Origin of the sequence: Pseudomonas fluorescens, assembly GCF_902497875.1 — a bacterium.
Taxonomy (GTDB): domain Bacteria; phylum Pseudomonadota; class Gammaproteobacteria; order Pseudomonadales; family Pseudomonadaceae; genus Aquipseudomonas; species Aquipseudomonas fluorescens_BR.
In genome coordinates, this window is sequence record NZ_CABVHY010000020.1 from 1 (window position 1) to 112422 (window position 112422).

Here is a 112422-nt window from a genome sequence, read left to right on the forward strand (position 1 = left end):
AAAAGATCGCAGCCTGCGGCAGCTCCTACAGGGCTTGTGTACGCAGAAGGTCTCGCTACTTTCTAAACCCTCGAAGCAAACACCGCCTGATGCTGACGGCACTGTTCGGCGCTGAGCATGAACACGCCATGGCCGCCGTGTTCGAAGTCGAGCCAGGCGAAGTCCACTTCCGGGTACAGCGCTTCGACGTGCACCTGGCTGTTGCCGACTTCGACGATCAGCAAACCTTTTTCGGTCAGGTGATCCGCCGCTTCGCTGAGCATGCGTCGCACCAGGTTCAAGCCGTCCTCACCGCAGGCCAGACCCAACTCGGGCTCATGCTGATACTCGTCCGGCATGTCGGCGAAATCTTCGGCATCGACGTACGGCGGATTGGAAACGATCAGGTCGAAACGCTGGCCCGGCAGACCATCGAAACCATCCCCCTGAACCGTATAGACCCGCTCGTCGACACCGTGACGTTCAATGTTCTGATTGGCGACTTCCAGCGCTTCGAACGACAGATCGGCCAGTACCACTTCGGCGTTCTGGAACTCATAAGCGCAGGCGATACCAATGCAGCCCGAACCGGTGCACAGGTCAAGAATGCGTGCCGGCTCGGCGTCCAACCAGGGCGCAAATCGTTTTTCGATCAGCTCGCCAATCGGTGAGCGCGGGATCAGCACTCGTTCGTCAACGATGAACGACATACCGCAGAACCACGCCTCACCCAACAAGTAAGCCGTAGGGATCCGCTCTTCGATACGACGCGTGATCAGGCGTTGCAGATTGACCAACTCGTCCTCTTCCAGGCGGCAGTCCAGATAACTGTCGGCAATTTCCCAAGGCAGGTGCAACGCGCCGAGCACCAATTGACGGGCTTCGTCCCAGGCATTGTCAGTCCCATGGCCGAAAAACAGATCCTCCCCATGAAAACGGCTGACGGCCCAACGGATGTGGTCGCGCAAGGTGCGCAGGCGGGAAGTGATCACGGGACAAACTCCTGAAAAAACGACTGACGATTCTAACAGCCAAAACGCCCCCCGACGACGCATGAAAAACACCAACTCACTGTAGGAACTATCCATTTTTCAAGCTTTTACTTGAACAGAACCACCCTCTTGACAAGGCTGTAGGCCAGCAACCACACAGCCTACGTTGGTAGCGATTCACAGAAGCGCTCAGCCAGAGGACAATGTCGCAAAAGCCCTACCCAAAGGAGCCCCAGAATGTCCGTTCCAAAGACGATGTTTCAACTCACCGGCCGTGGTTATGCACCGGCCAGTTTGAGCCATGCCAGCCTGGTCATCATTGATGCCCAGAAAGAGTATCTCAGTGGCCCATTGGCCCTGACCGGCATGGATGCTGCCGTCGAAAACATCAAGCAACTGGTCGCCGCGGCCCGCGCTGCCGGCCGGCCGATTGTGCATGTGCATCACCTCGGCACCGTGGGTGGAATGTTCGACCCGCAAGGCGCACGCGGTGAGTTCATCCCGGGCCTCGAGCCACAAGGTGACGAGACCATCGTCGGCAAGCTGCTGCCCAGTGCCTTCCATGGCACGGAGTTGGAAAAACGTCTGCAGGACCTCGGCTCGCTGGACTTGATCGTCTGCGGTTTCATGAGTCACTCCAGTGTCAGCACCACGGTACGCGCAGCCAAGAACCTGGGTTTTCGTTGCACCCTGGTGGAAGATGCGTGCGCGACCCGCGACCTGCCGTACAAAGGCGGTATCCTGAGCGCGGAACATGTGCAGCAAACCGAAATGGCGATCATGGCGGACAACTTCGCCACCCTCGCGATGACCAAAGACCTGATCTGACCGCCCCTCGATGAGCGGACCAACGCGCCGCTCATCTGCAAAGACCTCTCATTCTCTACAATTGTCTTAGCCTCAGGAACAACCCGGTCATCTCCCGGTCGAAGGGCCGATACCCATTGAGGAAGGTCGGAATGAAGATATCCGATGGTTTTGACGCTCGCCGCTTGCGCCCCAAGGGTCCGAGCAACTGGCGTTATCGCCTGGGCGCAGCCTTTTCGGCAGTACTGGCGACGTTTGGCGTGTTATTGGCAATGGCTGGTGCCGCCAGCCTGCTGGGTCGCCCGCCCGCGCTCGGCGAACTGAATGCCAGCCCGGCCGGTTCGGCGGTGATTCTGGTGATCGGCCTGTTGCTGCTGTACGTCGGTGTCTGGTTCTGGCGTCGCTGCCGTCGTCGTCGGCGCCTGTCCCATGGGCTGAACATTGCGCCGCACCTGATGAAAAAAAATGACTGAGTGTGGGCAGTAGCGTTTTGTAATGCCCGATCTGTCTCGACTTGGGTAAACTAGCCGCCCTTCGCGGAGGCTGACATGCAAGACGACGATTTTTCCCTGTTCAAAAGCGAGATCCGCGGCGTCAAGCCGATCAAACATGATCGCGCCGAGACGGGTAAACCCAGAGCCGACCGCGCGCAGATCGCTAAATTGCGCCAGGCGGCGACCGTGCGCACCGATGCGACCACTGTTGACGGCCTGTCGGATCAATTTGTCATCGATGTAGGTCCGGAAGACGAGTTGCTGTGGGCTCGTGACGGCGTTCAGGAAAGCCAGATGCGCAAGCTGAAGGTTGGCCAGATTCCTTTTGAAGGCAGCCTCGACCTGCACGGCATGAACGTGGAAAAAGCCCGCGAAACCCTCTGGGCGTTCCTCGCTGAAGCGACCAAATTCGAAATCCGCTGCGTGCGCGTCACCCATGGCAAGGCCGTGCGGCTGGACGGCAAGCGGCCAATGATCAAGAGCCACGTCAACACCTGGCTGCGCCAGCACCCACAGGTACTCGGCTTCACCTCGTGCCAGGCTAAACATGGCGGTGCCGGTGCGGTGTACGTGATGCTCAAACGCACCATGATGGAAGGTCGTGACGAGTAAAGCCGACTCACCCGACTTGCAGCGCCAAGTCCGTCTCCGTACCCTTGCCCTTTGCGTAAAATCCCACGGGTAGTGGTACAAAAAATCGGTACGGGCTTGCGACCTTCATTGGATGAATTTTTGGGGTGGTTGTATGGATATTGAAAAGCTCAAGCTATTGCTCAAACCTTGGCTCGCACCAGACACTTGGCATACAGGCCATCCAGTGGATGACCAGCGCTTTCACCGCGCCCTGAAATCAGCATTCGATGAATTGGGCGTACACATCAGCTCGGAAGATTTTCGACAAGCCATTGTGCTGGGCCTTAACGAGTATCGCTCGGGCGACGCAACGTCATTCGAAAGTGACGTCGAAGAGTTCGCGCAACGTGCCGAAGACATTGCCAGTTATCTGCTAGAACTGAAGCCAAGCTGATGAAAAATATTTACCTCCTGATCGAACATGGCCAGGACCAGGGCGAAGTTTACGTACTGGGCTGGTTTGACAATGAGAAGACCGCAAAAGAGATGGCTGAGGAAAAAGAGTGGGAGGCATACCGCGCAGTGCTAAAAAGCCCCCACCCATGGTCGAATCACCCACCACTTTCACCGGACCAGACAGAATATCGACGCTTCTGGGTTAAAGAGATTTCAAAGATCGAGCGTGCTCCTGCCACTCGATCCTTCGCCGTTCACTGATATAGGCAACTACCGGAAAGCTTACTCAGGGACAAGCCAGCGTCTGGCCAGCAACGCACGCTCATAGCCGATCCGCTGCCAGCGCTCAGCCGGCAGCGCCCTCCTACGGCGCGCTTTCAAGGCTGGCCGCCCAGAAGCGAAAAAATGTTTACTCCCAAGAAAAAATCTATAAACTTCGCGCCCAACACGCCGGTATAGCTCAGTTGGTAGAGCAACTGACTTGTAATCAGTAGGTCCCGGGTTCGACTCCTGGTGCCGGCACCATATAAACCAAAGGCTTGCAGCGATGCAGGCCTTTGTTTTTTCCGTGGCACTATAAATAGACGTAGATTGTTTTGTGCAACCCGTCTTATCCACAGGGCGGGGACCGTGCCACTTACCCGAAAGCCACCTCCCCGGCGTCCTGCCGACCGAACACATGTCCACGACTCCCGGCATCAAGATTCCGAAGGGCCCAGTGCTCGCCCCGGTATTCCTGCACGATCCGCAACAGCGACTCAGCTTCAATGCGCAGACGCTCCACCTCATATGCTTAGAGGACCAACTCTTGCCGCGAACTCTGGAGGCTGTTTGTCCAAGCCCACCCGACGGTCCCCCTGGCTGTGTTCAACAACAAAAACCAAAGAGCCCCGCACGATAGCGAGGCTCTGAAGATGATGCGGTGCTCTATGAAGCAGTGTTGGCTGCGCGATCTCGTCACAAGGCGGCTCAAGCAGCGAATATAAAAAGAACCTGGGCTCCTAGCACGGCTGCTGGGCGACACCTGCACTCAGGTCGCAACCCCCTAACGACTGGAGCGATCGCAGAGGGCAGCCCAAGCTCTAGAATGAAGAACTCTACTCAAAGAATAGTCGGTATTTGGCGTACAACTGGAAGGACAGCACCCGAACACTTACCCCGGGTAGTCGCTACTTGTTGGCTCTACCGCACCACCGACTTATCAGCGTCCAGGCATCCCCGAAGGCCACCCTGGCTTATGGTCAGTAACAAATCGCAGGCATAAAAAACCACACATAAAATATGGTTGCATGTACCACTAGATACACATGGAACTCGGTAAAGCCATCCAATTGAGCGAGCTTTCACAACTACTTGGGCTCAGGTCAATCAGAGCAAAAAAAAAAGCCCAACACAGGGTCGGGCCATCTGCGGTTTCTGAAACCAGCTCCCAAACGAGAGGGAATGGAGAGCTGATCAGAAACAGCAGAACCATAATGCCAAAGTGCCATCATCTACGCAACAGGAAGGTGACATTGGGCACGTTCACATCTCCCACCGTATCGCCCACCACTGAGAACCACCTTCTTAAAAACTGTCTAAAAGGCCACTTCCTGAGGTATCTTGCGCGCCTAATAGTCAAGCAGGGACCCGTTGTGAGAGTAAAACGTACGCTGGAAACCGATCGGTTTGAAGCCCAAAGCGATCCAGGAAAAATCTACACAATCATCGAAGAAACACAGCAGACCGGGCGCATCTCAAAAGGCATAACAGAGTGGGAAGATGGAGAAAAATCCTATCGCATCATGGATAACGGCTATGCCAATAGACTTAGCGAGACGACATTCCATAACTCCCGGACAGGCGAAACCTTAACTCGCACTTTGCGCGACTGAATCAAACCCTGGACGTGAAACCCTGAACTTGCAGGGTGCGCAGTCACAGGAAGTACGTGTCGCCTACGTGTGCAGGATCGTGACCGACGACAAGATCGAGGAACGAGAGGCTCGGCGAGTCATGCTGAGCAGGAGGGCACTGCACGCCTTGGATGAGGCCGAGGCGATCGCCACACTGCGCGCCTCGCAAAGCCGAAGACTGTACCGTCAGTCGGCCTACGTCTTCGCGCCGACCAAGAATTTCGAGTACATCCTGCAGGCCTGCGTTACCGATAAACACGTCCAGGCAGCACTGAGCGAATTGAAGGTCCGTGCCCGGCGGCCATACACCTGTCGGCACACCTACGCTACTATGTGCCTAATGGCAGGCATGAACCCTGGTTTCATTGCGAACCAGCTCAGCCATAGTGTCCAAATGCTATTGTCGACCTACACCCGATGGATCAATTCCAGCGAAGACTGGATCGAACTCGGGAAGCTCGAACAAAGCCTGAATGGTACAAAATTGGTACAGGCAGAAACCGTACCCCTCTAGAACCCATACGGAATAACGCTCTGTGACATTGGAACAGAATTACACCGCGATTCTCGGCCAGCTCGGCGAGGACATCTCCCGCGAAGGCCTGCTCGACACGCCAAAACGTGCCGCCAAAGCCATGCAGTACCTTTGCCGCGGTTATGACCAAACGCTCGAAGAAGTCACCAACGGTGCCTTGTTCAGCTCCGATAACAGCGAAATGGTGCTGGTCAAGGACATCGAGCTCTACTCGTTGTGTGAACATCACCTGCTGCCGTTCATCGGCAAGGCGCATGTCGCCTATATCCCTAACGGCAAGGTACTGGGCCTGTCGAAAGTCGCGCGGATCGTCGATATGTACGCCCGCCGCCTGCAGATCCAGGAAAACCTCAGCCGGCAGATCGCCGAGGCAGTCCAGGAAGTGACCGGCGCCCTGGGCGTTGCGGTGGTGATCGAAGCCAAACACATGTGCATGATGATGCGTGGTGTGGAGAAACAGAATTCGTCGATGATCACTTCGGTGATGCTTGGTGAGTTCCGCGAAAACGCGGCGACCCGCAGCGAGTTTCTCAGCCTGATCAAGTAACACCGTACCGAAGAAAACCGGCGTTTATCGCCGGTTTTTTTTCGTCCGGGAAAAATCAGGTAAGCTGCGCGCCCCTCTTCACCCTTCATGAGGCTTACACCGTGTTCGTCAAAGCGCTTCGAGTCGGCCTGGGCCAACTCATCATTTTCATCGACTTCATCACCCGCCCGCGCAAGCAGCAGCGCCCGGTCGCCGCTCAGACTCAGGTCGAACAGGCTGCCAAGGGCCTGACCCTCTATCAATTCCACGCCTGCCCGTTCTGCGTGAAAACCCGCCGCACCCTGCGCCGCTTGAATGTGCCAGTGGCCCTGCGCGATGCGAAAAACAACGAGCAGGATCGTCAGACCCTGCTGGAGCAAGGCGGCAAGATCAAAGTGCCGTGCCTGCGCATCGAAGAGAACGGCCAGACCACCTGGATGTATGAGTCCAAGGTGATCATTGAGTATCTGGATAAGCGGTTTGCCGCGGCCTGATAGGGTTGTGTTGTTCTTACAGGCCTGCTCGCGATAGGGCCAGCCACAGACAACAGAGATCTCAGACAAACATAAACCGGCCCATTGGCCGGTTTATTTGTTTTCAAGCCACCTTGGCAGCCTGCGCCTGCCGCACCACGCCAGGAATCCGCCCGTCCGTCCCCTATATATCCTTCCTTTCATCATTTTCGCACACAAAATCAAAAACATTATTTGCTTTTTTTGTATACAAAAGCATAATTCGTTTCGTGCGAGTTCCTGACCTTACGGTCAACAAAAGCCCGCAAGCCTTACATGCCTCAAAGAGCCGCTGCCACCCTCATGGGTCCGGTTCTGGAAAAAACAATAAAACTCTTGAGGAGTACTCGCTGTGGAAAGCCGCAAATCCGAAGCCCCTACGCTGGATCTCTCGCCGCCGTTGAACAACGGCTGGCTCGAACGCCTCTTCAAACTCAGTTTGCATGGCACCACGGTGAAGACCGAGCTGATTGCCGGTCTGACAACCTTCATTACCATGGCCTACATCATTTTCGTCAACCCGAACATCATGGCGGACGCCGGGATCGACCATGGCGCCGCCTTTGTCGCGACCTGTATCGCCGCGGCGCTCGGCTGCCTGCTGATGGGTCTGTACGCCAACTGGCCAGTCGGCCTGGCACCCGGCATGGGCTTGAACGCGTTCTTCACCTACACCGTAGTCGGCACCATGGGCTACAACTGGGAAACCGCCCTTGGTGCGGTGTTCATTTCCGGTGTGCTGTTCATGTTCCTGACTTTTTCACGGATTCGCGAGTGGCTGCTCAACAGCATTCCGGTGAGTTTGCGTTACGCCATGGGCGCGGGGGTCGGGTTGTTCCTCGGACTCATCGGCCTGAAAACCGCCGGGATCGTCGTCGACAGCCCGGCCACCCTGATCAAGCTCGGCTCCCTGCGCGAGCCTGGCCCGCTGCTCGCGGCCGTCTGCTTCCTGATGATTGCCGTGCTCAGCTATCACCGGGTGTTCGGTGCGATCCTGATCAGCATCATCGCCGTGACGTTGGCAGGCTGGGGTTTGGGTCTGGTGCACTACAACGGCCTTATGTCGGCACCACCAAGCCTGGCGCCGACCTGGATGACCATGGACGTCGCTGGCGTGTTCAACGTGAGCATGATCAGCGTGGTGCTGGCGTTTCTCTTTGTACACATGTTCGACACCGCCGGCACCCTGATGGGCGTCGCGCAACGGGCCGGTCTGGTAAACGCTGACGGCAAGATCGAAAACCTGTCCCGCGCACTGAAGGCCGACAGCGCTTCCAGCGTGTTCGGCGCCGTGGTCGGTGTCCCGCCGGTCACCAGCTACGTAGAAAGTGCGGCCGGTGTCGCCGCCGGTGGCCGAACCGGTCTGACGGCGGTAACTGTCGGCGTGCTGTTCATTGCCGCGATGTTTTTCGCGCCACTGGCGGGCATGATTCCCGCTTATGCAACGGCCGGCGCGCTGATCTATGTCGCGATGCTGATGATGGGCGGCATGAAGCACATTGAATGGGATGACGCCACTGACAGCATTCCGGCAATTGTGACCGCGATCATGATGCCGCTGACCTTCTCGGTCGCCGACGGGATCGCGCTGGGCTTTATCACCTACGTGGCACTGAAGGCCGGCACCGGCAAGCACAAGGAAATTTCCATCAGCCTGTGGGTGCTGTGCGCGATCTTTATCGCCAAGTTCGTTTTCTTGTAAGCGACACCGCTTCACCCAGCCTCACCCCGTCGGGTGGGGCTTTTGCACACATGGAGGAAAGAGATGAATCTAGAAACCTGGCTGCTGTTCAGCGGCGCGGCGCTGGTAGTGATCCTGATCCCGGGGCCACTGTCGTTGCTTATGATCAGCAACAGTCTGAATTACGGTTTGCGCCGTTCGTACCCGGCGTTTCTTGGCGGGGTGTTTGCCTCAATCTGCCTGCTCAGTGCTTCGGCGCTGGGGCTAGGTGCTTTGCTGCTGGCATCGGAACAGCTGTTCAGCGCCCTGAAAATCGTCGGTGCGCTGTACCTGTTCTACCTCGCCTGGCAGAGCTGGCTGCAATCGCGGCAACCGGCTCACACCACCGAAGTTCCGCAGGCTGCAGCGGTGCCGCGCTTTCGGGCACTGTTCGGGCGCGCCTTTGTGCTGGGTGCGAGCAACCCGAAGGACATTCTGTTTTTTGCGGCGTTTCTGCCGCAGTTTCTCAGCGCCGGGCAGCCGTTCTTGCCACAGCTGCTGATCATGATCGCCACCTGGACCGTGCTTGATCTGCTCTGCAAGCTGAGCTACGGCCTCGGCGCCCATGGTGCTGCGCAATACCTACGCAGCGGCAAGGGCCAGAGCTGGTTCAACCGGATCAGTGCCGGGTTGTTCAGTGGGGCGGGGGCGGCTTCTCTGCTGAGCCGCTGAAGTAAAGCAAGATCAAAAGATCGCAGCCTGCGGCAGCTCCTACAAGAGGTTGCGTACACCCGATCAATAGTGGGTGTGTGCGATCGGCGTAGGAGCTGACGCAGGCTGCGATCTTTTGATCTTTTCCACAGACGAAAAAAAGCCCGCAGTGTGAGCGGGCGAAAGACCAAAGAAGCTGTTGCGCAGATTCGTGGGAGAGTCCTAGCTTCCTCTGTAGGTCGAATAGCTGTAAGGCGAAATCAGCAGCGGCACGTGGTAGTGATCCTGCTCGGCCGAGATACCGAAGCGCAGCACCACCACATCAAGAAAGGCCGGCTCCGGCAGCTGTACGCCACGGGCGCGGTAGTAATCGCCGGCATTGAACTGCAGTTGATAGACCCCGGAACGGTAGTCGTCACCCTGCAGCAGCGGCGCATCGCAGCGGCCATCGCTGTTGGTCAGCGCGCTGGCGACCAGTTCCAGCTGTGTGCCCTCAACCCGGTACAACTCAACCTTGATCGAGCTGCCAGGGCAACCGTGTGCGGCATCCAAAACGTGTGTAGTCAAACGTCCCATTGATTCTGCGCGCCTGCCTGCGATCAAGCAGCCAGGCCTCGCGCCTCCCGGAGTCAGTTAAAAAGGAGACCGCACCGATTCGGAGCACGAAAAGGTCCGGCGAGCGACTAATTAAGACACTTTTCAAAAAAATTGTACACAATAAAAATCACATTTTTTCCTTCCGCCTTGCCGCCGCCAGATTGTCAGTGAATTTGCAGCCACGCCTTGATAACAGCCAGCCTTCTATCAATTCGCTGACCAATCAGGCAGGTTTCTTGCAATACCGGGTCAAGATGACAATTTGTGAAAATTGCGAAAATTCAGGCTTACAAAGTGATGATAAAGTTGTATACAATCAATCCATCGTTGTGACGCAAGCCTGTATCACCCTCTTCAGGCCATCACACACTCCTTGTCATGAACAAGACACCACGAACAAGAAGGAAGACTGCAGTGAGCGCTGACTACCCACGCGACCTGATCGGTTACGGCAGTAACCCTCCTCACCCACACTGGCCGGGCAATGCCCGCATCGCCCTGTCCTTCGTGCTCAATTACGAAGAAGGCGGCGAGCGCAACATTCTGCACGGCGACAAAGAGTCGGAAGCCTTCCTCTCGGAAATGGTCTCGGCGCAGCCGCTGCAGGGCGAACGCAACATGAGCATGGAATCGCTGTATGAGTATGGCAGCCGTGCCGGCGTGTGGCGGGTCCTCAAGCTGTTCAAGGAATTCGACATTCCGCTGACCATCTTCGCCGTGGCCATGGCCGCCCAGCGCCATCCGGACGTGATCCGCGCCATGGTCGAGGCCGGTCACGAGATCTGCAGCCACGGCTACCGCTGGATCGACTACCAATACATGGACGAGGCCGAGGAACGCGAGCACATGCTCGAAGCGATCCGCATCCTCACCGAAATCAGCGGCGAACGCCCGCTGGGCTGGTACACCGGTCGTACCGGGCCGAACACCCGGCGGCTGGTGATGGAGGAAGGTGGTTTCCTCTATGACTGCGACACCTATGACGACGACCTGCCCTACTGGGAACCGAACAACCCGACCGGCAAGCCGCACCTGGTGATTCCCTACACCCTGGACACCAACGACATGCGCTTCACCCAGGTCCAGGGTTTCAACACCGGTGACGATTTCTTCCAGTACCTCAAAGACGCGTTCGACGTGCTCTATGCCGAAGGTGCCGAAGCGCCAAAGATGCTTTCCATCGGCCTGCACTGCCGGTTGATCGGCCGTCCGGCGCGTCTGGGCGCCCTGAAACGCTTTATCGAATACGCTAAAAGCCACGAACAGGTCTGGTTCAGCCGTCGGGTCGACATCGCCCGCCACTGGCAGGAAAACCACCCGTACCAAGGGGCTGCGAAATGAGCCACTTCCAAACCTTGAAGCCATCGACCCTGAGCCGCGACGCCTTCGTCGAGGCCTTCGCCGATATCTACGAACATTCGCCATGGGTGGCCGAAAAGGCCTACGACCTGGGCCAGGACGCGTCGATCGACCAGATCGAAACCCTGCACCAGCGCATGAGCGACATCCTGCTCCGCGCCGATCACGCCAGCCAGCTGGCACTGATCAACGCTCACCCGGACCTGGCAGGCAAAGCTGCCGTCCAGGGCCAGCTTACCGCAGCCAGCACTCAAGAACAGTCTGGCGCGGGTATTCACCAATGCACGGCCGAAGAGTTTCAGCGCTTCACCGAGCTGAACGAGGCTTACAAAGCCAAGTTCGCGTTTCCCTTCATCATGGCGGTAAAAGGCAGCGACCGGCATCAGATCCTCGCAGCGTTCGAAACGCGCATCCACAACTCGGCAGACGCCGAATTCAAGTGCGCGCTGGCGCAGATTAATAAAATCGCGTTGTTCCGATTACTGACCCTATAGCGACCAGGCTCCGCGAAACCTCAAGAACGCTGAGGTTTACCCGGGCCTTGCAAGCATCCCAAGCCACTTTATTAAAGGCAGACAAGAAGAATGAAAGCTTACGCCGTACCTTTCGAGAAGTTCGTCAACCTGGCCGATGCCCGTCTGGGCACCAAGATCATTTCGGTGACCGATGACTGGTTCGCCGACGCCAATCGGCTGTTCCAGCCGACTCCGGCAGTGTGGAAGGAGGGCGTTTTCGATGACAACGGCAAGTGGATGGACGGCTGGGAGTCGCGCCGCAAGCGCTTCGAAGGTTACGACAGCGCGGTAATCCGCCTGGGCGTGCCGGGCTCGATCAAAGGCGTGGACATCGACACTTCATTCTTCACCGGCAACTTCCCGCCGTCTGCCTCGCTGGAAGCCTGCTTCCTGGCCTCGGGCGAGCCGGACGAAAACACCCAGTGGACTGAAGTGCTCTCGGCGGTCGAGCTGCAAGGCAACAGCCACCACTTCCACGAAATCAATAACGATCAGGCCTTCAGCCACCTGCGCTTCAACATCTACCCGGATGGCGGCGTGGCGCGTCTGCGCGTGTATGGCATTCCGTTCCGCGACTGGTCGGCGGTCGGCGACAACGAACAGGTGGATCTGGCAGCCGCGCTGAATGGCGGTCGCGCCCTGGCCTGCTCCGACGAACACTTCGGGCGCATGAGCAACATCCTCAACCCGGGCCGCGGCATCAACATGGGCGATGGCTGGGAAACTGCCCGTCGTCGTACACCTGGCAATGACTGGGTGATCGTTGCCCTGGGCCACCCGGGCGTGATCGAGAAAGTCATCGTCGACACCCTGCACTTCAAGGGCAACTACCCGGACACTTGCTCGATCCAGGGCGCGTTCGTCAAGGGCGGTACCGACAGCCAGATCGAAACCCAATCGCTGTTCTGGCGCGAATTGCTGCCGGCACAGAAGCTGGAAATGCACGCCGAACATAGCTTTGCCGAGCAGATCAAGGCGTTGGGCCCGATCACCCACATTCGTCTGAACGTATTCCCGGATGGTGGTGTGAGTCGCCTGCGGGTGTTGGGTAAGGTCGCTAAATAAGCGGTGAGGCCAATCGCGAGCAGGCTCGCTCCCACATTGGATTGTGGTGTACACAAAACCTGTGGGAGCGAGCCTGCTCGTGATGCGATAGAACTGACGACAACGAATTCGAGATAAGAAGACCAGCATGCGCACATTGACGATTGAACCGCTGAGCAAAGAAGCCTTCGCCCCTTTCGGTGACGTGATCGAAACCGATGGCAGCGATCACTTCATGATCAACAATGGTTCGACCATGCGCTTCCACAAACTGGCCACGGTGGAAACCGCCACGCCAGAGGACAACGCGATCATCAGCATTTTCCGCGCCGACGCGCAGGACATGCCACTGACCGTAAGCATGCTGGAGCGCCATCCGCTGGGCAGCCAGGCGTTCATACCGCTGCTCGGCAACCCCTTTCTGATCGTGGTCGCGCCACTTGGCGATGTACCTGTATCAGGTTTGGTCCGCGCCTTCGTCACCAACGGCAGGCAGGGCATTAATTACCATCGCGGCGTCTGGCATCACCCGGTGCTGACGATCGAAAAGCGGGATGACTTCCTGGTGGTTGATCGCAGTGGCACAGGCAATAACTGCGATGAGCATTTTTTCAAAGAGGATGAGCGGTTGATCCTTGCCCCCCACCAATAAGAGAAGGTCTGATCACTCGACTACAGAGTGACAGGCGAGAGGTAAAGACTGTGGAAGCACATCTGTTGGAATGGCTGAACCTGAGCATCCGCTGGGTTCATATGATCACTGGCGTCGCCTGGATCGGCGCTTCGTTCTACTTTGTCTGGCTGGAAAACAACCTCAACCGGGTGAACCCGAAAGACGGTCTGGCCGGCGACTTGTGGGCGATCCACGGTGGCGGTATCTACCACCTGGAAAAATACAAACTGGCCCCACCGACCATGCCGGACAACCTGCACTGGTTCAAATGGGAAGCCTACTTCACCTGGATGTCAGGCATCGCGCTGATGTGTGTGGTGTTCTACGCCAACCCGACGCTGTACCTGCTGGCCCCCGGAAGTAGCCTGAGCGGACCTGAAGGCGTGGCCCTGGGCATCGCTTCGTTATTCGCTGGCTGGTTCATCTACTCCTTCCTGTGTGACTCGGCCCTGGGCAAACGCCCTGCCCTGCTCGGCCTGATCCTGTTCGTGCTGATCATCGGCGCAGCCTATGGCTTCAGCAAAGTGTTCAGCGGTCGCGGTGCGTACCTGCACGTTGGCGCCATCATTGGCACCATCATGGTCGGTAACGTGTTCCGCATCATCATGCCGGCACAGCGCGCGCTGGTAGCGGCCATCGCCGAAAACCGCACGCCCGATCCGGCGCTGCCGGCCAAAGGTCTGTTGCGTTCACGGCACAACAACTACTTCACCTTGCCGGTGCTGTTCATCATGATCAGCAACCACTTCCCGAGCACCTACGGCAGCCAGTACAACTGGCTGATCCTGGCCGGGATCGCGGTATTGGCGGTGTTGGTGCGGCACTACTTCAACACCCGTCACAACAGCCATCAGTTCGCCTGGACCTTGCCGGTAGCGGCACTGGGCATGATCTGCCTGGCCTACGTGACCGGGCCGGCGCAGATGTCCAGCGCTCCTGAAGTAGCCAAGGCAGCGGCGAAGATCGAGTACCAGCCGATTCCGGCAACCGCGATCAGCGGGGCCAAGCCTGAAGCGGCTCCAGCGGCAGAACCTGCTGCTGCGCCAGCGCAAGCCGCTGCCGCCAAACCAGCCGGCCCGGACTTCGACAAGGTTCACAGCGTGATTCAGGAGCGCTGCGCAGTGTGCCACTCGGCCAAACCCACCAGCCCGCTGTTCAGCACGGCGCCGGGTGGCGTGATGTTCGATACCCCGCAACAGATCCAGCAACAGGCCGCGCGGATTCAAGCCCAGGCCGTCGCCACGCAGATCATGCCTCTGGGCAACATCACCCAGATGACCCAGCAGGAACGCGACCTGATCGGCGCCTGGATTGTTCAGGGAGCGCCGACTAACTAAGCAATATTGAAGCCCCTGCGGCTAGGGGGCTTCTGTGGCGAGGGGGCTTGCCCCCGTTGGGTCGCGCAGCGGCCCCAAAACCTGCAACCGCGTTACATCAGACAGATCGCGTTTGCTGGATTTGCGACTGCTGCGCAGTCGAACGGGGGCAAGCCCCCTCACCACAGAAAGCCCGCTCGCCTCAGCTTTGGTGCCTGGCCTGACAGATTCAAAAAAGCTGTTCACAAGCGCACAGCTGTTAAACCACAAGAATAAAAAGATCCGAGGTGTTGCATGTCCGAGCTATCCGCAGCGCGCATCCCCGACGCACCCGCCATTCAACGCTTGCCCCTCTTGCAACTGATCCTGGTCGGTCTGCAACACGTTCTGCTGATGTACGGCGGCGCCATCGCGGTGCCGCTGATCATCGGCCAGGCCGCGGGCCTGAGTCGTGAAGAAATTGCCTTTCTGATCAACGCCGACCTGCTGGTGGCCGGGATCGCCACCGTGGTGCAATCGCTGGGCATCGGTCCCATGGGCATTCGCATGCCGGTGATGATGGGCGCCAGTTTCGCCGCAGTCGGCAGCATGGTGGCCATGGCCGGCATGCCGGGCATCGGTATGCCCGGGATCTTCGGCGCGACCATCGCCGCCGGCTTTTTCGGGATGATCATCGCGCCATTCATGTCCCGGGTGGTGCGCTTCTTCCCGCCCCTGGTGACCGGCACTGTGATCACTTCGATCGGCTTGTCGCTGTTTCCCGTCGCAGTGAACTGGGCCGGCGGTGGCAATAGCGCCGCAGAGTTCGGCTCACCGATCTACCTGGCCATTGCCGCACTGGTACTGGCGACCATCCTGCTGGTTCATCGCTTCATGCGCGGTTTCTGGGTGAACATCTCGGTGCTGATCGGCATGGCCCTGGGCTACATCCTCTGCGGCCTCATTGGCATGGTCGACCTCAGCGGCATGGCGCAGGCGCCCTGGTTGCAGATCGTCACGCCGCTGCACTTCGGCATGCCGCAGTTCCACCTCGCACCGATTCTGTCGATGTGCCTGGTGGTGGTGATCATCTTCGTCGAGTCCACCGGGATGTTCCTGGCCCTGGGCAAGATCACCGGCCAGGAAGTCAGCCCGCGGATGTTGCGGCGCGGCTTGCTGTGCGACGCCGGCGCCTCGTTTTTTGCCGGGTTCTTCAACACCTTCACCCACTCCTCCTTTGCCCAGAACATTGGCCTGGTGCAGATGACCGGCGTGCGCTGCCGCTCGGTGACCATAGTCGCCGGCGGCTTGCTGATCGTGCTCAGCCTGCTGCCCAAAGCGGCCTTTCTGGTGGCCTCGATTCCCTCGGCAGTGCTCGGCGGTGCGGCGATTGCGATGTTTGGCATGGTCGCCGCCACCGGGATCAAGATTCTCCAGGAAGCCGACATCGCCGACCGTCGTAACCAGTTGCTGGTGGCGGTGAGCATCGGCATGGGCCTGATTCCGGTGGTTCGTCCGGAGTTCTTTGCCCACCTGCCACTGTGGATGAGTCCGATTACCCACAGCGGTATCGCCATGGCGACTCTCAGTGCCCTCTCGCTGAACCTGTTGTTCAACATCCTCGGAGGTGCCGAGCGGGCCGCCGACACTCTGCGACCCGCTCACCCGCACTGATCGACAGCGGGCGGCATTGGCCGCCCGCTTCCAACTGCCACCACACGCATGACAGGCAGACCCGGCTGCAAGCCCGGTCGCAGTCAGCGGCTGCCTGCGCCTCAACAATAAAAATAATCAGGGAGCTACACGATGAAATGCACCTACTCAAGTTTGTTCTTGAGCAGCGGGTTGCTGGCGGCCACTCAAGTCATGGCCGGCGACTTGCTGCTCTGGCAGACCAACAGCCTGAGCTATCTGTATGGCAAGAATTTCAAGATCAATCCGTCGATCCAGCAGACAGTGACCTTTGAGCACGCCGACCGATGGAAGTACGGCGACACCTTCCTGTTCATCGATAAGATTTTCTACAACGGTGACGAAGACCGCATCAAAGGCCCGCATGCCTTTTACGGCGAGTTCAGCCCGCGCTTCTCGTTCGGCAAGATCCTCGAGCGGAAAATCGCTTACGGCCCGATCAAGGACGTGCTGTTGGCGATGACCTATGAATACGGCGAAGGTGACAGCGAGGCCTACCTGATCGGCCCCGGTTTCGACCTCGCGGTGCCTGGCTTCAACTACTTCAACCTGAATTTCTACCGCCGTCAGACCGAAGGCCCGCGCCCCGGCGACGGCGTCTGGCAAATCACCCCGTCGTGGTCCTACAGCATTCCCCTCGGCCGCTCGAACCTGCTGATCGACGGCTATCTGGACTGGGTGGTGGACAACGACCAGAACTCGCGCGGCAACTACCACGCCAACCTGCACATCAACCCACAGATCAAATATGACTTGGGCAAAGCCCTGAACTGGCGCGAGAAGCAGGTCTACGTGGGCGCCGAATACAGCTACTGGAAGAACAAATACGGGATCCAGAGCAACTCGAACCTGGACACCCGTCAGAACACCGCCAGCCTGCTGCTCAAGGTGCATTTCTAAATGGCCCGCAAAGCTCCCTCAATGCTGCTGCAAGCGCTCTGTTACGGGGCACTTGAGCCCTGTCGCGGGAGCCAGTATTCTCCGCGGCCGCCCGAATCTGATCTAAAAAAAACTCCAGAATTAAAACCTGACCAGAAAGCCAACTTATCCCGGCACTGGTTAGGCCTCAGGGATCCCCGATCAACTCTCAATCGACTGCTTAGAGGCAGCCGAATGGGAGTTTTTTTGCTTTTTTTTGCCTTGGTCAAGCGCTTGCCAACAGCAAAAAAAATGACCGACCGGATGATTTTTACAGCAACGAAAAAAGGCGCCACACCAGAGCGCCGGTTCTAAAAAAACGTGGAACAACCTACTTTGGGAGCAACCGAATGAAACGTACGTGCACCAGCCTGATGCTTGCCGGATCCTTGTTGGCGGGGGGCCAGGCCATGGCCGGCGATCTGCTGTTCTGGCAGACCAATAGCCTGACCTACCTGTATGGCCAGAACTTCGAAGTCAATCCAGAGATTCAACAGACCGTGACCTTCGAACATGCCGATGCCTGGAAATACGGCGATAACTTCATGTTCATCGACAAGATTTTCTACAACGGCAAGAAGGACAGTTTCGCCGGCCCGAACACCTATTACGGCGAGCTGCAGCCACGCCTGTCATTCGGCAAAATCTTCGACCAGAAACTCGAGTTCGGCCCGATCAAGGACGTGCTGCTGGCCATGACTTACGAGTTCGGCGAAGGCGACACCGAGTCCTACCTGATCGGCCCGGGCTTCGACCTGGCAATCCCCGGTTTCGACTACTTCCAGTTGAACTTCTATAACCGCCACACCGAAGGTTCGCGCGCTGGCGACAACGTCTGGCAGATCACGCCGGCCTGGGCCTACACCATCCCTGTCGGCAAATCGGACATCCTCATCGATGGTTTCATCGACTGGGTGGTCGACAACGACCAGAACGATAAAGGCACCTACCACGCCAACCTGCACATCAACCCGCAGATCAAGTATGACCTGGGTAAAGCGTTCAACGTGGGTGAGAAGCAACTGTATGTCGGTATCGAATACGACTATTGGAAGAACAAGTACGGGATCAAGGATAGCCAGTTCTTCGACACCGATCAGAACACCGCCAGCTTGTTGGTGAAGTTGCATTTCTGATCAAACTTTTGCATCGTCTGTCAGAGCCTCATCGCGCCGCAGATCTCAAGACAAAGCAGTAAACACCGGCAACCCCAAAAACCGGCACAACTCTTCGCGCTTGGCCAAGGCATCGCTGCGGCCAAGCTCGATCAGTTCACTGCAATACCCCGATTCGAACAGCAAATAACTGAGGACGCCTGCGCCGCTGGTTTTGGTTGCGCCTGGACCGCGCAGGAACAGGCGCAAGGCGGCTGGTAGTTCATGGCGATGGCGCGCGGCGATTTCGTCGATTGGCTGGCTCGGGGCAATCACCAACACCTCCACCGGCGCTACGCCGAGACTGCGGATCGGGGTACCCACCGGCAGCAGATGGCTGAACTGATTCAGACGCTGCAACAACTCGATATCACTCTCCAGGCTGTCAATGAAGGTGCTGTTGAGCATGTGTCCGCCAATCTGCGCCAACGTTGGTTGTTGCCCCGTATAAGCACGCTGCAAGGGATTCTGCGGGTCGACCCCGCGCGGGTTGCCGCTGACCCCGACCACCAGCACCCGGCTCGCCCCCAGGTGCAGCGCCGGGCTGATGGGTGCCGACTGGCGCACTGCGCCGTCACCGAAATATTCCTGACCGAGTTTGACCGGAGCGAACAACAACGGGATGGCCGAACTGGCCAGCAAGTGTTCGACCGTCAGTTGAGTCGGCACGCCAATGCGCCGATGACGCAACCAGGCATCGATGGTGCCGCTGCTCTGATAGAAGGTCACTGCCTGGCCGGATTCATAGCCGAATGCCGTGACCGCCACCGCCTGCAATTGCTTTTGTCGGATGGCTTCTTCGATCCCGGACAAATGCAGCTGGTTGTTCAACAAACGCCGTAACGGCGAACTGTTGATCAGCGCTACTGGCACTGCAGCACCCAGCCCCAGCAGGCTGTGCCCGACAAACCGGGTGGCCTGGCCGATCACGCCTGGCCAATCGCTGCGCATCACCTGATGGCTGCGAAAATCCTGCCAGAACGTCGTCAACCGCTCGATTGCACCGCCGAAGTCCATTGCCCCGCTAGCCAGGCTGACCGCGTTGATCGCTCCGGCGGACGTGCCGACGATCACCGGAAACGGGTTCGGTGCCCCCGTCGGCAGCAACTCGGCAATCGCCGCCAACACCCCGACCTGATACGCCGCCCGAGCCCCGCCGCCGGAAAGAATCAAGCCTGTGACCGGTTCAGCTGGGCTCATCGCAACACTCCATGGCGCTTGGGGGCAATCAATCTGACGCTGCAGCGTCAGCCACGCGTCTCATACAACTTCGGCTCACCCGGCGGCCGGGTCTTGAAACGCCGGTGGGCCCAAAGATACTGCTCCGGACATTCGCGCAGCGTCGCTTCGACCCATTGATTGATCCGCAGGCAATCGGCTTCTTCGCTTTCCCCCGGGAACTGCGTCATGGGCGGGTGGATAACCAGGCGGTAGCCGCTGCCATCGGCCAGGCGTCGCTGGGTAAAGGGCACCACCAGGGCTTTACCCAATCGCGCGAATTTGCTGGTGGCGGTGACTGTCGCCGCCGGGATGCCGAACAAAGGCACGAACAGACTCTGCTTGCGGCCGTAGTCCTGGTCCGGCGCATACCAGATCGCCCGGCCGGCACGCAGCAGCTTGAGCATGCCACGCACGTCTTCGCGCTCTATGGCCAGGGACTCGGGGTTATGTCGCTCGCGGCCACGGCGCTGGATAAAGTCAAACAGCGGGTTCTTGTGCTCGCGGTACATGCCGTCGATGGTGTGCTGCTGACCGAGCAACGCCGCGCCGATTTCCAGGGTGGTGAAATGCACGGCCATCAGGATCACGCCCTTGCCCTCGCGCTGGGCCTGGGTCAGGTGCTCCAGCCCTTCGATGTGGGCCAGACGCGCCAGACGCGCCTTGGACCACCACCAACTCATGGCCATTTCGAAAAAGGCAATCCCGGTGGAGGCGAAGTTGTCCTTGAGCAGCCGTTTGCGCTCGGCAGCGGATTTTTCCGGGAAACACAGCTCCAGGTTGCGCCTGGCGATGCGCCGTCGGTCGCCGGCCGCGCGATACATCAGGGCGCCCAGTGCGCGGCCGATTTTCAGCAGCAGCGGATACGGTAACTGAACGATCAGCCATAGCAGGCCGAGGCCAAACCACAGCGGCCAGAAACGCGGATGTAAAAATGCAGCTCTAAAACGCGGGCGATCCATTACAGATTCCGGACAGACAACAAGGCCGCGCATTCTACATCGGTTCGACTCGGGTTGCGGCTCGCGGGCGTTCTCGTTATAAGTCTCGGCACTTTTAGTGACAAGCCGTTTAATGACGACCATGAGCCGAACCGAACCGCTAGACCAAGATCCTGTGTTCCAGTTGAAGGGCAGCATGCTCGCCATTACGGTGCTGGAACTGGCTCGCAACGACCTCGAAAGTCTCGACCGCCAGCTGGCCGCCAAGGTCGCCCAGGCGCCGAACTTCTTCAGCAACGCCCCGCTGGTGCTGGCCCTGGACAAACTTCCAGCCACCGAAGGCGCCGTCGACCTGCCCGCGCTGATGCGCATCTGTCGCCAGCATGGCCTGCGCACCCTGGCCATTCGCGCCAGCCGCATCGAAGACATTGCCGCTGCCATCGCCGTCGACCTCCCTGTGTTGCCGCCCTCCGGTGCGCGGGAGCGGCCGCTCGATTACGAAGGTGTCGCTACGAAAAAACCGGAAAAACCGCCGGAACCGACTATTAAACCAACAAAAATCATCACTTCGCCGGTGCGCGGCGGGCAACAGATCTATGCTCAGGGTGGCGATCTGGTTGTGGTGTCTTCGGTCAGCCCCGGCGCGGAACTTCTCGCCGATGGCAACATCCATGTATACGGTGCCATGCGCGGTCGTGCCCTGGCTGGCGTCAAGGGCGACATCCGGGCCAGAATTTTTTGTCAGCAGTTGAGTGCTGAACTGGTGTCGATTGCCGGCCAATACAAGGTTTCCGAAGACTTGCGCCGCGATCCACTGTGGGGATCGGGAGTTCAGGTCAGCCTGTCGGGCGATGTGTTGAACATCACTCGTCTTTAACGGATACTGCCGCATTTTCCAAGCATCTCTAAAACCTAGCGAAAATGGCTCAAACGAAGTAGGAAATCGCTGAAAAAGCAGGTTTTACCCAAGGTAAATCCGCTTCGAAGCGAATTTCAGCCAAGGCTGTTCGACCGCAGTGGTTTTCAAGAGATGTTTTTCAGGGGCTAAAAGTCCTTTTTCCTTAGGGGTGAAACACCTTGGCCAAGATTCTAGTGGTTACATCCGGCAAGGGTGGTGTGGGTAAGACCACCACCAGCGCCGCTATCGGTACAGGCCTCGCACTGCGCGGCCACAAAACGGTCATCGTCGACTTCGACGTCGGTTTGCGTAACCTCGACCTGATCATGGGCTGCGAACGCCGTGTGGTGTACGACTTCGTCAACGTGGTCAACGGCGAAGCGAACCTGCAGCAAGCCCTGATCAAAGACAAGCGCCTGGAAAACCTCTATGTGCTGGCCGCCAGTCAGACCCGCGATAAAGACGCGCTGACCCTGGAAGGCGTGGAAAAGGTGCTGATGGAGCTCAAGGATACCTTCGAATTCGTGGTCTGCGACTCCCCGGCGGGCATCGAGAAAGGCGCCCACCTGGCCATGTACTTTGCAGACGAAGCAATTATTGTGACCAACCCGGAAGTGTCCTCGGTACGTGACTCCGACCGCATGCTGGGCCTGCTGGCCAGCAAATCGCGTCGTGCTGAAAAAGGCGAAGAGCCGATCAAGGAACACTTGCTGCTCACCCGCTACAACCCGGAGCGGGTGACCAAGGGCGAAATGCTCGGCGTTGAAGACGTCAAAGATATTCTCGCGGTGGCCCTGCTGGGCGTCATCCCGGAATCCCAAGCGGTACTCAAGGCTTCGAACCAGGGCGTGCCTGTGATCCTCGACGACCAAAGCGACGCCGGCCAGGCGTACAGCGATGCTGTCGACCGTCTGTTGGGCAAAACCGTGGAGCATCGTTTCCTCGATGCACAGAAGAAAGGATTCTTCGAGCGCCTGTTTGGAGGCAAATAAACAATGAACATTTTTGACTTCTTTCGTGCCACTAAAAAGGTAAATACCGCGTCGGTCGCGAAAGAGCGTCTACAGATCATCGTGGCGCACGAACGCGGCCAACGCACCACCCCGGACTACCTGCCGGCCTTGCAAAAGGAACTGGTCGAGGTGATCCGCAAGTACGTCAATATCGGGTCCGATGACGTACATGTCGCACTGGAAAACCAGGGCAGCTGCTCGATTCTGGAACTCAATATCACCCTGCCTGATCGCTGATCGATCCGGCTGGAGCCACGGCGGCTCGGGCCCTTCCGCCTCTGTAGGAGCTGCCGTAGGCTGCGATCTTTTGATCTTCTGCTTGAGACTCAAGTGGAATCGAGAAAAAGATCGCAGCCTGCGGCAGCTCCTACGGGGAGCAGGGGTGTCCGAGCCGCCGTTGGCGTTTGTTACGAGGCTGTTTTAATGCCGCTGTCGAATATCCGCATCATCCATCAGGACGCCGCCGTTCTGGTGGTGGACAAGCCGACCCTGTTGCTTTCCGTGCCCGGTCGGGCCGAAGACAACAAGGACTGCCTGATCACCCGTCTGCAAGAAAATGGCTACCCTGAGGCGCGAATCGTCCATCGCCTGGACTGGGAAACCTCCGGCATCATCCTGCTGGCCCGTGATCCCGACACTCACCGTGAACTGTCGCGGCAGTTTCACGACCGCGAGACCGAAAAGGCCTACACCGCCCTCTGCTGGGGCCAACCGGAACTGGACAGCGGCAGTATCGACTTGCCGCTGCGCTACGACCCACCGACCAAACCGCGGCATGTGGTGGACCATGAGTTCGGCAAAAACGCCCTGACCTTCTGGCGAGTGCTGGAGCGCTGTGGCGACTGGTGCCGGGTTGAGCTGACACCGATCACCGGCCGTTCGCACCAGTTGCGCGTGCACATGCTCTCTATCGGCCACCCGCTGCTGGGTGACGGACTGTATGCCCATCCGCAGGCCCTGGCGGCCTGGCCACGGTTGTGTCTGCACGCGAGCATGCTCAGCTTCACTCACCCACAAACCGGTGAGCGCTTGCGCTTCGAGTGCCCGGCACCGTTCTAAGCCAATGTCGATGTCCCCCTGTAGGAGCTGCCGCAGGCTGCGATCTTTTTCTCGACTTCACTTGAGTCTCAAGCAGAAGATCAAAAGATCGCAGCCTTCGGCAGCTCCTACGAAGAGCCGTCCGGCACCCAACCTGCGACCAATACGGTAAACTCCCGCCATTGCTGTCTGGAGTTACTTATGCGCGAAGAGTTGAACCAAGGCCTGATCGACTTCCTCAAGGCCTCCCCTACCCCGTTTCATGCCACCGCCAGTCTGGTCCAGCGTCTGGAAGCGGCGGGTTATCAGCGCCTGGATGAGCGCGAACCCTGGTCCACCGAGGCTAACGGTCGCTACTACGTTACCCGCAACGACTCCTCCATCGTCGCCATCAAGCTCGGCCGCCACTCACCGCTGCACAGCGGTATCCGCCTGGTCGGCGCGCACACCGACAGTCCGTGCCTGCGGGTCAAGCCACAGCCCGAACTGCAACGCCAGGGTTTCTGGCAACTGGGCGTCGAAGTCTATGGCGGCGCCTTGCTTGCTCCCTGGTTTGACCGCGATCTGTCGCTGGCCGGGCGTGTGACCTTCCGCCGCGACGGCAAGGTCGAAAGCCAGTTGGTCGACTTCAAGCTGCCGATCGCGACCATTCCAAACCTGGCCATTCACCTCAATCGCGACGCGAACCTAGGCTGGCCAATCAACGCGCAAACCGAATTGCCGCCGATCCTCGCGCAGTTTGCCGGTGATGAGCGGGTGGACTTTCGCGCCGTATTGACCGACCAGCTTACTCGGGAACATGGCCTGAATGCCGACGTGGTGCTCGATTACGAGCTGAGCTTCTACGACACCCAAAGCGCGGCGATCATTGGCCTGCATGGCGATTTCATCGCCGGCGCACGGCTGGACAATCTGCTGTCCTGCTATGCAGGGTTGCAAGCCTTGCTCAACACCGAGACCGACGAAACCTGCGTGCTGGTCTGCAACGACCACGAAGAAGTCGGTTCCAGCTCCGCCTGCGGCGCCGATGGCCCGATGCTCGAACAAACCCTGCGCCGCCTGCTGCCAGAAGGTGACGAGTTCGTTCGGACCATTCAGAAATCACTGCTGGTCTCGGCCGACAACGCCCACGGCGTCCACCCCAATTACGCCGACAAACACGACGCCAACCACGGCCCGAAACTCAATGCCGGCCCGGTGATCAAGGTCAACAGTAACCAGCGCTACGCCACCAACAGCGAAACCGCCGGGTTCTTCCGCCATCTGTGCATGGCTGAAGAAGTGCCGGTGCAAAGCTTCGTGGTGCGCAGCGACATGGGCTGTGGTTCGACCATCGGCCCGATCACCGCCAGCCACCTCGGCGTGCGCACCGTGGACATCGGCTTGCCAACCTTCGCCATGCACTCGATCCGGGAGCTGTGCGGCAGCCATGACCTCGCGCATCTGGTGAAAGTGCTCAGCGCGTTCTACGCCAGTCGCGATTTGCCATAACCATCAAAACCCTTCGCGGGCAACCCTCTCCCATATTGCTGTACCCCTGTGGGAGCGGGCTTGCCCGCGACGACGGCCTGACTGGCAACGCGCTGCTTCACTTCTGATACACCTCAACCCCAATCGCGAAAAAGCAACCTAGACTCCTATCCATCTCTTTGGACAAGGTAGTCACCATGATTTCGATGTCTGCGTTCAACTCCATGCTCATTCCGATCCTGGCAGGCATGATCCTGTTGGCCATCGGGTACAACTTTCGCGATAAAAACCTCGGTATCTTCAGCATGTGGATCGGCATGCTGTTGATCCTCGCCACCGTGGTTTACAAAATCCTCGCCAAACTCGCCGAATAAATGCGTTCGCTGCGCTCGCATTGGTTTTAGCCGCCTCGTACACTCGGTCGATCCGTAAATCTTGAGGTTGACCGCCTAGTGTTCGCTCGTCTTATCGCCCTGCCCACATGCCTCTTGATCTGCCTGTTGATGCTGCTCCCCATGCCGGCGGCCCAGGCTGTCGGCCTGCCGGGCCTGCTCGGCGGCTCGGCGAAAACCCAACCGCAGGCCGAGGAGCCTCTGGGGCAATCGCTGGACGAAGTGATCAAGTCGCTGGAAAACGATCAGCAGCGGGCAAAACTACTGGCCGACCTGAAAAAGCTCCGCGACGCCACCAAGAAAGCCCAGCCAACCGCCGAACAAGGCGTACTCGGCTTGATCGGCGGCACCCTGGCCAGTCTCGAGAAACGGTTCTCCGGCATCGACAGTCCTCTCACCCAATGGTCGCAAGAGTTCGATCTGGCCGGGGAAGAGCTGATGGCGCTGATGTTGCCGGCCAGCGAATGGCTGCCGATCATTTTTGCTTTCGCCCTGGTTCTGATGCTTTGGAGCCTGCTGGCCGCGGCGCTGATCTGGCTCAGCCATCGGGTACGGACGCGTTTTGGTCTCCCCGAAGAACTACCGCAGCACCCCAAGGCCTGGGACATATTGCGTTTTGCCTTGCGCAAGCTCGGCCCATGGCTGATCGCGCTGGTGATTACCGTCTACATGAGCTACTCGCTGCCCTCGTCCCTGGGTAAAGACCTGGCGATGGTCTTGGCCTACGCGCTGGTGGTCGGCACCTGTTTCTCGGCGGTCTGTGTGGTAGCGTTTTCCGTACTCGACGGCCCGCACCGTCATCGCGCCTTGTACATCCTGCGGCATCAGGCCTTCCGCCCGCTGTGGCTGATCGGCAGCTTCGCTGCCTTCGGAGAGGCCTTGAGCGACCCGCGCCTGGTGACCAGCCTCGGTACACATCTGGCGCACACTGCCGCGACCACCGCCAATGTGCTGGCAGCGCTGTCCACCGGGATGTTCATCCTGCGCTTCCGGCGGCCGATCGCGCACCTGATCCGCAACCAGCCATTGTCACGGCGCCTGACCCGTCGCGCCCTGAGCGACACCATCGACATTCTCGGTACCTTCTGGTATCTGCCGGCGCTGGTGTTGGTGGCGATCTCGCTGTTTGCCACGTTCGTCTCGGCCGGCGATACCAGCACCGCATTGCGCCAGGCGCTGATCTGCACCGTGTTGCTGGTGTTGTGCATGGTGATCAACGGGCTGGTGCGCCGCCACGCACTCAAACCCCAGCGCGGGCTCAAACGCCACGCCCTGTATTCGGAGCGCCTGAAAAGCTTTTTCTATACCCTCGCGCACCTGCTGGTGTGGCTGGTGTTTATTGAACTCGGGCTGCGCGTCTGGGGCATGTCGCTGATCCGCTTTGCCGAAGGCGATGGCCACGAAATCAGCGTCAAACTGTTCAGCCTCGTCGGCACGCTGATCTTCGCCTGGCTGATCTGGATCCTCAGCGACACTGCCGTGCATCACGCCCTGACCCGCTCGCGCAAAGGCCTGGCCAATGCCCGCGCGCAAACCATGATGCCGCTGATCCGCAACGTGCTGTTCGTGGCGATTTTCATCATTGCGCTAATCGTCGCCCTGGCAAACATGGGCATGAACGTCACGCCACTGCTGGCCGGTGCCGGGGTAATCGGCCTGGCCATCGGCTTCGGTGCCCAGTCGCTGGTCGCCGACCTGATCACCGGACTGTTCATCATCATCGAAGACTCACTGGCCATCGACGACTACGTGGACGTCGGCGGGCACCTCGGCACCGTCGAAGGCCTGACCATCCGCACCGTGCGCCTGCGGGACATCGACGGAATCGTGCACACGATTCCCTTCAGCGAAATCAAAAGCATCAAGAACTACTCGCGGGAATTCGGCTACGCGATCTTCCGGGTAGCGGTCCCGTACAACATGGAAATTGATGACGCGATCAAACTGATTCGCGAGGTTGGGCAGAAAATGCGCACCGATCCGCTGCAGCGCCGTGATATCTGGTCGCCGCTGGAGATTCAGGGGGTGGAAAGTTTCGAGTCCGGCAGCGCGATTCTGCGTGCCAGGTTCAAGACTGCGCCGATCAAGCAATGGGAAGTTTCCCGGGCGTTCAACTTGTCGCTCAAGCGGCATCTGGATGAAGCAGGGCTGGATCTGGCGATGCCGCGGATGAGTGTGCAAGTGGTGACGGCAGGGGGTGGGACGCAGAAGGAATAGCACGATCGGGCGACAGCCTGGTCACAGGCACTGAAGCCTAAAAACAATAATCATGGAGAATCCCGATGCAGCTGACCCGCATTGCACAGACCTGCTTGATCACCCTGTTCGGCGCGCTGGCCGGTAACGTCAGCGCCGATACCCTGGAAACCGCCCGCACTCACATCGCCGAACAGGCCGAGGTCCTCAAACCCGAACTGCTGGAAACCCGCCGCGATATCCACGCCCATCCAGAACTGGGCAACACCGAAAAACGCACCTCGGAACTGGTAGCCAAACAGCTGCGAGCCATGGGCCTGGAGGTCAAGACCGGTGTCGCCCGCACCGGCGTGGTCGCGGTGCTCAAAGGCGCCCTGCCCGGCCCGACCGTGGCATTGCGCGCCGACATGGATGCGCTGCCGGTCAAGGAAGTCTCGGACCTGCCCTTCGCCTCGAAAGCCAAGGGCACCTACCTGGACAAAGAAGTCGACGTGATGCACGCCTGCGGCCACGATGCTCACACGGCGATCCTGCTCAGCGCGGCGAAAATTCTCACCGGCATGCGCGATAAATTGCCCGGCACCGTGGTGTTCTATTTCCAACCGGCAGAAGAAGGTCCAAGCGACTTCATCCCCGACGGTAAAAACACCTGGGGGGCGAAAATGATGATCCAGGAAGGCGTGATGAAATCACCGAAACCGGACGCAGTGTTCGGCCTGCACGTCTGGGCGGGCATCCCCGCCGGCCAGATCGCCTACCGCCCCGGCCCGACCCTGGCCAGCTCCGACGACCTGCGCATCAAAATCCTCGGCAAACAAACCCACGCGGGTCGGCCCTGGGACGGCATCGACCCGATCACCGTCGGCGCGCAAACCATTGTCGGCCTGCAAACCGTGGTCAGTCGCCGTACCGACATCTCGTCCTATCCGTCGGTGGTCAGCATCGGCACCATCAACGGCGGCACCCGCTACAACATCATCCCCGAGTCCCTGGACATGAGCGGCACCATCCGCTCCTACGACTACGGCATCCGCCAGAAACTGCATACCGACGTGCGCCAGACCGTGGAGAAAATCGCCGAAAGCGGCGGCGCGAAAGCCGAAGTGACGATCATCGAAAAATACGACCCGACCATCAACAACCCAGCGCTGACAGAAAAGATGCTACCGACATTGCGCTGGGCGACGAAGGATGACGTGGTGCAGGGACCGTTGGTGGGCGGGGCTGAGGACTTTTCGTTCTATGCGAAGGAAGCACCGGGGCTGTTCGTCTTCCTAGGCGTGACCCCAAGGGATCAGGACATGAGCAAGGCTGCGCCGAATCATAACCCTGGTTTCTTCGTCGACGAGTCCGCGCTGGTGGTCGGTGTACGAACCCTCGCATCGCTGGCCACCGATTACCTCTACAGCAGCGCCAAACCTTAAACCAAACCTTCTGGTGGCGAGGGAGCGTGGCCCTCGCTGCTACAGGACATCCACCCCGACATGAATCGCATCATGCCGCCAAAACTCCAGATCACAATCGATCAGCCTCCCATGCTGATCATAATTGACCCGAGCAATCCGCAGCCCCGGGCTGCCGACGGAAACCTTCAACGCCGCCGCCGCTTCCACCTGCAACGCCGTCGGGACGATTTCAAAACGTACCCGCCCGTAATGCAGGTCGTAATGCCGCGCATAGAGCTCAGTGATCGACTGGTTCATATCAAACTCGAGAATCTGCGGAAAGTACTGCGGATTGAGGTAGTGCTCGACATACAGCACCAGCCGCTCATCAATACGTCGCGCACGGCAGATCTGAATCACGCTGGATAATGCCGGTAACTGCAACCAGGCACAGACCGCCGCCGACGCCGGCTGCAAGCGCGCCGAAATCACTTCGGTGGACGGCACCCGGCCCTGGGCACTGACCATTGCGTGGAAGTGACTGCGCTGCATCAGGTTGTAGGCCAGCCGTGGTGGCGAGACAAACCAGCCGCGGCGTTCTTCACGATAAATCTGCCCTTGCGCTTCCAGCTGCAACAACGCCTCACGCACGGTGATGCGCGTCGTTCCGAACAACTCACTGAGCTTGCGTTCAGCCGGCAGTTTGCCACCGGGCGGTATCAGACCGTGTTCGATCTGTTCCAGTAAAACCTGCCCAATGGTTGTCACCGCTTTGGTTGCCTCGTCACGCATCAACGTTACCTATCTGGACTAGACCAGCACTGTTTCGGGGCAGAACCGCGCTGCAAATCGGCTCTTTCAACTCTGTGCAGCCTAGGCAATGCATGTGACTGCTGGATGACATAGCCGCCCAACGGTTGATCCAGACACCTGCAATTTAATAGCCAAGTCCTTTCATATCAGCCTTTTAGTCATGGTCTACGCTTATCTCGCAGTGGCCGTACAAGAGCTCGATAGGTACTGACTGGCAGGACAGCGACATCAAAATGTCATCCAGCCCGCCTAAATTGGCTCAGGTATTGCTGACCTAGACCAACCACCTCCAAGACTGTAGCTAAAACGCAGCGTTGAAAACGCCCAAAGGAGCTTCGGATGAAACAGCTTTTCCTGGCATCACTGTTAGGCTCGACCATTGCCATGTGCACCGCAGCCATGGCAGCTGATACCGATTTAAAAACCCTTGAGGCCGCTGCGAGAGCGGAGGGTGCGGTCAATAGCGTCGGCATGCCCGATGACTGGGCCAACTGGAGAGGCACTTGGGAAGATCTGGCGAAGATCTATGGCCTCAAGCACATCGACACCGACATGAGCTCGGCCCAGGAAATCGCCAAGTTCGCCGCGGAAAAAGACAATGCCAGCGCTGATATCGGCGATGTCGGTGCAGCGTTCGGTCCCATCTCGGTCAAACAGGGCGTGGTCCAACCCTACAAGCCAAGCACTTGGGATCAGGTCCCGGATTGGGCGAAAGACAAGGACGGTAACTGGGCCCTGGCCTACACCGGCACCATTGCGTTCATCATCAACAAAAAACTACTGCACGGCTCCGAAGCCCCGACCCGCTGGGCAGACCTGGAGAAAGGCAAATACAAGGTTTCCATTGGTGACGTGAGCACCGCCGCCCAAGCTGCCAACGGCGTGCTGGCAGCGGCCATCTCCAAGGGAGGTGATGAAAAGAATATTCAACCAGCCCTGTTGATGTTCGCCGAGATCGCCAAGCAAGGCCGTCTGTCCCTGGCCAACCCGACCATTGCCACCATGGAAAAGGGCGAAGTCGAAGTCGGTGTGGTCTGGGACTTCAACGGTCTGAGCTACCGCAACAAGATGGTTAATCCAGACGATTACATCGTGCTGATCCCGTCTGACGGCTCGGTGATTTCCGGTTACACCACCATCATCAACAAATACGCGAAACACCCGAATGCCGCCAAACTGGCTCGCGAGTACATCTTCAGCGATGCTGGCCAGACCAATCTGGCACGCGGCAATGCCCGGCCGATCCGTGCCGAACACCTGAAGCTGCCAGCTGACGTACAGGCGCAACTGCTGCCGAACGAGCAGTACAAAAAGGTCACGCCAATCAAGGACGCCGATGCCTGGGAAAAGACCTCCAAAGGCCTTCCTCAGAAGTGGCAGGAAGAAGTCATTATCAATATGCAGTAATGCTGCATCCGTAGGAGCTGCCGCAGGCTGCGATCTTTTGATCTTTCCCCGGGCTCACTTGAGTCCCAAGTCAAAGATCAAAAAAAATCAAAAGATCGCAGGCTTCGCCAGCTCCTACACCGACCGAGTACACAGGCAATACCTTGCTGAACGCCAATCCTGTAGGAGCTGCCGATAGGCTGCGATCTTTTTCTCAGGCTCACTTGAGTCTCAGGTCAAAGATCAAAAGATCAAAAGATCAAAAGATCGCAGCCTTCGGCAGCTCCTACGACGCGGAGTCCTCGTCTCTATGAAACACAACGTCATCCTTGTGGTGCTCGATGGTCTGAATTACGAGGTCGCCCGGCATGCCATGGGCCACCTGCAGGCCTACGCTGGCGCAGGTCGCGCGGCGCTCTACAAAATCGAGTGCGAGCTGCCGGCATTGTCCCGACCGCTTTACGAATGCATTTTGACTGGCGTTTCGCCGATCGACAGCGGCATCGTCCATAACAATGTTTCGCGCCTGTCCAACCAGCGCAGCGTGTTTCATTACGCCACCGATGCCGGACTCAGCACCGCTGCCGCGGCGTATCACTGGGTCAGCGAGTTGTATAACCGTTCGCCCTTCAACACGGCACGCGATCGCCATACCATCGCTGCGGATCTGCCGATCCAGCACGGACATTTCTATTGGAGCGATCACTACCCGGATTCACATCTGTTCGCCGATGCGGAGCACCTGCGGCTGCGGCACTTGCCGAATTTTCTTTTAGTCCACCCCATGAACATTGACGACGCCGGGCACAAGCACGGCCTCGATACCCCGCAATACCGCAACAGCGCACGCTCGGCCGACATCATCCTCGCCGACTACCTGCAAGGCTGGCTCGACGCTGGTTATCAGGTCCTGGTGACCGCTGACCACGGTATGAACAACGACCGCTCGCACAACGGCCTGCTCGCCGAAGAACGTGAAGTCCCTTTGTTTGTCCTCGGCGATGCCTTCAGCCTCAATCGCCACGCCGCGCCAAAACAGACCGAACTCTGCGGGACTATCTGCGAGTTACTGGGCGTCGCCCACGACAAATCCGTCTGCCGGGAGCTGCTGAAGTGAATTCGATCACTCGCGGCAAATGGCTGGCGGTGCTGTGCCTGGTGCCCTTTGCGCTGTTCTTTTTCGTGTTCCAGATCGCCCCGCTGGGCTGGGTGATGATCCACAGCGTGCAATCGGAAGAGTTCGGCTGGGGCCTGGCCAACTTCAGCAAGATTTTCAACTCGAAGTTCTATCTGCAGGCAATTCAATACAGCCTGGAGATCAGTTTCTGGTCCAGCATCTTCGGCATCATTATTGCTGTGCTCGGCAGCTACTCGCTGCGCCGGGTCGACTCGCGCCTGCGCAACTTCGTCAACGCCTTCGCTAATATGACCAGCAACTTTTCCGGCGTCCCCCTGGCCTTTGCCTTCATCATCCTGCTGGGCTTCAACGGCACCTTCACCATCATGCTCAAGCAGGCCGGAATCATTCAGGATTTCAACCTTTACTCCAAGACCGGGCTGATCATTCTCTACACCTATTTCCAGATCCCGCTGGGGGTGCTGCTGCTCTACCCGGCCTTCGACGCCCTGCGCGAAGACTGGCGTGAATCCGCCGCCCTGCTGGGGGCCAATGGCTGGCAGTACTGGCGGCACATCGGGCTGCCGGTGCTGACCCCGGCGCTGCTCGGGACCTTCGTGATTCTGCTGGCCAATGCCCTGGGCGCCTACGCCACGGTGTATGCGCTGACTACCGGCAATTTCAACGTGCTGACGATCCGGATCGCAGCAATGGTCTCCGGCGACATCTCCCTGGACCCTAATATGGCCAGTGCCCTGGCCGTGGTGCTGGTGGCGCTGATGACCCTGGTCACCATCGTGCATCAGTTGCTGCTGAAGAGGAGCTACCATGTCTCGCGCTGAAATCGACCCGTCTGTCCTCTATCACCGGATAGTGGCGTACCTGCTGTTTGCCATTCTCTTGCTGCCGCTGGCCGGAACGTTGATCTACTCGATTTCCAGCAGTTGGTCGGCGACCATTCTGCCCAGCGGCTTTACCCTCAAATGGTATATCCAGCTGTGGAGCGACCCGCGTTTTCTCGGGGCCTTCGGTCAGTCGTTGCTGGTCTGTGTCGGTGCGCTGGTGTTGTCGGTGGTGCTGATTCTGCCACTGCTGTTCGTGGTGCATTACCACTTCCCCCGGCTCGACGCGCTGATGAACATCCTGATCCTGTTGCCCTTCGCGGTACCGCCGGTGGTGTCTTCGGTGGGGCTGTTGCAGCTCTATGGTTCCGGGCCGTTCGCGATGGTCGGTACGCCGTGGATTCTGGTCGGTTGCTATTTCACCGTGGCACTGCCGTTCATGTACCGGGCAATCACCAACAACCTGCAGGCGATCAACCTGCGCGACCTGATGGACGCCGCCCAACTGCTCGGCGCCAGCACCTGGCAGGCGGCGTTCCTGGTGGTGCTGCCAAACCTGCGCAAGGGTCTGATGGTGGCGTTGCTGCTGTCCTTCTCGTTCCTCTTCGGTGAGTTTGTGTTCGCCAACATTCTGGTCGGCACCCGTTACGAAACCCTGCAGGTCTACCTGAACAATATGCGCAACAGCAGCGGTCACTTCACCAGTGCGGTGGTGATCTCCTACTTCTTCTTTGTGCTGGTGCTGACCTGGGTTGCCAATATCTTGAACAAGGACAAAAGCCAATGAGCTTCGTCAGCGTCCAACACCTGCAGAAAAATTACTCGGGTACCACGGTATTCAGCGACATCAACTGCGAAATCCATAAAGGTGAGTTCGTCACCCTGCTCGGCCCGTCCGGCTGCGGCAAGTCCACGCTGCTGCGCTGCATCGCCGGGCTGACCGCGGTGGACGGCGGCGAGATCCTCCTCGATGGCCACGATCTGGTTCCGCTGAGCCCGCAAAAACGCGGGATCGGCATGGTGTTCCAGAGTTATGCGCTGTTCCCCAACATGACCGTGGAGCAGAACGTCGCGTTTGGCCTGCGCATGCAAAAGGTCAAGGCCGATGACAGTCGCAAACGTGTGCTGGAGGTGCTGCAGCTGGTGGAGTTGACCGACTTTGCCGCGCGTTATCCGCATCAGCTGTCCGGTGGCCAAAGCCAGCGGGTGGCCCTGGCCCGCTCGCTCGTGACCCGGCCACGCCTGCTGCTGCTGGATGAGCCTTTGTCGGCGCTGGATGCGCGGATTCGCAAACACCTGCGCGAACAGATTCGGCAGATCCAGCGCGAACTGGGCTTGACCACCATCTTCGTCACCCACGATCAGGAAGAAGCCCTGACCATGTCTGACCGGATCTTCCTGATGAACCAGGGCAAGATCGTCCAGAGCGGTGACGCTGAAACCCTCTACACCGCGCCAGTAGACGTGTTCGCCGCGGGTTTTATCGGCAACTACAACCTGCTCGATGCCGACAGCGCCAGCAAACTGCTGCAACGGCCGATCACCGGGCGCATCGCCATTCGTCCGGAAGCCATTGAACTGAGCCTGAACGGTGAGCTCGATGCGCAGGTCCGCAGCCACAGCCTGCTGGGCAACGTGATTCGTTACCGCATCGAAGCGCGCGGCGTGGAACTGGTGGTCGATGTGCTGAACCGCTCAGCGGCGGATATGCATGCCGACGGTCAACGGCTGGCACTTTCCATCGATCCGACGGCCCTGTGTGAGGTAGCCTGATGCTTTTGATGCGCCTGATTATTTTGAAGAGAGAGTTGCACTGATGGCATTGGCAATTTTTGATCTGGATGAAACCCTGATCCATGGCGACTGCGCCACCTTGTGGAGCGAACAGATGGGCCGCCTCGGCTGGGTCGACGGCGAGTCCTTCATGCGGCGCAACAACGAGCTGATGGACGCCTACAGCCATGGCAAGCTGAACATGGAAGACTACATGGCCTTCAGCCTGGAACCGATAGCGGGGCGCACGCCGGAAGAGCTTGAGCACCTGGTGGCACCTTGGGTCGAGGACGTGATCGAGCCGATCATCTTCAGCGACGCCTGCAAAGCCATCGCCGCACACCGCAAGGCCGGCGACCGGATCCTGGTGATCTCGGCCTCGGGCACGCATCTGGTCAAACCCATCGCGGACCGCCTGGGCATCGACGAGATTCTGGCGATCGAGCTGGAAGTCACCCACGGCGTCTACAGCGGCAATACCCTTGGTACCCTGACCTATCGCGAAGGCAAGATCACCCGTCTGCTGGAGTGGCTGGATACCGAAGAGGAAAACCTCGAAGGCGCGAGTTTCTACTCGGACTCACGCAATGACTTGCCATTGCTGCTGAAAGTCGACTTCCCCCATGTGGTCAACCCGGATCCGGTGCTACTTGAACACGCCGAGAAAGCCGGGTGGCCGATACATTTGTGGAAATAGTCAAACCGCTAAAGATCGCATCCTTCGGCAGTTCCTACAGGCTACCCCCATTATTGCGGGTGTACCCTGACCTTGTAGGAGCTGCCGTAGGCTGCGATCTTTTCGAGGCTGACTCAATGCCTGCTTCTTACACAATACTCTCGTCAATCACCAACACCAGTTTGCCCGACACCTTGTTGGTCGCAAGCTCGGCAAACGCTTCGTCAGCCTCTTTGATCGGGAAGGTCCTGGCCAGTTGCGGGCTCAGGCGCCCTTCGGCAAACAGCGGCCAGACGTGCTGACTCAGGTCGCGGAACAGGTCGGCCTTGAATTGCTCATCCCGGCTGCGCAGGGTCGAACCCAGCAGTTGCACCCGCTTGGCCAGCACCTGAGCGAGGTCCACCTGCGCCTGGCGACCGCCCATCAGACCGATCAACACCCAGCGACCATCGCGCGCCAATAGCTTCAGGTTCAACTCGGCATAATTGGCCCCCACCGGATCGAGGATGACGTCGAACGGGCCTAGCTCATTCAAACTTTCCAGACCATCGGTACGGACCACGCCGCCCTGGGCGCCCAACGCCTCACAGTACGCCAGCCGATCCGCCGAGCCGACACTCACCCAGCATGGGTTGCCAAACGCCTTGCACAACTGAATAGCCGCCGAGCCGACACCGCTGGCGCCCGCGTGCAACAGCACTTTCTCACCGGGCTTGAGCGCCGCCAGCTGGAACAGGTTCAACCACGCGGTGCTGTAGACCTCGGGCAACGCCGCCGCTTCGGCCAGCGACAAACCCTCAGGCACCGGCAACACATGACGACCATCGACCACCACCTCTTCGGCCATGCCCCCGCCGGCGAGCAACGCGCAGACGCGATCACCCACTTGCCAGGACGACCCAGGCCCGACTTCGCTGATCACCCCGGAACATTCCAGCCCCAATGCCTGGCTGGCACCCGGTGGCGCGGGATAGAGCCCTGCTCGCTGTAACAGATCGGCGCGGTTCAAGCCCGCTGCCGCCACTCGAATGCGAACTTGCCCTACATCGCATGTAGGACTCGGTTCTTCAACCCATACCGCTTGACCTTCCACGCCTTGCAATGCTTTCACAGTGCCTCCATAGTGAGTCTGAACTGAGCCCGTTGCTGTAGCGTCGGGTTTTTTGCATTATGCGACCGGCCCCAATGGAACCGGCGACTTCAAAGACGGCCTAATATGCGTTATCAATTGCCCCCGCGTCGAATCAGCATGAAGCATTTGTTCCCCAGCACCGCCCTCGCTCTTTTCATTGGCCTCGGTCTATTACCGTTGTCGACCAATACGCTCGCAGCCAATAGCTGGGACAAGCTTCAGCCCGATCGTGACGAGGTGATTGCCAGCCTTAACGTCGTCGAGTTGCTCAAGCGCCACCATTACAGCAAGCCGCCTCTTGATGACGCGCGCTCGATGATTATCTATGACAGCTACCTGAAGCTGCTGGATCCGTCGCGCAGCTACTTTCTCGCCAGCGATATTGCAGAATTCGACAAATGGAAAAGCCAATTTGACGATCTCCTCAAAAGCGGCGACCTGAATCCCGGCTTCACCATCTACAAACGTTATCTGGACCGCGTCAAAGCGCGTCTTGACTTCGCCCTGGCTGAGCTGAACAAAGGCGTCGACAAACTCGACTTCACCGTCAAGGAGAACTTGCTGATCGATCGCAAGGATGCTCCATGGCTCAAGACCACCGCAGAACTGGACGACCTGTGGCGCAAACGCGTCAAGGACGAAGTACTGCGCATGAAGATTTCCGGCAAAGAGCCCAAGGCTATTCAAGAGCTGCTGACCAAGCGCTACAAGAATCAGCTGGCGCGCCTCGACCAGACCCGTGCCGAAGATATTTTCCAGGCTTACATCAACACCTTCGCCATGTCCTACGACCCGCACACCAACTATCTGTCACCCGATAACGCGGAGAACTTTGACATCAACATGAGCCTGTCGCTGGAAGGCATCGGCGCCGTGTTGCAAAGCGACAATGATCAGGTAAAAGTCGTGCGTCTGGTGCCGGCAGGTCCGGCGGACAAGACCAAACAGGTTGCACCGGCGGACAAGATCATCGGTGTCGCCCAGGGCGACAAGGAAATGGTCGATGTGGTCGGCTGGCGTCTGGACGAAGTGGTCAAACTGATCCGCGGACCAAAAGGTTCGGTGGTGCGTCTGGAAGTGATCCCGGCCAGCAATGCGCCGAATGACCAGACCAGCAAGGTCGTCGCCATCACTCGCGAAGCGGTGAAACTGGAAGAGCAGGCGGCGAAAAAGTCGGTGCTCAAGCTGAAACAGGACGGCAAGGACTACAAGCTCGGAATTATTGAAATTCCGGCCTTCTACCTTGACTTCAAAGCCTTCCGCGCCGGTGATCCGGATTACAAGAGCACCACCCGCGATGTGAAGAAGCTGCTGACCGAACTGCAAAAAGACAAAGTCGACGGCGTGGTCATCGACCTGCGCAACAACGGCGGCGGCTCTCTGCAGGAGGCCACCGAGCTGACCAGTCTGTTCATCGATAAAGGTCCGACCGTGCTGGTGCGTAATGCCGATGGCCGGGTCGATGTGCTGGAAGACGAAAACCCGGGTGCCTTCTATAAAGGTCCGATGGCCTTGCTGGTCAACCGCCTGTCGGCTTCGGCTTCGGAAATTTTTGCCGGCGCCATGCAGGACTACCACCGAGCGTTGATCGTCGGTGGCCAGACCTTCGGCAAAGGCACCGTGCAGACTATCCAGCCGCTGAATCACGGCGAGCTGAAACTGACGTTGGCCAAGTTCTACCGGGTTTCCGGGCAGAGCACCCAGCATCAGGGCGTACTGCCGGATATCGATTACCCATCGATCATCGACACCAAGGAAATCGGCGAGAGCGCCCTGCCCGAGGCCATGCCGTGGGACACCATCCGTCCTGCGATCAAGCCGGCTCTGGATCCGTTCAAACCGTACCTGTCGCAACTGCAATCCGAGCATGACGTACGCACGGCCAAAGACGCGGAGTTCGTGTTTATCCGCGACAAACTGGCCCTGGCCCAGAAGCTGATGACCGAAAAAACCGTCAGCCTCAACGAAGTCGAACGTCGGGCGCAGCACACCGATATCGAAGCCAAGCAGCTGGTGATGGAAAACATCCGCCGCAAGGCCAAAGGCGAGGAGCCGCTCAAAGAGCTGAAGAAAGAAGACGAAGACGCGATCGCGGCCGAGCCGGACAAGACCAAGCCGGAAGACGATGCCTACCTCAGCGAAACCGGGCGGATCCTGCTCGATTACCTGAAGCTCAACACCGCGGTAGCCAAGCACTGACGATAATGGCGGTTTAATATTAACGCTCCCCGGAGCGTCATCAAATAGTCATCATTCTGTCGTGAAATACAGGACTGGCAGACGCTGCTGATAAGTAGCGCGCTCCCAGTCCTTTTTTATCGACCGAGAATGCCATGACCACCACCGAACAGCTGAGTGCCTTGAGTTCAATCCTGGCTCAACGCGCGTTACACAGCCTGTTCCAGCCCATCATTTCACTCTCCCAAAGACGTATCCTCGGCTACGAAGCGCTCACTCGCGGGCCGTCCAACAGCCCATTGCACTCCCCCATTCCGCTGTTCGCCGTGGCCCGTCAGGCCGGCCGCCTCAGCGAGCTGGAAATGGCCTGCCGTCACAGCGCCTGCCAACGGTTCAACCAACAAAAACTGCCGGGCAAGTTGTTCCTCAACGTCTCCCCGGAATCCCTGCTCGAAGCGGCTCATCAGCCAGGCCGCACCCTGCAATTGCTGCAGAACTTCGGCATCGAGCCAAGCCAGGTGGTGATCGAACTCACCGAACAGACCCCTACCGACGACTTTCAACTGCTGCAAACTGCGCTGCATCATTACCGGGCCATGGGCTTTTCGATTGCCCTCGACGATCTCGGTGCCGGCTATTCCAGTTTGCGGCTGTGGTCAGAACTGCGCCCGGACTACGTAAAGATCGACCGGCACTTCATCGACGGCATCCACCAGGATGCCCTCAAGCGCGAGTTCGTCGGCTCGATCCTGCAAATCGCCAGAGCCTCGCGGGCACAGGTGATCGCCGAAGGCATCGAGCTGCCCGAGGAACTCGCGGTACTGACCGAAATGGGTGTCGACCTGGTCCAGGGTTACCGGCTTTGCCGCCCACAAGAACAGCCACCGCGCGACGCCCGGGACTTGATGCCCAAACACGACAGCAGCGCGGTATCGCTGAACGAGGACGGCAGCGACCTCAGTGCCCTGCTCAACGAACAACCGGCCGTGACCCGTGATACACCGACCGCGACCGTCCTCGAGGCGTTCCGGCGCCAGGCCAACCTTAACTCGCTGGCGGTGCTGGATGATCAGGGCCAGCCCTGCGGCATCGTCCACCGCCATTCGCTGTCAGACGTGCTGCTCAAGCCTTTCGCCACCGACCTGTACGCCCGCAAGCCCATCAGCCGCCTGATGAACGATGACTTCCTTGCGGTAGAGATCAGCCAGTCCCTGCAGCAGGTCAGCCGCCTGATCACCAGCCGCGCGCGGCAACGGATCGAAGAAGATTTCATCATCACCCTCAACGGTGGCTATTTGGGGCTGGGGCGAGTGATCGACGTGCTGAAGCTGATCACCGAGCTGAAGATCCAGCAAGCCCGCTACGCCAACCCCCTGACCCTGTTGCCGGGTAACGTGCCGATCCAGCAGTGCCTGACGCGACTGCTGCAACAGGCTCGCGAATCGGTGATTTGTTATGTCGACATCGACAGCTTCAAGCCCTTCAACGATATCTACGGCTACGGCCGTGGCGACGAAGTGCTGCTGTGTCTGGCACAGTGCCTGAATGATCGGGTCGACCCGAGCCGCGACTTCGTCGGGCATATCGGCGGCGATGATTTTCTGCTGGTGCTCGGGCCTGAAGACTGGCGCAAGCGATTGAACCAGCTACTGGATGACTTCCACAGCCAGTGCCGACGCTTCTATCGCAGCGAGCATCTGGAAGCCGGTTGCTTTATCGCCCCCAACCGCCAAGGCATTCGCCAGGAATTTGCGCTGCTGTCGCTGTCCATCGGCGTTGTGCATTTATATCCACAGGCCTGTGGACAACTCGACTCCAGCCAACTGGCGGAGCTGGCCTCGCAGGCCAAGCACCACGCCAAGAATGTGCCGGGATACAGCATTCATGTGATCGACAGTCGGGAGCATGGGTTGCCGGTGGCGTCTCTATTGTAGGAGCAGCCGGGCTGCTCCTACAGTTTCTCGGAACCACCGCTCGATTCCAGCTGCTGAAGCTTGATCTCGGCCAGCGGATGCCCGGCCTTCGCCGCGATCGTCCACCAACGAGCCGCCTCAGCCGCGTCAGGCGCCTTGCTCGGCGTTCCGGCGAGGCTGATTACGCCTACCTGATAGGCCGCCTTACCGTCCCCTGCCAGCGCCGCCAGGCGCAACAAGCGCACGCCTTCCTCGCGAGCGCCCAGGCCTTGGCCGCGGAACGTCAGGATATGCCCGTAGAAACTTTGCGCACCCACATCCCCGAGGTTCGCCATGCGCGAAAACTGACCTTCGAGCCATTGCCAGCCACGGGGCTGACGCACGAACCACGACCAGTGAAACAGCCTGCGCGCCAGCCAATAACTGGCTCGTGCTCTCAGTCGCCAGAGCATTCAGGCCTCCGCCGATTCGGGATATTCGTATTCGAATACCCGCACCACCTCGGACGCATGCCAGGAAGCGGCTGCAACGCCATCGGAAGGTCCGGAGAAACGCCCAAGACGCTCGACGCACTCGAAGAACCCGGTGCGCGGTAAACGGCTCGCGCCCTGACTGATCACCAGTGAACTGCGCAACGGCTGCTCAGCTCGGGCATCCAGCGCCGCCAGGTGCTCCAGGGCGGCAGTCAGGGTTTGCATGGCCGGGCTCGGTAGCTGTAAACGCTCAAGCAAAGCCCGGTAAGTCAATAAATGGCGTTGGCGACGGGCTTGATCGAGCTCACTCAGCAACCCGTCCCAGTGTTGTCGACTGATGCGTACGCTCACGACTCGTCCCTCCAACCCGGTACCGTCAACTCCCAGGCCAGGCTACGGCGTATCGCAGCGTCGGGTTGACGCTCACCGCTTTCGATCAAGGCCAGATAAGACGGACTGATTCCTACAGTACGGGCCAGCGCCTCGATGGCGATGCCCTTCCCTTCGCGCAAACTGCGTAATTGATCCAGACCAGGAAGAATCTGATCGGCTGCCGGCGCCTGACGAACTGTTGCTTCTCGCGGCGCTTGCCCGGTGACGCCTGCAGCCTTCAATAGAGCCTGATACTGAGCCCATGGCAGAACCGCATATTCGGGCTCGCCATCGCGTGCAATTATCTGAATATCCATTACTACCCCGTAGGACAACAACACTTAGCGAGTCGGCACTTTTCCTTAGGAGTGTAATCCTAACAGCCGGCAAGGTCGCGAGGGGGTATGAATATAGGGATGAGCCTGAATCGAATCAGGTTTTTTTCGGTCCTTGCAGCTGAAGTTGCTGCGGTGTGTCCGGTAATCGCTCGACCACCGCCAGCTTTTCCGGCACCTGCCGTACACGCCAGGCACGGAAAGCATTGAGTTCGTCATCCAGGACTTTCATCAGCCAGGCCAGCACGGCGATATCATCGAGCATGCCGAACATCGGTAAGAAATCCGGAATGGCGTCCAGCGGGCTGAGGAAATACATCAGACCCGCGACGACTGACAGCAGCGCCTTCGGGCTGATGGCCCGGTACTCGCCACGCCAATAGGCCAGACACAATGCCTGTAACAATCGCAGGTCATCTTTGAGTTTGCCCAGGCGGTTGCCTTGACTGGCGCCTTTGCTTGCCACCGCAAAGAGCAGGGTCGGCAAACGCCCTCGACTGAGCAGTCTTCCCGCCAAGGGCAGGAAACGTGCGAAATTCCAGGGTGTTTTCATCATCCCTCCCACTGAAATGTTATCCACACAAATTGTGGATAACCTTGTGAACAGAGCCGCTTTTAACGCCTGAAAGCCCCGATCCATAAGGGCTGAACTCAGATCGGGCGTTTTTTACTCACATAAAAAAACCCATTATTTCATTGACTTGGCGGTGCGACTGCGACTAGCACCGGCTATCTCAATGATATGACTGTTTGCGCAGGCCTGGGTTCGCTTTCTTTGCCCGGCTTCAATCATCAGATGCAACAACGCCCCGAATAGACGGGGCGTTGTTGTCGATCAGACGCGGATTACTTGGTTTCGTCTTCTTTGATTGCGTCTTGTTTTGCCGGATCCTTGATGGCCAGCAGTTCCAGGTCGAATACCAGCACCGAGTTGGCCGGGATTGCCGGGCTTGGGCTTTGCGCGCCGTAGGCCAGTTCGCTAGGAATGTACAGCTTGTAGGTCTCGCCAACGTGCATCAGTTGCAGGCCTTCGACCCAACCCGGGATCACACCGCTGACTGGCAAGTCGATCGGGCTGCCGCGTTCCACAGAACTGTCGAAAACAGTGCCATTGGTCAGCTTGCCGGTGTAGTGAACAGTCACTACGTCAGTCGGCTTCGGCTGAGCGCCATCGGCCTTCTTGACCACTTCGAATTGCAGGCCGGAAGCCGTGGTAGTGACACCGGCTTTCTTGGCGTTATCTTCGAGGAATTTCTTGCCGGCGGCCGCCGACTCTTCACTCATCTTGGCCATACGCTCTTCAGCACGCTTCTGCAGTGCAGCGAAGGCTTCGACCAGCTCGTCATCTTTGAGCTTCTGTTCTTTCTTGCCGACGGCATCTTCGATGCCCTGGGCTACCGCTTTGGAATCGAGATCATCCATGCCTTCCTGAGCAAGACTTTTGCCCATGTTCAGGCCGATGCCATAGGAAGCTTTTTGCGCCGGGGTTTTCAGCTCTACGCTGGTCTGCGAATCACAACCCGCTAGTACCAGGCCAACCAGGGCCACCGCCGCCGCCAACCGATGCTGTTTCATGCTATTTCCTTGTTCATGCGCCTAAAGGGCAATCGAGTGTAAAGTCGCGAGCTTATCAGGCGGCCACGACCAATGGCTACCGGCATGTGAGCCGGAAATTTCCGATAAGTTCACGTGTTTAAACGCATTTTGCCACATTCGCCAACTTTGACTGTCGGCCCGAACTCACAGCCGGACAGGCCGTTTCTCACCACATCTGGCGTAATGGCATTACGCCGCACTCCCCGAGCCAAGGCATAAGGGGCTATAAACCTGCAAGGATGTTCATCTTGCGCCTCATTTCCCGCGTGCTATTGCTGATCCTTGCCCTGCTCTGCCTCGGCCTGGCCATCGTGCTCCTGGCAGTAAAGAAGAGTTTCTGGATATTACCTGTACCGCCTGCCACATCGGCGAGCTGCGTTTTAATGGCCAGGCGGTGCGCATCGACGGAGGCTCGGCCCAGCATGTTCTGCCCTCCAGCGTGCCAACGCTGCGCGGTGGAAGTTTTGGCCCCAGGCCCTGGTGGCCAGCCTTGCCGCGACCTATTACAACCCATGGAAATTCAAGCGGTCAGCAATTACCGGCATGCCCGCAACACCGAGCAGTAAGCCAGAATCGAAATACGCGCCCCAAGCATTGCAGCGACCTCGTTCCCCTGAACACGGGGAACGAGGTCACCTGTCAAGGTACCGCTGCCGTTGTCACTTTAACGGTCGGAATGGACGCAACCGGATCAATCATCGTGTCATGCCCCCCCAACTTGCGGATCTGTCTGAGCTGTTGAATCCTGCTCAGGTTTTCCGTGGCTATGGCGTAATGGCCAGGCGATTGCTCGATCGCGCTGCGAAAGAACTGCTCGGCCACATCCAGTTTGCCCTCCAACAGGCATACGTAACCGACATCATTGCTGGCTTCGGCACGTTTCTCGATCTGCTCGAAGGCAGAGACGGCCTCCTCATACCGTTCCATGCGGGCCAGCAATAACCCATAGTTGCGCCAGAGTGGCTTGTAGGAGGCGTCGTAGTCCATGCCTCGCTGATACATGCGTTCGGCTTCAGGCCACTTTCCGGCCATGTAATAGGAATATCCCAGGCTGTTCTGCACCAGCGCGGAACGCGGCTCGATCAGCATGGCCAACTTATAATAGCTCTCGGCCTGCGAGAAGTCGTCGCGCAGATCCGCGAGCACCCCCAGCCCGTTGTAGACTTTTAGGGGCGAATGGCTGTCCACCTTGAGCCCGGCGACGCCCTGTGGAGTGTCGCCCTTGCCATTGCCGAGGCGTTTCTGGTCCACAGCGACCGCCTTGAGCAACAATTCCTGCGCACCCTCGTGATTGCGCCGGGCCAGGTTCAGCAAGCCCATCTCGGTCAAGGCTTCAATGTTGTTCGGTTCACTCGTCAGCACATCAGCGAAGGCCATCTCGGCAAGCTGGGTATTGCCCCTTTCGCGGTGGATGCGGCCCACCCAGACCAACGCTGAATAACGCTTGGGGTCCAGCTCAATGGCCCGCAGATACTGGAACAGGGCCTGATCCAGACTGCCTGCCTGGTAAGACATCGCGGCCATTTGCATGGCCTGATCGGAAGAAGTGGTCTGTTTTTGCACCTGATAGAGTACCGAATTGTCACCGGTGTAGATTGAGCGGCTCCCACTCGCCTGCTCCGGCCCCATGGTCTGACATCCTGTGAGCACGGCCATCATGGCCAACACTAAACTGTTCCTGTTCATGTCATAGCTTCCCGAAGACTTTAAACACCCCAATGACTGCAGGACCGATGGCGACCAGGAAGAAGCTCGGCCACAGGCAGAAGATTAGTGGGAATACCAGCTTGGTGCCGATTTTCGCCGCCTTTTCTTCTGCCAGCTGCGTACGCCGGTCGCGAAACTCTTCAGCGTAGATACGCAGCGTGGCGCCGACGCTGGTGCCGAAGCGAATACTCTGTGCCAGCAAGCTGACCAACCCGCGAATTTCCTCAAGGCCAGTGCGCTCGGCCAGGTGTTTGAGCGCTTCGGTACTGGGAATGCCTGCGCGAACTTCCGAATTGACCAGGGCCAACTCCAGAGCCAACTCGGGTTGGCTGACTGCCATCTCCTCGGCCACCCGCTCGATGGCCTGAGGCAAGGCCAGGCCCGATTCGACGCAGACCACCATCAGGTCCAGGGCATCCGGGAAGGCCACGAGCAGCCGGGTCATCCGCGCCTGCTTGCGCTTGTCGACATAAATGGCCGGCACCAGCCAACCCACAGCGAGTGCCGCAGCCGCCAAGCCGATACCCAGGTACAGAGACAACTCAGGGATAAGCGGCAACACCAGTAGCGTCAGGCCCAGCAGTATCAACGGTGACAGCAAGCGCACCGCCCAGTACATCTGCACCGCCGCGGGCGAGCGATACCCCGCATGCGTCAGCAGCGTTCGGACGGCCGAGGCCTGCCCCTGCTCACCGGAGGTAAAGCGTTGGCCTACCTGCTCCAGCATCAATTGCAGGTTACTGGGCATCCCCTGCCCGGGGTTCTGCGTGCCATGACCGCGTTTGATCAGCGCCAGACGGCGCTGCACCGGATCTTGTAACCCCAGCACCAGCAATGCCAGGGTAACCACAGCGAGCACCGCGCTAAGACCGATGGCGCCCACGAACAACAGGCGCGCCAAGTCTTCGTTGCCCACCGCACGATTGAGCAGACTCAGTAAATAGTCCATGACCCATACCCCCCTCTACGACTGCCGGCGTTCAAACCTGAATCCGGATGATTTTACGTATCCAGAAAATCCCGATCAGCATCGCAACAAAAGCCCCCATGACCAGCTTCTGACCCAAGGGCTCCTTGATGAGCAAGGGCAGATAGGTCGGACTCGAGACGACAATCGCCGCCGCCAATACAAAGGGCACGGACACCAGTACCCAGCCCGACATGCGTCCCTCGGCCGAGAGGGTCTTGACCTTGCGCTGAAAGCGGAAACGTCCACGAATCAGACTGCTCAGACGCTCCAGCACCTCGGTCAGGTTGCCACCGCTCTCGCGGTGGATCAGCACCGAGGTCACCAGCATCATCACGGTCATGCTCGGCATGCGTTCCAGCAGGCCGAGCATGGCCCGGCGCACATCATTGCCATAGTTAATATCCGCGAAGGTCAGGCCGAACTCCTCAGCCACCGGCCCCTGATGCTCCTCGGCCACCAGTTGCAGGGTTTCGTTGAACGGGTGCCCGGCCCGCAAGGCCCGGCACATCGCATCCAGGGCATCCGGCAGCCCCTCCTCGAACTTGGCGAAGCGCTTGCCGCGGTCGCGAGATATCTTCAGCACTGGCAGCCAGAACACTACCAGTGCCACCGGAACTGCGGCCCACCAGAGTTGCGTGAGTATCCACAGCACCACGCCTGCCGCCACCGCCAGGCTCAGCCCGAGCATAAGCACCCGATAGGCGCGGTAGTCATGCCCGGCTTGCTCGATCATCTGCGCCAGCGCCTCCATGGCCGGTAGCTGTTCCAGGCGGGCCTCCAGCGGTGACAGCCGGCGCAGGTATTTCTGCCGCAGCACCGTCTGCATGTTCGGTAGATTGCTGGCCCGCTCCAGCACCAGCAGGCGGCTGCGAATACGCTTGCGTACCTTGCCTGCCTCGCCGAACACCGGCACTACCAGCCCCTGACTGAGGAGGAAGATGGCGGTGAACACCATGCCGAGGAACGCCAGGATCAGTTCACTGGGGATCTGACTCATGACTGCGCCTCCATCCATTCCGGCCGGAACAAATTGAGCGGCAGTTCGATTCCGCGCTTGTTCAGAACATCGCGGAAGGCCGGCACCATACCGGTGGGACGGAACTCGCCCAGTACTTCACCCTTCTCACCCATGCCGCGGCGGACGAACGTGAAGATCTCGGTCATGGTGATGATTTCACCCTCCATACCATTGATCTCCTGCACACTGGTCAGCCGTCGCGTGCCATCCTCCTGACGTTCCAGCTGGATCACCACCCCGATGGCCGAAGCGATCTGCTGGCGCAGGGCCTTGATCGGAAAGGTCGCCCCGGTCATCGACACCATGTTCTCGATTCGCCCCAGCGCATCGCGCGCGGTATTGGCGTGGATAGTGGTCAACGAACCGTCGTGGCCAGTGTTCATCGCCGTCAGCATATCCAGGGCCTCGGCGCCGCGCACTTCACCGATCACGATGCGGTCCGGGCGCATCCGCAGGCTATTGCGCACCAGTTCGCGCTGGCTCACCTCGCCCCGGCCTTCGATGTTCGCCGGACGGGTTTCCAGGCGCACCACATGGGGTTGCTGCAGCTGCAATTCGGCCGAGTCTTCGATGGTGACGATCCGCTCGTTATGCGGGATAAAACTGGACAGCACATTGAGCATGGTGGTCTTGCCGCTGCCGGTACCGCCGGAGATCAGCACGTTCAGCCGCCCGCGGACGATCGCCTTGAGCACCAGGGCGATGGCCGGTGTCAGCGAGCCCATTTGCACCAGGCTATCGGTGTTGAGCAAATCCACCGCGAAGCGGCGGATCGACATGCTCGGCCCGTCGATGGCCAGGGGCGGGATGATGGCATTGACCCGCGAACCGTCCTTCAGCCGCGCGTCCACCAGCGGCGAGGATTCATCGATGCGTCGCCCCAGGCTGGAAACGATACGATCAATAATGTTCAGCAAATGCTGATCGTCACGAAAACGCACATCGGTTCTCTGCAGCTTGCCGAACCGCTCGACGTACACCGAGGCAAACCCGTTGACCAGAATGTCCGACACACTGTGGTCGGCCAGCAGCGGCTCCAGTGGCCCGAGGCCGAGCACTTCATCGGTGATCTGCTTGATGATCAGCTGGCGGCTGGTGGCACTCACCGGCGCCGAATGCTCGTCCAGCAAGCGCAGGCTGAGCTCACGGATCTGCCGCCCCGCCTCGGCCGGTTCCAGGGAATCGAGCAGCGACAGGTCCATGACCTTGAGCAGTTGCTGATAGATCTTCTCCCGCCACTCGATCTCCATCGGGTTGAGCCTGGTTCGGGTCTCGTAGACCAGGTCCGGCACGCTGGCTTCCCAGGCCATGGGGGCGTTGGCGCTGTCCTCGCCGTTGATCTGTGCTTGCTCCTGGTCTGCCGGAATATTCTTGCCGGACTGTTGACGCAGGCGATTGCGGAATTCGCTGAGCATGGCTTACCCCCCGAAGAGGCGGCTAAAGGTACGTTTCAGCAAACCCTGCTCGCTGGCCTCGATCCCGATCAGATCCTGACTCAGCTCGCGCAGGGCGAAGGTGACAGCGGCACGCGGCGCATGGAGCCCCAGTGGTACGCCGGTGTTCTGGCTTTCACTGACCACCGCATAGTCATTGGGTAGCTTTTGCAGATCCGTGCAGCGCAGTGCCTCGGCAATATCCTTGAGGCTGACCGGCGAGGCCTTGTTGTAACGGTTGACCACCACCTGCAGGCGATTACCCTGTAGCCCCAGGTCGTCACGCAGGATGCGCGTCAGACGGGTGCCGTCCTTCAAATGGCTGAGACTCTGCTGCACCACGATGTAGACCCGGTCGGCCTGCTCCAGGGTGACACCCGTGAGATGGTCGATCTGCCGCGGCAAATCCACCACCACCCAGTCATAGGTGCTGCGTGCCAGGCGCAACAGGGTTTCCAACTGTTCCAGGCGCACATCCTGTGCCAGGAACAACTCTGCCGCACGCCCACCGAGCACATGCAGGGTCGGACTGAAATGGCTGCAAAAGCCGCACAAGGCGACGCTGTCCAACTCCTCGGCCTGGCGCAGAACCTCCACATGGCAGTGCGCGGGCAGCACATCCAGGCAGTGGGCCACGCTGCCGAACTGCAGGTCCAGATCCAGCAACAGGGTTCTGCCGCCACGGACACTGAGCTGATGGGCCAGATTACAGGCGAGCATGGTGGCGCCCGAGCCACCCTTGGCGTTCATCACCGCAATCAGCTTGCCACCCGTCACCTGCCCCGCCTGAGCCTCCATCAGGATCCGGCCGAGTGCCATCTGCAGTTCCTCTGCCGCCACCGGCTCGGGCAGAAAATCCCGGGCTCCCGCCTGCATGGCCAGGCGCATGCCCTTGCGCTCATCCAGGGGGCCACACACCAGCAGGGGTGGGCGCTCCTGCGCCGGATGCTGCAACAACGCCGCCAGCTCTTCGCGCCACAAGTGGCTGACGCGCAGCAACAGCAAGTCAGGCATCTTTTCCAGCCCATACAATGGATCGGTATGGCCGTTGCTCACCAGGCGTGTGCTCACCTGCAAGTTTGGCAGGCCCTGACTCAATGCTTTCAGATGGTTCAAGGCCTCGGCATCGCGACTGCTGATCAACAGGTTCAAGCCCTGCTTATGGGTTGAGGCGACAATGGGTGCTTCTCTGGTGCTCAACATGGCGTAATCTCCGGTACTACTCCCGCTTCGGCGTGACGGCCGAGGCTTTCGCGGGGCAAGGTCGAACTGAACGCCGGCAGGGTGAACACCCCACCGAACCCCGGGATAAGCAGATTGAAATTGAAGTTGGCCACACTCAACCGGACATAACGGACGGCGCGAAACCCATTAGCCCCAACGGGATCATTAGGGCTGGCCACCACCGCACCGTTCTCGTCCAGATAAATCAGGCTCAAATCGGCCGTTTTCAGGTTATTGATCAGGCTGCTCGCACCACTTTCATCGGCTGCATTAAAGATTGCCCGCTGCAAAATGCGCGGTTCGCTGATGTCACACACCGCCGCGAGGCGAGCGCCACGGCGCACGGTTTCATTCAGTGCATTGACGGTGAAATACAGCCGACCCATTTCCAGCACACCGAACAGCAGAACGAAAAACAGCAGGCCGACGATGGCGAACTCCACCACATACACCCCACGCATACGCTTGATGTTCATCACAAGGCCCTCATCACGACTGTCGAGGTCAAGTCGATGCCGAGCGGCACGCTATTGCCATAGAACCCAGGTAACACGCTGCCAATCACCGGCCGGAAGGTGTAAGTGATGCTCACCTGTACATGGCCGGTACCGGTTATATCCGTGACCGAGACATCGCCGGTGGTCAACCCCGGTACCACTGACGAGGCACCGCTGACGGTGGCAGGCGTGCCATAGACGGCCAGGTTCCTGGTCCGGGATTGCAGATCGGAGCTCAGCTCGACCTTGCCAAGGGTAGCGTTCCATGCCTCGCCGGCGACGAAACGTCCGGCATCACGGCAGGCCTGCGTCAGGCTGTTGTACTGGAACAGCAGCCGGCCAAACTCGCCGAGCGCGAACAGCAGCAACAGCAACAGCGGCAGAGCAATGGCCAACTCCACCATCGCCAGGCCACGTTGGGTCTGCGGCGGCTTGAATCCACGACGTACCATGTGACCTCCTATGAGTCGGTGCTCGGTGTCCGGTTGTTATCGATGTAGGTTTTGTACAGCTGAATAATCTGCGGGCCTGTGTCATTCACAGGATTGGGGCCGGGCACGTTGTCGCCCTCGCACTCTTTGACGAACTGGCCGTAGATCTCCGACGCACCGCCCTTTTGAGTCATCGGCTGCAGCACGAAGAAGCAGCCGAAGCCGAGCACCGGTATCGAGGACGTCCCGCCGTCCGTGCCACTGCACTTACCGACCACGATCTTCAGCATGCGCCGTTCGAACGCACCATTGGCCTGGCAGCCGCTGCCGCCGGCGACACAGGCGGCAGAAGCCTGCACCCAGTCGTTGTAATCGAACAAGGCGCTGCTGGAGGTGGAGAGGTTGCCGTTCGTGGAGGTGACCGGCTGATTCTGATATTCGATCCGATTATTTTTGAATTCAAGCGGCTTCGGGTTGGAAGTGATCACCAGGTCCGGCGGATAGTCCGCGGCTTTGAGGTTGCCTGAATATTCGCCGAAGCGCGTATTCAGGCCCTGAACGGAAGGCCCCACGGTATTGCCCGGCTTGGTCTGGACAGTCGAGCCGATGTTGTTGCACTGATGGATCCCGCCAGCCAGCCCTTCTTTGACATCTTTGCCACCGGAACCAAAATCGAGCAGTTGGAAATTGCCAGGGCCAATCGAGTCATTATTTTTTGCCGCGGTTTTCAACAATTCCGGATCCCCGAAGTGATAACCCCAGATATTCCCGGTGCTCGGGCTGTACTGAGCGGGGTCGCCGCAGACCATCAGCGGTGCGACATCACAAGGGCTGGTTGGGCTGGGGCCGGCGGTGGCAATGGCTGCCACGGCTTTGGCCGGGGAGTCACCATTACCTACTGCTTGCAAAATCCCCCAGAAAAAACCGAACAGGGGATAGTTCGACACCGATACTCGTACATAACTCGCATCCGCCGGCCCCGGGAAGGAGAACGGCCCATAGACGCTGTTGGCCAGTTCCACCGTAGCGAAACCGGCGAGATTGTTGCCGATTGCGCTAGCCAGTTCTTTATTGCCTGTAGCGCTGGCGTTACGCATCAGGGTATCCCTCGCCGCATCCCGTGCCAGGCTGCCCGCGCCCGCCGCGCCGGACACCTTGCTCAGCGTTTTGGCGCCACTCAGGGCCGCCGCATCCACCGCATTTTGCAGACGGGTCTTGTTCACCAGCATATGGCTGCCGTCCAGCGCCAATGCCCCCATCAGTAAAATAGCCGCCAAGGCAATCACGACCAGCACTATCACCGCACCCCGCTGACGTTTCGGCAACGCGGTGAACGGCCGTTGGATACGGGGTTTCATCATCAAGCCCTCATTATTTACCGAAATTGATCTGAATCGGCTGGGCGACCTGGGCCGCATTACCGGTCTTGCCGTGGTAGCCGTCCATCACCTTCTCGCTCAAGAAGCCGTCGCTGCCAGTGAGCGACACTTGCGTACCCGGGTTGGCCGCCCGCTCCTTGTCGGCGATTTGCTGATAGTGGGTCTGGTAGACGCTGTAACCCAGCGGGCCGACCCGTCCTTCGTCATAAGTCATGCAGCCGGACAGCGGGGCTAGCAGCAGGCAAAGGGGTAATAGAGTTTTCATGGTCGTTGTCTCCGCTTAGTTGAGGTCATGGCCAAAACTGCCTTCGCTAACCCCGAGGCTGACGGGGACCCGACGACCTGGCTCACTGCCCTTGGTTTTGCCGAGCAGATAGAAGTCCAGATCGCTCGGTTCGACGAATTTCTCGGTGGGCAGGCGCACGTTACGGGCGTCCACCGGTTTGGCCAGGTGAGGCGTCACCAGGATCACCAGTTCGGTTTCACCATTGATGAACTGCTGGCTGCGGAACAGATTCCCCAGCACCGGGATATCACCCAGGCCCGGGAAACGGCTGACGAAATCACGGGTGTTTTCACTGATCAAACCAGCGATGGCAATAGTCTGGCCATTGCCCAGTTCAACAGTGGACTGGGCGCTACGCTTGGTCAGCGAGGGAATGACCTGGGTGACCCCATTTCCCAGAACGCTGTTCAGGCCGGTATCCAGCACCAGCGAGTTGACATTCGAGAGCTCACTCACCGAGACATTCAGGTTAAGGTTGATGCGCCCGGAATCGAGCACCACCGGCAGGAACTTCACCCCGACCCCGAACTCCTTGTACTCGATGGTGATGCCGTCATCCTCGGTAATCGGCACCGGGAACTCACCACCGGAAATGAATTCTGCCTGCTGCCCGCTAAGGGTGGTCAGGGTCGGCTCCGCCAACACCTTGGCCGAGCCATTATCCTTGGACGCCTCCAGCACCACGTTGAAGAGGAAGTCACTTGAAAGAAACTGGGCGAAGATGCCCTTGCCACCGCCGACCAGCGAGCCGGGTGGCAGAACCACGCCACCACCGGGGCTCAGGCCCAAGCCCTGGCCACCGTTGAAACCGCCGCCGGACCAGGGCGAGCCGAACCCCAGGGCGTTAAAGCGCACATCGAGAGTCTTGACCAGGCTGCGCTGCATCTCGGCCACCTTGACCTCCAGCATCACTTGCTGGCTGCCACCGATGCTCAGCAGGTTGATCACATCCAGCGTCTGGGTCGGCGCCGCCACCGCTGCCGCCCCTTCGCCTTGCACCACGCTCGAGGTTTGTGCGGTATAGGTCTTGGCCAGCTTTACCGCACTGTCCATGGCCGCTGCGCTGGAGACCTGGCCCCGCAGCACCAGAGCACCCTGGGCGCTGAACACCTCGATGTTCTCGTTGGGCAGCAATTGATGCAGCCGGCTCTTGAGGCCATCGATGTCATGCACCACTTCAAGATCCAGGGTCTCAATCAGACGGTTGCTACTATCCCACAGCAGCACATTGGTGCTGCCCAGAGAACGACCGAGCAGGTAGAGCTGAGTTGGGCTGGAGATAAGGATGTCGGCGATTTCCGGGTTGCCGACCGAGACTTTCTTCACCGGTGAGCGCGTACTGATCACCCGCGACTTATAGATCGGCACCTGGACGTTGCTGGCATTCGTCCCAGGCATGGACCTCACATCCGAAAACCGCTCGGCTGCCTGCGCCGCGGCCAGCAACAACAACGATGCGCCCAACGTGTACAGCGCGTATGCCCCAAGCCTCTGGAAGATAGCCATGTCGTACTCCTTTGATTGTTATGTCGCTTGCCTGCTAATCGTCTGTAGGGAGTTATTCGCCCGTCAGTACGATGCATCGTCCTGCCCCCAAACTCTGCGAAGCCCCGCAAGGCCGCGCGCAGCGCAATGCCGAAATTGCGCCGGATAACTTAAAACCGGGTGTTCACCACATCGATCTTGGTGCCGCGAATCAGGGTGACGCTGCTGTTGCCACCGCTACGACGTACCACCGGTTTGGCAACAGGTGGCGCAGCCTTGGCCAAAGCAACCGGCGCAACCGCCGCAACCGGCTCGGCGATCAGCGGTTTTTTCTGGTTATCCAGCGGATTTCGCAGGGCCAGTTGCAACTTCCCATCGGTCATTGCCTTGACCAGGGTTTCCGCCTGTTTCGGACTCATCTCCAGGGTCACCGCGCGCACAACCACTGGCTGGGTCTTGTCAGTGCTGGCAGTCTGGTCCACCGCCAGTACCCGCAAATCCTCGAGAATGGTTTTGGCCTCGGCATTACTGTTGTTGCCATTCGCCTGTTTGGTGGCCAGCACGTCGACCCGATTACCCGGTAACAGGAACCCCCCCACGCCGACCACATCGTCGACTCGCACCGATATGGCACGTTTGTTAGGCTCGATCAGCGAGGCCAGGGTGCTGCCACCGAGGTGCTCGGCCAGGCGCGCGCCGCGCAGGATGTCGCCCTGTAGCATGGAGAACGTGGCGATCTTGCCCACCACTTTATCGGTGGCATCGAAGGCATCCTCCGGCACCGTGCCCTTGGGCATGCGTACCAGCATGACTTGCTGGGCCTCGACCATCTGCCCGAAAGAAATCTCCACCGTGGCCACCACCACGTTCTGCAGGTTGTCCTCGGGGCTGGCATTGAGCCGTGCGCTCAACCAGTTGTTGGCCATGAATGCGGCGCCCAGGCCCAGGATCAGGGACAGGGCAATCAGGGTGAGCGTACGAGAACTCATGTCTGTATCTCCTTATCCAAGAAAGTCGAGCTGGACGAAGTAGTTGTGCCAGGCCCATTCCAGTTCCTGCGGCGACAGCGGCCCGGAGCCGCCCAGGTAACGCTGACGGTCGAGCGCCATGCTCAAGAGGTCGCGGGGATGGCAAGGAACCAGGGGCATGCTTTCTGGTTCGTACAACTCCTGCAGCACATGACGCAGCAGCAGCGGGTCATAGGGGATGCCCAGCCGCTCGCTTTCCTGGCGCCAGATGCGTTCGTATTCGTCGGGTTTGAGGTAGCCGAATTGCAGCTTGTAGCCAATTCGCCGCAGGAACGCTTCATCGGCCAGCTCCAACGGGTTGAGGTTGGTGGAGAACACCAGGATCAGGTCGAACGGCAGCTCGCAGTGCCGCCCACCGCCGAGGTTGAGGAAGTCGCGCTTCTCCTCCATCGGCACGATCCAGCGATTCAACAGCTCGGCCGGGGCCATGCGCTGACGGCCCAGATCGTCGATGATGAACAGGCCATTACTGGCCTTGAGTTGCAAGGGGGCCTGATACTGGCGGGTAGATGGGTCGTAACGAACGTCAAGCTGCTCCATGCTCAATTCACCGCCAGTGATGATGATCGGACGTCGGCAGCAGAGCAGTCGACGATCGATCCCTTCATTGAGCAGCAAACTATTGAGTTGTTCGTCAGCCTCCAGACGCTGGTGTATCTGGGGATCGAAGATCTCGATCACCGCGTCGTTGATCGCGATGGCATAGGGCACCCAGATCGCTTCGGCAAACAGCCGGATCAAGCGGCTGCTGATATAGGTCTTGCCGGTACCCGCCGGCCCGTAAATCATCACCGCGCGCCCGGAATTCATGGCCACGCCCAGTTGGTCGAGCATGTTTTCGGCGAGTACCACCGAGTCAAAGGCATCCTGCATATCACGCGCGTTGATGCGGCCATGGTGAATGGTTTGCGCCCTGAGCAGGGAGCGGTAGGCGCTCACCGGGAAGGGGGCTGCGCCGATATAGCCACTGCGCGACAGGGCATCCCGGGCGGCGCTGCGGCCGCGCTCCGTCAAGCCGTAGCGTAGCGTCTGGCCACCGACCTGGCCGAGAACCTCGACCCGGCCGTCCCTGCGCAGGAACGTCAGAACCTCTTCCAGTACCGCACCGGTCAGCGCCAGGCGCTCCACCAGTCGCGGCATATCCAGCACGCCAGCGTCGTGCAGATGCTTGCAGACCAGATCGCCGAGAAAATTGTCCGCCAGGCCGGTCTCAAGAACAGTGCGCGGCTGCGGAGCGAGTTGCTGCACCGCTTCCCGCTCGCTGGGGTAACCGTTGCTGTCGCTGAAGGCGTACATAATATTCTCCCGAACTACTGGTTGAAGGGCAGCCAGAAGACGCTGGTCAAAGTGCCGAGCAGGATCGCGACCGAATAGGGGAAAGGCTTGCCTGCCACTTCATCCTCCAGGGGCGCCAAATAGGCCCTTGCTCTCAACATCAGCCAGTAACGCCCTACCGTCCGTCGTATCTGGCCACGCACCAGCACAATCAAGAACCCGCACAGACCACCGGCCATCAGGCTGTAAAGCGCAGCCCAGAGTGCATCCTGCGGAGTGAGAAAAGCGCCGACCATGGCCATCAGCTTGACATCCCCGGCGGCCATCCCTCCCACGGCGTACATTGGCAGGAACAGACCGAAACCGATCAGCATCCCAAGCGTGCCATTGCCCAATCCGCTAAGGCCGGCTGCCTGCACCTGGCTGGTCAGCCCCAGCGCCAGCCCGAGCAGGACCATCAGGTTCGGGATACGGTGGCGGCGAAGATCGCTCGCCACCGCATAACCCAGCAGCCCTAGCAGCAAAACGGTGGTAAACATCTGCTCTAAGGACATCGCTGCTACCCCCCAGTGGAATGATCTAGCAAGCGGCGCCCGCAGCTGCTCCGACACCCACCGCTTTGTGCAAGCACTCGATTTTGGAATTAACGTTTGTTCCTAGTGTTACGAATGCGGCCACCGCAGCCACCGTAATCAACCCACCTGCCACCGCATACTCCACAATGGTCAGGCCATCTTCGTCTTTAACGAACTTCAGCATTGAAGTCTTGATCGATTGGATATTCATGTTGTCCGCCTCACTCGGTTTTTATAGTTGGTAGTGCAGTGGTGGCGCAGATCGTTCACCACCGCATACCTAGCAGCCCTAATAACAAAACAGTGGCGCTGTCTATTCCGTGAGCATCGCTGCATTCCTTATGAAACCTGCTAGCAAGCGGTGCCCTTAGCTGCTCCGACACCGACCGCTTTGTGCATGCACTCGATTTTGGAATTAACGTTTGTTCCTAATGTTATGAATGCAGCCACCGCAGCTACAGTAATTAACCCACCCGCCACCGCATACTCCACAATGGTCAGACCATCTTCGTCTTTGATGAACTTCAGCACCGAAGTCTTGATCGATTGGATATTCATGTTGTCCACCTCACTTGAGTGTTGTTCTTCAAGGGCGGCGCTGAATGCACTGCCTGGTTCAAACCTTAGTCAGGGGGCAACGGTAGGGTTAGGAGGTTTTTGCTTATCGCTAGGACTTTTTTGCTGTCATTGCCAGCACAACAAAAAACACTTAGGGCACCGCCTGAGTAACGGCAAGCGTAATCAAGGGAATAACTTACGAATGATTCTGCAACTGATTCGCAAGCGACGAGCGGTCGATCCGAGGCAGATCGAAAATAACTGTAAAGCCCCCGTAACATTGGCGCTCAACGATGCATAGAACCAAACAAACTAAAAAAATATTTTTATATATGAATTTGATCATTCAGATGATGGCAAAGTGACAATACTGGAAAACGAAGTAGAAAAAAAAATGAGGCACGGAACTCGAGGTATGAAAATGATGTCTGCCTCAGCCAGAAAACCATTTCTTTTATGGCTCGATCTCACTCGTGATCAATCGACCGAAGAACTGATCGCGCAATTTCGCTCAACCTGCGATTGCCGGCTGACCAAAGAATCCGCTTTGCTCAAGCAGGATTATGGCCAACAACAACCGGACATGATCTGCATACATTTTGATCGTCCCGACATGCAGGGCCTCAGTCTGTTGCTGGAGATCAAACGCACCCTGCCCTCGGTGCCTATCGCCATGTTCACCGTACAGCACTCCGAAGAGCTCGCCGTGTGGGCCATGCGTTCTCGTGTGTGGGAGTACATGGTGCTGCCCCTTTCAGGCACCGAGAAGAGCCGCTTTCTGCATGCCCTGGAGCAGCTCTGCGAGCTGCGCCGCAACTCTGGTTTCCACCCCAGGAAGCCGCACATCGAACACGGCCCTTCCCTGCCGGAGAGTATTCGGCTGACCGCGGAACACCAGAAGCACCAGGCACTCAATAAGGTGCTGCTGTACATCGACCAACATTTTCAGGAGAGCATCGACCAGAAGGAACTGGCGAAGCGCTGCGGCATGACAACATTCCGTTTCAGTCGCCTGTTCAAGGAAGTGAATGGTCTTGGGTATATGGACTACATCCTGAGCAAACGCATGGACTACGCCAGGGAGCTGCTCGACAACAGCCAGATGCCCATCACCAGCATCGGCTATGAGGTCGGTTTCAAGGACCCTTCCTACTTCGCCCGGGCCTTCAAGCAATTCGCCGGTTGCACGCCCAGCGAATACCGCCAGACGCGCCGTTGCGGGGCGTCTGTAACAGCAAAAGAAACCGTATTTGATGTGATACCGCCAGCGGTAATCGACAGCCTGCAACATTGCCTCGAAGCCTGACGCGCCGATCTGGAAACCTCAGGATGATCCTCGGACAAGAAGCCAAATTCCAGACAGCAAAAAGCCCGCACAAGGCGGGCTTTCTGTGGTGACCTGGCGTTCAGCGTTCCAGGTTACCGAATATGGCGCAGCGGACGGGACTCGAACCCGCGACCCCCGGCGTGACAGGCCGGTATTCTAACCGACTGAACTACCGCTGCGCGTAACACTTGAAGCGAATGGTGGGTGATGACGGGATCGAACCGCCGACCCTCTGCTTGTAAGGCAGATGCTCTCCCAGCTGAGCTAATCACCCTTCACTTTCGGTGTAGGCGCATTCTCTCACAAAAATTCATAACGTGCTGATTTAAATAAAAAAATATTCAAATCAGTTAGAACCTTGCAAAATCCGGACAGCAAAAAGCCCGCACTAGGCGGGCTTTCTGTGGTGACCTGGCGTTCAGCGTTCCAGGTTACCGAATATGGCGCAGCGGACGGGACTCGAACCCGCGACCCCCGGCGTGACAGGCCGGTATTCTAACCGACTGAACTACCGCTGCGCGTAACACTTGAAGCGAATGGTGGGTGATGACGGGATCGAACCGCCGACCCTCTGCTTGTAAGGCAGATGCTCTCCCAGCTGAGCTAATCACCCTTCACTCTCGGTGTGGCGCGCATTCTACGGAGCGCCCCGTACTCTGGCAAGCACTTTTTAAAATAATTTTTTCATGCCTTCCAAAGGCTTAGCTAAGGGTTGGCCTATTACGCTTCGAAGAGAATAATGCCCTCCTTTTGCATATAAGGAGAGATTCACCCCATGTGGTTCAAAAACCTGCTTATCTATCGCCTGACCCAAGATCTGCCTTTTGATGCTGAGGCGCTGGAAACTGCACTGGCCACCAAACAGGCGCGTCCATGTGCAAGCCAGGAGTTGACCACCTACGGTTTCGTCGCGCCGTTCGGCAAAGGCGAAGATGCGCCTCTGGTGCACGTCAGCCAGGATTTCCTGCTGATCGCCGCGCGCAAGGAAGAACGTATTCTGCCGGGCAGCGTCGTGCGTGATGCCCTGAAGGAAAAGGTCGAAGAGATCGAAGCCGAGCAAATGCGCAAGGTCTACAAGAAGGAGCGCGATCAGCTCAAGGATGAAATCATCCAGGCCTTCCTGCCCCGTGCCTTTATTCGTCGTTCGGCCACATTTGCTGCCATCGCGCCGAAACAGGGGCTGATCCTGGTCAACTCGGCCAGCCCAAAACGCGCCGAAGACCTGCTGTCGACCCTGCGTGAAGTGATTGGCTCGCTGCCGGTACGTCCGCTGACCGTGAAAATGGCACCGACCGCGACCATGACCGACTGGGTAAAAACCCAAAAGGCTGCCGACGGGTTTTTCGTCCTCGACGAATGCGAGCTGCGCGATACCCACGAAGACGGCGGCATCGTCCGTTGCAAGCGTCAGGACCTGACCAGCGACGAAATCCAGCTGCACCTGAGCACCGGCAAAGTGGTGACCCAGCTATCCCTGGCCTGGCAGGACAAACTGTCTTTCGTGCTCGACGACAAGATGGTGGTCAAACGCCTGAAGTTCGAAGACCTGCTGCAGGATCAGGCGGAACAGGACGGCGGCGACGATGCCCTCGGCCAGCAGGACGCCAGCTTCACCCTGATGATGCTGACCTTCGGCGAATTCCTCCCGATGCTGGTCGAAGCATTGGGCGGCGAAGAGACTCCGCAGGGGATCTGAATGCACTAATGTGCGTTCGTCGAATCGGCGGCGCCTATTGGCCCTGGGTGTGGTCGCGCACTTCGTGACCATACCGGGGGTGGCCTGGTTGCTCTGCCAGAGCGAAAAGCAGGACCGCGAACTGAGCGCTCGGCAAGCGGCAGACTGATCCGTAAAACTTGATCCCCAGGTTAATATTGGGCACTATCTTGCCCATCGCGAGGACGACCTCGCGGCTCAATCGAGTCATAAATCTGGGGACGACCCCGTCATTCGATGGAGGTCTTCCATGTCCTGGATCATTCTGTTTTTTGCCGGCCTGTTCGAAGTTGGCTGGGCCGTCGGCCTGAAATACACCGACGGGTTCAGCCGCCCTGTGCCCACTGCCCTGACCGTTGGCGCCATGGTGATCAGCCTTGGCTTGCTCGGCCTGGCCATGAAAGAGCTACCGCTGGGCACCGCTTATGCGATCTGGACCGGGGTCGGTGCGGTCGGCACGGTGATCGCCGGGATCATTCTGTTTGGTGAGTCGATGGCGCTGTTTCGGCTGGCCAGCGTGGCGTTGATCATTGCCGGGTTGGTTGGGCTCAAGGTTAGCGCTTAGGCCACTACCGCTATCGCGAGCACGCTCGCTCCCACATTGGATTGATCGTGTGCCTACTATTTGTGGCTCAACATAAATCTAATATGGGAGCGAGCTTGCTCCGGGCGGCGATCCGACGATGAGGCCCGCACAAGCACCGACTATCTAACTGCCCCCCGCAACTCCCCAACCAAAGCCTGCAACTTCGCAGGCTCCGCCACCTCGGTCGCCACCGCTGGCCCCGCCACCAGGGTTACTCGCGACCACAGCCGACGGAACAGCCCCTTGCCCGGATCGCGACTGAAGAAACTCCCCCACAGCCCCTGCAAGGCCAATGGAATCACCGGCACCGGTGTTTCTTCGAGAATCCGCGTCAACCCACCCTTGAACTCATTGAGCTCGCCATCGGCAGTCAACTTGCCTTCCGGAAAAATGCACACCAGTTCGCCGTCCTTCAGGTACTGGGCGATCCGCTTGAAGGCGCTTTCGTATATCTGGATATCCTCCTGGCGCCCGGCAATCGGGATAGTCCCGGCGGTGCGAAAGATGAAGTTCAGCACCGGCAGGTTGTAGATTTTGTAATACATCACAAAGCGAATCGGCCGACGTACCGCGCCGCCAATCAGCAAGGCGTCGACAAACGACACATGGTTGCACACCAGCAGCGCCGCGCCTTCGTCAGGGATCAGATCCAGGTTGCGATGCTCGACGCGGTACATGGAGTGGCTGAGCAGCCAGATCATGAAGCGCATGCTGAACTCGGGAACGATTTTGAAGATGTAGGCGTTCACCGCGATGTTCATCAGCGACACCGCGAGGAACAACTGCGGGATCGACAGCTCGGCCAGACTCAACAAAACAATCGAGACAATCGCCGAGATCACCATGAACAAGGCATTGAGGATGTTGTTTGCGGCGATGACCCGCGCCCGCTCATTTTCCGCGGTGCGCGACTGAATCAGCGCGTACAGCGGCACGATATAGAAACCACCGAAAATCCCCAGGCCCAGGATATCGATCAACACCCACCAGGCCGGGCCCGTGCTAAGCACCGCAATCCAGTCGTTGGCCTGGACGTTCTGTACGATACCGCCGGAGTGCCACCACAGCAGCAGGCCAAACACCGTCAGGCCGAACGAGCCGAACGGGACCAGGCCAATCTCCACTTTGCGCCCGGAGAGTTTTTCGCACAGCATCGAGCCGGTCGCGATGCCCACCGAGAACACCGTAAGAATCAGCGTCACCACGGTTTCATCGCCATACAGCCATTCTTTGGCGTAGGCCGGAATCTGCGTCAGATAAATCGCCCCGACAAACCAGAACCACGAGTTGCCGATAATCGAGCGGGACACTGCGGGTGTCTGCCCCAGGCCCAGGCGCAAGGTGGCCCAGGACTGGCTGAAAATGTTCCAGTTCAGGCGCATCTGCGGAGTAGCCGCTGCAGCCCGGGGTATGCCGAGACTGGCCAGATAACCGAGCACCGCAACTGCGACGATAGCGGTAGACACGATCGGCGCGTAATGACTGGAGGACATCATGATCCCGGCACCGATGGTCCCGGCCAGGATTGCCAGGAAGGTGCCCATTTCCACCAGACCGTTGCCACCCACCAGCTCCTCTTCGCGCAACGCCTGGGGCAGGATCGAGTACTTCACCGGGCCGAACAGCGCCGAGTGGGTCCCCATGGCGAACAGCGCCACCAGCATCAACCACAGGTGATCGAACATAAAGCCCACTGCACCGACCGCCATGATCGCGATTTCACCGAGCTTGATCAGGCGGATCAATCTGTCCTTGGCGAACTTCTCGCCAAATTGCCCGGCCAAAGCCGAGAACAGAAAGAACGGCAAGATGAACAGCAAGGCGCAGAGGTTGACCCAGATCGAGCGGTCCCCCTCGATCGTCAGCTTGTACAGAATGGCGAGGATCAGCGACTGCTTGAAGATATTGTCGTTGAATGCCCCAAGGGACTGGGTAACAAAAAACGGCAGAAAACGCCGTTTGCGAAGCAAAGTGAACTGCGAGGGGTGACTCATCTTCCATGTCCCTGAGTGGCTTGAATGCTGTTATTGGAATATCGATCTTCGATCCAGGCCACAACCTTAGCTAAACTTCGCCGTTATTTTGTTAATCCTGCAATACAAGGTGAAACAAACAGCTCCCCTCGATAGGCACCCTGCACGGTTCGTTTCGAGACAATCAGCCAGAGGAGCGCCAATGCCGCTACCAGAGCGCTGCCAAAAACACTGAAAAACGTCAGGTTCAGGGTGGTCGCCAGCTTCAGCGTGGACAATGAATAGACGCCCAGCGGGAAGGTAAAGCCCCACCAGCCAAGGTTGAGGGGAATCCCCTCACTCAGGTAACGCAGGGTTATCAGCAGCGCGCTCAGCAGCCACCAGAGCCCGAACCCCCACAGCGTGATCCCGGCCACCAAGCCGAGGCCTGCGGCTATTTCGCCGATGCCTGACAACCCGTTGGCGCCGAAGATTGCCGGCGCATCCGCGCCCAGCAGCAACATGCCCAGCGCTCCGGTGCCAATCGGCCCGAGGGCCAGCCAACTCGAGGCGGCCATGCTCTCGTGGGGCAGTTTATGCAAGGCCATGCGCAGCAATAAGATAGTCAGAATGCTGAAGGCCACCGGCAGCGAAAACGCCCATAGCACATAGCTGGTGACCAGCACCACCAACTGCCCATGGGCATCCGGCAGATGCGGGGCCAGCAAACCACCACTGGCCGCTGCGACTTCCGCGGCAACCACCGGCAGCAGCCAGACTGCCGTCATCTGGTCGATGCTGTGTTCCTGACGGGTGAACATCAGGTAGGGAATCAAAACCCCGCAAGCCAGCGACATGACTACATCCAGCCACCACAGCACCTCGGCCAGTTGCACCACGCCCTCCCCCCAACGTGGCACGCCGAACAGCAGAAAGCCGTTGATGATGGTCGCCAGGCCCATGGGGATGGTGCCGAAAAACATCGACACCGTGGAGTGCCCGAAAATTCGCCGCGCCTCGTCGAAGAACAACAGCCAACGGGCCGCATAAAGGCCGCAGAACAACACGAACAGCAGAATATTGAATAACCACAAACCCTCGGCAACCGCCCGCAGGCCGGGGCTTTCAACCGGCAACTGGGCCAGGGCCAACGCGAGCACACCGGTGCCCATGGTCGCGGCGAACCAGTTGGGGGTGAAATGACGGATCGCTTCGCGCGGGTGCTGCAAATGGCTCAATGGCCGCAAGCCGGATCTGACGCTGTTGGTGCATGTCATGCTGAACTCCTGTCCTCTGCGTGAGGTGGAATTCATGGTAGAAGCAAATCGAATATCTATATAACGGGTAATATCTCTAACCGTTATCTGTTTAACCGATATAGAACCTGGCGGCCTTACGGCCCATTCGTTACTTCACACAGGCCACTAAACACTGCCCTGCGATTCGACCACTAGAATCCGCGCCGGGCCCAACGGATGGGCGACATGCTCGGTGCCGACACTGGCATAAAAAATGTCGCCCACCTCGAGCAAGGCAACCTGCTCCACCCCGTCCTCGCGATAGTGCATCCGTACTTGCCCATCCAACACCACGAAGACTTCCTGGCCATCGTTGGTGTGCCATTGATAGGGTTGGTCGGTCCAGTGCAGCCGCGTAGTAATGCCGTTCATGTTGGCGATAGGCAGCGCTGCCCAGGCGTGGGTGCCGGTGAAGGATTTACTGCGAATGATCTTCATGGGGAGTCCTGTCCTTTACCTGGAGTCTGGAGCGCTTGAGACCAAGGCTCCAGTGCCCACAATGCCACAGCCTGCACACTTTCCCCCCGGCTCAATCGTTCATGGATTACCGGCAACCGCACACACCTTCGCCGGCCGCTGCAACATCAAGCCCAACAGCGCCCCGAGGGCCAGCAGGATCAACAGTGCGCCGTATCCATCCGTGGTCGCGATCAGGCCAAAGCTGCGCGTCAGGCTTCCCGCGAGCAACGACGGCAGGCAGAACGCCAGGTAACTGAGCACATAAAACGCCGACATCAACCCGGCGCGCTCATGAGGCAAGGCCAGCGGCACGACGCTGCGCAAGGCCCCCAGAAAACCTGCGCCGAAACCACTGCCGGCCACCAGCGTGGCCAAGAAAAACAGCGGCAGGCTGGCGCTGTGCACAGCACTCAGGATCAACGCAACACCAATGGCCAACAGGCTCGCCCCCAGGCGCAGCACTTTGTCGGCGGGGCGATTGCGCAAAGTGAAAATCGCCAGCGCCCCGCTCAGGGTCAACACCGCCACGAGCCCGCCACCGATCAGATTCGAGGTCGAACCGGTCGCAGCGCGGACCAGGGACGGCGCCAATGACAGGTAAAAACCGCCCATGGCCCAGACCGCGACATCCACCGGCAAGGACAGCCATAACGCCCGCCGTGCCTGGGCGGGCACATGCAGGGTTGGTCGCAGCGACGCCCAGGCACCCGGCTGCCGACTGACGCTTTCCGGCAGACGCCAGACATACAACGCCTGCAGCGCAAACAAGCCGAACAGCATCCAGTAGGCCAACTGCAAGGGTTGCGGCGCGTACTCCACCAACAGACTGGTACCCAGCGCGCCGCACGCCATGCCCAGCAACGGCGCCACGCTGTTGACCAGCGGCCCTTGCTGGCGATCGGTGTCGAGCAACGCGGCTCCCAGCACGCTGGTCGCCATGCCGGTGGCGAAGCCTTGCAGCACCCGCGCGGCAATCAGCCAGGCAACACTTTCGGCATTGATAAACAGCAACATTGCCAGCATATCCAGCAGCAGCGCGACGAAAATCACCGGTTTGCGTCCGAGGTAATCCGACAGCGAGCCGACTGTCAGCAAGGCTGCCAGCAGACTCAGGGCGTAGACCCCAAAAATCAGGGTCAGGGTCGCCGAAGAAAACTGCAGCGCCTCCTGATACAGGTGATACAAAGGCGTTGGCGCGCTTGAGGCGGCCAGAAAACCGAGCAGCGTAATTGCCAGGAACAGCAGGCTGGAACGATTGGCTACCGGCGTATCGGTGGAACTGGACATGGGCACGCTCCGCTAAAGCTAATTTATTGCTTTTGCGAAGTGTGCTACTGGCCCAGGCTTAAAGCAAATTCTTTGTGTTAAGGTTCGACCTATGGCGATTAAAGAAGGTTTACGCCCGGGTGGCCGCAGTGCCCGGGTGCAGGAATCGATTCATTCAGCGGTCCGCGAACTCCTCGAAGAGCAGGAGCGCTCGACTGTGACCGTGCCGCAAATAGCCGCTCGCGCGGGCGTCACGCCCTCGACCATCTACCGGCGCTGGGGCGATCTTTCGATGCTGCTCGCCGACGTCGCCCTGGCCCGCATGCGCCCCGACAGTGAACCGGCCAATACCGGCAGCCTGCACGGCGACCTGCGGGCCTGGGCGGAACAGTATCTGGACGAGATGAGCTCCGAACCGGGCCGCCATATGCTGCGCGACGTGCAATGCAGCGCCACGCCGGGTTATTGCGTGAGCATCATCAGCGGGCAATTGCAGATTATTCTCGAGCGTTACCGCGATAGCGCTGAAACGCTGCCCAGCGTCGACCGGCTGATCAATATGGTGGTAGCGCCAACGGTGTTCCGGATCCTGTTTTCGGCGGCGCCGCTGGAGGTGGAAGAGCTTCATCAGTTGATCGATATCGCGTTGCATCAGTAAGGCCCAATCGCGAGCAGGCTCGCTCCCACATGATCTGCGCCTGACGCCATTCCTGTAGGAGCGAGCTTGCTCGCGATGAGGCCGGTACAGGCGACGAGGATGCAATTGAAACTCCCCTGCGACACCCGGCCGCGCTGAGACCTTGGTCGACACTGACGAATCCCGGCCATCATGCGAGACTGTCTGACCGGGCTGAATTGCCCGGGCGTCTTTTGTCTGGAGTTTCCATGTCGCTGTCCAGCGGGCTGATCGCCGCCGTCGCCCTGGCCTATATGGCCATCCTGTTCGCCATCGCCTTCTACGGTGACCGTCGCAGCGCGCCGCTGCCACCGCGGATGCGTGCCTGGGTCTATAGCCTGTCGCTGGCCGTCTACTGCACCAGTTGGACCTTCTTCGGCGCGGTGGGCCAGGCGGCCGAACAACTCTGGTCGTTCCTGCCAATCTACCTGGGGCCGATTCTGTTGCTGGTGCTGGCGCCCTGGGTGCTGCAAAAGATGGTGATGATCAGCAAGCAGGAGAACATCACCTCCATCGCCGACTTCATCGCCGCCCGTTATGGCAAATCGCAGTCGCTGGCGGTAGTCGTCGCGTTGATCTGCCTGGTCGGGGTCCTGCCGTACATTGCCCTGCAACTCAAAGGCATCGTGCTGGGCGTGAACCTGTTGATCGGCGCCGGTCCCGACGCCATGGGCACCCGCGCCCAGGACACAGCGCTGATCGTTTCGCTGGTGCTGGCGCTGTTCACCATCGTGTTCGGTACCCGCAACCTCGACGCCACCGAACACCACCGCGGCATGGTGCTGGCAATCGCCTTCGAATCGCTGGTCAAGCTGTTCGCCTTTCTGGCGGTCGGCGCCTTTGTCACCTATGGCTTGTACGACGGCTTCGACGACCTGTTCGATCAGGCCATGCTCGCGCCGCGTCTGGAGCAGTACTGGAAAGAAACCATCAACTGGCCGTCCATGGTGGTGCAGACCGGCGTCGCGATGATGGCGATCATCTGCCTGCCACGGCAATTTCACGTCACAGTGGTGGAAAACATCGAGCCGCAGGACCTGCGCCTGGCCAAGTGGGTGTTCCCTGCCTACCTGGCGCTGGCCGCACTGTTTGTGGTGCCGATCGCCCTGGCCGGGCAGATGCTGCTGCCCAGTTCGGTGTTGCCCGACTCCTTCGTGATCAGCCTGCCGCTGGCCCAGTCCCATCCGGCGCTGGCGCTGCTGGCATTTATCGGCGGCGCATCGGCTGCCACCGGGATGGTGATTGTCGCCAGCGTGGCACTCTCGACCATGGTTTCCAACGACATGCTGCTGCCCTGGCTGCTGCGGCGCAAAAACGCCGAGCGCCCGTTCGAAGTATTCCGCTACTGGATGCTCTCGGTACGCCGGGTGAGCATCGTGGTGATCCTGTTGCTGGCCTACGTCAGCTATCGCTTGCTCGGCTCTACCGCGAGCCTCGCGACCATCGGCCAGATCGCCTTCGCCGCGGTCACCCAACTGGCGCCGGCAATGCTCGGCGCGCTGTATTGGAAACAGGCGAACCGCCGTGGGGTATTTGCCGGCCTGGCTACCGGGACCTTCCTCTGGTTCTACACCCTGGTCCTGCCGATTGCCGCCAACAGCCTCGGCTGGTCGCTGAGCAGTTTTCCCGGCCTGACCTGGCTGCATGGCAACCCGCTGAACCTGCCCATCACTCCGCTGACCCAGGGCGTGGTGCTGTCACTGGCGGGTAACTTCACGCTGTTCGCCTGGGTTTCGGTGCTGTCGCGTACCCGGGTCTCCGAGCACTGGCAGGCCGGACGGTTTATCGGTCAGGAAATCAGCGCGCGCCCCAGTTCGCGCTCGATGCTGGCGGTGCAGATCAACGACCTGCTCGCCCTGGCGGCGCGTTTTGTCGGTGAAGAACGGGCGCGCCAAAGCTTTATTCGCTTCGCCTATCGCCAGGGTAAAGGCTTCAATCCGAACCAGAATGCCGATGGCGAATGGATCGCCCACACCGAGCGCCTGCTGGCCGGTGTACTCGGAGCATCCTCGACCCGCGCGGTGGTGAAAGCCGCCATCGAAGGCCGGGAGATGCAGCTTGAGGACGTAGTACGGATCGCCGACGAAGCCTCGGAGGTGCTGCAGTTCAACCGTGCCCTGTTGCAAGGTGCGATCGAGAACATTACCCAGGGCATCAGCGTGGTCGACCAATCGCTCAAACTGGTGGCCTGGAACCGACGTTATCTGGAGCTGTTCAACTACCCGGACGGGCTGATCAGCGTTGGTCGACCGATTGCCGACATCATTCGCTACAACGCCGAGCGTGGCCTCTGCGGCCCCGGCGAAGCCGAGGTGCACGTGGCTCGGCGCCTGCATTGGATGCGCCAGGGCCGGGCGCATACTTCCGAACGATTGTTCCCCAACGGACGGGTGATCGAGCTGATCGGCAATCCGATGCCCGGCGGCGGTTTCGTCATGAGTTTTACCGACATTACCGCGTTCCGCGAAGCCGAAAAAGCGCTGACCGATGCCAACGAAGGGCTGGAACAACGGGTCACCGCGCGGACTCATGAATTGTCGCAACTGAATGTCGCCCTGACCGAGGCCAAGGGCACCGCAGAGCTGGCCAACCAGTCGAAAACCCGCTTCCTTGCCGCGGTCAGCCACGACTTGATGCAACCGTTGAATGCCGCCCGACTGTTCTCCGCCGCCCTTTCCCATCAAGAAGAGGGGCTTTGCGCCGAGGCGCAGCAGTTGGTGCATCACCTGGACAGTTCGCTGCGCTCGGCCGAAGACCTGATCAGCGATCTGCTGGACATGTCGCGCCTGGAAAACGGCATGATCAACCCGGATCCCAAGCCGTTTGTCCTCAACGAATTGTTCGATACCCTCGGTGCCGAGTTCAAGGCCCTGGCCCAGGAGCAAGGCACGAAATTTCGCCTGCGCGGCAGCCATTTGCGGGTCAACAGCGATATCAAGCTGCTGCGGCGGATTCTGCAGAACTTCCTGACCAACGCCTTTCGTTATGCCAAAGGCCCGGTGCTGCTGGGCGTGCGACGCCGCAACGGGCAACTCTGCCTGGAAGTCTGGGATCGCGGACCAGGCATTGCGGAAAACAAACGGCGGGTGATCTTTGAAGAGTTCAAACGCCTGGACAGCCACCAGACTCGCGCCGAGAAAGGCCTGGGCCTGGGTCTGGCCATTGCCGACGGGCTTTGCCGGGTGCTGGGGCATCAATTGCAGGTACGTTCATGGCCGGGTAAGGGCAGCGTGTTCAGCGTCAGTGTGCCGCTGGTTCACGCAAAATTCAGCGCCCCGGCCAAGGTCGCCGAGCACAACGGTCAACTGCTGAGTGGCGCGCACGTGCTGTGTATCGACAACGAGGACAGCATCCTGATCGGCATGAATAGCTTGCTGACGCGCTGGGGTTGCCAGGTCTGGACCGCACGCAATCGGGATGAATGCGCAACGCTGCTCGGTGAAGGCATTCGCCCGCAGCTGGCACTGGTGGACTACCACCTGGATGACGGTGAGACCGGGACCGAGTTGATGGCCTGGCTGCGCACCGAACTCGGCGAACCGGTGCCGGGGGTGGTGATCAGCGCCGATGGCCGACCGGAAATGGTCGCCGAGGTCCATGCGGCCGGCCTGGACTATTTGGCTAAACCAGTGAAACCGGCGGCGTTGAGGGCATTGTTGAATAGGCATTTGCCGTTGTAACGCGGCAGATTGGGAGTGGAACATTACACACCTGTGGCGAGGGGGCCTGCCCCCGTTCGGCTGCGAAGCAGTCGTAAAGTCGATGGATGCGGTGTGCCTGATACAACACATTTGTAAGTTTTAGGGCCGCTGCGCGCCCCAGCGGGGCGGTGCGGCGTTCCGACAAGCCCCCTCGCCTCAGATATCCACCCGGCTGAAGTATCGCGTTAACTGACTGGTGCCGCTCAAACCGGCATGCGCTCCCCTACTCCGGCAATTCCGCCATCCCGTCCACATCGGTCATCGCTCGCTCCAGCAGGTCCGCCGGCAGGCTTTTGCTGGCCCGAGCGCCGAGTAACTTGAGCTGCTCGCTGCGGCTGATCAGATTGCCGCGGCCTTCAGTCAGTTTGTTGCGTGCCGCACTGTAGGCTTTGTCCAGTTGCTGCAGGCGGTTGCCGACTTCGTCCAGGTCCTGGATGAACAGCACAAACTTGTCGTACAGCCAGCCAGCCCGCTCGGCGATTTCCCGGGCGTTCTGGCTCTGGCGTTCCTGTTTCCACAAGCTGTCGATGACCCGCAACGTTGCCAGCAAGGTGGTCGGGCTGACGATGACAATGTTGCGGTCGAAAGCTTCCTGAAACAGGTTCGGCTCCGCTTGCAATGCCGCCGAGAAAGCCGCTTCGATCGGCACGAAAAGCAGTACGAAATCCAGGCTGTGCAGGCCTTCCAGACGTTTGTAGTCCTTACCGGCCAGGCCTTTGACATGGTTGCGCAGAGACAACACGTGCTGCTTCAAAGCGACCTGGCCGATCACCTCGTCATCGGCAGCCACGTACTGCTGATAAGCGGTGAGGCTGACCTTGGAATCGACCACTACCTGCTTGTCGCCGGGCAGCATGATCAGCACGTCCGGCTGAAAACGCTCGCCATCCGGGCCCTTGAGGCTGACTTGGGTCTGGTATTCGCGGCCCTTTTCCAGGCCCGCATGTTCAAGCACTCGCTCGAGAATCAGCTCACCCCAGTTGCCTTGGGTTTTCTGGCCTTTGAGGGCCCGAGTCAGATTAGTCGCCTCGTCACTCAGACGCAGATTCAACTGCTGCAGACGCTCCAGCTCCTTGGCGAGGGAGAAGCGCTCGCGAGCTTCGGCCTGATAGCTTTCTTCAACGCGTTTTTCAAACGACTGGATGCGTTCTTTCAGCGGATCGAGCAACTGCCCCAGGCGCTGCTGACTGGTTTCGGCAAAGCGCTGCTCACGCTCATCGAAGATTTTTCCGGCCAGTTCCGCAAACTGTGCGCGCAGCTCATCCCGCGAGCCTTGCAGGTCACTCAGGCGTTGTTGATGGCTTTCCTGCTGTTCACGCAGCTCGGCGTTAAGCGACGCTGCCTGAGCGTCCAGGCGGCGTAACTCGGCCTCCTTGCTGCTGCGCTCCAGGTTCCAGGCGTGGGCTGCGTCGCGCGCGTTGTCACGCTCGATCTGCAACAGTTCGACCTCACGGCGAACCGCGGCCAGATCCGCTTGTTTAGTGGCATTGGCCTGGCTCAGGTCGCTGATTTCATCGCGGCTGGCATCGAGCTGGGCATTGAGTCCCTCTTGCGCCAGTTGGGCGGTGCTCAGACGTTCTTCGAGCAACGACAGCTCGGATTGTCGGGCACTCAGGCGTCGCTGAACGTGCCAAACCCATACTAATAGCGGCAGCGCAGCACCCGCCAGCCCCAGCAATACGCTGGTCAAGTCCATCGCCATAACCACTCCTGCCGTTAGGGTAAAGCCTGAAGGTTAAACAAGGCGTGGGGCCAGGAACAGCTCAGTCTTCGATCTGACCCAGTTCGCGCTGTGCACACCGATCACCTGCGCGGGCGGCCTGGCGCAGCAGATCATGACCGATCCGCCGATCCCGGGCACTGCCGCATTCGCGACACATCAATTGGCCCAGACGACTTTGCGCAACGACCACGCCGTCACGGGCCGGCTGCTTGAGCAAACGTCCGGCGAAGTGCTTGATATTCCGGTTGTCAGCCAGGCGCGGGCTGTCGAGCAGCCACATGGCGACACGCAACGACAGGCGTTGGGGTGGGCTGACACCTGGAGGTGTGGAGGCAGCAGAGGATGGTATTGAACGAAACTTCATAAAGCACTGTGGGGTAGATCGGAAGGCGCGCCACTCTACTCCTTTTTTCGTACGGGTAAAGCCGAAAAAAATCCTGCACGCCCGTGCTAGAGCAAGCGCTTGGGACAATCCACAGAAGCTGTGGATAACTCAGTGGACAACCGTCCCGCAACTCGCTCAAACCCCCATGGAACGGGGCCCGCAGTCAAACTGACGATTTTTTCACCAGTAAAAAAAAACGATGTTTTTCATTGACTTAAATTTTCACTGAAGGCAGAGACCTGCTGTAAGGCTGAAGTGACAGTGCTGTAACACGCCGCGCATCGATTGTGCACAAGTACCCAAGAAGCAGTTATATCAACCCACTTTTTTGGCACGTTCTGCAGGAGAAAACCGAAGGAGGAGCGTGACCGCCAGCACTTTCCAACTGCCACCCTTACAGACATTCGGGCCTTGCATCGGCCAGATTCTGTGCTATTTGATCTCCCTGCCGCGGGGCCTGATTCGGCGATGTTTTTTGCCGAACACGGTTTTTTTGCTTGGCACGCTTCCATTCTGAAACTCAATCCGTTACTATCCGCGGCGTTAGTACCAAGCTGAAAGTCAATTACGGTCGAACAAGTCCCCCGGTATACCTTCCCTAAAGAGAAGCTTCTACCGACAACACGGGATCGACCACCTCGATGGTTTCCAGGTATCACTTGCGACGACACTGCCTTTGATCGAAAGCAAAGGGTGTTGCGAAGTGCTCATACTCTGACCGAACCAACCTGCAGATTGATCAGGATCTTCACCCCGGGCCCAGAACCTTTGCCCTTGATGTGCTGCCTGCCCTCCTAAGTACCTACCTGCCAGCCCAAGCGCACATAAATCAAAGTGCTTCTAACTGGCTGCTTTGTTCCAGTCGGGTTCTTCGTTCGACCAACGGTGGTCGACGTTACTGGAACGTTTTAACGTTGCACGGTTCTTATCCGTGTCATTTGTAGGAACACCATAACCATGTCGACTCAAATTCACACTCAGGATGCCATTCGCACCCTCACCAATGCTTTTGCTCCAATGAACTGCCTGATCATGGCCGCTCGCAAAGGCTGCTTCAGCTTCACCCTGGTCAACGAACACGGCATCGCTCGTCACAGCGAACGCCTGTACCCCGATCAATACTCCAGCGCCGAGCCGCTGCAGGCCGTGATCGAGCGTACCCGTCAGGCACTGGTTGCCTGATACGCCAGAACGCTGAAAATTCAAAACCCTGCCTCAACCGCAGGGTTTTTTATTGCCTGAAGTTTCTGCTCCTACAGGAATGGCTTAAGCACCAACAGATATAACGGTTATAACTCGAAGCCGAAAATATTTTAAAAACAGTCCTTTACGGCACGAATATGACACTACACTTCAACTCAAGCGGCATGAACCGCTTACGGCGAGACTGAACTTCCCCACTGCTGCCAAGCCGCTCAGATCTCGCCACTCATTCACGCGTCTGGAGGGCTGTATGGGTATCGCCGCCAGCGAGCTGTGCCGTTATGTGATCCGCCCGACGCTGATTTACCTCGGGTGCCACAGCCCGACCGCCGAATCACTGCTACTGGGTATTGCCGCCAGCCAATCGGCGCTCGGCTCCGCCCTGCATGACCGCCGCGGACACGGCCTGTACCGGATTGCCGAACCTCGCCATCAGGCCCTCTGGGACCATTACCTGGCGCTGGATCCCGAACGCGCCAGCCTGGTTCGCGGCCTTGCCAGTCAACATGCCTTTCTCAAAGGACCGCACCTGGAGCTCACGGTCAACCTGCGTTACGCCACTGCCATCGCCTGGCTGCTGGTGGAGGAACAAAACACCCCCCTGCCCGAAGCGGATGATTTACTCGCAATGGCCAGAATCTGGCGACAGACATTTCACCCTCAAGGGCGCCTCAGGGACTTCACCTGCGCCTGGCAAACCTGCATATCCCTTCCCAATGAAATTGCCTGCTGACAGGCGATTTTGCAACATCGCGCAATAAACCGTAAACCTGGTCCGATTGTCCTACAAAACCGCTCTATCTCAAGCGATACAGCCTATAGCGCTGGAGCGAAAATGTTGGTAATTTTCGCCCCGGTGATCACCAAGAGTTCTAATAATGAAAAAAGTAATGCTCAAAACCACGCTTAGTCTTGCCGTTACGTTGGCATCCACCCAGATCTTCGCAAGTGGCTTTGCCGTCAACGAACAAAGCATCAGCGGGATGGGCACTGGATTCGCCGGACGTTCTTCTTCTGCCGATGATGCAAGCACAGTATTTGGCAACCCTGCCGGCATGTCGCGCCTCAAGCGTGAACAAGTCACCGGCGGTGCCGCCCTGATCGATGCCTATACCGACATCCACGACGCCAGTTCCAGCCCTAACAGCGGCAGCAACAAAGGCGACATGGTGCCGCTCATTGCCGTCCCCATGGGTTACTACGTCAAGCCAATCGATGAGCACTGGACTGTAGGTTTCGGCATGTACGCGCCGTTCGGCCTGGTAACCGACTACGAGAACAACTTTGCCGGTCGATATTTCGGCAGCAAAAGCGAAGTCACGGTCCTGACCCTGCAACCGACCATCAGCTATGCGTTCAACGACAAGGTGTCGATCGGTTTTGGTCCGACCATCAACCGTATTGACGGCGCCCTGGAATCCAATCTGTCGATTACCCAGGCCGCGCCGGATGGCAAGGTCAAGATCGAGGGTGACGACACCGCGCTGGGCTTCAACGCCGGCGTCCTGGTGCAAGCCACCGACAGCACCCGCGTCGGCCTGACCTATCACTCGAAAGTGAAGTACAAGCTCGAAGGCAACACCAAGGTGAACTATGGCGTGCTGGGCCTGATCGGCCAGAACAGCAGCCAGAAGTATGACGCCTCGCTGGATATCACCACCCCCGAGTCCGTGGATTTCTCGGTCACCCACGCGCTGAACGACCAGTGGACCCTCTACGCAGGCAGCACCTGGACCCGCTGGAGCCGCCTGAAAGAGATCACCGTCGAGAACGAGGGCGTGCCACCGATGCTGGCTGGACAATTCGGGACCATCACCGAAGAGCAGAACTGGCACAACACCTGGGCTCATGCCATTGGCGCGTCCTATCAGTTGAACAAGCAATGGGTACTGCGCGGTGGTGTGTCGGTTGACCAGGCGCCAACCAACAACGTCGATCGCTCTCCGCGCATCCCGACGGGTGACCGGAAGGCCTTCAGCCTCGGCGCCGGCTGGAGCCCGACTGAGGATCTGACCATTGACGTCGCCTATTCCTACCTCAAGGAAGACGATGCCAAGATCAACAACAGCAACAATCGTGGCCAGTCGTACAACGCCAAGTATGAAAACTCGGCAAACGGCTTCGGTGTAGGCGCAACCTACAGGTTCTGATTGCCTTTGATCCTGAACGGATCGCCAGTCGAACCCAAAAAAGCCTCGCACTCTGCTACAGAGGCGGGGCTTTTCAGTGGGCGTCGATCAGGGTTTTGAAGCCAGGGCCTTTTCCACCGCGGCGATAAATTCTGGATTATCGGGCTTGGTCAGGCTGGAAAAGTTGGCTATCACCTTGCCCCGGCGGTCGACCACGTATTTGTAGAAATTCCATTTCGGCGCGCTGCTCTGTTGCGCCAGGATCTTGAACAAATGAGTCGCATCCGGACCGCGGACTTTTTGCGGTTCGGTCATGGTGAAGGTCACGCCGTAGTTCACGTAACAGACCTTCGCCGTCTCGGCACCGTCCTTGGCTTCCTGCTTGAAGTCATTGGAGGGCACGCCGACCAATTCCAGGCCTTGCTCCTTGTAGTTTTGATACAGCGCCTCGAGCCCTTTGAACTGTGGGGCGAAGCCACAGAAGCTGGCGGTATTGACCACCACCAGCGGCTTGCCGGCAAAGCGCTCGCACAGATCAATGGACTCCTTGGCGTGCAACTTGGGCAATGAGCCTTGCAACAATGGCGGGCAATCGGCTGCCAGAGCCGAGCCACTGAATGCCACGAATAGAGCTGGAACCGCAAGCCAGCGCATCAGCATGTTCAATGTCCTTGAAAGGTCGTCAAACTGCGAAGTTACTCGCCAAGAGGCACGCCTAGCAAGCACCCATGCCCAGCTGCATCAGCGCCAGGCCGCCCTGCTGCCAGCCCCACCAGGCCAACGCCAGGAGCAAGGCCCCGAGCCCCAGGCCGACACACCAAGGCCAGATCCTGTTCATGCCGCACTGACCTGTGCTTGCAGACGCGCAACCGGACGTTCACGTACCGGCCAGTTCAACGCAGCCGCCAGCAGGCTCAAGAGAATCGCCGCCTGCCAGATCAGCTCATAGCTGCCGGTTCGATCATAGACAACCCCACCCAGCCAACCGCCGAGGAACGAACCCAGCTGATGGAAGAGGAACACGATGCCGCCGAGCATCGACAGGTTGCGCACGCCGAATAGCGTCGCCACCGTGCCGTTGGTCAAGGGCACGGTCGACAGCCACAAGAAGCCCATGGCCATACCAAACAGATAAGCGCTGACCTGGGTCACCGGTGCCCAGAGGAATAGCCCGATCACCACCGCGCGCAGCAGGTACAGACCGGTCAGCAGCCGTGGCTTGGACATCCGCCCACCGAGCCAGCCAGCGGTGTAGGTACCGAAGATATTGAACAGGCCGATCAATGCCAATACCGTGGTGCCGGTCGCTGCCGGTAGATGCTGGTCTACCAGGTACGCCGGCAAATGCACGCCGATAAACACCACCTGAAAGCCACAGACAAAAAAACCGAACGCCAGCAACCAGAAGCCGGAGTGCGAACAGGCCTCGCGCAAGGCTTCGGACAAGGTTTGCTCATGACCGGCCCGCGGCAGTGGATTGTCCTTGAGCATACTCACCAGCGGCACAATCAACGCCACCAGCAGACCCAGTACCAGCAGGGCTGCCGACCAGCCAAGCCAGCCGATTAATCCGAGGGTTCCCGGCAACATGGCGAACTGACCGAAAGAACCGGCGGCACTGGCGATACCCATGGCCATGCTGCGTTTCTCGGGAGCAACGGCACGCCCGACCACCCCCAGAATCACCGAGAACGAGGTACCCGACAGGCCGATACCGATCAGTAAGCCAGCGCTCAGCGATAACGACCAGGCCGAGTCAGACAGCCCCATGAAGACCAACCCGAGGGCGTACAACACCCCGCCGACCAACACCACTTTCGCCGCACCGAAACGGTCGGCCAGCGCACCGGTAAAGGGTTGTGCCAGGCCCCAAATCAGGTTCTGCAAGGCGATGGCGAACGCAAACACTTCCCGTCCCCAGCCGAAATCGGCACTCATCGGCGCCAGAAACAGCCCAAAGCCATGCCGCACCCCCAAGGACAATGCCAAGATCAGCGCACTCCCGAGTAGAACCCAACCGCTGGTACGCCACATCGATGTCATTATTGTTCTCCGATAGCGGGTATATACCCGCTTATGCTCGTACTAAATGCCTTCAGGACAGTTCGTCCAGCAAGGCCAGTAAGGTTTCGCGCTTCTCTGCACCCAATCGTTCGATTAAACGCTGTTGCGCCGCTTCCCATGCCGGCAACGCCGCCGCCAATCGCTCTTGCCCGGCCTCGGTAAGCAACACCACGCGATTACGATGATCTTCACCTTCGACCAGGGTCACCAGTCCTTCGCCTTCCAGCACCCGCAAGTTGCGGCCCAGAGTGCTGCGGTCCAGGCCCATGGCGTGCGCCAGGGTCGAAATACTTGGCTGATCCAGGCGTTGCAAATTGCACAGCAAAGAATACTGCGCAACGTTGATCCCGAAGCCGTCGAGAGCGCCGTCGTAGTGCCTGCTGACGCCTCGAGCGGCGCGACGCAGGTTGGTACACAAACATTGAGAGGGAAGCATGGTGCGTGTATATACCCGCGGTTGCCGGAAAGCAAGTTTCAATTGCTCGAGAGTAGCCCTCGCAACCGCCAACTCCCATGCTCAAGACGGGTTTCGGTTGATGACACGCTCTCTCCCAGCGCATGTCAAAACACCGCTCAGACAAACGGTCGGGCGTCGCCATTCGGGCCTTTCAAACCTTATTCGATCAGGTTCTGCGTAACCCTCCCACGGGCGAACGGCTCGCCAATCACGCCTCGTAACGACACAAACATTTTCATAAAATTGATTTATGAAATAAAACGTGTCATTTATAGCCCCGACAGATCACCAGAGCGATCCGGCGAGCCAGATTGCAGGCATACACCCTCGTCACCGTTGCTTTCCCCGAAATTCGCTTTTGCCGAGCCATTTCGGGTGTCGACCATCCAAACGCCCCAACACAGGAGTCAACAATATGAACAAGACAGAACTTCTAGGTGCTCTGGCACTTTGCGCCTTCAGCCTCCTCGCCCACGCCGACGAAGACAGCCTGCGGATCGGGATTGAGGCCGCTTACCCACCGTTCTCCTTCAAGACTCCGGAAGGCAATGTCAGCGGTTTCGACTACGACATCGGCAACGCCTTGTGCGAAGAGATGAAGGTCAAATGCCAATGGGTGATCCAGGAATTCGACGGCATGATCCCCTCGCTCAAAGTGCGCAAGATCGATGCGGTGCTGTCGTCGATGTCGATCACTGAGGATCGGCTGAAGTCCGTCGACTTCAGCAAAAAGTACTACCACACCCCGGGCAAGTTCGCGATGAAGGCCGGCAACGTGATCAACGACCCTTTGGTTGATCTCAAAGGCAAGAAAGTCGGAGTACAACGCTCCTCGACCTACGACCGTTTCGCCTCCGAGCAACTGGAGAAAGCCGGGGTCGAGGTGGTGCGCTACTCGGCTCAGAATGAAGCCTTCCTCGACCTGGTCTCGGGTCGCCTGGATGCCACCCTCGCCGACATCGTCAACACCGACGAAAGCTTTATCAAAACTCCGGCCGGCAAAGGGTTTGCGCTGGTAGGACCGGACATCAACGACCCGAAATACTTCGGTCGTGGCGCCGGGATCGCCGTGCGTAAAGGCGATAGCGTCAACGCTGCGCGCCTGAGCAGTGCGATTGACGCCATCCGCGCCAATGGCAAGTACCAGCAAGTGATGGCCAAGTACTTCGCCTTCGATATCTACGGCCAATAACCCTTCACCCGTAACCCCGGCGCCGGCCCGTGCAGGCGCCGTCTTTGGCTTGTCCCGCGCGCCTCCCGGCGCTGGTTTGAGGAACTTCATCATGCTTCACGGCTACGGATCGAGCATTCTCGATGGCGCCTGGCTGACTATAAACCTGGCCCTGACCTCCATGGCCATGGCCATTGCTTTAGGCCTGATCGGTGCTGCCTTTCGGCTATCGCCGCTCAAATGGCTGGCGATGTTGGGCGAAGGCTATACCACCCTTATTCGCGGCATCCCTGATCTGGTGTTGATCCTGCTGATCTTCTACGGCGGCCAGGACCTGGTGAACCGCATTGCCCTGGCGCTGGGTTACACCCGCTATATCGACATCAATCCGTTTATCGCCGGCGTCTGCACCATGGGCTTCATCTTCGGCGCTTATCTCTCGGAAACCTTTCGCGGCGCCTTTATGGCGATTCCCAAAGGCCAGGGCGAGGCTGGCGCCGCCTATGGCATGAGTAGCGCGCAGATGTTCTGGCGGATTCTGGTGCCACAGATGATTCGTTTCGCCATTCCCGGGTTCACCAACAACTGGTTGGTGCTGACCAAATCCACCGCGCTGATCTCGGTGATCGGCTTGCAGGACATGATGTTCAAGGCCAAGAACGCAGCGGACGCGACCCATGAGCCGTTTACCTTTTTCCTCGCGGTAGCGGCGCTTTATCTGATGCTCACCAGCCTGTCGTTGCTGGTGCTGCGTTACCTGGAAAAACACTACTCGGTCGGCATCAAAGCCGCCGAGCTGTGATTGGAGCGAACCGATGATTCTCGACTACAACGTGATTTGGGAAAATCTGCCGCTGTATTTCAACGGCGCCTTGCTGACCCTCAAGGTGCTGCTGATTTCCCTGGCCGTCGGCCTGGTGCTGGCCATTCCCTTGGCGCTGATGCGGGTCTCCCGCTCACCGCTGATCAACTTCCCCGCCTGGCTCTACACCTACGTGATTCGTGGCACGCCGATGCTGGTGCAGTTGTTCCTCATCTACTACGGCCTGGCGCAGTTCGAAGCGGTACGCCAGAGCGTGCTCTGGCCGTATCTGTCCAGCGCGACCTTTTGTGCCTGCCTGGCCTTCGCGATCAATACCAGCGCCTACAGCGCGGAACTGCTGGCCGGCAGCCTGAAGTCCACGGCCCACGGCGAGATCGAAGCCGCCAGGGCCATGGGCATGTCGCGCTTTACCCTGTATCGAAGGATTCTCCTGCCATCGGCCTTGCGCCGGGCGCTTCCGCAATACAGCAACGAAGTGTTGATGATGCTGCAAACCACCAGCCTGGCGTCCATCGTCACTCTGGTGGACATCACCGGCGCGGCACGCACAGTCAGCGCGCGGTTCTATCTGCCGTTCGAGGCATTCATTACTGCGGGTCTGATCTACCTGGTCCTGACCTTCATCCTGGTTCGTCTGTTCAAGCTGGCCGAACGCCGCTGGCTGGCGTACCTGGCACCCCGCAAGCACTAAGGAATTTTATGCAGCACATTCAATACCTGTTGCCGTGGAGCGCCTCGGGCACTGAGCGGCACCTATCGCTGTTTCGTTTTGGCAGCGGCCCGCGCAAGGCTTACATCCAGGCTACCTTGCATGCCGACGAGCTGCCGGGGATGCGCGTCGCCGTCGAACTCAAGCACCGCCTGCGCGAGCTGGAAGAGCAAGGCCGGTTGACCGGGGTGATCGAACTGGTGCCGCTGGCCAATCCGATCGGGATTGGGCAGATGTTCCAGGCCACCCATCAGGGTCGTTTCGAGTTCTCCAGCGGCAAGAACTTCAATCGTGAATTCCCGGAACTGGCTGACGCCGTGGCGCCGCTGTTGGAAGGCCGGCTGGGCGAGGATGCCGACGCCAACGTCGCACTCATCCGCCGCGCCATGGCCGAGGTCATCCGGGACCTGCCTGCGCCCACCTCGGAACTCGATGGCCTGCGTCGCCTGCTGTTGCAGCATGCCTGCGATGCCGACCTAGTGCTCGACCTGCACTGCGACTTTGAGTCGATCATGCTGCTCTACGCCATGCCGCAAAACTGGCCACGCCTGCGTTCATTGGCCGCGCGCCTGGAAGCGGGTGCCGCGCTGCTGGCCGAGGGCGCGGGTGGCAATGCCTTTGATGAAGCCTGCGCAATCCCTTGGCTGCAGCTGGCCGAGCGTTTTGCCCAGGCCAACATTCCGCTGGCATGCGTGGCCACCACCATTGAATTGCGCGGCATGGCTGACACCGAACGCGAGCAATGCATCGAGAGTGCGCAGGCCATTCTCGGCTATCTCGCCGAGCAGGGCCTGATCAGTGGCGACTGGCCGGCCGCTCCAGCGACCTGTTGTGAAGCGACGCCATTTGCCGGTGCGCAGTACGCCTATGCCCCGCATCCGGGCGTGGTGAGTTTTCTGCAACCGGTGGGTGCCAGGGTCAAGGTCGGCGATCCGCTGTTCGAAGTGCTCGACCCACTGACCGATCGTCACAGCGTGGTATGCGCCAGTACCGACGGCGTCCTGTATGCCCGCGAACGCCTGCGTTTTGCCCAGCCCGGCCTGTGGCTGGCCAAAGTGGCCGGCAGTACCCCTATTCGCCAGGGTCGCTTGCTCAGCGACTGATTCCAGAGAGTGCAAACCATGTACAAACTTGAAGTTCAGGATCTATACAAAAGCTACGGCACCCACGAAGTGCTAAAGGGTGTGTCCCTGGAGGCGAAAGCCGGTGACGTGATCAGCATCATCGGCTCCAGCGGCTCGGGCAAAAGCACGTTCCTGCGTTGCATCAACCTGCTGGAGCAACCCAACGCGGGCAACATTGTGCTCAATGGCGAACAACTCAAGCTGGTGAGCAACAAGCTCGGCGGGCTCAAGGCCGCCGAGCCCAAACAGTTGCAGCGCATGCGTTCGCGCCTGGCGATGGTGTTCCAGCACTTCAACCTCTGGTCCCACATGAGTGCCCTGGAAAACGTCATGGAGGCACCGGTGCATGTACTGGGTATGGGCAAGAAGGAAGCCAGGGAAAAGGCCGAGCACTACCTGAACAAGGTCGGCGTGGCACACCGCATGAACGCCTTCCCGGCGCACATGTCGGGCGGCGAGCAGCAGCGTGTGGCGATTGCCCGGGCGCTGGCCATGGAACCGGAAGTGATGCTGTTCGATGAGCCGACGTCGGCCCTCGACCCCGAGCTGGTCGGCGAAGTGCTCAAGGTTATGCAGGATCTCGCCCTGGAGGGCCGCACCATGGTGGTCGTGACCCATGAAATGGGCTTCGCCCGCGAGGTCTCGAATCAGCTGGTGTTCCTCCACAAGGGTCAGGTCGAAGAGCGCGGCAACCCACGCGAAGTGCTGGTAAAGCCTCAGTCCGAGCGTCTCCAGCAGTTCCTGGCGGGCAGCTTGAAGTAACCCGCCGGCCTTGGCCGTCCCTTGGTTCAGCGCTCTACACCAAGGGTCGGCTTCGGATACACTCCAGCCCTCCTTATGCCATCAGGAAATGTTGATCCGGATATGCCGAGCCCCTCGAAAAACACCACGGTCTATGCCGCGCCGGTGATGCGCAAACTGGCGGAAATCCTTGCCGATCTGCAGCCGTCGCTGCGCAAGGTAGCGGACTTCATCCTGCGTCATCCGCTGCGGGCGGCGACGCTGACCATCGAGGAGATGGCGCAGGAAACCAACACCTCGCCGGCGGCGGTCAATCGCTTGGCCAAGGCGCTGGACCTGGGGGGCTACACCGGCATGAAAGCCGAACTGGTGGCGACGTTGCAGCAGATGGTCTCGCCGGTCGACAAACTGCGCAACGAACTGGCGCACCGCCCCGGTGGTGCATTCGGCCTGCATGAGCAAATCCAGAGCGCCAGCAGCAACCTCGCCACCACCGACACCAACAACCATCCAGACACCTTTGAAGCCTTCGTCAGCAGCCTGATCCGGGCCCGCAAGATCTACATCCTGGGCTTTGGTAACAGCGTCTATCTTGCTGGCCTGGCGGCCTCGACCCTGATGCCCTTCTGTGCCGATGCCACGGCCATCAGCATGGAGGGCGGTAACGAAAACGCCGCCTACCGCCTGGCAGCGATCACTGACCAGGACGTATTGCTGGCGATCTCGCTGCCGCGTTACTCCCTCGACACCTTGCAGCTCGCACGTTTTGCCCATGAACGCGGCGCCTCGGTGCTGGCGATCACCGACTCACCCGCCTCGCCATTGACCCCGATTGCCCGGCACGTGTTATTTGCCCCGGCCGACCACCCGGTATTGACCAGCTCCAACATCGCCGTGCTCGCGTTGATCGAAGGGCTGGTGGCGGGAGTGATGGCGCGCAACAAAGAAGCCGTGAAGCTGGCGACCGAATTGACCGAAAGCGTGATGTCTTACCTGCATATGCCAGACAGCGGCAAATCCCCGAAAAAGCGCTAGGTGTACGCAATACCTGCACAACCGTGATGTTGCGCAGATACACCAATCCTGTAGGAGCTGCCGCAGGCTGCGATCTTTTGATCTTGATCTTCGACGGTCTTCAAAACCGCCAAAAGATCGCAGGCTGCGCCAGCTCCTACCTGAGAATCTTTCAGGCCAACGCCAACCCCACCAAAACTGCAACTTCCAACAATTCCAGCAGCGCTCCGGCGGTATCTCCCGTGGTCCCGCCCAGGCGCCTCAGCATCACTTGCCGCAACCAGAAGAACACCACTCCCGTCAGCACCACGGCAAACACACCGAGCCACCCGGCAATCAACACACAGACCAGCACACTCAGCAGCAACACCTGTTTCCCGGCCAGACGCGGCAGATGATCAGCCAGCGCCTGGCCCAGCCCACCAGCTCGCACGTAGGGCGTGGTCAGGAACAAGCCGAGCATTGCACTGCGGCCGAGCAATGGCGCCAGCAGCAAGGCAACGCTGTGCTGCTGCTCGATCAACGCCAGCAGCGCGCTGAATTTGAGCAACAGCACCAGCACCAGGGTGACCACGGCAATCGGTCCGCTGCGCGGGTCCTTCATGATGGTCAGGGTTCGTTCACGATCGCCAAAGCCACCGAGCCAGGCATCGGCACTGTCAGCCAGACCATCGAGATGCAACCCACCGCTGAGCAACACCCAGGCGGTCAGCAGCAATGCCGCGTGTAACAACAACGGGGTGCCCGCCAGCAGCCAATTCAGCGCCCACAACAGCGCGCCGAACAGCAATCCCACCAGCGGATAAAACAGCAATGAACGCCCCAGTTCCTGCGGCTGCGGCATCCCTGGCAGACGAATCGGCAAGCTGCTGAGAAATTGCAGGGCGATCCAGAAAGGCAACATGTTCAGGCGTCTTCCCTGAGCACGGCATTGGCCTCGACCCGCAGCGAGAACAGCGCGCCATGACCGACCTCGACGTTGAGCAATTGCTCGCGGGGCAAGCCCCGGGCCTGGGTCAGTAGCAGGCGCATCACCCCGCCATGACTGATCAACAACAGCCGTTCCCCGGCATAGCTGCGATGCAGTCGCTCGACCGCCGCCAGCACCCGCGCCGAAAACGCCGTCACCGGCTCGCCCTCAGGCGGGGTGAACCCGTAAGGGTCGGCCCAGAACAAACCCAAGGCGTGGGCATCGGTTTCCATCAGGGCCGCTGCGCTTTGCCCTTCCCAGGCGCCGAAGTGCAATTCCTGCAGGTCCTTGTCCAGCGTTACCGGCAGGCCGAGACGGATGCCCAGCTCATCGGCGAACCGCGCGCAACGTTGCAGCGGCGAACTGACCAATCGATCCCAGGGTCCCTTGGCCAGCACCGCGGCGCGCATCTGTTCCCAGCCCCTGGCCGTCAGCGCGTCATCCAGGCTGCCGCGCAAACCGCCACCGAGTTCGGTTTCGCCGTGGCGCAGCAGATCCAGATGCAAGGTCATGCCGGACGATCCGCCACGGCGGCTTCGGCAAACGTCGCCATCTGCCCGTGCAGCTCGCAGGCCAGGCGCAGCAAGGGCACGGCCAATGCGGCCCCGCTGCCCTCGCCCAGGCGTAGGCCCAGATCCAGCAGCGGCTCGGCCTTGAGTGTCTCAAGCACATGCCGATGACCCGGTTCGGCACCGCGATGACCGAACAGCAACCACTCGCGGCTCGGCGGATTCAAACGCACCGCGACCAACGCCGCGACGCTGCAGATAAACCCGTCCACCAGCACCGCCACGCCTTCCTGGGCGCAAGCCAGATAAGCGCCGACCAACGCCGCGATCTCGAAGCCACCGAGATTGAACAATGTCTGCAAGGCATCGCCGCGCTGGGCCCCATGCAATGTCAGAGCGCGCTCGATAACCTGGGCTTTATGGCTGACACCCGCGGCATCCAGACCGGTGCCTGGCCCGACCAGATGCGCTACCGGGCAATCGAGCAAGGCGCACGCCACGGCGCTGGCAGCGGTGGTATTGCCGATGCCCATCTCGCCACCAATAAACAGCTCGGCACCCGCCGCAAGGGCGCGGCGCACGCTGTCACGTCCAGCCTGCAGCGCGAGTTCGCCCTGGGCGTGAGTCATGGCCGGGGCGTTGACGAAGTTCTGCGTGCCCGCGCCAATGTTCAGGTGCCGCACGCCCGGCAGGTTCAGCGAAGGGTTGACGGTCCCCAGATCGACCACTTCCAGTTGCGCGCCCAGTTGCCGCGCCAACACGCTGATCGCCGCACCGCCGTTGACGAAGTTGTGCAGCATCTGCCCGGTGACTTCCTGGGGGAACGCCGAAACGCCCTCGGCGACCACGCCATGGTCGCCGGCGAAAATCGCAATCCACAGCTGATTCAGGCTCGGCTTGACCTGCCCTTGCAACCCGGCCAGCTGCACCGCGATCGACTCAAGCCGGCCCAGGGAACCGGCCGGCTTGGTCAGCTGCTGCTGACGGGCTGCGGCCTGTTCGTAAGCTTGCGCGTCGATCGCTTTGCACGGGTTCAGCCACCAGCAATTACTCATAACGCAGTTCCTTTCAAAGTCAGGGGCAGGCCGGCGACGGTCAATACAACACGCTGACAGCGCTCGGCGAGGGCTTGATGCAACCAACCGGCTTCATCGACATAGCGCCGAGTCAATTCGCCCAGTGGCACGACGCCCATACCGGTTTCGTTGCTGACAAAGATGATTTCGCCCGGCAATGACGCCAGGCACTCCAGCAGCGCCTCGCGCTCAGCCATCAGGCGTTCGGGGTTGTCCAGCATCAGCAGGTTGGTCAACCACAGGGTCAGGCAATCCACCAGCAAGCAGCCTTCGGCGCTCGCGGTTTCGCGCAGCACTCGGGCCAGTTCCAGCGGCTCTTCGATCAGCGCCCATTCGGCGGGACGACGGGCACGGTGATGGGCGACCCGCTCGCTCATTTCGCCGTCCAGCGGCTGGCTGGTGGCGATGTATGTCACCGTCAGGCCGCTATCGGACGCGAGTTTTTCAGCCAGGCGACTTTTGCCGGAGCGGGCGCCGCCGAGGATCAGTTGCAGCATCTTTGAAATCCCTTAGTTGGCGGTGAGGCTACTGCCCCCATCGCGAGCAAGCTCGCTCCCACACTGGACCGAGTTCAGGCATAAATTTTCTGTCCACCACCAATCAAATGTGGGAGCGCGCTTGCTCGCGATGAGGGCATAACATTCACCCTAAATCCCACAGAGCTCACGCAAAAGCCCGGTATCCAAATGTTTTTCCACCATGTCGGCCAAGCGCTCGATGTCACGCTCACGCAGACCGTGGTAATCCACCTCCTGCACGTCCTGCAATCCGGCCCAGCGCAACAGCGCGCTGCAGGCTGGCGGCGATTCGAACAGGCCATGCAGGTAGGTGCCGAAAATCTGCCCGTCAGCACTTTGCGCACCGTCGCAGCTACCGTCGTCCAGATGTACCGCGGGCCGTTCCAGCCCGGCGCCACGGGTGACTCCGGCATGAATTTCATAACCGCTGACGGGCGCGTCTTCCAGGGCCAGACTGCCCTGTACATTGCGCAGTTGTTTCTCTTCTTCAAGGACCGTGGCAAAGGCCAGCAGCCCCAGACCGACACTCGAACCCGGCGCGCCTTCGAGGCCCAGCGGGTCATGCAGCTGTTCGCCGAGCATTTGCAAACCACCGCAGATCCCCAACAACTTGCCGCCGTAACGCAGGTGCCGGGCAATGGCCGTATCCCAGCCATTGGCGCGCAAGAACGCAAGATCGCTGCGTACGCTTTTCGATCCGGGCAGAATGATCAGGTCAGCCGCTGGAATCGGTTGGCCGGGGCCGACGAATTGCAGATCGACTTGCGGGTGCAGGCGCAGTGGATCGAAATCGGTGTGGTTGCTGATGCGCGGCAAGACCGGCACCACCACCTTCAGCACCTGCTCGACCTTGTCGGTCTGACGCTGATCGATACCGTCTTCGGCTTCCAGGTGCAGGTCCATGACATAGGGCAACACGCCAATCACCGGTTTGCCGGTGCGCGCTTCGAGCCAGTCGAGGCCCGGCTGCAGCAAGGCGATGTCGCCACGGAAACGGTTGATGATAAAGCCTTTGACTCGCGCCTGTTCGCTGGCCGAGAGCAATTCCAGCGTCCCCACCAGATGGGCGAAGACCCCGCCGCGATTGATGTCGGCGATCAGCAGCACCGGGCAGTCCACGGCCTCGGCAAAGCCCATGTTGGCGATATCACCGGCACGCAGATTGATCTCGGCCGGCGAGCCGGCGCCTTCAACCATCACCACCGGATAAGCAGCACTCAACCGTTGGTGGGAGGCCAGCACCGCCTGCATGGCGATGGCCTTGTAGTCGTGATAGGCCACGGCGTTCATGCTGGTCACCGCGCGCCCATGAATGATCACCTGGGCACCGGTATCGCTGTTGGGTTTGAGCAACACCGGGTTCATGTCGGTGTGCGGCTGGAGATGGGCGGCCTGTGCCTGCACCGCCTGGGCACGGCCGATTTCACCGCCGTCGGCTGTCACTGCGCTGTTGAGCGCCATGTTCTGTGGCTTGAACGGTACGACGCTGACGCCCTGGCGAATCAGCCAGCGGCACAGCGCAGTGACCAGGGTACTTTTACCGGCATCCGAAGTGGTGCCTTGCACCATCAGCGTGGTCATGGCGCTTGTTCCTGGGTATAGGCCTGGAAGGCTTGCTCGAGGCGCAGCCAATCGGCTTCATCGGCCGGCAAGCCGAAACGCAGACTGCTGTTGTGAGTGAACAGGCGCAGCAGAATGCCGCGCCGGGCCATGAATTCATGTAACTGTTCGGCGTGCCCGGTGATCAACCATTGAAACAGCGCGCAGCCACCCTGTGGCTTGAAGCCATGGCGCTCAAGCACCTGTGCCAAACGCTGGCTGGCCTCTTCGCTGCGCAGGCGTTGGCGGACCTGGCCCAAGGTGTCGCGCAGGCATACCTGGCCCAACACTCGGGTCGGACCGCTGACCGCCCACGGCCCGAGTTGTTCGGCGAGCAACTTCAGCAGTTTGTGCTCAGCCAGCACGAACCCCAGGCGTACCCCCGCCAGGCCGAAAAACTTGCCGAACGAGCGCAAAACGATCAACCCAACCTGGTGGGCATGCGCGGCCAGACTCAGGTGCGGTGTGTTGTCCATGAATGCTTCATCGACCACCAGCCAGCCACCACGCTGCGCCAGCCGCGCATGCCAGTCCAGCAGGCGCGCCGGGGACAGGCTCAGGCCGGTCGGGTTATTCGGGTTGACCACCACCAGCACGTCGAGGGCGTCGATAAAGAGCTCGACTTCCTGTTCCAGTACTTCACGCACGACGTAGCCGCCGCGCCGCCAGGCCTCGGCATGCTCGGCGTAACAGGGCGAGAGCACACCGACCTTGCCGGTGCGACGCAATCGCGGCAGCAGCTGGATCGCCGCTTGCGAACCCGGCACCGGCAACACTTGAGTGGCGCCATAATAATCGCAGGCAGCTTGCTCGAGACCATCATCGGTTTCCGGCAAGCGCGCCCAGGCGCGCAGGGGAATTTCCGCTACCGGAAACGGCCAGGGCGCGAGGCCGCTGGACAGGTCCAGCCAATCGGCTTCGGCAATGCCGTATTGCAACGCCGCCTTACGCAACCGTCCACCGTGCTCAAGCATAGAACTCAGCTCCCACGCAGAGAATCAGCAGCCATAACCACACACCGCGCTGCACCAGTTGCCAGCCACGGTCGATGGAGTCGGCATCGGCCGGCCCCCCCTCGCCCAGTGGCGGACGCTGGTGCAGTTCACCGTGATAGATCGCCGCCCCGCCCAACTCGACGCCCAGGGCACCCGCCCCCGCCGCCATCACCGGGCCGGCGTTCGGGCTGTCCCAGGTAGGTCCCTGGGTTCGCCAGCATTTGAGTGCCAGGCGGGTCTTGCCCAGTAGCGCGTAGGTCAGGGCCACCAGACGCGCAGGAATATAGTTGAGCACATCGTCGATCTTCGCCGCCGCCCAGCCAAAACGTTCGAAACGTTCATTACGATAGCCCCACATCGCGTCCAGGGTATTGCTCAGGCGGTAGAGCACCACCCCCGGAGCGCCGGCGATGGCAAACCAGAACAAGGCGGCAAACACTGCGTCGCTGCCGTTCTCCAGCACCGATTCAGTGGCGGCGCGGGCGACTTCGGTCGAGTCCAGCTCACTGGTCTGGCGGCTGACCAGATAACCCACTCGCCGCCGCGCTTCGTCCAGGTCATCGCTGCGCAGGGCTTGTGCGACCGGTTCGACATGCTCACCAAGGCTGCGCAGGCCAAGGGCACAATACAACGCGAGGATTTCCACCAGCCAGCCGATATAGGGCAGCCAGGAAAAGGCGGTCACCAACAGCGTCAGCGGCAATACCGCCAGCACCCAGGCGGTGACCCCATGACTGCGCCAGCCACGTCCACCAGAGTTGAAACGTTGCTCGATGCGATCGGCAAACCGGCCGAACGCCACCAGCGGATGCCAGCGTTTGGGTTCGCCCAGCAGCGCATCCAGCGCAACCGCGGCGACACTCAACAACGCCACACTCATTGACTCACTCCCCAATAATTTTCATACAACAATTCACTCAGCGGACGCGGCTGCGCCCAGCCTTCGAGCACCAGCATCGGCGCCGGATAAAATTCCTTTACCGGCCCCAGGCACAACACCGCCAGCGGTTTGGCCCCGACCGGCAGACCCAGCAGATCGGCCAGTGCCTGGGGTTCGAACAACGATACCCAGCCCATGCCCAGGCCTTCGGCGCGAGATGCCAACCAGAGGTTTTGAATGGCGCAGGACAAGGACGCCATGTCCATTTCCGGCAACGTTCGGCGGCCGAAAATATGCCGCTCGCGATCATCCATCAGCGCGGCGACCAGCACTTCGGCGCAGTCGTTGATGCCTTCGACTTTCAATTTCATGAACTCGTCGGAACGTTCGCCCAGCGCCTCGGCGGTGCGCACCCGTTCTTCTTCCACCAGTTGCTGGATCTTGTCGCGCAACGGGCGATCGGAGATGCGGATAAACCGCCATGGCTGCATCAGGCCAACGCTGGGGGCTTGATGGGCGGCTTCGAGCAGGCGCCGGAGCAGTTCAGGCTCGACCGTGCCGCCGCTGAAGTGGCGCATGTCGCGGCGTTCGCCAATGACCCGATAAACCGCTTCACGTTCGGCCGGACTGAATGCGTTGTCGGTCATGGCCTCTTCGCGAGCAAGCTCGCTCCCACAGGGTTTAGGTGATCCATTGTGGGAGCGACGGTGCGGCGATCCGACTTGCTCGCGATAGCGGCCTCGGCATCCGGCGCAAAAAGCGCGGCCACAGCCGATGGATTGGAAGGAAAATAGAAGTGTACGTAAGAGGCGGTCATCCGCCCCTCGCGATACACCGCTTCCGCCCCCCGCCCACCGTTGGGGCTCAGGCCACGGGCAATCGGCTCAAGCGCCGTGCTGGTCAGCGAGTGGTGATAGGTGTGGCCGCGCAACGAACCTTCCGGCAGATCAACCACCTGCAAGGCCAGTGCCGCCAGACGCTTTTGCATCACCGCATCGCCCGCCAGCAATCCCGCCAGCTGGGCACGCTGGCCCTCGACATCAGTCAGCGAATCGAGCAGATACAACATGCCGCCACACTCGGCCAGCAGCGGCTTGCCGGCTACGTGGTGGGCGCGGATCGCGGCCAGCATGCTAGCGTTTTCGGCCAGCGCCAGATGATGCAGTTCCGGATAGCCGCCCGGCAGGTACACGCTGTCCGCCTCGGGCAGTTCACGGTCATGGATAGGCGAGAAGAACAGCAACTCGGCGCCCATCGCCCGCAACAGGTCGAGGCTCGCGCCATAGGTGAACGCAAACGCTTCATCGCGAGCCACGGCAATCCGCACACCCGCCAGCAACGGCTCGGCGACAACCACTTCAGGCGCGGCGAATTCGACCGCTGGCGGCAGCGCCACTTCGCAACTGCTGGCCAAGGCTTCGGCCGCCGCGTCGAGGCGCACGTCCAGGTCATTCAGTTCACTGGCCTGCACCAGCCCCAGGTGACGGCTCGGCAATTCGATCCCGGTTTCCCGGGACAACGCGCCATACCAGCGCAAACCTTCGGTCAGGCTGCCTTCAAGCAATTGCGCGTGGCGCAAGGTGCCGACCCGGTTGGCCAGCACGCCGGCAAACGGCAAGTCCGGCTGATAACGCGCCAGGCCCAGGGCCAGGGCACCGAACGTCTGGGCCATGGCCGTGCCGTCGATTACCGCCAGCACCGGCACACCGAAGTGCCGCGCCAGGTCGGCGCTCGACGGCGTGCCGTCGAACAGCCCCATGACACCTTCGATCAAGATCAGGTCTGCCTCGCCCGCCGCTTCCCACAGCAGTCGACGGCTTTCCTGTTCGCCGACCATCCACATGTCCAGTTGATACACCGGAGCACCGCTGGCGCGCTCGAGAATCATCGGGTCGAGAAAGTCCGGACCGCACTTGAACACCCGAACCTTGCGTCCCTGATTGCGATGCAAGCGGGCCAGCGCGGCGGTCACGGTGGTCTTGCCCTGACCGGAAGCCGGTGCGGCGATCAACACCGCAGGGCAATGACGTACATCTCTCATGCTTGAATGCTCACAGCTCAATGCCCTTTTGCGCTTTGATGCCAGCCTGGAACGCGTGTTTGAGCACGCCCATTTCGGTAACGGTGTCTGCCAGGTCAATCATCTCGGGCTTGGCGCCGCGACCGGTGACCAGCACATGCTGCATCGGCGGGCGAGCCTGCAAGTCGCTGAGCACCAGGTCCAGGTCCAGGTAACCGTGTTTAAGGGCAATGTTCAGCTCATCGAGCACCACCAGGCCAATGGCCGGGTCACGCAATAATTCACGAGAGACGGCCCAGGCCGCTTCGGCCGCCGCGATGTCACGCTGGCGGTCCTGGGTTTCCCAGGTGAAGCCTTCGCCCATGACGTGAAAACGTACCTGCTCGGGGAAACGTCGAAAGAACAGCTCCTCACCGGTGCTGTTGCGACCCTTGATGAACTGCACCACGCCGCATTGCATGCCGTGGCCCATGGCCCTGGCGAGCATGCCGAAGGCAGAGCTGCTCTTGCCTTTGCCGTTGCCGGTCAGGACCAGTAGCAACCCACACTCGTTCGGCGAATTGGCGATGCGTTCGTCGATTACCGCTTTTTTGCGCAGCATGCGCGCCAGATGGCGTTCGTCACGATCGGGGGAATCAGTCATGGGGCAGCTCTCCGTTGGGGCTGGATAACGGGGGGCAGGAATAGAAATAGGCGGCATTAAGCCTGGCATCGCCCACCGTGATGCCGTTGGATGGATCAGGCCGGTCTCCGGGCTCATGAGTGGGCGTATCCCCGACTGCACGCCTTCCCAGGTCGACTTGCGACACAGTGGCACCAAGCACAGTCTTGACTCATTTACCGTTGCGGGGGCAGCGCCGGGATCGTTGCCCGCTCTATAACAGAACGCGCACTCACCGGCTTCCCTGTTTCACTCTGTCGACCGGGGTCACAGAGCACCTGAAACAAGTCGCGAAGGTTAGAGGGTTGGGGGTGGAGCGTCAATTAAACCCGGGACACGAAACCACGATTAGCTGCCGCCGATCATTAAATTGACGCCAATCTTGTGCCACGCTGAAAGCAGTGATATCAAATAGCCACAAAACTAATATTACAAGAACAAGGGTAAGTCACATGCAAGGCATGATTATCAGCAATCCGAAGCTGGAATTTTTGCGGCCGATGCTTGAGCGCTGGCTTGACTGTATCGATCGCTACAATCAGGTGCAGGGCGATAACGATGCCCCTTACTGGTTCGACGAACGAGCCAATATTGGATTGCTCTCGGCGGCCGCCTGGATGGCGGAAATGGTCACACTGGAGCAAGCCGCAACCCGAAAACAGCAGGAAGACGGCGACCGCAACGGGCGCGCCGACCTCTACATCGCCAACAAGGACGAACGCGCCTATCTCCAGGCGAGTCAGCGTTGGCCACGGGTCAACAACCTCAATCTCACTCAAGCGCTGGCCGAGGTCGTGGGCGATGCGCGGAAAATCAGTTATGCCAGCGACCTGAAGCTCGGCTGCCTGTTCGTGGCGCCACAAAAGACCCAGCAGAGCGCGACCCCGGAAGAACTCCAGGACATGCTCGACGACCTGCAAAAACAACACACCTGCGCAGTAGCCTGGTACTTCCCCTACGCCTACCGCAAGTTGCGCAATGAAGCGGGCCACTATCATCCCGGCATCGCTGTGTTGTTCAAAGAAGCTCGTAGCTGACAGGTTGAACCAACCGGCAGCCAGGCGCCTCTATGAATACATAGTGCATTCATAGGGAAATCAGCATGCTCAAGCCTCAACTTGCCCTCGTCATGGTGCTCGCCGGAGGGCTTGCAGCCTGTAGTGAAACCGCTACCCTGCAGGTTTCCGATGGCACCGGGCCGTCGCCGAAGCTGCCCGAGCCGAACAAAACCCTGATTCCCACGGTAAACACTGCCCCGGCGATCGGCTGGCCTGAAGGTACCAGACCGACCGCCGCAGGTGGCACTCAGGTGGCGGCATTTGCCGAAGGGCTTGATCATCCGCGCTGGCTTTACGTACTGCCCAACGGTGACGTGCTGGTGGCCGAAACCAACTCGCCGCCCAAGCCCGACGATGGCAAAGGCATTTTTGGCTGGGTCATGGGCAAAGTCATGGGTCGCGCCGGAGCTGGCGTCCCGAGCCCCAATCGCATCACTCTGCTGCGGGACAAGGACCATGATGGCATCGCCGAAACCCGCACAGTGTTCCTTGAGAACCTCAACTCGCCGTTCGGCATGACCCTGGTGGGCAAAGATCTGTACGTGGCGGACACCGACCGCCTGGTGCGCTTCCCTTACCAAAGCGGGCAAACCTCGATCACTGCGCAGCCAACCAAGGTGGTCGACTTGCCCGGCGGCACTCTGAATCACCACTGGACCAAGAACGTGATTGCCAGCAAGGATGGCAGCAAGCTCTACGTCACTGTCGGCTCCAATAGCAACGTCGGCGAAAACGGGCTGGAGCAGGAAGAAGGTCGCGCAGCAATCTGGGAAGTCGACCGCGCCACCGGTCAGCATCGGATCTTCGCCTCAGGTCTGCGCAACCCCAACGGCATGGCCTGGGAGCCCCAGAGCGGGCAACTCTGGACGGCTGTTAATGAACGCGACGAAATCGGCAGCGATCTGGTGCCGGACTACATCACCTCAGTCAAGGACGGCGCCTTCTATGGCTGGCCTTACAGTTACTTCGGCCAGCATGTCGATGCTCGCGTCACTCCGCAAAACCCGGCATTGGTGGCCAAAGCCATCGCTCCGGACTACGCCGTCGGCCCGCACACCGCCTCGCTGGGCCTGACCTTCGCCGAAGGCAGCACGTTGCCAGCGCCGTTCACCCAAGGTGCATTCATCGGCCAGCACGGCTCCTGGAACCGCAAACCGCACAGCGGTTACAAAGTGATCTTCGTGCCCTTCAGTGCCGGCAAACCCAGCGGCCAACCGATTGACGTGCTGACCGGCTTCCTCACTGAAGACAAGAAAGCCATGGGCCGGCCGGTGGGCGTGGTGATTGATCAGCAGGGCCGCTTGCTGGTGGCGGATGATGTGGGGAACAAGGTTTGGCGGGTGTCGGCGGCCCCGTAGGAGCTGCCGAAGGCTGCGATCTTTATCGATCTCCTCTACGCCAAAGAAGCGTGGTGGTGCGATCCATGCCTACCGCTTGCGGCACAGCGTCAAACCATCGCCCAGCGGCAGCAAAGACAAATCTACCCGCGTGTCATCCTTCAAGGCGCGGTTCAGTGCCTGGATGGCGCGGGTGTCTTCGCTCTCGGGATTGACCTCAAGCACTCGCCCGCTCCACAGCGTGTTATCAAAAATCGCCAGCCCGCCGCTTCGCAGCAGTCGCAAGGCGCTTTCCAGATAGGCAGGATAGTTGGCCTTGTCAGCATCGATAAAGATCAGGTCGAAACTACCGCCCTGCCCTTGCTGCTCAATCTGCGCCAGGGTTTCCAGCGCCGGCGCCAGGCGCAAGTCAATCCGCGGTGCCAGGCCCGCCTCCTGCCAGTACCGGCGAGCGGTGGCGTTGTAATCGCCTGGGATATCGCAACAAATCAGTTGGCCGTCATCCGGTAAGGCGGCGGCCATGCACAAGGCGCTATAACCAGTGAAGGTACCGACTTCCAGCAAGCGTCTGGAGCCGGTCAATTTGACCAACAAAGCGAGGAACTGGCCCTGCTCGGGCGCGACCTGCCAGCGGGCCATGGGCAGCGCCTGGGTTTCCTCACGCAAACGGCGCAACAGCGGGGTTTCACGCAGAGAAACATCCAGCAGGTAGCTGTAGAGGGAATCGTCGAGATTGAGGGTGCGAGCGGTCATGACAACCTCTGCAAAGGTGCGACCTAAGGGTTACGTGCCAGACGCTCCGGCTGCAACACCCGCTTGGCGCTGAGATAGGCTTTCTGCCAATAGGCTTTGGACAGGGTATCGAGCTTCACCGTTCCGCCGGTGGCAGGCGCATGAACAAATCGGCCTTCGCCGACATAAATCCCGGCATGACTGACTTGCGAGCCGCCATTGGTGGCGAAAAATATCAGGTCACCCGTCTGCAGGGCGTTTTGGTCGACATCCTGCGCACGCATGCCGATCATTTCGCGAGTCGTACGCGGCAGAGAGATGCCTGCGGCATCACGATAAACGTAACCGATCAGGCCACTGCAATCGAAACCCGAATCCGGCGTATTTCCGCCCCAGCGATAAGGCGTACCGACCAGGCCTAACGCTTGGAACAGCACATCTTCAGCCACTGGCGAGAATGCTTGGGAGGGGGCAAAAACAGCTGACCGGACCACTGGCGCCGGTGGCGGAGTACGGCTGGCGCAAGCACTGAGCAGTGCTGCGAAAACGAGAAGCGCAAGGCGGGCCGACGTCGACATGTGCAGAACAATCCTGATCTGATGCGGCTTTCTCTGCCGTGAGGCTGAAAAGAAAACCGCCTACGCAGAACGTAGGCGGTTTGCCATCAACAATAGATCAGGATTCTAGCGGCTGCGGGGCAAACTTCAAGTAAGACTTTAAGTTCGCCTTACTAAAAGTACGCTTACTTGCGAGCAGTCATCACTGTCGGCGCCATGGCGAGGGCTCGCTTGGCTTCGATGAAGGTCTTGCTCCAGTAACTGTCGCCCAGTTTGTCGACTCGAACACCACCGCTACGGCGGCTGCTGGAGTGGATGAACTGATCATCACCCAGGTAGATCCCGGCGTGGCTGACGCGGCCACGGCCATTGGTGCTGAAGAACAGCAGATCACCGGGCTTGAGGTTATTGCGAGCGACCAGCGGAGCGTCCACGTTGATCATTTCGCGAGTAGAACGCGGCAAGTTCATGCCCGCCTCTTCACGAAACAGATACCCGATGAAGCCGCTGCAATCGAAGCCTGCTTCGGAGGTGCCGCCGAAACGGTAACGGGTACCGATCAGGGACATGCCACGCTCGAGAATGCTATCAGCCAGGACCGGCAGCTGATAAGGCTTGTTATCGGCGAACTCGGCCAGTTCGGCCAGTTCTTTTTCCGATGCAAGATCATCCAGGTAAACACTGGACGACTGGGCAGTAACAGCGTTTTTAACCTGTTGTTGTGGCGCTTGCTGGGACACTGGAGAGTGTGCAGCGCAACCAAACAACAGGGCGACGAGTGCGAGAGGCACGAGGGGTGCGAAGCGATTTAGCATGGGCACGACCGTGGCTGATAGTTTCAAAGAGCCGCGACTATGCCTTCTATCAACCTCATTTGCAAATTCAATCGAGCTGAATGTGACTTTTCGGTTTCTCGTTTACATCTAAGGCCTAAAGCCCCATATAGACGCTTGTGCACCCTGGACCCAACCTCGGAGCGGGTTTTCTGGCGCCTGAAAAGCGCCAAAAAATGCTGCAGAGCACGGTTTTTTTGCGGCCCATTTACCAGGCCATTTACCAACCGAGGGTTTCTTTCAGGAAGGGAATGGTCAGCTTGCGTTGCGCCTGCAACGAAGCTTGATCGAGACGCTCCAGCAGTTCGAACAATGCGCTCATGCTGCGGGTGCCGCGAGTCAGGATAAAGTGTCCGACCTCATCGGTCAGGTGCAAACCGCGACGTGAAGCACGCAGCTGCAGGGCACGCAGCTTGTCTTCGTCGGAAAGTGGACGCATCTGGAAAATCAGTGCCAGGGTCAGGCGTGATTTCAAGTCCGCCAGCTTCACCGGTAACTCTCGTGGCGAGGTCGAAGCGGCAATCAGCAATCGCCGACCGCTGTCGCGCAAACGGTTGAACAGATGGAACAGCGCCTCTTCCCAGTCCGCCCGCCCCGCTACCGCCTGCAGATCATCCAGACAAACCAGCTCGTATTGTTCAAGGTTGTCGAGGATTTCAATGCCGCGATCCAGCAGCTCCGCCAATGGCAGGTACACCGCCGGCTCGCCCATCTGCTCAAACCGCAAGCATGCGGCTTGCAGCAAGTGCGTACGTCCGACGCCATCCTTGCCCCAGAGGTAGATCAGGCTTTCGGTCCAGCCAGCGTCGGCTTCGCAAAGCCGCTCGACATAGCCGAGTGCAGCGGCATTGGCGCCTGGGTAGTAGTTGATAAAGGTGGCGTCATCACGCAGACGCACACCTAGGGGCAGCTGAATCGGTTTCATGCTGACTGAACAGTTCCAAAGGAACCGTTAGTGGCCTCTGTGTAAAGTTTGCAAAGTTTATACCCGTGACGCCGGACGCACAATGCAGCAGACCATAAGCAAAATCAAAGGTTTGCGTTATCTCGGAGGAATCGGCGGGGTTCGTTTGAAGTAGTTTGTGACAGTCCCGCCCCCCCAAAGGCCAACCCGCCATTGCGCCGGACAGCCTTTGGTGACAGGTCACAAGCCCCTACATTTCAGAATCTTCCACGCCGCTGTACATACCCGAATCCTTGTACAAATCGTGGACATGGCGCACCAGCACCATGATCACCGCAGCCACCGGCAAGGCCAGCAGGATCCCGGTAAAGCCAAACAGCTCACCCCCCGCCAGAATGGCGAAGATCACCGCCACCGGGTGCAAACCGATCCGGTCCCCCACCAGCAACGGGGTCAGGACCATGCCTTCCAGCGCCTGACCGACCATGAACACCGCGAGGATGCCGATCATGGGATACAGGTCGCCACCGAACTGGAACAAGCCAGCCACCAGAGCTGCGCCGATGCCGATGACGAAGCCCATGTACGGCACGATCGCCGCCAGACCGGCAATCATCCCGATCAACAGCCCCAGTTCCAGCCCGACCAGCATCAAGCCGGCCGCATAGATTACGCCCAGGGCGACCATCACCAACAACTGACCGCGGACAAAGGCCCCGAGCACCTCATGGCACTCGCCGGCCAACATCACCGCGCGCTCTTCACGATCACGAGGCAGCAGGCTGCGGATCTTCGCCATCATCAGGTCCCAGTCCCGCAGCAGGTAGAAACTGACCACCGGGATCAACACCAAGTTGGCCAGCAAAGCGATCAAGGCCAGACCGGAAGCGGTTGCCTGGCTCAGCACCACACCGACAATGTCGGTGGTCTGGCCCATATGCTCGCTGATCGCGGCCTTGATCTTGTCGAACTTCCAGAAGCCATCGACAAGCCCCAGCTTCGATTGCGCCCACGGCATGGCGGTGTGCTGCAGCCAGTCGAGCATTTGCGGTAGCAGTTCATACAAGCGCATCAACTGCTTGACCAGCATCGGCACCAGTACCAGCAACAGCGTCATGACGATCACGCTGAACAGCGCGAATACCGCCACCACGCCCCAGGTTCGCGAAAGACCGAGCGCCTCCAGGCGATCCACCAGCGGATCGAACAGATAGGCCAACAGTAGCGCCACCAGGAATGGTGTGAGGATCGGATGCAACAGGTACACAAAGGCGAACAGCAGTATCACCCCACCCAACCACACCCAACGACGCGTATCAGCCATGAACCACTCCAGCTTCTATATAAGGAAAGAACAACTTACCAACGGAATCGCAATTGCGCGGTCGGTGCCGGCGCAACAACCGGCACTGTGCCTTCTATCGCGGGTTGAGCAGGCACGGGTGGCGCCACCGGCCCGGCAGGAATCTCCTGCAGCTTCGCCAGCCCCAACTGTGCCCGCAATTGTTCGGTGCTGCCATTGACCAGATAAATAATCCGGTCGCCCTCGACGCGCAGCAGTTTCGCGCGAAACGGCTCAAGCAGTTGACCGAGTGCCGCGTAGCGCTCCAGGGTCATGCCCTGCACCTCCAGCAACTGCTCGGTGGAGGCTCCGGCTTTGGCCACGAAACGTGGCGCCAGTTTCTGACTGACAGCCAGCAAGACCGCATCGGCGAGAGCCGCGCTGTCGGCGCCCTGCGCAGTGCCCTGCTCGCGCTGATCACCCAGCCACAACCGCCATTTGGCCTGCCACTGCCCGCCCTCTTCCTCCTGGGCATGCACCGCCAGCAAGGCGTCTGCGGCGTAGCGTTGCGAAGCCGAACGCAGCGGGGCCGGGTCGGTTCCTTCAAGGTTCGGCGCAGTGGCGACAATCTGTTCATTGAGGTCAGCCAACGGCAAACGCAACGGCAAGCCGCGGTGCTGGGCGGCACGACGCAACGGCGCGGCGCTGGCCTGGCCATCGCCGACCAGGCTCGAGCCTTCAGCCGAATCATTGAGCCACCAACCAAGAATCGACGGGCGATTGCTGCCCCACAAGGCCAACCCTGCCTGACGCAAGGCGCGATCAGTGCTGACCGGATCGAAATCCACTTTCAGGCTTTCCGGTGGCCCGGCGTCATAGCCGTATCGGCTGATGATCTGCTGCGGATCCTTGCGAATAGCCGCCAGCCCCGGGTTTTGCGCAGCCTTGGCATCGCCAGTCAGGCGCAGCACCAAGGTGTCCAGCGCACGTTGAGTGGCTTGATCGCGCTCTTGCGGAGTCTGATTGCTGACCGGTTCGCGGACTTGATACAAACCATTGAGGGTTTCGGCATGACTTGCCAGGCTGAAAAAAGACAAACAGCCAACAACTAGAAATTTATACAGACGCATGGAGTATTCCCGACGGCAAAAGGCGGCTGGAACAGACCGCATGAACAGGATTGAGCAAGGCTGTGACCACAACGCCTGGCAAATCATTCACACGGCCCTGGTAAGTTTTCGAACAGTCTTAACCATAGCCGGTTAACGTCTATACCTTATACAGCCACGACGGAGGCGACCATCAACGCTAATATCGGTTTTTTTAACGCGATATGTCCCTGCCCGTCGGCCCGAGGATGGCCGCTGCCCCTCAAGCCTGATAAAATCGCGCGCCTTCGTAGACCGGCAATAGTCGGGCACCCGGAAATTCGCGTCGGCAATTGCCCTTCGCCTGTTTCAGTGGGTCCCACTGGACTCGGTCGTTACCCCTGAATCCCCCCTAAAGGCCTGGATCATGAGCAAGCAACCCTCCCTGAGCTACAAGGACGCCGGTGTAGACATCGACGCCGGTGAAGCATTGGTCGAACGCATCAAGAGCGTCGCCAAGCGCACTGCGCGCCCGGAAGTCATGGGCGGCCTGGGCGGTTTCGGCGCCCTCTGCGAAATCCCGGCCGGTTACAAGCAACCGGTTCTGGTCTCCGGCACCGACGGCGTCGGCACCAAGCTGCGTCTGGCACTGAACCTGAACAAACACGACAGCATCGGCATCGACCTGGTCGCCATGTGCGTCAACGATCTGGTGGTGTGCGGCGCAGAGCCGTTGTTCTTCCTCGACTACTACGCCACCGGCAAACTCAATGTCGAGACCGCGACCCAGGTAGTGACCGGTATCGGCGCTGGCTGTGAGCTGTCCGGTTGCTCGCTGGTTGGCGGCGAAACCGCTGAAATGCCGGGCATGTACGAAGGCGAAGACTACGACCTGGCCGGTTTCTGTGTCGGCGTCGTGGAAAAATCCGAAATCATCGACGGTTCGAAAGTCGCAGCTGGCGATGCCCTGCTCGCCCTGCCTTCTTCCGGTCCACACTCCAACGGTTACTCGCTGATCCGCAAAATCATCGAAGTGTCCGGTGCCGACATCGAAAACATCCAGCTCGACGGCAAGCCGCTGACCGACCTGTTGATGGCCCCGACCCGTATCTACGTGAAGCCACTGCTCAAGCTGATCAAAGACACCGGCGCGGTCAAGGCCATGGCCCACATCACCGGTGGCGGCCTGCTCGACAACATCCCGCGCGTTCTGCCAAAAGGCGCTCAGGCCGTGGTTGACGTGGCGAGCTGGACCCGCCCGGCCGTGTTCGACTGGCTGCAAGAAAAAGGCAACGTCGACGAAAACGAAATGCACCGCGTGCTGAACTGCGGCGTGGGCATGGTCATCTGCGTGGCTCAGGAGCACGTTGAAACCGCCCTGAAGGTTCTTCGTGAAGCCGGCGAGCAACCATGGGTCATCGGCCAGATCGAGACTGCCGCCGAAGGCGCAGCCCAGGTCGAGCTGAAAAACCTCAAGGCGCATTGATGCAAGAGCGGATGCAAGAGCCGATGCAAGAGCGGATGCCAGCAACCTGTGATGTAGTGGTGCTGCTGTCCGGCACCGGCAGCAACTTGCAGGCTCTGATCGACGACAGTCAGGCCGGGGACAACCCGGCCCGTATCCGCGCGGTGATCTCCAACCGCGCCGATGCCTATGGCCTGCAGCGCGCCAGTGATGCGGGTATTGAAACCCGCACGCTCGATCACAAGACTTTCGAAGGTCGCGAGGCCTTCGATGCCGCTTTGATCGAACTGATCGACGCCTTCGAACCCAAGCTGGTCGTCCTGGCCGGATTCATGCGCATTCTCAGCGCTGATTTCGTGCGTCACTATCAAGGTCGCCTGCTCAACATCCATCCCTCGCTGCTGCCCAAATACAAAGGGTTACACACTCATCAGCGTGCGCTGGAGGCCGCAGACACCGAGCACGGCTGCAGTGTGCACTTCGTGACCGAGGAACTCGATGGCGGACCACTGGTCGTACAGGCAGTGATCCCGGTAGAGTTAGGCGACTCGCCGCAAAGTCTGGCACAGCGAGTTCACGTCCAGGAGCACCGGATTTACCCAATGGCCGTGCGCTGGTTTGCCGAAGGCCGGTTAGCGCTTGGCGAACAGGGTGCAATACTGGATGGTGAGTTACTGGCGGCCAGCGGCCACTTGATTCGAAACTAGGAGATTTTATGCGTCGTGCCCTGCTCTTCGCTTGCGCTCTGTTTGCTCTGCCCGTTGTGCAGGCAGCAGACCTTCAACCTTTCTCCGCCAGCTATACCGCCGACTGGAAGCAACTTCCCATGAGCGGCACGGCTGAACGCAGCCTGAAAAAGAACGCCGATGGCTCATGGACCCTGAATTTCAAGGCTTCCATGATGATCGCCAGCCTGAACGAAGAAAGCACCCTGCGCCTCGACAAGGACACCCTGCTGCCGGAGTCTTACCACTTCGAACGCGGCGGTCTGGGCAAGGCGAAAAAAGCCGATCTGGATTTCGACTGGACGACCAAGATGGTCACCGGTACTGATCGCGGCGACCCCGTCAAATTGCCGCTGAATCGTGGCATGGTCGACAAATCTACCTATCAGCTGGCACTCCAGCATGACGTAGCGGCGGGCAAGAAGAGCATGAGCTACCAGGTGGTTGATGGCGGCGATGTCGACACCTACGACTTCCGCGTGCTGGGCTCGGAAAAAGTCGACACCAAGGCCGGCCAGATCGATGCGATCAAGGTCGAACGCGTACGCGACCCGACTCAAAGCAAACGCATCACCGTGATGTGGTTCGCCAAGGACTGGGATTACTTGCTGGTGCGCCTGCAACAGGTCGAGACGGACGGCAAGGAGTACAACATCATGCTCCTGAACGGCGACGTCAACGGCAAGACTGTCAAAGGCAGCTGATCCACCGACTCAAAAAAAGCCTCGCGATTGCGGGGCTTTTTTTCGTCTGCCGATTCTACACAGAACCCTGTGGAGTGGCGGTGCGGCGATCCGACTTGCCCGCGAAGAATTTAACACGGTGAATCTGTCAAAACGCGGTGCACTCTTCGCGGGCAAGCCAACCCTCTCACCAGCCCTCATCTCGTCATCACGCTCTCCTAATCTTCAATAATCTGAAACAAGACAATACCTTCAGAAAACGCAGCAATGTCCTACAGCCCAAGGGGCTCGACCAGAGCCAAAATCTTCTATGGGGTCGCAGGCGAACAAGGGGAAGTTCGGCGACGTCAATTGGCCGAGAGGTTAAAGATTGAAGGACTCAAGTAGAAATTGGCAGATCTCGGTCATTTTATGTACCGCTTGCGTCCTGACATTCCCCTTCAATGTGGCCGAACTCTATATCTATTTCAAATTCGGCGTCTTTGAGCCTTATACCTATATCATGGCTATCCCTTTCGGCGGCGCGTCTTTTTTGCTTGTCCAGACAGCCGTCGCCATTGCGCTATATCGCAGAGCGTGGATCAGGACCCATTCAATGTTTTTGTTCCTGTGGCTGATCAATATCAGCGTTTTCGGCGTGCTGATATGGAGCACAGCTCCTGAGCAGGCGCTGTAAGAAAAGTATTTGGACGCTGGTGGCACGCCTCCTGACAAGAACGCAATACGACAAATCCCGCCATTTGAGCGGGATTTTTCGTTTCTAACTCATCACCACATCAGATCATCGGGGATCTGATAGGCCGCGTACGGATCGTCCTCATCCGGCGCTTCGGTCACCACGTTGAGCTGCACGATGCGTTGCGGATCGCGCTCCTGGATCTTCAGCGCGGCCTCACGGGGGATCACTTCGTAACCGCCGCCATGATGAACGATCGCCAGCGACCCATTGCTGAGCTTGTTGCGCATCAGCGTATTCACCGACAGCCGCTTGACCTTTTTGTCGTCGACGAAGTTGTAGTAATCCTCGGTGGTCAGCTTCGGCAGGCGTGTCACTTCGATCAATTGCTTGATCTGCGCGGCACGGGCTTTGTGCTCGGCCTTTTCCTGTTGCTGACGATTGAGTTCCTGGTCGCGCTTGACCTTCTCGGCCAAGGCTTCCTGGGCCAGTCGCTGCTGGGTATCGTCCTGTTCAATCTGGCCTTTGTGGACCAGGCGCTGCTGTTTCTGTTTTTCTTTGCCGACCTGTTTGGCCTGCTTTTGGTTGACCAGCCCTGCTTTGAGCAACTGGTCGCGAAGGGAAAGGCTCATGTACTTACTCACTTAGGCAACGGCTCAGCCGCAGCTGGGCAAATTCTTTTCCTGACGTTTGGCTTCGCCCCACAAGGCGTCCAACTCTTCGAGGGTGCAATCTTCTATGGGACGGTGGGTATCGCGCAATGCCTGTTCGATAAATCGGAAGCGTCTTTCAAACTTACTGTTGGCGCCACGCAGTGCGGTTTCCGGATCAACCTTGAGATGACGCGCCAGATTGACCACGGAAAACAGCAGGTCGCCGACTTCATCGGCAATCGCTACCGAGTCGTTATCGGCCATGGCTTCGAGCACTTCATCGAGTTCTTCGCGAACCTTGTCCAGCACCGGCAAGGCGTCCGGCCAGTCGAATCCGACCTGCCCTGCGCGCTTCTGCAACTTCGCCGAACGGGACAGCGCCGGCAATGCCGCGGGTACATCGTCGAGCAAGGACAGCTGTTGCGGCGCCGCGGATTTCTCGGCCCGTTCTTCAGCCTTGATTTCCTCCCAGCGCCGTTTGACCTGTTCTTCATCCAGACGGGGGATATCCAGCGACGCATACAGATCGCCGGTCGGGAACACATGGGGATGACGCCGAATCAATTTACGGGTGATGCTATCGACCACGCCGTCGAATTCGAAGCGCCCTTCTTCCCGGGCCAGCTGGCTGTAATAAACCACCTGGAACAATAAATCGCCCAGTTCGCCCTGCAGGTGATCGAAGTCGCCGCGCTCGATGGCATCAGCGACCTCGTAGGCCTCTTCCAGGGTATGGGGCACGATGGTTTGATAAGTCTGCTTGAGATCCCACGGACAGCCGTACTGCGGATCCCGCAGACGGGCCATCAGGTGCAGCAAGTCTTCAAGGTTGTACATCAATCACTCTCGTTGGAACGCGCGCCCCCGTAGGAGCTGCCGTAGGCTGCGATCTTTTTTTCAGGAGCACCGCAGATCAAGATCAAAAGATCGCAGCCTGCGGCAGCTCCTACAGGGATCGCATTTCATGGCGTTCTATTGCGCCGTGTTTCATCGCACTTCAAGGCGTTCTGTTGCGCCGTGTTTCAATGATGTTCGGCAATTGGGAAATACGCCCCAACAACCGCCCCAACGCATCCAGCCCCGGAATCTCGATGGTCAACGACATCAACGCGGTATTGTCTTCCTTGTTCGAACGGGTGTTGACCGCCAGCACGTTGATTCGCTCGTTGAGCAGCACTTGCGAGACGTCGCGCAACAATCCGGAACGATCGTAGGCGCGGATGATGATGTCGACCGGATAGGTCAACACCGGCACCGGGCCCCAACTGACCTGGATGATTCGCTCCGGCTCTCGACTGCCCAATTGCAATACCGACGCACAGTCCTGACGGTGGATGCTGACGCCCCGGCCCTGAGTGATGTAGCCGACGATCGCATCCCCCGGCAACGGCTGGCAACAGCCGGCCATCTGAGTCATCAGGTTGCCGACGCCCTGGATCTGGATATCGCCGCGCTTGCCGGGTTTGTAACCGGTGGCCTTGCGCGGGATCAGTTCCAGCTGTTCGTTGCCACGTTCCGGCTCGACCAGTTGTTGGGCCAGATTGACCAGCTGCGCCAGGCGCAAATCGCCGGCACCCAGGGAGGCGTACATGTCCTCGGCGGTTTTCATGTTGGCCTTCTCGGCCAGCTTGTCGAAATCGACCTGCGGCAGGCCCAACCGACCCAATTCACGTTCGAGCAGGGTTTTACCGGCGGCGACGTTTTGATCACGCGCCTGTAGTTTGAACCAGTGGACGATCTTCGCCCGGGCCCGCGAGGTGGTGATGTAACCCAGGTTCGGGTTCAGCCAGTCGCGACTCGGCGTGCCGTGCTTGCTGGTGATGATCTCGACCTGTTCACCGGTTTGCAGGCTGTAGTTGAGCGGAACGATGCGCCCGTTGATCTTGGCGCCACGGCAGTTGTGACCGATTTCGGTGTGCACGCGGTAAGCGAAGTCCAGCGGAGTCGCGCCTTTTGGCAAGTCGATGGCATGCCCGTCCGGGGTGAAGATGTACACCCGATCCGGTTCGATATCGACCCGCAGCTGTTCGGCCAGACCACCGATGTCCCCCAGCTCCTCATGCCACTCGAGCACCTGGCGCAGCCAGGAGATTTTCTCTTCGTAGTGATTGGAGCCGGCCTTGACGTCGGTGCCCTTGTAACGCCAGTGGGCGCAAACACCCAGCTCGGCCTCTTCGTGCATCGCATGGGTGCGAATCTGTACTTCCAGCACCTTGCCTTCAGGACCGATGACCGCCGTATGCAACGAGCGGTAGCCGTTCTCTTTCGGGTTGGCGATGTAGTCGTCGAATTCTTTCGGGATGTGCCGCCACAAGGTATGGACGATACCCAGCGCGGTGTAGCAGTCGCGCATTTCCGGCACCAGCACCCGCACCGCGCGCACGTCGTAGATCTGGCTGAACTCCAGACCCTTGCGCTGCATTTTTCGCCAGATCGAATAGATGTGCTTGGCCCGGCCGCTGATGTCGGCATCGACGCCGGTGGCCTGCAACTCGCTCTGCAATTGGTTCATCACATCGCTGATGAACCGCTCGCGATCGAGGCGACGTTCGTGCAGCAACTTGGCAATCTGCTTGTACTGATCGGGCTCCAGGTAACGGAAGGACAAGTCCTCCAGTTCCCACTTGATATGCCCGATGCCGAGACGGTGAGCCAAGGGCGCGTAAATGTCGAAAACTTCCCGGGCGACCCGGTTGCGCTTTTCGTCATCGGCGGTTTTCACCGCACGAATCGCGCAGGTACGCTCGGCCAGTTTGATCAACGCGACACGCACGTCATCGACCATCGCCACCAACATCTTGCGCAGGTTTTCCACCTGGCCCTGGCTGCCCAGCACCAACGACTGGCGCGGGCTCAGACTGGCGCTGATCGCCGCCATGCGCAGCACGCCGTCGATCAGCTTGGCCACCACCGGGCCGAAACGCTGGCTGACCGTCGTTAGCTGGATCTGGCCTTCACGGACTCCGCGGTACAGCACCGCCGCCACCAGCGAATCCTGATCGAGCTTGAGGTCGGCGAGAATTTCCGCGATCTCAAGACCGGTACGAAAACTCGACATTCCCTCAGCCCAGAGGTTCTTTGCCGCATTATCTTGCTGCTCGGCCTCGCGAGCGAACTCGCAGGCTTCTTTCAAGGCTTCACGGTCCAGCGCCAGATCGACGCTGACCGCATGATCGAGCCATGCCTCGAGATTGATACTGCCGTCGGTGTTGATCGGCTGGTGTGCTCTCACCTGTACCATCTTGCTTACCTTCCCTACGACGCACATTCAATGCGTCAAAATCGCTGACCTTCGTTACCAATGTTCCCTCGCTGGGCTGGCGAGGGTCATGCATCAGCGGGCCAGTCGGACCAGAACCATCCTAGTTCGCTTCAAATAACGCCATGGCCTCGACATGTGCCGTTTGAGGAAACATATCGAGGATCCCGGCACGTTTTAACCGGTAGCCCTGCTTGATCAATTCAGCCGTGTCGCGGGCAAGAGTCGCCGGGTTGCACGACACATAAACCAACCGTTTGGCACCCAGGGTTGCGAGCTTGCGCACCACCTCGAAAGCACCGTCACGGGGTGGGTCCAAGAGTACCGCAGAAAAGCCCTCGCCGGCCCATTCGGCATCGGCTAAAGGCTGGGATAAATCGGCCTGAAAAAACTTCGCATTATGAAGATTATTGCTAGCCGCATTTTCGGTGGCACGCTCGACCATGGTCGCCACGCCTTCCACCGCCACCACGTCCTTGACCTGCCGAGCCAGCGGCAGCGCAAAGTTACCCAGCCCGCAGAACAAATCGAGAACCCGATCGTCAGGCTTCGGCGCCAACCACTCCAGCGCCTGGGCAACCATCGCCTCATTGACCCCGGCATTGACCTGGATGAAATCTCCCGGCCGATAGGCCAGATGCAAATCCCAGGTCTCCAGACGATAGCCCAGTTGCTGATCGGGCTCGACCGGTTGCGGCCCGCCTTCGCCATGCAGCCACAATTGGGCTTCATGGAAGGCGCAGAATTCCTTGAGGATGCTCAGATCAGCTTCAGACAGCGGCGCCATGTGCCGCAGTAAAAATGCGCTGGATGAGCCCCGAAACAATTCGACATGCCCCAAGGCCTGAGGTTTGCTCAAGCGCCGGAGCATTTCCGGCAAGCGCTTCATGATCGGTTGCAAGGGCTCAACCAGCACCAGGCAATCGTTGATGCCAACGATGTCCTGACTGCCTGCCGAACGAAAACCCACCTCGAGTTTTTTCGCCTTGGCATCCCAACGTACCGCCACCCGGGCGCGACGCCGGTAGCCGAACTCGGCCCCGCTCAAAGGCGCGGCCCACTCTTCGGGCTCGACCCCGGCAACCCGCGACAACTGCTCGGCGAGCATGCGCTGTTTCAGCGCAAGCTGTTCGGCATGGGGCAGATGCTGCACGCTGCAACCGCCGCAGCGTCCGGCATGGGCGCACGGTGCCGGACGACGCAGGTCACTGGCCAGTAATACTCGTTCAGTTCGTGCTTCGACGACTTTCCCGTGGGCACCCAGGACTCGCGCTTCGACCTCTTCACCGGCCAGGGCGCCGGCGACGAACCAGGTACGCCCTTCAAGGAAGGCGATGCCACGGCCGTCGTTGGCCAGTCGTTCGATGGTCAAGCGCTGTTTTTTGCCGGTGGGCACTCCCGGGGCCCGGCTGCCGCCAGTCGGTTGGAAGCGCAGGCCTCTCTCTTGCTTGGCCATCAGTTGGGCGCGTCGAAAATGCCGGTCGACAGGTAACGGTCGCCACGGTCACAGATGATCGCGACCATCACCGCGTTTTCGACTTCCCGGGACAGACGCAGCATCGCTGCCACCGCACCGCCCGAGGAGACCCCACAGAAAATACCCTCTTCGCGGGCCAGGCGACGGGTTACGTCCTCGGCTTCGCTTTGGGCCATGTCGACGATCCGATCGACCCGATCGGCCTGGTAGATCTTCGGCAGGTATTCTTGCGGCCAGCGGCGGATGCCGGGAATGGCCGAGCCCTCCATCGGTTGCAGGCCGACGATCTGCACCTGCGGGTTCTGCTCCTTCAGGTAGCGCGAAACACCCATGATGGTGCCGGTGGTGCCCATGGAGCTGATGAAATGGGTGATGCTGCCTTCGGTCTGGCGCCAGATTTCCGGGCCGGTGCCGGTGTAATGCGCCTCGGGGTTATCACCGTTGGCGAACTGGTCGAGCACCTTGCCGCGGCCTTCGGCCTGCATCCGCTCGGCCAGGTCACGAGCGCCTTCCATGCCCTCTTCCTGGGTGACCTGAATCAGCTCGGCGCCATAGGCGGTCATCGCCGCCTTGCGCTCGGCGCTGGAGTTGCCGGGCATGATCAGGATCATCTTGTAGCCCTTGATCGCCGCGGCCATCGCCAGGGCGATTCCGGTGTTACCCGAGGTCGCTTCGATCAGCGTATCGCCGGGATGGATCTGCCCGCGCAACTCGGCACGGGTGATCATCGACAGCGCCGGGCGGTCCTTGACCGAACCCGCCGGGTTATTACCCTCGAGTTTGAGCAGCAGAATGTTGCTGGTGTCGCCGGGCAGGCGCTGCAAACGGACCAGCGGAGTGTTGCCGACGCAATCGGCGATGGTTGGGTACTGCAAGGTCATGGCGTATTCGCAATCCAGACTGCGGGGGCGACTATCATACCGGCAAACGCCGGGAGTCCATATCACGCAAAGTGTGGTGCTTATGGCTTATAGATATAAGCAAGGGATAAGGTCGACTGCTCTGCCATCGCGAGCTTGCTCCGGGCGGCGTTCCGACGATAGCGGTCTGTCAGGCGACGAAACCAGTAGCTCCTGATCAAAGCGCCAACAACCGCATATTCAACCGCAACCCCTGCCCGGTATTTTCCGCCCACAAGCTACCGCCCTGACGCTGCACCGCATTGCGCGCGATGCTTAGGCCCAGACCAAACCCACCGTCGCCGGGACGCGAGCCATCGAGACGGGTGAACGGCGCGAAAATCCGCTCCAGCGCCTCCTCGGCCACGCCGCCACCCTGGTCTTCCAGCCACAGATGCCAATAAGCGCCTTGCCGGCGACCGTCGAGGCGCACGATGCCACCCGCCGGAGAATGACGGATGGCATTGCGCAGGATGTTTTCCAGAGCCTGGGCCAAGGTGTTCAGATTGCCGCGCACCCAACACGCGGCATCCACCGAGCATTGCAGTTGGTCGCTGGGCCAGGCGCTTTCATAGCAAGCATTTTCCGTGAGCATTTCCCACAGTGCCTGGATCTCAATCGCCTCATCCGGCAACGGCGCGCGTTCGGTATCAAGCCAGGCCAGTTGCAGGGTGTCTTCGACCAGGCGCTGCATACCATCGACTTCGCGGCCGATGCGTTCGCGCAGGCGCGGCAGATCCTGCTCGCTCTCACTGGCCACCCGCAGACGGCTCAAGGGGGTGCGCAACTCATGGGACAGGTCGCGCAGCAACTGTTGTTGCAACGCCACCGTACTTTGCAGGCGTTCGGACATGTGATCGAACGCACGGCCCAGCTCACCCAGTTCGTCCTTACGATTGGTGGTCTGGGTCGACAGGCGTGCGCCCAGTTGATCGGCGCGCCAGGCGTTGGCCTGTTCGCGCAAGTTATTCAAGGGCACGACCAGCAAGCGATACAAGCCGACGCACAGCAGCAGCGTGAACAACCCGGGAATCACCCCGTTGGTCACCACCCGCCAGAACACCCGGTAACGCCCGGGCAAGAAACGCTGCGGCAGTTCGATGACCAGGCTACCGACGGCGGGATCGTTGGGAAATGGAATTTTCAACCAGGGCAAACCACGGGTACGCCGGCTCACTGGCCAATCCAGGCCCCGCAGAAAGGTCAGCCGTTGGCTCTGCGCTTCATTGAGCGGGTAGCTGCTGAGTGACTGCAGATCGTGACCGATAACACCGACCCAGTTGCGTTCGCGCTCGCCCATTCCCTGCAACCAGGCATCGACACCGGCATCCTGGCCTTGAACCCAGGCCCGCTCGGCTTCGGCGGCGTAACCGCTGAGAGTGATCCGCGCTTCATCGGACAAGAACAGATTCTTCTTCTCCATGTACCGACCCCAGGACCAGCTCAGCCAGATCATCAGCAGACAGAACGCCACCAGCAACAAAGCCAGCTTCCAGAACAACGAGTGCCGGCCCGGCAGATCAGACCATCTCATCGATTGCACTCAGCACATAACCCTTGCCCCAGACCGTGCGCACTTCACGTTCGCTGTAGCCGATCGCCTTGAGCTTGCGACGGATCTGGCTGATATGCAT

At 59.5% G+C, this 112422-nt stretch carries 115 protein-coding genes, 5 tRNA genes, 1 pseudogene and 1 riboswitch (1 of these 122 only partly in view); of the genes and pseudogenes, 58 read left to right on the forward strand and 63 right to left on the reverse strand.

The features are described 5' to 3' along the window. Positions 1-62 precede the first annotated feature (62 nt). Complete coding sequence (gene prmB / locus F8N85_RS19860; RefSeq protein WP_150805231.1) at positions 63-971, reverse strand: 50S ribosomal protein L3 N(5)-glutamine methyltransferase; 909 nt, start codon at positions 969-971, stop codon at positions 63-65. A gap of 237 nt (positions 972-1208) precedes the next feature. Between prmB and F8N85_RS19865 the strand changes: the two genes are divergently transcribed. From F8N85_RS19865 to F8N85_RS19920, 12 genes are all read left to right on the forward strand, one after another. Next, positions 1209-1799, forward strand: coding sequence for a cysteine hydrolase family protein (locus F8N85_RS19865; RefSeq protein ID WP_150805232.1), 591 nt, complete (start codon positions 1209-1211; stop codon positions 1797-1799). 131 nt (positions 1800-1930) lie between these two features. Beyond that, on the forward strand, positions 1931-2251 hold the full coding sequence (locus tag F8N85_RS19870; RefSeq protein ID WP_150805233.1) for a hypothetical protein: 321 nt from the start codon (positions 1931-1933) through the stop codon (positions 2249-2251). A 75-nt stretch (positions 2252-2326) separates the two neighbouring features. Continuing rightward, entirely contained in the window at positions 2327-2884 is a 558-nt protein-coding gene (locus tag F8N85_RS19875; RefSeq protein WP_150805234.1) for a Smr/MutS family protein, read from the forward strand. A gap of 133 nt (positions 2885-3017) precedes the next feature. Next, entirely contained in the window at positions 3018-3299 is a 282-nt protein-coding gene (locus F8N85_RS19880) for a hypothetical protein (protein WP_150805235.1), read from the forward strand. Next, entirely contained in the window at positions 3299-3562 is a 264-nt protein-coding gene (locus F8N85_RS19885; protein ID WP_150805236.1) for a hypothetical protein, read from the forward strand. Before F8N85_RS19880 ends, F8N85_RS19885 begins: the two co-directional genes overlap by 1 nt. A 188-nt stretch (positions 3563-3750) precedes the next feature. After that, positions 3751-3826: transfer RNA gene (locus F8N85_RS19890), tRNA-Thr, on the forward strand. Positions 3827-4935: 1109 nt separating this feature from the next. Then, on the forward strand, positions 4936-5175 hold the full coding sequence (locus F8N85_RS19895; RefSeq protein WP_150805237.1) for a hypothetical protein: 240 nt from the start codon (positions 4936-4938) through the stop codon (positions 5173-5175). Positions 5176-5254: 79 nt separating this feature from the next. After that, complete coding sequence (locus tag F8N85_RS19900) at positions 5255-5710, forward strand: hypothetical protein (protein ID WP_224795714.1); 456 nt, start codon at positions 5255-5257, stop codon at positions 5708-5710. 22 nt (positions 5711-5732) lie between these two features. Beyond that, the gene (folE, locus tag F8N85_RS19905) at positions 5733-6278 is read left to right on the forward strand and encodes a GTP cyclohydrolase I FolE (protein ID WP_150805238.1); all 546 of its coding nucleotides are present in this window, start codon (positions 5733-5735) and stop codon (positions 6276-6278) included. Positions 6279-6379: 101 nt separating this feature from the next. Continuing rightward, positions 6380-6751: a glutathione S-transferase N-terminal domain-containing protein gene (locus tag F8N85_RS19910; protein ID WP_150805239.1), complete on the forward strand. Its 372-nt coding sequence runs from the start codon at positions 6380-6382 to the stop codon at positions 6749-6751. Positions 6752-7121: 370 nt separating this feature from the next. Beyond that, positions 7122-8471 (forward strand): NCS2 family permease, encoded by a 1350-nt coding sequence (locus F8N85_RS19915; protein WP_150805240.1) that lies wholly within the window; start codon positions 7122-7124, stop codon positions 8469-8471. A 63-nt stretch (positions 8472-8534) separates the two neighbouring features. Beyond that, positions 8535-9161: a LysE family translocator gene (locus F8N85_RS19920; RefSeq protein WP_150805241.1), complete on the forward strand. Its 627-nt coding sequence runs from the start codon at positions 8535-8537 to the stop codon at positions 9159-9161. 201 nt (positions 9162-9362) lie between these two features. On the opposite strand, the gene uraH is transcribed toward F8N85_RS19920, so the two are convergent. Further along, complete coding sequence (uraH, locus tag F8N85_RS19925; RefSeq protein WP_150805242.1) at positions 9363-9716, reverse strand: hydroxyisourate hydrolase; 354 nt, start codon at positions 9714-9716, stop codon at positions 9363-9365. Between the two features lie 435 nt (positions 9717-10151). On the opposite strand from uraH, the gene puuE reads away from it, so the two are divergent. The 9 genes from puuE to F8N85_RS19970 all read left to right on the forward strand — a co-directional run bounded on the left by puuE (position 10152) and on the right by F8N85_RS19970 (position 18369). Further along, positions 10152-11078, forward strand: a complete 927-nt coding sequence (gene puuE / locus F8N85_RS19930) for an allantoinase PuuE (RefSeq protein WP_150805243.1) — start codon at positions 10152-10154, stop codon at positions 11076-11078. After that, positions 11075-11590, forward strand: a complete 516-nt coding sequence (uraD, locus tag F8N85_RS19935) for a 2-oxo-4-hydroxy-4-carboxy-5-ureidoimidazoline decarboxylase (protein WP_150805244.1) — start codon at positions 11075-11077, stop codon at positions 11588-11590. Before puuE ends, uraD begins: the two co-directional genes overlap by 4 nt. A 90-nt stretch (positions 11591-11680) precedes the next feature. After that, on the forward strand, positions 11681-12676 hold the full coding sequence (gene alc / locus F8N85_RS19940) for an allantoicase (RefSeq protein WP_150805245.1): 996 nt from the start codon (positions 11681-11683) through the stop codon (positions 12674-12676). Between the two features lie 127 nt (positions 12677-12803). Further along, positions 12804-13307, forward strand: coding sequence for an ureidoglycolate lyase (locus F8N85_RS19945; RefSeq protein ID WP_150805246.1), 504 nt, complete (start codon positions 12804-12806; stop codon positions 13305-13307). 50 nt (positions 13308-13357) lie between these two features. Continuing rightward, positions 13358-14665, forward strand: coding sequence for a urate hydroxylase PuuD (locus F8N85_RS19950; RefSeq protein ID WP_150805247.1), 1308 nt, complete (start codon positions 13358-13360; stop codon positions 14663-14665). Positions 14666-14938: 273 nt separating this feature from the next. After that, complete coding sequence (locus F8N85_RS19955; protein WP_150805248.1) at positions 14939-16297, forward strand: nucleobase:cation symporter-2 family protein; 1359 nt, start codon at positions 14939-14941, stop codon at positions 16295-16297. Between the two features lie 132 nt (positions 16298-16429). Continuing rightward, positions 16430-17215 (forward strand): outer membrane protein OmpK, encoded by a 786-nt coding sequence (locus F8N85_RS19960; RefSeq protein WP_150805249.1) that lies wholly within the window; start codon positions 16430-16432, stop codon positions 17213-17215. Then, a complete protein-coding gene (locus F8N85_RS19965) occupies positions 17216-17548 on the forward strand; it encodes a hypothetical protein (RefSeq protein WP_150805250.1) in 333 nt (110 codons plus the stop codon). It abuts the gene before it with no gap. Positions 17549-17583: 35 nt separating this feature from the next. Further along, positions 17584-18369, forward strand: a complete 786-nt coding sequence (locus F8N85_RS19970; RefSeq protein ID WP_150805251.1) for an outer membrane protein OmpK — start codon at positions 17584-17586, stop codon at positions 18367-18369. A gap of 45 nt (positions 18370-18414) precedes the next feature. Here the strand turns inward: F8N85_RS19970 and F8N85_RS19975 are convergent, their stop codons facing one another. Both F8N85_RS19975 and F8N85_RS19980 read right to left on the reverse strand, forming a co-directional pair. Continuing rightward, entirely contained in the window at positions 18415-19587 is a 1173-nt protein-coding gene (locus F8N85_RS19975; RefSeq protein ID WP_150805252.1) for a patatin-like phospholipase family protein, read from the reverse strand. A 47-nt stretch (positions 19588-19634) separates the two neighbouring features. After that, a complete protein-coding gene (locus F8N85_RS19980; RefSeq protein WP_150805253.1) occupies positions 19635-20567 on the reverse strand; it encodes a lipid A biosynthesis lauroyl acyltransferase in 933 nt (310 codons plus the stop codon). A gap of 121 nt (positions 20568-20688) precedes the next feature. Here F8N85_RS19980 and minC point away from each other — a divergent pair, with 121 nt between their 5' ends. The 8 genes from minC (at position 20689) to F8N85_RS20015 (ending at position 28977) form a co-directional block, all read left to right on the forward strand. Next, the gene (minC, locus tag F8N85_RS19985) at positions 20689-21423 is read left to right on the forward strand and encodes a septum site-determining protein MinC (protein WP_150805254.1); all 735 of its coding nucleotides are present in this window, start codon (positions 20689-20691) and stop codon (positions 21421-21423) included. A 200-nt stretch (positions 21424-21623) separates the two neighbouring features. Further along, positions 21624-22436 carry a septum site-determining protein MinD gene (gene minD, locus F8N85_RS19990; RefSeq protein WP_150805255.1) on the forward strand — a complete coding sequence of 271 codons (813 nt, stop codon included), beginning with the start codon at positions 21624-21626 and terminating at the stop codon, positions 22434-22436. A 3-nt stretch (positions 22437-22439) separates the two neighbouring features. After that, positions 22440-22694: a cell division topological specificity factor MinE gene (minE, locus tag F8N85_RS19995; protein WP_150640239.1), complete on the forward strand. Its 255-nt coding sequence runs from the start codon at positions 22440-22442 to the stop codon at positions 22692-22694. A 186-nt stretch (positions 22695-22880) separates the two neighbouring features. Then, positions 22881-23516, forward strand: coding sequence for an RluA family pseudouridine synthase (locus F8N85_RS20000; protein WP_150640240.1), 636 nt, complete (start codon positions 22881-22883; stop codon positions 23514-23516). Positions 23517-23696: 180 nt separating this feature from the next. Continuing rightward, entirely contained in the window at positions 23697-24986 is a 1290-nt protein-coding gene (locus tag F8N85_RS20005) for a M18 family aminopeptidase (protein ID WP_150805256.1), read from the forward strand. Between the two features lie 176 nt (positions 24987-25162). Next, the gene (locus F8N85_RS34575; RefSeq protein WP_191636219.1) at positions 25163-25339 is read left to right on the forward strand and encodes a hypothetical protein; all 177 of its coding nucleotides are present in this window, start codon (positions 25163-25165) and stop codon (positions 25337-25339) included. 78 nt (positions 25340-25417) lie between these two features. Next, positions 25418-27574 (forward strand): mechanosensitive ion channel family protein, encoded by a 2157-nt coding sequence (locus tag F8N85_RS20010; protein WP_150805257.1) that lies wholly within the window; start codon positions 25418-25420, stop codon positions 27572-27574. Positions 27575-27639: 65 nt separating this feature from the next. Then, the gene (locus tag F8N85_RS20015; RefSeq protein WP_150805258.1) at positions 27640-28977 is read left to right on the forward strand and encodes an amidohydrolase; all 1338 of its coding nucleotides are present in this window, start codon (positions 27640-27642) and stop codon (positions 28975-28977) included. A gap of 39 nt (positions 28978-29016) precedes the next feature. Here F8N85_RS20015 and F8N85_RS20020 read toward each other — a convergent pair whose 3' ends face one another. Further along, on the reverse strand, positions 29017-29730 hold the full coding sequence (locus F8N85_RS20020; RefSeq protein WP_150805259.1) for a UTRA domain-containing protein: 714 nt from the start codon (positions 29728-29730) through the stop codon (positions 29017-29019). A 360-nt stretch (positions 29731-30090) separates the two neighbouring features. Here F8N85_RS20020 and F8N85_RS20025 point away from each other — a divergent pair, with 360 nt between their 5' ends. From F8N85_RS20025 to F8N85_RS20050, 6 genes are all read left to right on the forward strand, one after another. Next, complete coding sequence (locus F8N85_RS20025) at positions 30091-31158, forward strand: ABC transporter substrate-binding protein (protein ID WP_150805260.1); 1068 nt, start codon at positions 30091-30093, stop codon at positions 31156-31158. Between the two features lie 289 nt (positions 31159-31447). Further along, entirely contained in the window at positions 31448-32254 is an 807-nt protein-coding gene (locus F8N85_RS20030) for an alkaline phosphatase family protein (RefSeq protein WP_150805261.1), read from the forward strand. Next, positions 32251-33096, forward strand: coding sequence for an ABC transporter permease (locus F8N85_RS20035; protein WP_150805262.1), 846 nt, complete (start codon positions 32251-32253; stop codon positions 33094-33096). Before F8N85_RS20030 ends, F8N85_RS20035 begins: the two co-directional genes overlap by 4 nt. Next, the gene (locus F8N85_RS20040) at positions 33083-33883 is read left to right on the forward strand and encodes an ABC transporter permease (protein ID WP_150805263.1); all 801 of its coding nucleotides are present in this window, start codon (positions 33083-33085) and stop codon (positions 33881-33883) included. The genes F8N85_RS20035 and F8N85_RS20040 overlap by 14 nt, the downstream gene beginning before the upstream one ends. Then, positions 33880-34869, forward strand: a complete 990-nt coding sequence (locus F8N85_RS20045) for an ABC transporter ATP-binding protein (protein ID WP_150805264.1) — start codon at positions 33880-33882, stop codon at positions 34867-34869. Before F8N85_RS20040 ends, F8N85_RS20045 begins: the two co-directional genes overlap by 4 nt. 43 nt (positions 34870-34912) lie before the next feature. Beyond that, positions 34913-35566: an HAD family hydrolase gene (locus tag F8N85_RS20050; protein WP_150805265.1), complete on the forward strand. Its 654-nt coding sequence runs from the start codon at positions 34913-34915 to the stop codon at positions 35564-35566. 127 nt (positions 35567-35693) lie between these two features. Here the strand turns inward: F8N85_RS20050 and F8N85_RS20055 are convergent, their stop codons facing one another. After that, the gene (locus F8N85_RS20055; RefSeq protein ID WP_150805266.1) at positions 35694-36656 is read right to left on the reverse strand and encodes a zinc-binding dehydrogenase; all 963 of its coding nucleotides are present in this window, start codon (positions 36654-36656) and stop codon (positions 35694-35696) included. 138 nt (positions 36657-36794) lie between these two features. On the opposite strand from F8N85_RS20055, the gene F8N85_RS20060 reads away from it, so the two are divergent. Further along, a complete protein-coding gene (locus tag F8N85_RS20060; RefSeq protein WP_191636220.1) occupies positions 36795-38876 on the forward strand; it encodes a carboxy terminal-processing peptidase in 2082 nt (693 codons plus the stop codon). A gap of 134 nt (positions 38877-39010) precedes the next feature. Beyond that, on the forward strand, positions 39011-40789 hold the full coding sequence (locus F8N85_RS20065; RefSeq protein WP_150805268.1) for a bifunctional diguanylate cyclase/phosphodiesterase: 1779 nt from the start codon (positions 39011-39013) through the stop codon (positions 40787-40789). 17 nt (positions 40790-40806) lie between these two features. Here F8N85_RS20065 and F8N85_RS20070 read toward each other — a convergent pair whose 3' ends face one another. The 5 genes from F8N85_RS20070 to F8N85_RS20090 all read right to left on the reverse strand — a co-directional run bounded on the left by F8N85_RS20070 (position 40807) and on the right by F8N85_RS20090 (position 43523). Further along, entirely contained in the window at positions 40807-41220 is a 414-nt protein-coding gene (locus F8N85_RS20070) for a sel1 repeat family protein (protein ID WP_150805269.1), read from the reverse strand. Next, positions 41221-41592 (reverse strand): hypothetical protein, encoded by a 372-nt coding sequence (locus F8N85_RS20075; RefSeq protein ID WP_150805270.1) that lies wholly within the window; start codon positions 41590-41592, stop codon positions 41221-41223. Further along, on the reverse strand, positions 41589-41930 hold the full coding sequence (locus tag F8N85_RS20080; protein ID WP_150805271.1) for a helix-turn-helix domain-containing protein: 342 nt from the start codon (positions 41928-41930) through the stop codon (positions 41589-41591). The genes F8N85_RS20075 and F8N85_RS20080 overlap by 4 nt, the downstream gene beginning before the upstream one ends. 115 nt (positions 41931-42045) lie before the next feature. Then, positions 42046-42501 carry a YkvA family protein gene (locus tag F8N85_RS20085; protein ID WP_150805272.1) on the reverse strand — a complete coding sequence of 152 codons (456 nt, stop codon included), beginning with the start codon at positions 42499-42501 and terminating at the stop codon, positions 42046-42048. 293 nt (positions 42502-42794) lie between these two features. Further along, positions 42795-43523: an FKBP-type peptidyl-prolyl cis-trans isomerase gene (locus tag F8N85_RS20090; protein ID WP_150805273.1), complete on the reverse strand. Its 729-nt coding sequence runs from the start codon at positions 43521-43523 to the stop codon at positions 42795-42797. 328 nt (positions 43524-43851) lie between these two features. Between F8N85_RS20090 and F8N85_RS20095 the strand changes: the two are divergent. Beyond that, positions 43852-44078: pseudogene (locus tag F8N85_RS20095) on the forward strand (hypothetical protein); the annotation flags it as partial. A 105-nt stretch (positions 44079-44183) separates the two neighbouring features. On the opposite strand, the gene F8N85_RS20100 reads toward F8N85_RS20095, so the two are convergent. The 15 genes from F8N85_RS20100 to F8N85_RS20170 all read right to left on the reverse strand — a co-directional run bounded on the left by F8N85_RS20100 (position 44184) and on the right by F8N85_RS20170 (position 57410). Then, positions 44184-45230: a tetratricopeptide repeat protein gene (locus tag F8N85_RS20100; RefSeq protein WP_150805274.1), complete on the reverse strand. Its 1047-nt coding sequence runs from the start codon at positions 45228-45230 to the stop codon at positions 44184-44186. 1 nt (position 45231) lies between these two features. Then, a complete protein-coding gene (locus F8N85_RS20105; RefSeq protein ID WP_150805275.1) occupies positions 45232-46200 on the reverse strand; it encodes a type II secretion system F family protein in 969 nt (322 codons plus the stop codon). A gap of 31 nt (positions 46201-46231) precedes the next feature. Further along, entirely contained in the window at positions 46232-47218 is a 987-nt protein-coding gene (locus F8N85_RS20110) for a type II secretion system F family protein (RefSeq protein ID WP_150805276.1), read from the reverse strand. Further along, positions 47215-48654, reverse strand: coding sequence for a CpaF family protein (locus F8N85_RS20115; RefSeq protein ID WP_150805277.1), 1440 nt, complete (start codon positions 48652-48654; stop codon positions 47215-47217). Before F8N85_RS20115 ends, F8N85_RS20110 begins: the two co-directional genes overlap by 4 nt. Before the next feature lie 3 nt (positions 48655-48657). Further along, the gene (locus F8N85_RS20120; RefSeq protein WP_150805278.1) at positions 48658-49875 is read right to left on the reverse strand and encodes an AAA family ATPase; all 1218 of its coding nucleotides are present in this window, start codon (positions 49873-49875) and stop codon (positions 48658-48660) included. After that, the gene (locus tag F8N85_RS20125; RefSeq protein WP_150805279.1) at positions 49869-50372 is read right to left on the reverse strand and encodes a TadE/TadG family type IV pilus assembly protein; all 504 of its coding nucleotides are present in this window, start codon (positions 50370-50372) and stop codon (positions 49869-49871) included. The genes F8N85_RS20120 and F8N85_RS20125 overlap by 7 nt, the downstream gene beginning before the upstream one ends. Further along, complete coding sequence (locus tag F8N85_RS20130) at positions 50372-50845, reverse strand: TadE/TadG family type IV pilus assembly protein (protein WP_150805280.1); 474 nt, start codon at positions 50843-50845, stop codon at positions 50372-50374. The genes F8N85_RS20125 and F8N85_RS20130 overlap by 1 nt, the downstream gene beginning before the upstream one ends. Before the next feature lie 8 nt (positions 50846-50853). Further along, a complete protein-coding gene (locus tag F8N85_RS20135; protein WP_150805281.1) occupies positions 50854-52185 on the reverse strand; it encodes a TadE/TadG family type IV pilus assembly protein in 1332 nt (443 codons plus the stop codon). Between the two features lie 10 nt (positions 52186-52195). After that, positions 52196-52468: a hypothetical protein gene (locus F8N85_RS20140; protein ID WP_150805282.1), complete on the reverse strand. Its 273-nt coding sequence runs from the start codon at positions 52466-52468 to the stop codon at positions 52196-52198. Positions 52469-52483: 15 nt separating this feature from the next. After that, entirely contained in the window at positions 52484-53995 is a 1512-nt protein-coding gene (locus F8N85_RS20145; RefSeq protein ID WP_150805283.1) for a type II and III secretion system protein family protein, read from the reverse strand. Positions 53996-54144: 149 nt separating this feature from the next. Further along, on the reverse strand, positions 54145-54963 hold the full coding sequence (gene cpaB, locus F8N85_RS20150) for a Flp pilus assembly protein CpaB (protein ID WP_150805284.1): 819 nt from the start codon (positions 54961-54963) through the stop codon (positions 54145-54147). A gap of 12 nt (positions 54964-54975) precedes the next feature. Continuing rightward, positions 54976-56298, reverse strand: a complete 1323-nt coding sequence (locus F8N85_RS20155) for an AAA family ATPase (protein ID WP_150805285.1) — start codon at positions 56296-56298, stop codon at positions 54976-54978. A gap of 14 nt (positions 56299-56312) precedes the next feature. Then, entirely contained in the window at positions 56313-56831 is a 519-nt protein-coding gene (locus F8N85_RS20160) for a prepilin peptidase (protein WP_150805286.1), read from the reverse strand. 25 nt (positions 56832-56856) lie between these two features. Continuing rightward, entirely contained in the window at positions 56857-57063 is a 207-nt protein-coding gene (locus F8N85_RS20165) for a Flp family type IVb pilin (protein ID WP_150805287.1), read from the reverse strand. A gap of 140 nt (positions 57064-57203) precedes the next feature. Further along, positions 57204-57410: a Flp family type IVb pilin gene (locus tag F8N85_RS20170; protein ID WP_150805288.1), complete on the reverse strand. Its 207-nt coding sequence runs from the start codon at positions 57408-57410 to the stop codon at positions 57204-57206. A 421-nt stretch (positions 57411-57831) separates the two neighbouring features. Here F8N85_RS20170 and F8N85_RS20175 point away from each other — a divergent pair, with 421 nt between their 5' ends. Continuing rightward, the gene (locus F8N85_RS20175) at positions 57832-58716 is read left to right on the forward strand and encodes a helix-turn-helix domain-containing protein (protein ID WP_150805357.1); all 885 of its coding nucleotides are present in this window, start codon (positions 57832-57834) and stop codon (positions 58714-58716) included. Between the two features lie 123 nt (positions 58717-58839). Here the strand turns inward: F8N85_RS20175 and F8N85_RS20180 are convergent. From F8N85_RS20180 to F8N85_RS20195, 4 genes are all read right to left on the reverse strand, one after another. Next, a tRNA-Asp gene (locus F8N85_RS20180) sits at positions 58840-58916 on the reverse strand. Between the two features lie 19 nt (positions 58917-58935). Then, positions 58936-59011 (reverse strand) — tRNA-Val (locus tag F8N85_RS20185). A gap of 167 nt (positions 59012-59178) precedes the next feature. After that, positions 59179-59255, reverse strand: a tRNA-Asp gene (locus F8N85_RS20190). Between the two features lie 19 nt (positions 59256-59274). After that, positions 59275-59350, reverse strand: a tRNA-Val gene (locus F8N85_RS20195). 162 nt (positions 59351-59512) lie between these two features. Here F8N85_RS20195 and rdgC point away from each other — a divergent pair. Together rdgC and sugE are read left to right on the forward strand one after the other, a co-directional pair. Beyond that, entirely contained in the window at positions 59513-60433 is a 921-nt protein-coding gene (rdgC, locus tag F8N85_RS20200) for a recombination-associated protein RdgC (RefSeq protein WP_150805289.1), read from the forward strand. A 268-nt stretch (positions 60434-60701) separates the two neighbouring features. Continuing rightward, on the forward strand, positions 60702-61016 hold the full coding sequence (sugE, locus tag F8N85_RS20205) for a quaternary ammonium compound efflux SMR transporter SugE (protein ID WP_150805290.1): 315 nt from the start codon (positions 60702-60704) through the stop codon (positions 61014-61016). Positions 61017-61156: 140 nt separating this feature from the next. On the opposite strand, the gene F8N85_RS20210 is transcribed toward sugE, so the two are convergent. The 4 genes from F8N85_RS20210 to F8N85_RS20225 all read right to left on the reverse strand — a co-directional run bounded on the left by F8N85_RS20210 (position 61157) and on the right by F8N85_RS20225 (position 66033). Further along, a complete protein-coding gene (locus F8N85_RS20210) occupies positions 61157-63031 on the reverse strand; it encodes an MFS transporter (RefSeq protein ID WP_150805291.1) in 1875 nt (624 codons plus the stop codon). An 83-nt stretch (positions 63032-63114) separates the two neighbouring features. Beyond that, a complete protein-coding gene (locus F8N85_RS20215; protein WP_150805292.1) occupies positions 63115-64266 on the reverse strand; it encodes a TDT family transporter in 1152 nt (383 codons plus the stop codon). 147 nt (positions 64267-64413) lie between these two features. Then, the gene (locus F8N85_RS20220) at positions 64414-64725 is read right to left on the reverse strand and encodes a cupin domain-containing protein (RefSeq protein WP_150805293.1); all 312 of its coding nucleotides are present in this window, start codon (positions 64723-64725) and stop codon (positions 64414-64416) included. A 99-nt stretch (positions 64726-64824) separates the two neighbouring features. Continuing rightward, positions 64825-66033 carry an MFS transporter gene (locus F8N85_RS20225; protein ID WP_150805294.1) on the reverse strand — a complete coding sequence of 403 codons (1209 nt, stop codon included), beginning with the start codon at positions 66031-66033 and terminating at the stop codon, positions 64825-64827. 91 nt (positions 66034-66124) lie between these two features. Between F8N85_RS20225 and F8N85_RS20230 the strand changes: the two genes are divergently transcribed. Both F8N85_RS20230 and F8N85_RS20235 read left to right on the forward strand, forming a co-directional pair. After that, complete coding sequence (locus F8N85_RS20230; protein WP_150805295.1) at positions 66125-66670, forward strand: TetR/AcrR family transcriptional regulator; 546 nt, start codon at positions 66125-66127, stop codon at positions 66668-66670. A gap of 227 nt (positions 66671-66897) precedes the next feature. Then, entirely contained in the window at positions 66898-70368 is a 3471-nt protein-coding gene (locus F8N85_RS20235; RefSeq protein ID WP_150805296.1) for a PAS domain-containing hybrid sensor histidine kinase/response regulator, read from the forward strand. 244 nt (positions 70369-70612) lie between these two features. Here F8N85_RS20235 and rmuC read toward each other — a convergent pair whose 3' ends face one another. Both rmuC and F8N85_RS20245 read right to left on the reverse strand, forming a co-directional pair. Beyond that, positions 70613-71977: a DNA recombination protein RmuC gene (rmuC, locus tag F8N85_RS20240; protein WP_191636221.1), complete on the reverse strand. Its 1365-nt coding sequence runs from the start codon at positions 71975-71977 to the stop codon at positions 70613-70615. 175 nt (positions 71978-72152) lie between these two features. Beyond that, the gene (locus F8N85_RS20245; RefSeq protein WP_150805298.1) at positions 72153-72476 is read right to left on the reverse strand and encodes a sel1 repeat family protein; all 324 of its coding nucleotides are present in this window, start codon (positions 72474-72476) and stop codon (positions 72153-72155) included. A gap of 978 nt (positions 72477-73454) precedes the next feature. On the opposite strand from F8N85_RS20245, the gene F8N85_RS20255 reads away from it, so the two are divergent. The 3 genes from F8N85_RS20255 to F8N85_RS20265 all read left to right on the forward strand — a co-directional run bounded on the left by F8N85_RS20255 (position 73455) and on the right by F8N85_RS20265 (position 75850). Beyond that, the gene (locus tag F8N85_RS20255) at positions 73455-73679 is read left to right on the forward strand and encodes a hypothetical protein (RefSeq protein ID WP_007898912.1); all 225 of its coding nucleotides are present in this window, start codon (positions 73455-73457) and stop codon (positions 73677-73679) included. 271 nt (positions 73680-73950) lie between these two features. Further along, the gene (locus F8N85_RS20260; protein ID WP_150805299.1) at positions 73951-74433 is read left to right on the forward strand and encodes a hypothetical protein; all 483 of its coding nucleotides are present in this window, start codon (positions 73951-73953) and stop codon (positions 74431-74433) included. Positions 74434-74578: 145 nt separating this feature from the next. Next, the gene (locus F8N85_RS20265; protein WP_150805300.1) at positions 74579-75850 is read left to right on the forward strand and encodes an OmpP1/FadL family transporter; all 1272 of its coding nucleotides are present in this window, start codon (positions 74579-74581) and stop codon (positions 75848-75850) included. Positions 75851-75937: 87 nt separating this feature from the next. Here the strand turns inward: F8N85_RS20265 and F8N85_RS20270 are convergent, their stop codons facing one another. From F8N85_RS20270 to F8N85_RS20280, 4 genes are read right to left on the reverse strand one after another with little or no spacing between them, the layout of a single operon-like run. Beyond that, the gene (locus F8N85_RS20270; RefSeq protein ID WP_150805301.1) at positions 75938-76489 is read right to left on the reverse strand and encodes a glutathione peroxidase; all 552 of its coding nucleotides are present in this window, start codon (positions 76487-76489) and stop codon (positions 75938-75940) included. A 55-nt stretch (positions 76490-76544) separates the two neighbouring features. Continuing rightward, complete coding sequence (locus tag F8N85_RS35465; protein WP_263596381.1) at positions 76545-76667, reverse strand: hypothetical protein; 123 nt, start codon at positions 76665-76667, stop codon at positions 76545-76547. Then, the gene (locus F8N85_RS20275) at positions 76664-77872 is read right to left on the reverse strand and encodes an MFS transporter (RefSeq protein WP_150805302.1); all 1209 of its coding nucleotides are present in this window, start codon (positions 77870-77872) and stop codon (positions 76664-76666) included. Before F8N85_RS20275 ends, F8N85_RS35465 begins: the two co-directional genes overlap by 4 nt. Positions 77873-77924: 52 nt before the next feature. Then, entirely contained in the window at positions 77925-78329 is a 405-nt protein-coding gene (locus tag F8N85_RS20280; protein ID WP_150805303.1) for a MarR family winged helix-turn-helix transcriptional regulator, read from the reverse strand. 436 nt (positions 78330-78765) lie between these two features. Here F8N85_RS20280 and F8N85_RS20285 point away from each other — a divergent pair, with 436 nt between their 5' ends. The 6 genes from F8N85_RS20285 (at position 78766) to F8N85_RS20310 (ending at position 83953) form a co-directional block, all read left to right on the forward strand. Beyond that, entirely contained in the window at positions 78766-79542 is a 777-nt protein-coding gene (locus tag F8N85_RS20285) for an ABC transporter substrate-binding protein (RefSeq protein WP_150805304.1), read from the forward strand. 91 nt (positions 79543-79633) lie between these two features. Continuing rightward, positions 79634-80323, forward strand: a complete 690-nt coding sequence (locus F8N85_RS20290) for an ABC transporter permease (RefSeq protein WP_150805305.1) — start codon at positions 79634-79636, stop codon at positions 80321-80323. Positions 80324-80336: 13 nt separating this feature from the next. Further along, a complete protein-coding gene (locus F8N85_RS20295; protein WP_150805306.1) occupies positions 80337-81035 on the forward strand; it encodes an ABC transporter permease in 699 nt (232 codons plus the stop codon). A gap of 8 nt (positions 81036-81043) precedes the next feature. Further along, positions 81044-82156: a succinylglutamate desuccinylase/aspartoacylase family protein gene (locus F8N85_RS20300; RefSeq protein WP_150805307.1), complete on the forward strand. Its 1113-nt coding sequence runs from the start codon at positions 81044-81046 to the stop codon at positions 82154-82156. Positions 82157-82174: 18 nt separating this feature from the next. Further along, entirely contained in the window at positions 82175-82939 is a 765-nt protein-coding gene (locus F8N85_RS20305) for an ABC transporter ATP-binding protein (RefSeq protein ID WP_150805308.1), read from the forward strand. 102 nt (positions 82940-83041) lie between these two features. Continuing rightward, entirely contained in the window at positions 83042-83953 is a 912-nt protein-coding gene (locus F8N85_RS20310) for a MurR/RpiR family transcriptional regulator (protein ID WP_150805309.1), read from the forward strand. 151 nt (positions 83954-84104) lie between these two features. On the opposite strand, the gene F8N85_RS20315 is transcribed toward F8N85_RS20310, so the two are convergent. The 10 genes from F8N85_RS20315 to cobO form a co-directional block, all read right to left on the reverse strand. After that, on the reverse strand, positions 84105-84836 hold the full coding sequence (locus F8N85_RS20315) for an adenosylcobinamide-GDP ribazoletransferase (protein ID WP_150805310.1): 732 nt from the start codon (positions 84834-84836) through the stop codon (positions 84105-84107). A 2-nt stretch (positions 84837-84838) separates the two neighbouring features. Further along, positions 84839-85414: an alpha-ribazole phosphatase family protein gene (gene cobC, locus F8N85_RS20320; RefSeq protein WP_150805311.1), complete on the reverse strand. Its 576-nt coding sequence runs from the start codon at positions 85412-85414 to the stop codon at positions 84839-84841. Beyond that, on the reverse strand, positions 85411-86466 hold the full coding sequence (cobT, locus tag F8N85_RS20325; RefSeq protein ID WP_150805312.1) for a nicotinate-nucleotide--dimethylbenzimidazole phosphoribosyltransferase: 1056 nt from the start codon (positions 86464-86466) through the stop codon (positions 85411-85413). The genes cobC and cobT overlap by 4 nt, the downstream gene beginning before the upstream one ends. After that, positions 86463-86984 carry a bifunctional adenosylcobinamide kinase/adenosylcobinamide-phosphate guanylyltransferase gene (gene cobU / locus F8N85_RS20330; protein ID WP_150805313.1) on the reverse strand — a complete coding sequence of 174 codons (522 nt, stop codon included), beginning with the start codon at positions 86982-86984 and terminating at the stop codon, positions 86463-86465. The genes cobT and cobU overlap by 4 nt, the downstream gene beginning before the upstream one ends. A 150-nt stretch (positions 86985-87134) precedes the next feature. Then, positions 87135-88586: a cobyric acid synthase gene (locus F8N85_RS20335; protein WP_150805314.1), complete on the reverse strand. Its 1452-nt coding sequence runs from the start codon at positions 88584-88586 to the stop codon at positions 87135-87137. Next, entirely contained in the window at positions 88583-89578 is a 996-nt protein-coding gene (gene cobD, locus F8N85_RS20340; RefSeq protein WP_150805315.1) for a threonine-phosphate decarboxylase CobD, read from the reverse strand. The genes F8N85_RS20335 and cobD overlap by 4 nt, the downstream gene beginning before the upstream one ends. Next, positions 89571-90479, reverse strand: a complete 909-nt coding sequence (gene cbiB / locus F8N85_RS20345) for an adenosylcobinamide-phosphate synthase CbiB (RefSeq protein WP_150805316.1) — start codon at positions 90477-90479, stop codon at positions 89571-89573. Before cbiB ends, cobD begins: the two co-directional genes overlap by 8 nt. Beyond that, positions 90476-91126: a 5,6-dimethylbenzimidazole synthase gene (gene bluB / locus F8N85_RS20350; protein WP_150805317.1), complete on the reverse strand. Its 651-nt coding sequence runs from the start codon at positions 91124-91126 to the stop codon at positions 90476-90478. Before bluB ends, cbiB begins: the two co-directional genes overlap by 4 nt. Beyond that, positions 91123-92520, reverse strand: coding sequence for a cobyrinate a,c-diamide synthase (locus tag F8N85_RS20355; RefSeq protein ID WP_150805318.1), 1398 nt, complete (start codon positions 92518-92520; stop codon positions 91123-91125). The genes bluB and F8N85_RS20355 overlap by 4 nt, the downstream gene beginning before the upstream one ends. A 10-nt stretch (positions 92521-92530) precedes the next feature. After that, positions 92531-93142 carry a cob(I)yrinic acid a,c-diamide adenosyltransferase gene (cobO, locus tag F8N85_RS20360; protein ID WP_150805319.1) on the reverse strand — a complete coding sequence of 204 codons (612 nt, stop codon included), beginning with the start codon at positions 93140-93142 and terminating at the stop codon, positions 92531-92533. Positions 93143-93222: 80 nt separating this feature from the next. After that, positions 93223-93457, reverse strand: a riboswitch (cobalamin riboswitch). A gap of 155 nt (positions 93458-93612) precedes the next feature. Between cobO and F8N85_RS20365 the strand changes: the two genes are divergently transcribed. Both F8N85_RS20365 and F8N85_RS20370 read left to right on the forward strand, forming a co-directional pair. Next, positions 93613-94197, forward strand: coding sequence for a hypothetical protein (locus tag F8N85_RS20365; RefSeq protein WP_150805320.1), 585 nt, complete (start codon positions 93613-93615; stop codon positions 94195-94197). Positions 94198-94262: 65 nt separating this feature from the next. Further along, positions 94263-95576: a PQQ-dependent sugar dehydrogenase gene (locus F8N85_RS20370; RefSeq protein ID WP_150805321.1), complete on the forward strand. Its 1314-nt coding sequence runs from the start codon at positions 94263-94265 to the stop codon at positions 95574-95576. A gap of 69 nt (positions 95577-95645) precedes the next feature. Here the strand turns inward: F8N85_RS20370 and F8N85_RS20375 are convergent, their stop codons facing one another. The 6 genes from F8N85_RS20375 to F8N85_RS20400 form a co-directional block, all read right to left on the reverse strand. Then, a complete protein-coding gene (locus F8N85_RS20375) occupies positions 95646-96308 on the reverse strand; it encodes a class I SAM-dependent methyltransferase (RefSeq protein WP_150805322.1) in 663 nt (220 codons plus the stop codon). Between the two features lie 23 nt (positions 96309-96331). Further along, complete coding sequence (locus F8N85_RS20380; RefSeq protein WP_150805323.1) at positions 96332-96865, reverse strand: C40 family peptidase; 534 nt, start codon at positions 96863-96865, stop codon at positions 96332-96334. 164 nt (positions 96866-97029) lie between these two features. Beyond that, positions 97030-97659: a C40 family peptidase gene (locus F8N85_RS20385; RefSeq protein WP_150805324.1), complete on the reverse strand. Its 630-nt coding sequence runs from the start codon at positions 97657-97659 to the stop codon at positions 97030-97032. 238 nt (positions 97660-97897) lie between these two features. Next, the gene (gene hda / locus F8N85_RS20390; protein WP_054049492.1) at positions 97898-98602 is read right to left on the reverse strand and encodes a DnaA regulatory inactivator Hda; all 705 of its coding nucleotides are present in this window, start codon (positions 98600-98602) and stop codon (positions 97898-97900) included. A 229-nt stretch (positions 98603-98831) separates the two neighbouring features. Then, positions 98832-99905, reverse strand: a complete 1074-nt coding sequence (locus tag F8N85_RS20395) for an AI-2E family transporter (protein ID WP_150805325.1) — start codon at positions 99903-99905, stop codon at positions 98832-98834. A 35-nt stretch (positions 99906-99940) separates the two neighbouring features. Beyond that, positions 99941-100993, reverse strand: coding sequence for a DUF2066 domain-containing protein (locus F8N85_RS20400; RefSeq protein ID WP_224795715.1), 1053 nt, complete (start codon positions 100991-100993; stop codon positions 99941-99943). Positions 100994-101378: 385 nt separating this feature from the next. Here F8N85_RS20400 and purM point away from each other — a divergent pair, with 385 nt between their 5' ends. The 4 genes from purM (at position 101379) to F8N85_RS20420 (ending at position 104500) form a co-directional block, all read left to right on the forward strand. Then, positions 101379-102437 (forward strand): phosphoribosylformylglycinamidine cyclo-ligase, encoded by a 1059-nt coding sequence (purM, locus tag F8N85_RS20405; protein WP_150805327.1) that lies wholly within the window; start codon positions 101379-101381, stop codon positions 102435-102437. A 35-nt stretch (positions 102438-102472) separates the two neighbouring features. Next, entirely contained in the window at positions 102473-103123 is a 651-nt protein-coding gene (gene purN / locus F8N85_RS20410; RefSeq protein WP_150805358.1) for a phosphoribosylglycinamide formyltransferase, read from the forward strand. Positions 103124-103131: 8 nt separating this feature from the next. Beyond that, positions 103132-103845, forward strand: coding sequence for a DUF3108 domain-containing protein (locus tag F8N85_RS20415; RefSeq protein ID WP_150805328.1), 714 nt, complete (start codon positions 103132-103134; stop codon positions 103843-103845). A gap of 349 nt (positions 103846-104194) precedes the next feature. Continuing rightward, a complete protein-coding gene (locus F8N85_RS20420) occupies positions 104195-104500 on the forward strand; it encodes a hypothetical protein (RefSeq protein ID WP_150805329.1) in 306 nt (101 codons plus the stop codon). Positions 104501-104592: 92 nt separating this feature from the next. Here F8N85_RS20420 and F8N85_RS20425 read toward each other — a convergent pair whose 3' ends face one another. The 7 genes from F8N85_RS20425 to F8N85_RS20455 all read right to left on the reverse strand — a co-directional run. Continuing rightward, the gene (locus tag F8N85_RS20425; protein ID WP_150805330.1) at positions 104593-105132 is read right to left on the reverse strand and encodes a DUF2058 domain-containing protein; all 540 of its coding nucleotides are present in this window, start codon (positions 105130-105132) and stop codon (positions 104593-104595) included. Positions 105133-105156: 24 nt separating this feature from the next. Next, a complete protein-coding gene (gene mazG, locus F8N85_RS20430; RefSeq protein ID WP_150805331.1) occupies positions 105157-105990 on the reverse strand; it encodes a nucleoside triphosphate pyrophosphohydrolase in 834 nt (277 codons plus the stop codon). Between the two features lie 160 nt (positions 105991-106150). Further along, a complete protein-coding gene (gene relA, locus F8N85_RS20435; protein WP_150805332.1) occupies positions 106151-108394 on the reverse strand; it encodes a GTP diphosphokinase in 2244 nt (747 codons plus the stop codon). 121 nt (positions 108395-108515) lie between these two features. After that, on the reverse strand, positions 108516-109868 hold the full coding sequence (gene rlmD / locus F8N85_RS20440) for a 23S rRNA (uracil(1939)-C(5))-methyltransferase RlmD (RefSeq protein ID WP_150805333.1): 1353 nt from the start codon (positions 109866-109868) through the stop codon (positions 108516-108518). Continuing rightward, a complete protein-coding gene (cysM, locus tag F8N85_RS20445; protein WP_150805334.1) occupies positions 109868-110770 on the reverse strand; it encodes a cysteine synthase CysM in 903 nt (300 codons plus the stop codon). The genes rlmD and cysM overlap by 1 nt, the downstream gene beginning before the upstream one ends. 196 nt (positions 110771-110966) lie before the next feature. Continuing rightward, complete coding sequence (locus F8N85_RS20450) at positions 110967-112322, reverse strand: sensor histidine kinase (RefSeq protein WP_150805335.1); 1356 nt, start codon at positions 112320-112322, stop codon at positions 110967-110969. Continuing rightward, a protein-coding gene (locus tag F8N85_RS20455; RefSeq protein WP_150805336.1) for a response regulator transcription factor crosses the window boundary here: on the reverse strand, positions 112309-112422 show its 3' portion. 609 nt of this gene lie beyond the right edge of the window; 114 of the gene's 723 nt are visible here — the last part of the coding sequence; the start codon falls outside the window, past its right edge — the gene reads right to left on this strand; it ends in the stop codon at positions 112309-112311. Before F8N85_RS20455 ends, F8N85_RS20450 begins: the two co-directional genes overlap by 14 nt.

What these genes read in the sequence shown, in the direction of transcription:
- F8N85_RS20115 (WP_150805277.1), bottom strand. Translation starts at nt 48,654, where the DNA reads ATGCTCAGCGAATTCCGCAATCGCCTGCGTCAACAGTCCGGCAAGAAT.
- F8N85_RS20060 (WP_191636220.1), top strand. Translation starts at nt 36,795, where the DNA reads ATGAAGCATTTGTTCCCCAGCACCGCCCTCGCTCTTTTCATTGGCCTC.
- purN (WP_150805358.1), top strand. Translation starts at nt 102,473, where the DNA reads ATGCCAGCAACCTGTGATGTAGTGGTGCTGCTGTCCGGCACCGGCAGC.
- alc (WP_150805245.1), top strand. Translation starts at nt 11,681, where the DNA reads ATGAAAGCTTACGCCGTACCTTTCGAGAAGTTCGTCAACCTGGCCGAT.
- F8N85_RS20220 (WP_150805293.1), bottom strand. Translation starts at nt 64,725, where the DNA reads ATGAAGATCATTCGCAGTAAATCCTTCACCGGCACCCACGCCTGGGCA.
- F8N85_RS19920 (WP_150805241.1), top strand. Translation starts at nt 8,535, where the DNA reads ATGAATCTAGAAACCTGGCTGCTGTTCAGCGGCGCGGCGCTGGTAGTG.
- F8N85_RS20400 (WP_224795715.1), bottom strand. Translation starts at nt 100,993, where the DNA reads ATGCGTCTGTATAAATTTCTAGTTGTTGGCTGTTTGTCTTTTTTCAGC.
- purM (WP_150805327.1), top strand. Translation starts at nt 101,379, where the DNA reads ATGAGCAAGCAACCCTCCCTGAGCTACAAGGACGCCGGTGTAGACATC.
- F8N85_RS20310 (WP_150805309.1), top strand. Translation starts at nt 83,042, where the DNA reads ATGCCGAGCCCCTCGAAAAACACCACGGTCTATGCCGCGCCGGTGATG.
- F8N85_RS20020 (WP_150805259.1), bottom strand. Translation starts at nt 29,730, where the DNA reads ATGCGTGACGAGGCAACCAAAGCGGTGACAACCATTGGGCAGGTTTTA.
- rdgC (WP_150805289.1), top strand. Translation starts at nt 59,513, where the DNA reads ATGTGGTTCAAAAACCTGCTTATCTATCGCCTGACCCAAGATCTGCCT.
- F8N85_RS20370 (WP_150805321.1), top strand. Translation starts at nt 94,263, where the DNA reads ATGCTCAAGCCTCAACTTGCCCTCGTCATGGTGCTCGCCGGAGGGCTT.
- cysM (WP_150805334.1), bottom strand. Translation starts at nt 110,770, where the DNA reads ATGACCTTGCAGTACCCAACCATCGCCGATTGCGTCGGCAACACTCCG.
- F8N85_RS20355 (WP_150805318.1), bottom strand. Translation starts at nt 92,520, where the DNA reads ATGAGAGATGTACGTCATTGCCCTGCGGTGTTGATCGCCGCACCGGCT.
- F8N85_RS20160 (WP_150805286.1), bottom strand. Translation starts at nt 56,831, where the DNA reads ATGTCCTTAGAGCAGATGTTTACCACCGTTTTGCTGCTAGGGCTGCTG.
- minE (WP_150640239.1), top strand. Translation starts at nt 22,440, where the DNA reads ATGAACATTTTTGACTTCTTTCGTGCCACTAAAAAGGTAAATACCGCG.
- F8N85_RS20065 (WP_150805268.1), top strand. Translation starts at nt 39,011, where the DNA reads ATGACCACCACCGAACAGCTGAGTGCCTTGAGTTCAATCCTGGCTCAA.
- minC (WP_150805254.1), top strand. Translation starts at nt 20,689, where the DNA reads ATGAGCCGAACCGAACCGCTAGACCAAGATCCTGTGTTCCAGTTGAAG.
- F8N85_RS20380 (WP_150805323.1), bottom strand. Translation starts at nt 96,865, where the DNA reads ATGTCGACGTCGGCCCGCCTTGCGCTTCTCGTTTTCGCAGCACTGCTC.
- cobC (WP_150805311.1), bottom strand. Translation starts at nt 85,414, where the DNA reads ATGACCTTGCATCTGGATCTGCTGCGCCACGGCGAAACCGAACTCGGT.
- F8N85_RS20145 (WP_150805283.1), bottom strand. Translation starts at nt 53,995, where the DNA reads ATGGCTATCTTCCAGAGGCTTGGGGCATACGCGCTGTACACGTTGGGC.
- rlmD (WP_150805333.1), bottom strand. Translation starts at nt 109,868, where the DNA reads ATGGCCAAGCAAGAGAGAGGCCTGCGCTTCCAACCGACTGGCGGCAGC.
- F8N85_RS20280 (WP_150805303.1), bottom strand. Translation starts at nt 78,329, where the DNA reads ATGCTTCCCTCTCAATGTTTGTGTACCAACCTGCGTCGCGCCGCTCGA.
- F8N85_RS19955 (WP_150805248.1), top strand. Translation starts at nt 14,939, where the DNA reads ATGTCCGAGCTATCCGCAGCGCGCATCCCCGACGCACCCGCCATTCAA.
- F8N85_RS20110 (WP_150805276.1), bottom strand. Translation starts at nt 47,218, where the DNA reads ATGAGTCAGATCCCCAGTGAACTGATCCTGGCGTTCCTCGGCATGGTG.
- F8N85_RS20315 (WP_150805310.1), bottom strand. Translation starts at nt 84,836, where the DNA reads ATGTTGCCTTTCTGGATCGCCCTGCAATTTCTCAGCAGCTTGCCGATT.
- F8N85_RS20235 (WP_150805296.1), top strand. Translation starts at nt 66,898, where the DNA reads ATGTCGCTGTCCAGCGGGCTGATCGCCGCCGTCGCCCTGGCCTATATG.
- F8N85_RS20015 (WP_150805258.1), top strand. Translation starts at nt 27,640, where the DNA reads ATGCAGCTGACCCGCATTGCACAGACCTGCTTGATCACCCTGTTCGGC.
- F8N85_RS20140 (WP_150805282.1), bottom strand. Translation starts at nt 52,468, where the DNA reads ATGAAAACTCTATTACCCCTTTGCCTGCTGCTAGCCCCGCTGTCCGGC.
- F8N85_RS20005 (WP_150805256.1), top strand. Translation starts at nt 23,697, where the DNA reads ATGCGCGAAGAGTTGAACCAAGGCCTGATCGACTTCCTCAAGGCCTCC.
- F8N85_RS20175 (WP_150805357.1), top strand. Translation starts at nt 57,832, where the DNA reads ATGATGTCTGCCTCAGCCAGAAAACCATTTCTTTTATGGCTCGATCTC.
- sugE (WP_150805290.1), top strand. Translation starts at nt 60,702, where the DNA reads ATGTCCTGGATCATTCTGTTTTTTGCCGGCCTGTTCGAAGTTGGCTGG.
- F8N85_RS20165 (WP_150805287.1), bottom strand. Translation starts at nt 57,063, where the DNA reads ATGAATATCCAATCGATCAAGACTTCAATGCTGAAGTTCGTTAAAGAC.
- F8N85_RS19970 (WP_150805251.1), top strand. Translation starts at nt 17,584, where the DNA reads ATGAAACGTACGTGCACCAGCCTGATGCTTGCCGGATCCTTGTTGGCG.
- cobU (WP_150805313.1), bottom strand. Translation starts at nt 86,984, where the DNA reads ATGCTGCAACTGATCCTCGGCGGCGCCCGCTCCGGCAAAAGTCGCCTG.
- cbiB (WP_150805316.1), bottom strand. Translation starts at nt 90,479, where the DNA reads ATGAGTGTGGCGTTGTTGAGTGTCGCCGCGGTTGCGCTGGATGCGCTG.
- uraH (WP_150805242.1), bottom strand. Translation starts at nt 9,716, where the DNA reads ATGGGACGTTTGACTACACACGTTTTGGATGCCGCACACGGTTGCCCT.
- F8N85_RS20385 (WP_150805324.1), bottom strand. Translation starts at nt 97,659, where the DNA reads ATGCTAAATCGCTTCGCACCCCTCGTGCCTCTCGCACTCGTCGCCCTG.
- F8N85_RS20085 (WP_150805272.1), bottom strand. Translation starts at nt 42,501, where the DNA reads ATGAAAACACCCTGGAATTTCGCACGTTTCCTGCCCTTGGCGGGAAGA.
- F8N85_RS20260 (WP_150805299.1), top strand. Translation starts at nt 73,951, where the DNA reads ATGGGTATCGCCGCCAGCGAGCTGTGCCGTTATGTGATCCGCCCGACG.
- F8N85_RS20100 (WP_150805274.1), bottom strand. Translation starts at nt 45,230, where the DNA reads ATGAACAGGAACAGTTTAGTGTTGGCCATGATGGCCGTGCTCACAGGA.
- hda (WP_054049492.1), bottom strand. Translation starts at nt 98,602, where the DNA reads ATGAAACCGATTCAGCTGCCCCTAGGTGTGCGTCTGCGTGATGACGCC.
- F8N85_RS20305 (WP_150805308.1), top strand. Translation starts at nt 82,175, where the DNA reads ATGTACAAACTTGAAGTTCAGGATCTATACAAAAGCTACGGCACCCAC.
- F8N85_RS20290 (WP_150805305.1), top strand. Translation starts at nt 79,634, where the DNA reads ATGCTTCACGGCTACGGATCGAGCATTCTCGATGGCGCCTGGCTGACT.
- F8N85_RS19865 (WP_150805232.1), top strand. Translation starts at nt 1,209, where the DNA reads ATGTCCGTTCCAAAGACGATGTTTCAACTCACCGGCCGTGGTTATGCA.
- F8N85_RS35465 (WP_263596381.1), bottom strand. Translation starts at nt 76,667, where the DNA reads ATGAACAGGATCTGGCCTTGGTGTGTCGGCCTGGGGCTCGGGGCCTTG.
- F8N85_RS19960 (WP_150805249.1), top strand. Translation starts at nt 16,430, where the DNA reads ATGAAATGCACCTACTCAAGTTTGTTCTTGAGCAGCGGGTTGCTGGCG.
- F8N85_RS19975 (WP_150805252.1), bottom strand. Translation starts at nt 19,587, where the DNA reads ATGAGCCCAGCTGAACCGGTCACAGGCTTGATTCTTTCCGGCGGCGGG.
- F8N85_RS20120 (WP_150805278.1), bottom strand. Translation starts at nt 49,875, where the DNA reads ATGTTGAGCACCAGAGAAGCACCCATTGTCGCCTCAACCCATAAGCAG.
- F8N85_RS20255 (WP_007898912.1), top strand. Translation starts at nt 73,455, where the DNA reads ATGTCGACTCAAATTCACACTCAGGATGCCATTCGCACCCTCACCAAT.
- F8N85_RS20210 (WP_150805291.1), bottom strand. Translation starts at nt 63,031, where the DNA reads ATGAGTCACCCCTCGCAGTTCACTTTGCTTCGCAAACGGCGTTTTCTG.
- F8N85_RS20025 (WP_150805260.1), top strand. Translation starts at nt 30,091, where the DNA reads ATGAAACAGCTTTTCCTGGCATCACTGTTAGGCTCGACCATTGCCATG.
- F8N85_RS20030 (WP_150805261.1), top strand. Translation starts at nt 31,448, where the DNA reads ATGAAACACAACGTCATCCTTGTGGTGCTCGATGGTCTGAATTACGAG.
- F8N85_RS20230 (WP_150805295.1), top strand. Translation starts at nt 66,125, where the DNA reads ATGGCGATTAAAGAAGGTTTACGCCCGGGTGGCCGCAGTGCCCGGGTG.
- F8N85_RS20395 (WP_150805325.1), bottom strand. Translation starts at nt 99,905, where the DNA reads ATGGCTGATACGCGTCGTTGGGTGTGGTTGGGTGGGGTGATACTGCTG.
- F8N85_RS20425 (WP_150805330.1), bottom strand. Translation starts at nt 105,132, where the DNA reads ATGAGCCTTTCCCTTCGCGACCAGTTGCTCAAAGCAGGGCTGGTCAAC.
- mazG (WP_150805331.1), bottom strand. Translation starts at nt 105,990, where the DNA reads ATGTACAACCTTGAAGACTTGCTGCACCTGATGGCCCGTCTGCGGGAT.
- cobD (WP_150805315.1), bottom strand. Translation starts at nt 89,578, where the DNA reads ATGCTTGAGCACGGTGGACGGTTGCGTAAGGCGGCGTTGCAATACGGC.
- F8N85_RS20080 (WP_150805271.1), bottom strand. Translation starts at nt 41,930, where the DNA reads ATGGATATTCAGATAATTGCACGCGATGGCGAGCCCGAATATGCGGTT.
- F8N85_RS20045 (WP_150805264.1), top strand. Translation starts at nt 33,880, where the DNA reads ATGAGCTTCGTCAGCGTCCAACACCTGCAGAAAAATTACTCGGGTACC.
- F8N85_RS20135 (WP_150805281.1), bottom strand. Translation starts at nt 52,185, where the DNA reads ATGATGAAACCCCGTATCCAACGGCCGTTCACCGCGTTGCCGAAACGT.
- F8N85_RS20415 (WP_150805328.1), top strand. Translation starts at nt 103,132, where the DNA reads ATGCGTCGTGCCCTGCTCTTCGCTTGCGCTCTGTTTGCTCTGCCCGTT.
- F8N85_RS20155 (WP_150805285.1), bottom strand. Translation starts at nt 56,298, where the DNA reads ATGTACGCCTTCAGCGACAGCAACGGTTACCCCAGCGAGCGGGAAGCG.
- F8N85_RS20300 (WP_150805307.1), top strand. Translation starts at nt 81,044, where the DNA reads ATGCAGCACATTCAATACCTGTTGCCGTGGAGCGCCTCGGGCACTGAG.
- F8N85_RS20125 (WP_150805279.1), bottom strand. Translation starts at nt 50,372, where the DNA reads ATGAACATCAAGCGTATGCGTGGGGTGTATGTGGTGGAGTTCGCCATC.
- F8N85_RS20295 (WP_150805306.1), top strand. Translation starts at nt 80,337, where the DNA reads ATGATTCTCGACTACAACGTGATTTGGGAAAATCTGCCGCTGTATTTC.
- cobO (WP_150805319.1), bottom strand. Translation starts at nt 93,142, where the DNA reads ATGACTGATTCCCCCGATCGTGACGAACGCCATCTGGCGCGCATGCTG.
- uraD (WP_150805244.1), top strand. Translation starts at nt 11,075, where the DNA reads ATGAGCCACTTCCAAACCTTGAAGCCATCGACCCTGAGCCGCGACGCC.
- F8N85_RS19870 (WP_150805233.1), top strand. Translation starts at nt 1,931, where the DNA reads ATGAAGATATCCGATGGTTTTGACGCTCGCCGCTTGCGCCCCAAGGGT.
- F8N85_RS20285 (WP_150805304.1), top strand. Translation starts at nt 78,766, where the DNA reads ATGAACAAGACAGAACTTCTAGGTGCTCTGGCACTTTGCGCCTTCAGC.
- F8N85_RS20335 (WP_150805314.1), bottom strand. Translation starts at nt 88,586, where the DNA reads ATGACCACGCTGATGGTGCAAGGCACCACTTCGGATGCCGGTAAAAGT.
- F8N85_RS19965 (WP_150805250.1), top strand. Translation starts at nt 17,216, where the DNA reads ATGGCCCGCAAAGCTCCCTCAATGCTGCTGCAAGCGCTCTGTTACGGG.
- bluB (WP_150805317.1), bottom strand. Translation starts at nt 91,126, where the DNA reads ATGACCGACAACGCATTCAGTCCGGCCGAACGTGAAGCGGTTTATCGG.
- F8N85_RS19885 (WP_150805236.1), top strand. Translation starts at nt 3,299, where the DNA reads ATGAAAAATATTTACCTCCTGATCGAACATGGCCAGGACCAGGGCGAA.
- F8N85_RS20050 (WP_150805265.1), top strand. Translation starts at nt 34,913, where the DNA reads ATGGCATTGGCAATTTTTGATCTGGATGAAACCCTGATCCATGGCGAC.
- F8N85_RS19875 (WP_150805234.1), top strand. Translation starts at nt 2,327, where the DNA reads ATGCAAGACGACGATTTTTCCCTGTTCAAAAGCGAGATCCGCGGCGTC.
- cpaB (WP_150805284.1), bottom strand. Translation starts at nt 54,963, where the DNA reads ATGAGTTCTCGTACGCTCACCCTGATTGCCCTGTCCCTGATCCTGGGC.
- F8N85_RS20215 (WP_150805292.1), bottom strand. Translation starts at nt 64,266, where the DNA reads ATGACATGCACCAACAGCGTCAGATCCGGCTTGCGGCCATTGAGCCAT.
- F8N85_RS20170 (WP_150805288.1), bottom strand. Translation starts at nt 57,410, where the DNA reads ATGAATATCCAATCGATCAAGACTTCGGTGCTGAAGTTCATCAAAGAC.
- cobT (WP_150805312.1), bottom strand. Translation starts at nt 86,466, where the DNA reads ATGAGTAATTGCTGGTGGCTGAACCCGTGCAAAGCGATCGACGCGCAA.
- F8N85_RS20275 (WP_150805302.1), bottom strand. Translation starts at nt 77,872, where the DNA reads ATGACATCGATGTGGCGTACCAGCGGTTGGGTTCTACTCGGGAGTGCG.
- F8N85_RS20000 (WP_150640240.1), top strand. Translation starts at nt 22,881, where the DNA reads ATGCCGCTGTCGAATATCCGCATCATCCATCAGGACGCCGCCGTTCTG.
- F8N85_RS20105 (WP_150805275.1), bottom strand. Translation starts at nt 46,200, where the DNA reads ATGGACTATTTACTGAGTCTGCTCAATCGTGCGGTGGGCAACGAAGAC.
- F8N85_RS20070 (WP_150805269.1), bottom strand. Translation starts at nt 41,220, where the DNA reads ATGCTCTGGCGACTGAGAGCACGAGCCAGTTATTGGCTGGCGCGCAGG.
- F8N85_RS20245 (WP_150805298.1), bottom strand. Translation starts at nt 72,476, where the DNA reads ATGAAGTTTCGTTCAATACCATCCTCTGCTGCCTCCACACCTCCAGGT.
- F8N85_RS20375 (WP_150805322.1), bottom strand. Translation starts at nt 96,308, where the DNA reads ATGACCGCTCGCACCCTCAATCTCGACGATTCCCTCTACAGCTACCTG.
- F8N85_RS20270 (WP_150805301.1), bottom strand. Translation starts at nt 76,489, where the DNA reads ATGCTGATGCGCTGGCTTGCGGTTCCAGCTCTATTCGTGGCATTCAGT.
- F8N85_RS19945 (WP_150805246.1), top strand. Translation starts at nt 12,804, where the DNA reads ATGCGCACATTGACGATTGAACCGCTGAGCAAAGAAGCCTTCGCCCCT.
- relA (WP_150805332.1), bottom strand. Translation starts at nt 108,394, where the DNA reads ATGGTACAGGTGAGAGCACACCAGCCGATCAACACCGACGGCAGTATC.
- F8N85_RS20090 (WP_150805273.1), bottom strand. Translation starts at nt 43,523, where the DNA reads ATGAAACAGCATCGGTTGGCGGCGGCGGTGGCCCTGGTTGGCCTGGTA.
- F8N85_RS34575 (WP_191636219.1), top strand. Translation starts at nt 25,163, where the DNA reads ATGATTTCGATGTCTGCGTTCAACTCCATGCTCATTCCGATCCTGGCA.
- F8N85_RS19980 (WP_150805253.1), bottom strand. Translation starts at nt 20,567, where the DNA reads ATGGATCGCCCGCGTTTTAGAGCTGCATTTTTACATCCGCGTTTCTGG.
- F8N85_RS20225 (WP_150805294.1), bottom strand. Translation starts at nt 66,033, where the DNA reads ATGTCCAGTTCCACCGATACGCCGGTAGCCAATCGTTCCAGCCTGCTG.
- F8N85_RS20265 (WP_150805300.1), top strand. Translation starts at nt 74,579, where the DNA reads ATGAAAAAAGTAATGCTCAAAACCACGCTTAGTCTTGCCGTTACGTTG.
- F8N85_RS20040 (WP_150805263.1), top strand. Translation starts at nt 33,083, where the DNA reads ATGTCTCGCGCTGAAATCGACCCGTCTGTCCTCTATCACCGGATAGTG.
- F8N85_RS20450 (WP_150805335.1), bottom strand. Translation starts at nt 112,322, where the DNA reads ATGAGATGGTCTGATCTGCCGGGCCGGCACTCGTTGTTCTGGAAGCTG.
- F8N85_RS20365 (WP_150805320.1), top strand. Translation starts at nt 93,613, where the DNA reads ATGCAAGGCATGATTATCAGCAATCCGAAGCTGGAATTTTTGCGGCCG.
- F8N85_RS20130 (WP_150805280.1), bottom strand. Translation starts at nt 50,845, where the DNA reads ATGGTACGTCGTGGATTCAAGCCGCCGCAGACCCAACGTGGCCTGGCG.
- F8N85_RS19880 (WP_150805235.1), top strand. Translation starts at nt 3,018, where the DNA reads ATGGATATTGAAAAGCTCAAGCTATTGCTCAAACCTTGGCTCGCACCA.